The 110,662-nt window shown below is 72.3% G+C and carries 108 protein-coding genes, 1 pseudogene and 1 riboswitch (2 of these 110 only partly in view); of the genes and pseudogenes, 46 read left to right on the top strand and 63 right to left on the bottom strand.

Translation table 11 applies throughout. The features are described from left to right. The 3 genes from hutH to ACWCPN_RS21635 all read right to left on the bottom strand — a co-directional run. Positions 1 to 433, bottom strand: the start of a protein-coding gene (gene hutH / locus ACWCPN_RS21645; protein WP_451208689.1) for a histidine ammonia-lyase. It extends 1,106 nt beyond the left edge of the window; only the first 433 of its 1,539 coding nucleotides appear in the window; its start codon is at positions 431 to 433; its stop codon lies beyond the left edge, outside the window. A gap of 96 nt (positions 434 to 529) precedes the next feature. Continuing rightward, positions 530 to 1,672, bottom strand: a complete 1,143-nt coding sequence (locus ACWCPN_RS21640; protein ID WP_451208466.1) for a diguanylate cyclase domain-containing protein — start codon at positions 1,670 to 1,672, stop codon at positions 530 to 532. Positions 1,673 to 1,781: 109 nt separating this feature from the next. Next, the gene (locus ACWCPN_RS21635; RefSeq protein WP_392292087.1) at positions 1,782 to 2,576 is read right to left on the bottom strand and encodes an enoyl-CoA hydratase/isomerase family protein; all 795 of its coding nucleotides are present in this window, start codon (positions 2,574 to 2,576) and stop codon (positions 1,782 to 1,784) included. A gap of 186 nt (positions 2,577 to 2,762) precedes the next feature. Here ACWCPN_RS21635 and ACWCPN_RS21630 point away from each other — a divergent pair, with 186 nt between their 5' ends. Beyond that, on the top strand, positions 2,763 to 3,386 hold the full coding sequence (locus tag ACWCPN_RS21630; protein ID WP_451208463.1) for a hypothetical protein: 624 nt from the start codon (positions 2,763 to 2,765) through the stop codon (positions 3,384 to 3,386). Here ACWCPN_RS21630 and ACWCPN_RS21625 read toward each other — a convergent pair. Continuing rightward, positions 3,377 to 4,495 carry an adenylate/guanylate cyclase domain-containing protein gene (locus ACWCPN_RS21625; RefSeq protein WP_451208460.1) on the bottom strand — a complete coding sequence of 373 codons (1,119 nt, stop codon included), beginning with the start codon at positions 4,493 to 4,495 and terminating at the stop codon, positions 3,377 to 3,379. The two genes, ACWCPN_RS21630 and ACWCPN_RS21625, sit on opposite strands and share 10 nt — an antisense overlap. A gap of 562 nt (positions 4,496 to 5,057) precedes the next feature. Beyond that, positions 5,058 to 5,918: a biotin--[acetyl-CoA-carboxylase] ligase gene (locus tag ACWCPN_RS21620; protein ID WP_451208458.1), complete on the bottom strand. Its 861-nt coding sequence runs from the start codon at positions 5,916 to 5,918 to the stop codon at positions 5,058 to 5,060. 111 nt (positions 5,919 to 6,029) lie between these two features. Here ACWCPN_RS21620 and ACWCPN_RS21615 point away from each other — a divergent pair, with 111 nt between their 5' ends. The 4 genes from ACWCPN_RS21615 (at position 6,030) to ACWCPN_RS21600 (ending at position 8,770) form a co-directional block, all read left to right on the top strand. Next, entirely contained in the window at positions 6,030 to 7,634 is a 1,605-nt protein-coding gene (locus tag ACWCPN_RS21615; RefSeq protein ID WP_199211735.1) for an acyl-CoA carboxylase subunit beta, read from the top strand. Between the two features lie 67 nt (positions 7,635 to 7,701). Then, a complete protein-coding gene (locus ACWCPN_RS21610; protein ID WP_392292083.1) occupies positions 7,702 to 7,911 on the top strand; it encodes an acyl-CoA carboxylase epsilon subunit in 210 nt (69 codons plus the stop codon). Between the two features lie 72 nt (positions 7,912 to 7,983). Then, complete coding sequence (mmpB, locus tag ACWCPN_RS21605; protein ID WP_268894155.1) at positions 7,984 to 8,112, top strand: morphogenic membrane protein MmpB; 129 nt, start codon at positions 7,984 to 7,986, stop codon at positions 8,110 to 8,112. 40 nt (positions 8,113 to 8,152) lie between these two features. Continuing rightward, positions 8,153 to 8,770 (top strand): Maf family protein, encoded by a 618-nt coding sequence (locus ACWCPN_RS21600; protein ID WP_199211733.1) that lies wholly within the window; start codon positions 8,153 to 8,155, stop codon positions 8,768 to 8,770. On the opposite strand, the gene ACWCPN_RS21595 is transcribed toward ACWCPN_RS21600, so the two are convergent. Then, the gene (locus ACWCPN_RS21595; protein ID WP_451208453.1) at positions 8,742 to 9,314 is read right to left on the bottom strand and encodes a hypothetical protein; all 573 of its coding nucleotides are present in this window, start codon (positions 9,312 to 9,314) and stop codon (positions 8,742 to 8,744) included. The two genes, ACWCPN_RS21600 and ACWCPN_RS21595, sit on opposite strands and share 29 nt — an antisense overlap. Before the next feature lie 381 nt (positions 9,315 to 9,695). Between ACWCPN_RS21595 and ACWCPN_RS21590 the strand changes: the two genes are divergently transcribed. After that, positions 9,696 to 11,468 (top strand): acetyl/propionyl/methylcrotonyl-CoA carboxylase subunit alpha, encoded by a 1,773-nt coding sequence (locus ACWCPN_RS21590; protein WP_199211731.1) that lies wholly within the window; start codon positions 9,696 to 9,698, stop codon positions 11,466 to 11,468. Between the two features lie 316 nt (positions 11,469 to 11,784). On the opposite strand, the gene ACWCPN_RS21585 is transcribed toward ACWCPN_RS21590, so the two are convergent. Then, a complete protein-coding gene (locus ACWCPN_RS21585; RefSeq protein ID WP_451208450.1) occupies positions 11,785 to 12,732 on the bottom strand; it encodes a DeoR/GlpR family DNA-binding transcription regulator in 948 nt (315 codons plus the stop codon). A 167-nt stretch (positions 12,733 to 12,899) separates the two neighbouring features. Continuing rightward, positions 12,900 to 14,348, bottom strand: a complete 1,449-nt coding sequence (locus tag ACWCPN_RS21580; RefSeq protein ID WP_451208447.1) for an NAD(P)H-quinone dehydrogenase — start codon at positions 14,346 to 14,348, stop codon at positions 12,900 to 12,902. A gap of 95 nt (positions 14,349 to 14,443) precedes the next feature. Here ACWCPN_RS21580 and ACWCPN_RS21575 point away from each other — a divergent pair, with 95 nt between their 5' ends. From ACWCPN_RS21575 to ACWCPN_RS21565, 3 genes are all read left to right on the top strand, one after another. Then, positions 14,444 to 14,881: a gamma-glutamylcyclotransferase gene (locus ACWCPN_RS21575; RefSeq protein WP_451208445.1), complete on the top strand. Its 438-nt coding sequence runs from the start codon at positions 14,444 to 14,446 to the stop codon at positions 14,879 to 14,881. 181 nt (positions 14,882 to 15,062) lie between these two features. Further along, a complete protein-coding gene (locus ACWCPN_RS21570) occupies positions 15,063 to 15,887 on the top strand; it encodes a purine-nucleoside phosphorylase (RefSeq protein WP_199211729.1) in 825 nt (274 codons plus the stop codon). A 93-nt stretch (positions 15,888 to 15,980) separates the two neighbouring features. Next, positions 15,981 to 17,627, top strand: coding sequence for a phospho-sugar mutase (locus ACWCPN_RS21565; protein WP_451208442.1), 1,647 nt, complete (start codon positions 15,981 to 15,983; stop codon positions 17,625 to 17,627). Positions 17,628 to 17,707: 80 nt separating this feature from the next. Here the strand turns inward: ACWCPN_RS21565 and ACWCPN_RS21560 are convergent, their stop codons facing one another. Then, positions 17,708 to 18,382, bottom strand: a complete 675-nt coding sequence (locus tag ACWCPN_RS21560) for a PH domain-containing protein (RefSeq protein WP_451208439.1) — start codon at positions 18,380 to 18,382, stop codon at positions 17,708 to 17,710. A 132-nt stretch (positions 18,383 to 18,514) separates the two neighbouring features. On the opposite strand from ACWCPN_RS21560, the gene deoC reads away from it, so the two are divergent. The 3 genes from deoC to ACWCPN_RS21545 are packed head-to-tail and all read left to right on the top strand — an operon-like array spanning position 18,515 to position 21,799. Beyond that, positions 18,515 to 19,480 carry a deoxyribose-phosphate aldolase gene (gene deoC, locus ACWCPN_RS21555; RefSeq protein ID WP_451208436.1) on the top strand — a complete coding sequence of 322 codons (966 nt, stop codon included), beginning with the start codon at positions 18,515 to 18,517 and terminating at the stop codon, positions 19,478 to 19,480. A gap of 5 nt (positions 19,481 to 19,485) precedes the next feature. Continuing rightward, on the top strand, positions 19,486 to 20,922 hold the full coding sequence (locus ACWCPN_RS21550) for an aldehyde dehydrogenase family protein (RefSeq protein ID WP_451208433.1): 1,437 nt from the start codon (positions 19,486 to 19,488) through the stop codon (positions 20,920 to 20,922). After that, complete coding sequence (locus tag ACWCPN_RS21545; protein WP_451208430.1) at positions 20,915 to 21,799, top strand: aldehyde dehydrogenase family protein; 885 nt, start codon at positions 20,915 to 20,917, stop codon at positions 21,797 to 21,799. The genes ACWCPN_RS21550 and ACWCPN_RS21545 overlap by 8 nt, the downstream gene beginning before the upstream one ends. Before the next feature lie 80 nt (positions 21,800 to 21,879). Here ACWCPN_RS21545 and ACWCPN_RS21540 read toward each other — a convergent pair whose 3' ends face one another. Next, entirely contained in the window at positions 21,880 to 22,296 is a 417-nt protein-coding gene (locus ACWCPN_RS21540; RefSeq protein ID WP_451208427.1) for a hypothetical protein, read from the bottom strand. 127 nt (positions 22,297 to 22,423) lie between these two features. Between ACWCPN_RS21540 and ACWCPN_RS21535 the strand changes: the two genes are divergently transcribed. After that, positions 22,424 to 23,053: a uridine kinase family protein gene (locus ACWCPN_RS21535; protein WP_451208424.1), complete on the top strand. Its 630-nt coding sequence runs from the start codon at positions 22,424 to 22,426 to the stop codon at positions 23,051 to 23,053. A 147-nt stretch (positions 23,054 to 23,200) separates the two neighbouring features. Here ACWCPN_RS21535 and ACWCPN_RS21530 read toward each other — a convergent pair whose 3' ends face one another. Continuing rightward, positions 23,201 to 23,974, bottom strand: coding sequence for a SigE family RNA polymerase sigma factor (locus ACWCPN_RS21530; RefSeq protein ID WP_365120629.1), 774 nt, complete (start codon positions 23,972 to 23,974; stop codon positions 23,201 to 23,203). 283 nt (positions 23,975 to 24,257) lie between these two features. Between ACWCPN_RS21530 and afsQ1 the strand changes: the two genes are divergently transcribed. From afsQ1 to ACWCPN_RS21505, 5 genes are all read left to right on the top strand, one after another. Beyond that, positions 24,258 to 24,935 (top strand): two-component system response regulator AfsQ1, encoded by a 678-nt coding sequence (gene afsQ1, locus ACWCPN_RS21525; RefSeq protein WP_199211724.1) that lies wholly within the window; start codon positions 24,258 to 24,260, stop codon positions 24,933 to 24,935. Further along, a complete protein-coding gene (locus ACWCPN_RS21520) occupies positions 24,932 to 26,524 on the top strand; it encodes an ATP-binding protein (RefSeq protein ID WP_392292077.1) in 1,593 nt (530 codons plus the stop codon). Before afsQ1 ends, ACWCPN_RS21520 begins: the two co-directional genes overlap by 4 nt. Next, positions 26,521 to 27,159 carry a hypothetical protein gene (locus ACWCPN_RS21515; RefSeq protein WP_451208420.1) on the top strand — a complete coding sequence of 213 codons (639 nt, stop codon included), beginning with the start codon at positions 26,521 to 26,523 and terminating at the stop codon, positions 27,157 to 27,159. The genes ACWCPN_RS21520 and ACWCPN_RS21515 overlap by 4 nt, the downstream gene beginning before the upstream one ends. A 93-nt stretch (positions 27,160 to 27,252) precedes the next feature. Next, positions 27,253 to 27,813, top strand: a complete 561-nt coding sequence (locus ACWCPN_RS21510) for a VanZ family protein (protein ID WP_451208417.1) — start codon at positions 27,253 to 27,255, stop codon at positions 27,811 to 27,813. A 91-nt stretch (positions 27,814 to 27,904) separates the two neighbouring features. Then, positions 27,905 to 28,108 carry a PspC domain-containing protein gene (locus ACWCPN_RS21505; protein ID WP_199213633.1) on the top strand — a complete coding sequence of 68 codons (204 nt, stop codon included), beginning with the start codon at positions 27,905 to 27,907 and terminating at the stop codon, positions 28,106 to 28,108. Positions 28,109 to 28,199: 91 nt separating this feature from the next. On the opposite strand, the gene ACWCPN_RS21500 is transcribed toward ACWCPN_RS21505, so the two are convergent. Then, positions 28,200 to 28,532 (bottom strand): ATP-binding protein, encoded by a 333-nt coding sequence (locus tag ACWCPN_RS21500; RefSeq protein ID WP_392292074.1) that lies wholly within the window; start codon positions 28,530 to 28,532, stop codon positions 28,200 to 28,202. Positions 28,533 to 28,683: 151 nt separating this feature from the next. Next, the gene (locus ACWCPN_RS21495; protein WP_451208413.1) at positions 28,684 to 29,859 is read right to left on the bottom strand and encodes an adenosine deaminase; all 1,176 of its coding nucleotides are present in this window, start codon (positions 29,857 to 29,859) and stop codon (positions 28,684 to 28,686) included. A gap of 131 nt (positions 29,860 to 29,990) precedes the next feature. On the opposite strand from ACWCPN_RS21495, the gene ACWCPN_RS21490 reads away from it, so the two are divergent. After that, on the top strand, positions 29,991 to 30,752 hold the full coding sequence (locus tag ACWCPN_RS21490; protein WP_199211719.1) for an alpha/beta hydrolase: 762 nt from the start codon (positions 29,991 to 29,993) through the stop codon (positions 30,750 to 30,752). A 26-nt stretch (positions 30,753 to 30,778) separates the two neighbouring features. On the opposite strand, the gene ACWCPN_RS21485 is transcribed toward ACWCPN_RS21490, so the two are convergent. Next, entirely contained in the window at positions 30,779 to 31,672 is an 894-nt protein-coding gene (locus ACWCPN_RS21485) for a LysR family transcriptional regulator (RefSeq protein WP_392292073.1), read from the bottom strand. Positions 31,673 to 31,791: 119 nt separating this feature from the next. Between ACWCPN_RS21485 and ACWCPN_RS21480 the strand changes: the two genes are divergently transcribed. Beyond that, positions 31,792 to 33,081, top strand: a complete 1,290-nt coding sequence (locus ACWCPN_RS21480) for an MFS transporter (RefSeq protein ID WP_451208410.1) — start codon at positions 31,792 to 31,794, stop codon at positions 33,079 to 33,081. Positions 33,082 to 33,257: 176 nt separating this feature from the next. Continuing rightward, positions 33,258 to 34,271, top strand: a complete 1,014-nt coding sequence (locus ACWCPN_RS21475) for a sigma-70 family RNA polymerase sigma factor (protein ID WP_451208407.1) — start codon at positions 33,258 to 33,260, stop codon at positions 34,269 to 34,271. Here the strand turns inward: ACWCPN_RS21475 and ACWCPN_RS21470 are convergent. Next, complete coding sequence (locus tag ACWCPN_RS21470; RefSeq protein ID WP_199211715.1) at positions 34,155 to 34,541, bottom strand: STAS domain-containing protein; 387 nt, start codon at positions 34,539 to 34,541, stop codon at positions 34,155 to 34,157. The genes ACWCPN_RS21475 and ACWCPN_RS21470 overlap by 117 nt on opposite strands. Positions 34,542 to 34,615: 74 nt before the next feature. Here ACWCPN_RS21470 and ACWCPN_RS21465 point away from each other — a divergent pair, with 74 nt between their 5' ends. Beyond that, on the top strand, positions 34,616 to 35,536 hold the full coding sequence (locus ACWCPN_RS21465) for an AEC family transporter (protein WP_365120661.1): 921 nt from the start codon (positions 34,616 to 34,618) through the stop codon (positions 35,534 to 35,536). A 7-nt stretch (positions 35,537 to 35,543) separates the two neighbouring features. Here ACWCPN_RS21465 and ACWCPN_RS21460 read toward each other — a convergent pair whose 3' ends face one another. The 8 genes from ACWCPN_RS21460 to ACWCPN_RS21425 form a co-directional block, all read right to left on the bottom strand. Further along, entirely contained in the window at positions 35,544 to 36,128 is a 585-nt protein-coding gene (locus tag ACWCPN_RS21460) for a Uma2 family endonuclease (protein ID WP_451208402.1), read from the bottom strand. Positions 36,129 to 36,247: 119 nt separating this feature from the next. After that, a complete protein-coding gene (locus ACWCPN_RS21455) occupies positions 36,248 to 37,531 on the bottom strand; it encodes a thymidine phosphorylase (protein WP_451208400.1) in 1,284 nt (427 codons plus the stop codon). Positions 37,532 to 37,603: 72 nt separating this feature from the next. Further along, on the bottom strand, positions 37,604 to 38,011 hold the full coding sequence (locus ACWCPN_RS21450; protein WP_451208397.1) for a cytidine deaminase: 408 nt from the start codon (positions 38,009 to 38,011) through the stop codon (positions 37,604 to 37,606). Continuing rightward, positions 38,008 to 39,297 (bottom strand): ABC transporter permease, encoded by a 1,290-nt coding sequence (locus ACWCPN_RS21445; protein ID WP_451208394.1) that lies wholly within the window; start codon positions 39,295 to 39,297, stop codon positions 38,008 to 38,010. The genes ACWCPN_RS21450 and ACWCPN_RS21445 overlap by 4 nt, the downstream gene beginning before the upstream one ends. Beyond that, positions 39,297 to 40,424 (bottom strand): ABC transporter permease, encoded by a 1,128-nt coding sequence (locus ACWCPN_RS21440; RefSeq protein WP_365120674.1) that lies wholly within the window; start codon positions 40,422 to 40,424, stop codon positions 39,297 to 39,299. Before ACWCPN_RS21440 ends, ACWCPN_RS21445 begins: the two co-directional genes overlap by 1 nt. Continuing rightward, on the bottom strand, positions 40,421 to 41,947 hold the full coding sequence (locus tag ACWCPN_RS21435; protein ID WP_392292310.1) for an ABC transporter ATP-binding protein: 1,527 nt from the start codon (positions 41,945 to 41,947) through the stop codon (positions 40,421 to 40,423). Before ACWCPN_RS21435 ends, ACWCPN_RS21440 begins: the two co-directional genes overlap by 4 nt. A gap of 199 nt (positions 41,948 to 42,146) precedes the next feature. Beyond that, positions 42,147 to 43,202 carry a BMP family lipoprotein gene (locus ACWCPN_RS21430; RefSeq protein ID WP_199211712.1) on the bottom strand — a complete coding sequence of 352 codons (1,056 nt, stop codon included), beginning with the start codon at positions 43,200 to 43,202 and terminating at the stop codon, positions 42,147 to 42,149. A 287-nt stretch (positions 43,203 to 43,489) separates the two neighbouring features. Beyond that, complete coding sequence (locus tag ACWCPN_RS21425) at positions 43,490 to 44,722, bottom strand: amidohydrolase (RefSeq protein WP_451208391.1); 1,233 nt, start codon at positions 44,720 to 44,722, stop codon at positions 43,490 to 43,492. 226 nt (positions 44,723 to 44,948) lie between these two features. On the opposite strand from ACWCPN_RS21425, the gene ACWCPN_RS21420 reads away from it, so the two are divergent. Together ACWCPN_RS21420 and ACWCPN_RS21415 are read left to right on the top strand one after the other, a co-directional pair. Then, on the top strand, positions 44,949 to 45,605 hold the full coding sequence (locus ACWCPN_RS21420; protein WP_451208387.1) for a class I SAM-dependent DNA methyltransferase: 657 nt from the start codon (positions 44,949 to 44,951) through the stop codon (positions 45,603 to 45,605). A gap of 153 nt (positions 45,606 to 45,758) precedes the next feature. Further along, entirely contained in the window at positions 45,759 to 46,283 is a 525-nt protein-coding gene (locus tag ACWCPN_RS21415; RefSeq protein ID WP_451208384.1) for a hypothetical protein, read from the top strand. 3 nt (positions 46,284 to 46,286) lie between these two features. On the opposite strand, the gene ACWCPN_RS21410 is transcribed toward ACWCPN_RS21415, so the two are convergent. The 3 genes and pseudogenes from ACWCPN_RS21410 to ACWCPN_RS21400 form a co-directional block, all read right to left on the bottom strand. After that, on the bottom strand, positions 46,287 to 46,613 hold the full coding sequence (locus tag ACWCPN_RS21410; protein ID WP_199211708.1) for an antibiotic biosynthesis monooxygenase family protein: 327 nt from the start codon (positions 46,611 to 46,613) through the stop codon (positions 46,287 to 46,289). A 34-nt stretch (positions 46,614 to 46,647) separates the two neighbouring features. Beyond that, positions 46,648 to 47,031, bottom strand: a pseudogene (locus tag ACWCPN_RS21405) (hypothetical protein); the annotation flags it as partial. A 19-nt stretch (positions 47,032 to 47,050) separates the two neighbouring features. Further along, positions 47,051 to 47,458 (bottom strand): ATP-binding protein, encoded by a 408-nt coding sequence (locus tag ACWCPN_RS21400; protein ID WP_451208381.1) that lies wholly within the window; start codon positions 47,456 to 47,458, stop codon positions 47,051 to 47,053. A 206-nt stretch (positions 47,459 to 47,664) separates the two neighbouring features. On the opposite strand from ACWCPN_RS21400, the gene ACWCPN_RS21395 reads away from it, so the two are divergent. Together ACWCPN_RS21395 and ACWCPN_RS21390 are read left to right on the top strand one after the other, a co-directional pair. Beyond that, on the top strand, positions 47,665 to 48,516 hold the full coding sequence (locus ACWCPN_RS21395) for a helix-turn-helix domain-containing protein (RefSeq protein ID WP_451208378.1): 852 nt from the start codon (positions 47,665 to 47,667) through the stop codon (positions 48,514 to 48,516). Further along, the gene (locus tag ACWCPN_RS21390) at positions 48,513 to 48,719 is read left to right on the top strand and encodes a DUF397 domain-containing protein (RefSeq protein ID WP_451208376.1); all 207 of its coding nucleotides are present in this window, start codon (positions 48,513 to 48,515) and stop codon (positions 48,717 to 48,719) included. Before ACWCPN_RS21395 ends, ACWCPN_RS21390 begins: the two co-directional genes overlap by 4 nt. On the opposite strand, the gene ACWCPN_RS21385 is transcribed toward ACWCPN_RS21390, so the two are convergent. The 5 genes from ACWCPN_RS21385 to ACWCPN_RS21365 all read right to left on the bottom strand — a co-directional run bounded on the left by ACWCPN_RS21385 (position 48,716) and on the right by ACWCPN_RS21365 (position 54,451). Next, entirely contained in the window at positions 48,716 to 49,456 is a 741-nt protein-coding gene (locus ACWCPN_RS21385) for a hypothetical protein (protein WP_451208374.1), read from the bottom strand. The two genes, ACWCPN_RS21390 and ACWCPN_RS21385, sit on opposite strands and share 4 nt — an antisense overlap. Positions 49,457 to 49,613: 157 nt before the next feature. Next, positions 49,614 to 50,762: a hypothetical protein gene (locus ACWCPN_RS21380; protein ID WP_451208371.1), complete on the bottom strand. Its 1,149-nt coding sequence runs from the start codon at positions 50,760 to 50,762 to the stop codon at positions 49,614 to 49,616. 49 nt (positions 50,763 to 50,811) lie between these two features. After that, a complete protein-coding gene (locus ACWCPN_RS21375; protein WP_199211703.1) occupies positions 50,812 to 51,750 on the bottom strand; it encodes an N-acetylneuraminate synthase family protein in 939 nt (312 codons plus the stop codon). Between the two features lie 14 nt (positions 51,751 to 51,764). Further along, entirely contained in the window at positions 51,765 to 53,081 is a 1,317-nt protein-coding gene (locus ACWCPN_RS21370) for a cytidylyltransferase domain-containing protein (RefSeq protein WP_451208368.1), read from the bottom strand. A gap of 32 nt (positions 53,082 to 53,113) precedes the next feature. Beyond that, positions 53,114 to 54,451, bottom strand: coding sequence for a DUF6716 putative glycosyltransferase (locus ACWCPN_RS21365; protein WP_451208365.1), 1,338 nt, complete (start codon positions 54,449 to 54,451; stop codon positions 53,114 to 53,116). A 198-nt stretch (positions 54,452 to 54,649) separates the two neighbouring features. Between ACWCPN_RS21365 and ACWCPN_RS21360 the strand changes: the two genes are divergently transcribed. Next, positions 54,650 to 55,627 carry a glycosyltransferase family 2 protein gene (locus ACWCPN_RS21360; RefSeq protein WP_451208362.1) on the top strand — a complete coding sequence of 326 codons (978 nt, stop codon included), beginning with the start codon at positions 54,650 to 54,652 and terminating at the stop codon, positions 55,625 to 55,627. Further along, positions 55,624 to 56,958 (top strand): alpha-2,8-polysialyltransferase family protein, encoded by a 1,335-nt coding sequence (locus ACWCPN_RS21355; protein ID WP_451208359.1) that lies wholly within the window; start codon positions 55,624 to 55,626, stop codon positions 56,956 to 56,958. The genes ACWCPN_RS21360 and ACWCPN_RS21355 overlap by 4 nt, the downstream gene beginning before the upstream one ends. Before the next feature lie 54 nt (positions 56,959 to 57,012). On the opposite strand, the gene ACWCPN_RS21350 is transcribed toward ACWCPN_RS21355, so the two are convergent. Continuing rightward, positions 57,013 to 59,328 carry a glycosyltransferase gene (locus tag ACWCPN_RS21350; protein ID WP_451208356.1) on the bottom strand — a complete coding sequence of 772 codons (2,316 nt, stop codon included), beginning with the start codon at positions 59,326 to 59,328 and terminating at the stop codon, positions 57,013 to 57,015. Next, the gene (locus tag ACWCPN_RS21345) at positions 59,325 to 60,782 is read right to left on the bottom strand and encodes a hypothetical protein (RefSeq protein WP_451208354.1); all 1,458 of its coding nucleotides are present in this window, start codon (positions 60,780 to 60,782) and stop codon (positions 59,325 to 59,327) included. Before ACWCPN_RS21345 ends, ACWCPN_RS21350 begins: the two co-directional genes overlap by 4 nt. 264 nt (positions 60,783 to 61,046) lie before the next feature. Here ACWCPN_RS21345 and ACWCPN_RS21340 point away from each other — a divergent pair, with 264 nt between their 5' ends. Further along, entirely contained in the window at positions 61,047 to 62,216 is a 1,170-nt protein-coding gene (locus tag ACWCPN_RS21340; protein ID WP_451208351.1) for an acyltransferase family protein, read from the top strand. Positions 62,217 to 62,407: 191 nt separating this feature from the next. Here ACWCPN_RS21340 and leuE read toward each other — a convergent pair whose 3' ends face one another. Continuing rightward, the gene (leuE, locus tag ACWCPN_RS21335; protein ID WP_199211698.1) at positions 62,408 to 63,058 is read right to left on the bottom strand and encodes a leucine efflux protein LeuE; all 651 of its coding nucleotides are present in this window, start codon (positions 63,056 to 63,058) and stop codon (positions 62,408 to 62,410) included. Positions 63,059 to 63,125: 67 nt separating this feature from the next. Next, positions 63,126 to 64,706, bottom strand: a complete 1,581-nt coding sequence (locus ACWCPN_RS21330) for an acyl-CoA mutase large subunit family protein (protein WP_451208348.1) — start codon at positions 64,704 to 64,706, stop codon at positions 63,126 to 63,128. Positions 64,707 to 64,787: 81 nt separating this feature from the next. On the opposite strand from ACWCPN_RS21330, the gene ACWCPN_RS21325 reads away from it, so the two are divergent. Continuing rightward, positions 64,788 to 65,663 carry a L,D-transpeptidase family protein gene (locus tag ACWCPN_RS21325; RefSeq protein WP_392292053.1) on the top strand — a complete coding sequence of 292 codons (876 nt, stop codon included), beginning with the start codon at positions 64,788 to 64,790 and terminating at the stop codon, positions 65,661 to 65,663. A gap of 222 nt (positions 65,664 to 65,885) precedes the next feature. Here ACWCPN_RS21325 and ACWCPN_RS21320 read toward each other — a convergent pair whose 3' ends face one another. The 6 genes from ACWCPN_RS21320 to ACWCPN_RS21295 all read right to left on the bottom strand — a co-directional run bounded on the left by ACWCPN_RS21320 (position 65,886) and on the right by ACWCPN_RS21295 (position 70,732). Further along, a complete protein-coding gene (locus ACWCPN_RS21320) occupies positions 65,886 to 67,013 on the bottom strand; it encodes a hypothetical protein (RefSeq protein WP_451208345.1) in 1,128 nt (375 codons plus the stop codon). Beyond that, on the bottom strand, positions 67,013 to 67,675 hold the full coding sequence (locus tag ACWCPN_RS21315; protein WP_451208342.1) for an RNA polymerase sigma factor: 663 nt from the start codon (positions 67,673 to 67,675) through the stop codon (positions 67,013 to 67,015). Before ACWCPN_RS21315 ends, ACWCPN_RS21320 begins: the two co-directional genes overlap by 1 nt. Before the next feature lie 259 nt (positions 67,676 to 67,934). Continuing rightward, positions 67,935 to 68,759 (bottom strand): hypothetical protein, encoded by an 825-nt coding sequence (locus ACWCPN_RS21310; protein ID WP_451208340.1) that lies wholly within the window; start codon positions 68,757 to 68,759, stop codon positions 67,935 to 67,937. A 121-nt stretch (positions 68,760 to 68,880) separates the two neighbouring features. Continuing rightward, positions 68,881 to 69,516, bottom strand: a complete 636-nt coding sequence (locus ACWCPN_RS21305) for an RNA polymerase sigma factor (RefSeq protein ID WP_451208337.1) — start codon at positions 69,514 to 69,516, stop codon at positions 68,881 to 68,883. A 107-nt stretch (positions 69,517 to 69,623) separates the two neighbouring features. After that, on the bottom strand, positions 69,624 to 70,052 hold the full coding sequence (locus ACWCPN_RS21300) for a hypothetical protein (RefSeq protein WP_451208335.1): 429 nt from the start codon (positions 70,050 to 70,052) through the stop codon (positions 69,624 to 69,626). Positions 70,053 to 70,237: 185 nt separating this feature from the next. Further along, positions 70,238 to 70,732 carry a hypothetical protein gene (locus tag ACWCPN_RS21295; protein ID WP_451208332.1) on the bottom strand — a complete coding sequence of 165 codons (495 nt, stop codon included), beginning with the start codon at positions 70,730 to 70,732 and terminating at the stop codon, positions 70,238 to 70,240. A gap of 294 nt (positions 70,733 to 71,026) precedes the next feature. Between ACWCPN_RS21295 and ACWCPN_RS21290 the strand changes: the two genes are divergently transcribed. Then, on the top strand, positions 71,027 to 73,633 hold the full coding sequence (locus ACWCPN_RS21290; RefSeq protein ID WP_451208686.1) for an FG-GAP-like repeat-containing protein: 2,607 nt from the start codon (positions 71,027 to 71,029) through the stop codon (positions 73,631 to 73,633). Positions 73,634 to 73,724: 91 nt separating this feature from the next. Here ACWCPN_RS21290 and ACWCPN_RS21285 read toward each other — a convergent pair whose 3' ends face one another. The 4 genes from ACWCPN_RS21285 to ACWCPN_RS21270 form a co-directional block, all read right to left on the bottom strand. Beyond that, positions 73,725 to 74,117, bottom strand: a complete 393-nt coding sequence (locus ACWCPN_RS21285) for a hypothetical protein (RefSeq protein WP_199211691.1) — start codon at positions 74,115 to 74,117, stop codon at positions 73,725 to 73,727. A gap of 194 nt (positions 74,118 to 74,311) precedes the next feature. Beyond that, positions 74,312 to 74,869, bottom strand: a complete 558-nt coding sequence (locus tag ACWCPN_RS21280) for a hypothetical protein (protein ID WP_199211690.1) — start codon at positions 74,867 to 74,869, stop codon at positions 74,312 to 74,314. Positions 74,870 to 74,960: 91 nt separating this feature from the next. Further along, positions 74,961 to 75,149, bottom strand: a complete 189-nt coding sequence (locus ACWCPN_RS21275) for a hypothetical protein (RefSeq protein ID WP_451208329.1) — start codon at positions 75,147 to 75,149, stop codon at positions 74,961 to 74,963. A gap of 63 nt (positions 75,150 to 75,212) precedes the next feature. Continuing rightward, positions 75,213 to 76,802, bottom strand: coding sequence for a beta-N-acetylhexosaminidase (locus ACWCPN_RS21270; protein WP_451208684.1), 1,590 nt, complete (start codon positions 76,800 to 76,802; stop codon positions 75,213 to 75,215). Between the two features lie 190 nt (positions 76,803 to 76,992). Between ACWCPN_RS21270 and ACWCPN_RS21265 the strand changes: the two genes are divergently transcribed. From ACWCPN_RS21265 to ACWCPN_RS21225, 9 genes are all read left to right on the top strand, one after another. After that, positions 76,993 to 77,565, top strand: a complete 573-nt coding sequence (locus ACWCPN_RS21265; protein WP_451208327.1) for a 2-oxo-4-hydroxy-4-carboxy-5-ureidoimidazoline decarboxylase — start codon at positions 76,993 to 76,995, stop codon at positions 77,563 to 77,565. A 188-nt stretch (positions 77,566 to 77,753) separates the two neighbouring features. Next, positions 77,754 to 78,134: a succinate dehydrogenase, cytochrome b556 subunit gene (sdhC, locus tag ACWCPN_RS21260; protein ID WP_451208323.1), complete on the top strand. Its 381-nt coding sequence runs from the start codon at positions 77,754 to 77,756 to the stop codon at positions 78,132 to 78,134. A gap of 5 nt (positions 78,135 to 78,139) precedes the next feature. Then, a complete protein-coding gene (locus tag ACWCPN_RS21255) occupies positions 78,140 to 78,622 on the top strand; it encodes a succinate dehydrogenase hydrophobic membrane anchor subunit (RefSeq protein WP_451208320.1) in 483 nt (160 codons plus the stop codon). 19 nt (positions 78,623 to 78,641) lie between these two features. Next, a complete protein-coding gene (sdhA, locus tag ACWCPN_RS21250; RefSeq protein WP_451208317.1) occupies positions 78,642 to 80,396 on the top strand; it encodes a succinate dehydrogenase flavoprotein subunit in 1,755 nt (584 codons plus the stop codon). Then, positions 80,396 to 81,175 (top strand): succinate dehydrogenase iron-sulfur subunit, encoded by a 780-nt coding sequence (locus ACWCPN_RS21245; protein WP_365120740.1) that lies wholly within the window; start codon positions 80,396 to 80,398, stop codon positions 81,173 to 81,175. The genes sdhA and ACWCPN_RS21245 overlap by 1 nt, the downstream gene beginning before the upstream one ends. A gap of 136 nt (positions 81,176 to 81,311) precedes the next feature. Further along, positions 81,312 to 81,722 (top strand): VOC family protein, encoded by a 411-nt coding sequence (locus tag ACWCPN_RS21240; RefSeq protein ID WP_451208314.1) that lies wholly within the window; start codon positions 81,312 to 81,314, stop codon positions 81,720 to 81,722. A gap of 108 nt (positions 81,723 to 81,830) precedes the next feature. After that, positions 81,831 to 82,238 (top strand): hypothetical protein, encoded by a 408-nt coding sequence (locus ACWCPN_RS21235; RefSeq protein WP_451208310.1) that lies wholly within the window; start codon positions 81,831 to 81,833, stop codon positions 82,236 to 82,238. Beyond that, positions 82,235 to 82,729, top strand: a complete 495-nt coding sequence (locus tag ACWCPN_RS21230) for a thiol-disulfide oxidoreductase DCC family protein (protein ID WP_451208307.1) — start codon at positions 82,235 to 82,237, stop codon at positions 82,727 to 82,729. The genes ACWCPN_RS21235 and ACWCPN_RS21230 overlap by 4 nt, the downstream gene beginning before the upstream one ends. Before the next feature lie 9 nt (positions 82,730 to 82,738). Then, the gene (locus ACWCPN_RS21225) at positions 82,739 to 83,512 is read left to right on the top strand and encodes a TetR family transcriptional regulator (protein ID WP_451208304.1); all 774 of its coding nucleotides are present in this window, start codon (positions 82,739 to 82,741) and stop codon (positions 83,510 to 83,512) included. A gap of 18 nt (positions 83,513 to 83,530) precedes the next feature. On the opposite strand, the gene ACWCPN_RS21220 is transcribed toward ACWCPN_RS21225, so the two are convergent. From ACWCPN_RS21220 to ACWCPN_RS21210, 3 genes are all read right to left on the bottom strand, one after another. Then, the gene (locus ACWCPN_RS21220) at positions 83,531 to 85,075 is read right to left on the bottom strand and encodes an ABC transporter substrate-binding protein (RefSeq protein ID WP_451208301.1); all 1,545 of its coding nucleotides are present in this window, start codon (positions 85,073 to 85,075) and stop codon (positions 83,531 to 83,533) included. Positions 85,076 to 85,313: 238 nt separating this feature from the next. Then, positions 85,314 to 86,588, bottom strand: a complete 1,275-nt coding sequence (locus tag ACWCPN_RS21215) for a metallophosphoesterase (protein ID WP_451208297.1) — start codon at positions 86,586 to 86,588, stop codon at positions 85,314 to 85,316. A gap of 16 nt (positions 86,589 to 86,604) precedes the next feature. Then, positions 86,605 to 86,844 (bottom strand): SCO4848 family membrane protein, encoded by a 240-nt coding sequence (locus tag ACWCPN_RS21210; RefSeq protein WP_199213805.1) that lies wholly within the window; start codon positions 86,842 to 86,844, stop codon positions 86,605 to 86,607. Between the two features lie 172 nt (positions 86,845 to 87,016). Here ACWCPN_RS21210 and ACWCPN_RS21205 point away from each other — a divergent pair, with 172 nt between their 5' ends. Beyond that, complete coding sequence (locus ACWCPN_RS21205; RefSeq protein WP_451208294.1) at positions 87,017 to 88,249, top strand: D-alanyl-D-alanine carboxypeptidase family protein; 1,233 nt, start codon at positions 87,017 to 87,019, stop codon at positions 88,247 to 88,249. Here ACWCPN_RS21205 and ACWCPN_RS21200 read toward each other — a convergent pair. Continuing rightward, the gene (locus tag ACWCPN_RS21200; protein WP_451208291.1) at positions 88,197 to 89,105 is read right to left on the bottom strand and encodes a YihY/virulence factor BrkB family protein; all 909 of its coding nucleotides are present in this window, start codon (positions 89,103 to 89,105) and stop codon (positions 88,197 to 88,199) included. The two genes, ACWCPN_RS21205 and ACWCPN_RS21200, sit on opposite strands and share 53 nt — an antisense overlap. 143 nt (positions 89,106 to 89,248) lie before the next feature. Between ACWCPN_RS21200 and ACWCPN_RS21195 the strand changes: the two genes are divergently transcribed. After that, positions 89,249 to 90,004 carry a decaprenylphospho-beta-D-erythro-pentofuranosid-2-ulose 2-reductase gene (locus tag ACWCPN_RS21195; protein ID WP_451208288.1) on the top strand — a complete coding sequence of 252 codons (756 nt, stop codon included), beginning with the start codon at positions 89,249 to 89,251 and terminating at the stop codon, positions 90,002 to 90,004. 18 nt (positions 90,005 to 90,022) lie between these two features. Here ACWCPN_RS21195 and ACWCPN_RS21190 read toward each other — a convergent pair whose 3' ends face one another. The 3 genes from ACWCPN_RS21190 to ACWCPN_RS21180 all read right to left on the bottom strand — a co-directional run bounded on the left by ACWCPN_RS21190 (position 90,023) and on the right by ACWCPN_RS21180 (position 93,403). Next, positions 90,023 to 90,601 carry a 2'-5' RNA ligase family protein gene (locus ACWCPN_RS21190; RefSeq protein ID WP_451208285.1) on the bottom strand — a complete coding sequence of 193 codons (579 nt, stop codon included), beginning with the start codon at positions 90,599 to 90,601 and terminating at the stop codon, positions 90,023 to 90,025. A 147-nt stretch (positions 90,602 to 90,748) separates the two neighbouring features. Further along, positions 90,749 to 91,762, bottom strand: a complete 1,014-nt coding sequence (trpS, locus tag ACWCPN_RS21185) for a tryptophan--tRNA ligase (RefSeq protein ID WP_451208283.1) — start codon at positions 91,760 to 91,762, stop codon at positions 90,749 to 90,751. Between the two features lie 189 nt (positions 91,763 to 91,951). Beyond that, positions 91,952 to 93,403, bottom strand: coding sequence for a glycine hydroxymethyltransferase (locus ACWCPN_RS21180; RefSeq protein ID WP_451208280.1), 1,452 nt, complete (start codon positions 93,401 to 93,403; stop codon positions 91,952 to 91,954). A gap of 32 nt (positions 93,404 to 93,435) precedes the next feature. Beyond that, a riboswitch (ZMP/ZTP riboswitch) is annotated at positions 93,436 to 93,525 on the bottom strand. 113 nt (positions 93,526 to 93,638) lie between these two features. On the opposite strand from ACWCPN_RS21180, the gene rocD reads away from it, so the two are divergent. After that, a complete protein-coding gene (gene rocD, locus ACWCPN_RS21175) occupies positions 93,639 to 94,844 on the top strand; it encodes an ornithine--oxo-acid transaminase (RefSeq protein ID WP_451208277.1) in 1,206 nt (401 codons plus the stop codon). A gap of 9 nt (positions 94,845 to 94,853) precedes the next feature. Here the strand turns inward: rocD and ACWCPN_RS21170 are convergent, their stop codons facing one another. Then, complete coding sequence (locus ACWCPN_RS21170; protein ID WP_451208274.1) at positions 94,854 to 96,038, bottom strand: glutathionylspermidine synthase family protein; 1,185 nt, start codon at positions 96,036 to 96,038, stop codon at positions 94,854 to 94,856. Positions 96,039 to 96,051: 13 nt separating this feature from the next. Continuing rightward, positions 96,052 to 96,393: a hypothetical protein gene (locus ACWCPN_RS21165; protein ID WP_451208271.1), complete on the bottom strand. Its 342-nt coding sequence runs from the start codon at positions 96,391 to 96,393 to the stop codon at positions 96,052 to 96,054. Between the two features lie 119 nt (positions 96,394 to 96,512). Here ACWCPN_RS21165 and ACWCPN_RS21160 point away from each other — a divergent pair, with 119 nt between their 5' ends. Further along, positions 96,513 to 97,343, top strand: a complete 831-nt coding sequence (locus tag ACWCPN_RS21160; protein ID WP_451208681.1) for a DMT family transporter — start codon at positions 96,513 to 96,515, stop codon at positions 97,341 to 97,343. Positions 97,344 to 97,422: 79 nt separating this feature from the next. Here the strand turns inward: ACWCPN_RS21160 and pdxR are convergent, their stop codons facing one another. Further along, the gene (pdxR, locus tag ACWCPN_RS21155) at positions 97,423 to 98,811 is read right to left on the bottom strand and encodes a MocR-like pyridoxine biosynthesis transcription factor PdxR (protein ID WP_451208269.1); all 1,389 of its coding nucleotides are present in this window, start codon (positions 98,809 to 98,811) and stop codon (positions 97,423 to 97,425) included. A 46-nt stretch (positions 98,812 to 98,857) separates the two neighbouring features. Between pdxR and ACWCPN_RS21150 the strand changes: the two genes are divergently transcribed. Together ACWCPN_RS21150 and ACWCPN_RS21145 are read left to right on the top strand one after the other, a co-directional pair. Further along, positions 98,858 to 99,358, top strand: a complete 501-nt coding sequence (locus ACWCPN_RS21150) for a carboxymuconolactone decarboxylase family protein (RefSeq protein WP_451208267.1) — start codon at positions 98,858 to 98,860, stop codon at positions 99,356 to 99,358. Between the two features lie 26 nt (positions 99,359 to 99,384). Next, positions 99,385 to 100,107, top strand: coding sequence for an isocitrate lyase/PEP mutase family protein (locus ACWCPN_RS21145; protein ID WP_451208264.1), 723 nt, complete (start codon positions 99,385 to 99,387; stop codon positions 100,105 to 100,107). A 6-nt stretch (positions 100,108 to 100,113) separates the two neighbouring features. Here the strand turns inward: ACWCPN_RS21145 and ACWCPN_RS21140 are convergent, their stop codons facing one another. From ACWCPN_RS21140 to ACWCPN_RS21105, 8 genes are all read right to left on the bottom strand, one after another. Then, positions 100,114 to 101,076, bottom strand: a complete 963-nt coding sequence (locus ACWCPN_RS21140) for an ABC transporter substrate-binding protein (protein WP_451208262.1) — start codon at positions 101,074 to 101,076, stop codon at positions 100,114 to 100,116. A 2-nt stretch (positions 101,077 to 101,078) separates the two neighbouring features. Beyond that, positions 101,079 to 103,031, bottom strand: a complete 1,953-nt coding sequence (locus ACWCPN_RS21135; protein WP_451208259.1) for an ABC transporter permease subunit — start codon at positions 103,029 to 103,031, stop codon at positions 101,079 to 101,081. Continuing rightward, positions 103,032 to 104,111, bottom strand: a complete 1,080-nt coding sequence (locus ACWCPN_RS21130; RefSeq protein ID WP_451208256.1) for a quaternary amine ABC transporter ATP-binding protein — start codon at positions 104,109 to 104,111, stop codon at positions 103,032 to 103,034. Continuing rightward, on the bottom strand, positions 104,108 to 105,640 hold the full coding sequence (locus tag ACWCPN_RS21125; RefSeq protein WP_451208253.1) for a GMC family oxidoreductase: 1,533 nt from the start codon (positions 105,638 to 105,640) through the stop codon (positions 104,108 to 104,110). The genes ACWCPN_RS21130 and ACWCPN_RS21125 overlap by 4 nt, the downstream gene beginning before the upstream one ends. A gap of 74 nt (positions 105,641 to 105,714) precedes the next feature. After that, positions 105,715 to 107,235, bottom strand: a complete 1,521-nt coding sequence (locus tag ACWCPN_RS21120; RefSeq protein WP_451208250.1) for an aldehyde dehydrogenase family protein — start codon at positions 107,233 to 107,235, stop codon at positions 105,715 to 105,717. 179 nt (positions 107,236 to 107,414) lie between these two features. Continuing rightward, positions 107,415 to 108,563, bottom strand: coding sequence for a hypothetical protein (locus tag ACWCPN_RS21115; protein WP_451208247.1), 1,149 nt, complete (start codon positions 108,561 to 108,563; stop codon positions 107,415 to 107,417). Between the two features lie 10 nt (positions 108,564 to 108,573). Further along, a complete protein-coding gene (locus tag ACWCPN_RS21110) occupies positions 108,574 to 108,927 on the bottom strand; it encodes a hypothetical protein (protein WP_199211673.1) in 354 nt (117 codons plus the stop codon). After that, a protein-coding gene (locus tag ACWCPN_RS21105; RefSeq protein ID WP_451208243.1) for a hypothetical protein crosses the window boundary here: on the bottom strand, positions 108,914 to 110,662 show its 3' portion. It continues 27 nt past the right edge of the window; the window shows 1,749 of its 1,776 coding nt (coding positions 28–1,776); the start codon falls outside the window, past its right edge; it ends in the stop codon at positions 108,914 to 108,916. Before ACWCPN_RS21105 ends, ACWCPN_RS21110 begins: the two co-directional genes overlap by 14 nt.

Genomic DNA, 110,662 nt, shown 5'->3' with positions numbered 1-110,662 from the left:
CGGAGCAGCCCAGGGAGCCGTACTCGTGCACGACCGGGGTGATCCCGGCGTTGAGCACGTCGGCCATGGTCTGGGCGACCTCGGGCCGGACGCCGGTGTGTCCGGAGCAGACGGTCTTCAGCCGCAGGAACATCAGGGCGCGTACGACCTCGCGCTCGACCCGCGGGCCCATGCCGGCGGCGTGCGAGCGGACGATGTTGCGCTGCAGCTGGGCCCGCAGTTCCTGGCTGATGTGCCGGGTCGCCAGGGCTCCGAAACCGGTGGAGACGCCGTAGACCGGGTCGGGCTTGGCCGCCAGGGCGTCCACGATCTCCCGGGCCGCCGCGAGGGCCGCCACGGCCTCGGCCGACAGCTCGATGCGGGCACCGCCGCGCGCCACGGCGAGAACGTCGGACGCCGTGACACCGGACGTCCCCACCACCACAGTGTGCATATCCATATTCAGGAGCGTACGCATTGAATGCGTTGGTGTCACTAGTGGGGCGCGGGGGCGCCCCTTACCGTTCCGTGAGCTTCACCTCACACGCCCTCAGGGCAGCCGGCCCCGGAAGCGGCGCCGTTCCGCCCGCTCCGGCGAGGGTTCGTCGGCGAGGCGTACGACGGGGTCGTCCGGGCCCTCCCGGCCCGCCACCACCGGCCGGTCCGCGCCCAGCGCCTTGGCCCGGTACTGCGCGGCGTCGGCCAGCCGGAAGAGCCGCCGGGCGTCGTGCACCGGACCGATCGGGTCGTCGGTCGAGGCGACGCCGCAGGCCACGCCCTCGCCCAGCTCCAGCTCCCCGGCCCGCCGGCACAGTTCGTCCGCCGCCTTGACCACGTCGTCGGCGGGCGGCCCCGTCACCAGCAGACAGAACTCGTCGCCGCCGAGCCGCGCGGCGAGCGCCCCCGGCACCATCGCACCGCACAGCGAGAGCACCGAGCCGAACCGCTCCAGCAACCGGTCGCCGACGGCGTGCCCGAGGGTGTCGTTGACCCGTTTGAGCCCGTTGAGATCGCAGACGACGAGGCTGACGACCACGCCCCGGGTGCGGTGCCGCGCGACGGCCTCCTCCAGCCGCACGTCCACGGCGCGGCGGTTGGCGAGCCCGGTGAGGGCGTCCGTGAACGCCAGCCTGCGGGCCTCCTCCAGCCGCTCGGTCTGGGCCAGCCCGGCGGCGACGACGGCGGCCAGCACGGTGGCGAAGTCGGCGTCCGGGGGCCCGAACACCGGCACGCCGACCGCCCGGGCCACGTACAGCTCGCCCCACGCCCGGCCGTGCAGCACGACGGGGGCGACCACACAGCAGCCCCGGCCGCGGCGGCGCAGCGCGGCCACCCGCTGGTGGAAGTAGCCGCGGTCGCCGGCGGCCGTGCCCCCGGCGGTCTCCACCCAGGCGTTCGGGCCGCCCCCGCCCACCCAGCGCTCGTGCAGGAACTCGGTGATCTCCGGGAACTGGTGCACCGGATAGGTCTCCGACTCCGGGAACTCCTCCTCGTCCGGGCGGCGCTCCCCCACGTTCACCAGGACCCGCAGCCGGCCCAGGTCCCGCTCCCACACCGACAGCGCGGCGAAGCTGCCGTCCAGCGCCCAGCACGCGCCGAGCGCCGCGGCGCGCCACGACTCCTTCGGCGCACGCGCCGCGGCCATCCCCTGAGCCAGCGCCACCACTGCGGCCAGCCGCTTGTCCTCACCCATTGCTCCAGATTAGGAAGAAAATGGGATGAACAGGAACATTAAGAGACCGTCGCTGACTCACCGTGGCGGCCGGCCCGGCGCGGCCGCGGCGCGACACCCGGCCGCTCCCTCACTCCCCCGGCCACTGCGGCGTGCGCTTCTCGTTGAAGGCCGCCACGCCCTCCGCCCGGTCCCCGGAGAACGCCACCGAACGCCACGCCGCGTCCTCGACCTCCAGCCCGGCCCGCAGGTCCAGTCCGTGCCCGAGCCGCAGGGCCCGCTTGGCGGCCCGCAGCCCCACCGGCGAGTTGCCCGCGATCCGCGCCGCCAGCGCCAGCGCCTCCTCGCGGTCCCGGCCCTCCTCCACCAGTTCGTCCACCAGGCCGATACCGGCGGCCTCCGCCGCGTCCAGCCGCCGCGCCGTGAAGATCAGCTCGGCGGCCCGGGCGGCGCCCACCCGCCGGGGCAGCAGCTGCGTGCCGCCGCCGCCCGGGATCACGCCCACCGACACCTCCGGCAGCCCGACCACCGCCGTCGGGTCGGCCACGATCAGGTCGCAGGACAGTGCCAGCTCGAAGCCGCCGCCCAGCGCGAAGCCGTGCACGGCCGCGATCGTGGGCATCGGCAGCTCCAGTACCCCGGTGTACGCCCCGCGCGCCACCGGCCGCTGCTTCACCAGGTCGGCATCGCTGAAGGAGTTCCGCTCCTTCAGGTCGGCCCCGACGCAGAACGCGCGCTCGTGCGAGGAGGTCAGCACGACCACCCGCGCCTCCCGGTCGGCGGCGAGCGCCGCGCACGCGCCCGCGAGGGAGCGGGCCATCTCCGTCGAGACGGCGTTCATGGCCTTGGGCCGGTCCAGCACCAGCTCCGCCACGTGCCCGTGCCGCCGCACCAGCACGAACTCCCCGTACCGCTCCTCGCTCATGACACCCTCCGGTTAACGCGGGTTAACTCACTGTCGGCCCGATCATCGCAGCCGCACCCCGCCCCGGGAAAGGGCCGCCCACACGGCCGCCCTGCACCCGTTCGAGTGACATCCCGGCCGTCTCGCCCCACACCGCCCACGGCAGCGCATAACGTGCGCTCCGCGCCACGGTGGGGAGGGGACCTCATGAGACCGACACGCGCCCAGTCCGGTACCGGGGAAACGAATCAGCGGACCTGCGCCGCGCAGAGCGCCGCGCCCTTCGCCCGTCGTGGCCGGCACCGCAGGCCCCGCCCCCGCAAGGTGCTGCTCGCCGCCGGGGGACTGGCGCTGGCCGCCGGCGTCCTCAGTCTCGTCCGCGTCGCACCGGAGTCCGGCGTCGGCGCCCCGGACACGGCGCAGGCCGAGCCCCGTCCCGACCCGGGCGGCGGCGTCACCGCCCGCTCCTCCGACACGGCCGCGACCATCGGCGCCGCCCGTCCGACCCGGCCCTCGGCCACCTCGGCCATGGGCGGGGTGAGCGCGGCTCCGACCGCTCCGGCGGAGACGGACGAGGCCGTTCCCGGTCCCTCGGCCACCCGCCTTCCGGCCCCGAGGGTCACCGGCGCCCCGACCACCGCCCCACGGCACACCGACCCGGCCACGACCGCACCGCGCCCGTCGCCCACGGTGCCCACGCCGACCAGGACCGAACCGGCGCCCGCGCCCACGCCGAGCCGCGGCCCGACGGTTCCGCCCACCCGGGACGACGGGCTGTGCCTACCGGTGATCGGCCTCTGCGTGGACGCGCTGGGCGACGGTCAGGACTGACCGTCGCGGCGGCTGAGCAGCCACGGCTCGACCACACCGAGCCCACGGACCGGGCGCTGCCACATCGGCTGGAGCGCGAAGCGGTACGACGGCGGCTCCTCGCCCTCCTTCTCCGCGGCGGCCGCGGCCTCGGCGGCCTCCGCCTCCGAGGCGGGCGCCTCCTTGGTGCGGATCAGCTCCTCGGCGAACGCGCTGTCCACCAGGACGGCGTCGCGCGGGGCTATGGAGGTCAGCCGGGAGGCGAGGTTGACGGTGGTGCCGAAGACGTCGCCCATGCGCGTGGTGACCGTGCCGAACGCCATGCCGACGCGCAGCTCCGGCATCGTCTCGTCGTTGGCCATCGTCTCGACCAGGCGCAGCGCGATGTCGGCGGCCGTGCCCCCGTCGTCGGCGACGTAGAGCACCTCGTCGCCGAGGGTCTTGATGAGCCGCCCGCCGCGCGCCGCGACCAGGTCGGCGGCCGTGGTCTCGAAGGCCTCGACCAGCTCGCCGAGCTCCTCCTCCTCCATCCGCCGGGTCAGCCGGGTGAACCCGACCAGGTCGGCGAAGCCGACCGCGAGCCGCCGGTCGACCATCTCCTCGTCGTCGGCGGTCTGCACGACCCGGCCGGCCGAGGCGGCGAGCTGCCGCCGCCACACGTAGACCAGGAACTCCTCCAGCTCGGGGAGCAGCAGCTCGACGATCGGATAGGTGACCTCCGTGCGGGTCATGCCCGGCTCGGGCGGCTCGGTCAGGCCCTCGAGAAAGGAATCGATCTGCCATTCGGCCAACCGGGCGGTGGTCTGCCCCGTGGAGCGGGCCACCTGCACCGCCATGGCCTCGCTCAGCAGCCCCGCCTCGACCAGACCGGCGAGCCGTCGCAGGGCCAGTACGTCGGCCTCGGTGAGCGCCTTGGCCTGTCCGATGTCGGCGAAGCCCATGGCTCGCCAGAAGCGGGACGCCAGCTCCATGGAGACACCGGCGCTGCGGGCCGCCTGGAACGGGGTGTAGCGCCGCTCGGCGCCGAGAATGAGCTGCTCGAGGCGCAGGGCGAGCGGATCCTCGCCGGGGTCGGCGGCGTGGGGATCCACCCGCGCGTCCGCGCCGGAGCCCGTGTCGTCGACGGTCACGCCTGCTGCCCTTCCGATCTGTCACGGTCAGGTACGACCGGGCTCAACTCTACGGCAGGTGTGCGCCAGCTCACTCCGTCGGGTTGAGCCGGGGGTTACCCCTCCGGCACCGGCCGGCCGACGCCTCTCGCCGGCGGCCGCGGCGGGCTGCCGCCTTCGGGCTCGCCCGGCCGGGCCATGTCCAGGACACCATCCATCGGCCCCGGCCGCGGGCGCGCGTAGGCCGTTCGCGCGGTTCCCCGTCCGGGGCGGTCGCCGGCCCGGCTCAGCAGCAGCCGCCTGGCCGCCGACCCCGGCCGCGGGCCCCGCGGGCCGGTCGCGCAGTTCCCCGCGCCCCTTCAGGGCGCTCCCGGCACAGGGCACGCTCACCGCCCAGGGCGAGGCCCCCTACCCGGCCCAGCAACAGACACCCGTCCGCCGTCCCCGGCCGCGAGCCCGCGGGGGCCGGGCGCGCAGTTCCCCGCACCCCTTCAGGGCGCTCCCGGCACACGACGAGAGGAAGCCGGTCCCGGCTCAGCGGGCGACACCGAACCGCCGACCTTGGACGCGGGCCCGCGGGGGCCTACGCGGGTCGCAGGTGGACGATGTCGCCCGCGCCCACCGGCTCCCGTACGCCCGTCTCCGTGGCGATGACCAGGCGGCCGTCGCCGTCGACCGCGATCGCCTCTCCGACCACGGAGCGGTCCCCGGGGAGTTCCGCGCGGACGGTGCGGCCCAGCGTCGCGCAGCCCGCGGCGTAGGTCTCCTGCAGGCCGCTGACGGCCGGGTCGCCCCCGGCCGAGCGCCAGCGTCCGTACCAGTCCTCCAGGGACCGCAGCACGCCCCGCAGCAGCGGATCCCGGTCCGTGCCGACCGCCCCGGCCAGCGCCAGCGACCCCGCCTGCGGCACCGGCAGCTCCTGGGCGCGCAGGCTGACGTTGATGCCCACGCCGATGACGACCCCGTCGTCCCCGGCCCGTTCCGCGAGGATGCCGCCCGTCTTGCGCTCCTCGCCGCCGACGGTCACCAGCAGGTCGTTGGGCCATTTGAGTGCCGTGTCCACGCCGGCCGCGCGGGACAGCCCCGTCGCCACCGCGACACCGGTGAGCAGCGGCAGCCAGCCCCAGCGGGCCACCGGCACCTCGGCCGGCTTGAGCAACACGGAGAAGAACAGGCCGGACCGCGGCGGCGCGGTCCACTGCCGGTCCAGCCGGCCCCGCCCGGCGGTCTGCTCCTCGGCGACCAGCACCGCCCCCTCGCCCGCCCGGCCGGCCGCGGCGCGGGCCACCAGGTCGGAGTTGGTCGATCCGGTCCGCCGGACCACCTCGACCTCCGACCACAGCCCGCCCTCCCGGACCAGCCCGCGCCGCAGCGACACGGCGTTCAGGGGCGGACGGTCCAGATCCGACCAGCGGTTGTCGTCTGATGCATTGTGCGGCGTCATGCAAGTCACCCTAGGTGTGGGAAACGCCGCACTGCTGATGCGCGGCGGCACCACTACGCTACGGATGAGTAACCGTCCCCCCTTTTGAGCAGGCAGGGAGCCGCGATCCCGATGTCCGAGCCGGAAGAGCGCCAAGAGATCGACATCCACACGACCGCGGGCAAACTCGCGGATCTGCAGCGCCGCATCCACGAGGCGACGCATGCCGGCTCGGAGCGCGCAGTCGAGAAGCAGCACGCCAAGGGCAAGCTGACGGCGCGTGAGCGCATCGAACTCCTCCTCGACGAGGGTTCCTTCGTCGAGCTCGACGAGTTCGCCCGCCACCGCTCCACCAACTTCGGCCTGGAGAAGAACCGCCCGTACGGCGATGGCGTCGTGACCGGCTACGGCACGGTCGACGGCCGCCCCGTCGCGGTGTTCTCCCAGGACTTCACCGTCTTCGGCGGAGCCCTCGGCGAGGTCTACGGCCAGAAGATCGTCAAGGTGATGGACTTCGCGCTGAAGACCGGCTGCCCGGTCATCGGCATCAACGACTCCGGCGGCGCGCGCATCCAGGAGGGTGTGGCCTCGCTGGGCGCCTACGGTGAGATCTTCCGCCGCAACACCCACGCCTCCGGTGTGATCCCGCAGATCAGCCTCGTCGTGGGGCCCTGCGCCGGCGGCGCGGTCTACTCCCCCGCCATCACCGACTTCACGGTGATGGTCGACCAGACCTCGCACATGTTCATCACCGGCCCGGACGTCATCAAGACGGTCACCGGTGAGGACGTCGGCTTCGAGGAGCTGGGCGGCGCCCGCACCCACAACTCCGCCTCCGGTGTGGCCCACCACATGGCCGGGGACGAGAAGGACGCCATCGAGTACGTCAAGCAGCTGCTGTCGTACCTGCCGTCCAACAACCTCAGCGAGGCCCCGGTCTTCGCGGAGGAGGCGGACCTCACGGTCAACGCCGAGGACCTGGAGCTCGACACCCTGGTCCCGGACAGCGCGAACCAGCCGTACGACATCCGCACGGTGGTCGAACACGTCCTGGACGACGCCGAGTTCTTCGAGACGCAGGCCCTGTTCGCGCCGAACATCGTCACCGGCTTCGGGCGGGTCGAGGGCCACCCGGTGGGCATCGTCGCCAACCAGCCGATGCAGTTCGCCGGCTGCCTGGACATCGACGCCTCGGAGAAGGCCGCCCGCTTCGTGCGGACCTGCGACGCCTTCAACGTCCCGGTGCTCACCTTCGTCGACGTGCCGGGCTTCCTGCCGGGCGTCGACCAGGAGCACACGGGGATCATCCGGCGCGGTGCCAAGCTGATCTTCGCCTACGCCGAGGCGACGGTCCCGCTGATCACCGTCATCACCCGCAAGGCCTTCGGCGGCGCCTACGACGTCATGGGCTCCAAGCACCTGGGCGCCGACCTCAACCTGGCCTGGCCGACCGCCCAGATCGCCGTGATGGGCGCCCAGGGGGCCGTCAACATCCTGCACCGCCGCACCATCGGCGAGGCGGAGGCCGGCGGGGAGGACGTCGACGCCGTGCGCGCCCGGCTGATCCAGGAGTACGAGGACGCCCTCCTCAACCCCTACGTCGCGGCCGAGCGGGGCTACATCGACGCGGTGATCATGCCGTCCGACACCCGCTCCCACATCGTGCGCGGCCTGCGTCAACTGCGCACGAAGCGGGAATCCCTGCCTCCGAAGAAGCACGGCAACATTCCCCTGTAGGACCTGTGGGGCCCGTCCGGCGGAGCACGGCGGACGGGTCCCCGCCCCGCGCACCCCTGGAGCGGTCATGAACATCAAGGTCGTACGAGGCAACCCGACGCCGGAGGAGCTCGCCGCCGCCCTGGCGGTGGTCCGGGCCCGCGCCGTGGCGGCCGCCGCGGCGCCGCCCGGCGCGCCCGGGACGAGGGACTCGTGGTCGGATCCGGCCCGTATCGCGTCCGCCCGTCTGCCCCGGCCGGGCGCGGCGTCCTGGACCCGCACCTACTGGCCGAGCTGAACGCCGGGCCGGGCGCCAAGTTGAGTACGGGTACTCAGGCGCCCGGCCCGACGCCACCCGCACGCTGGAGGAATGCTGTGGTCAGACCCCGAGAACGAGCCGCCCGAAGAACTGCGTGACACGCAGGAGATGCTGCGGCGGCTCGGACTCGTCCTGGCTCTGGCGATGGTGCTGGGGATGATCGTGATCGGCCTGCGGTAGCACGGCGCCCGATCCGTGCGGGAGGGCCTAACCTGGCCGCATGACTGCCAAGCCACGCAGGCGACTCGTGCTCGCCTCCCAGTCCCCCGCCCGGCTCGGTCTGCTCCGCCAGGCGGGCCTCGCCCCCGAGGTGATCGTGAGCGGGGTCGACGAGGACGCCGTCACCGCGCCCACCCCGGCGGAGCTGGCGCTCGCCCTGGCCGAGGCCAAGGCCTCGGTGGTGGCGGCGAAGCCGGAGGTGCTGGGCGCCCTGGTGATCGGCTGCGACTCGGTGCTGGACCTGGACGGCCAGGCGCTCGGCAAGCCCGCCGACGCCGAGGAGGCCACCGCCCGCTGGAAGGCCATGCGCGGACGGGCCGGAACCCTGCAGACCGGGCACTGCGTCTGGGACACGACGGCGAAGCGCCACGTCTCCGCGACCGCCTCCACCGTCGTACGCTTCGGCGAGCCCTCGGACGAGGAGATCGCCGCGTACGTCGCCTCCGGCGAACCCCTCTACGTCGCCGGGGCGTTCACCCTGGACGGCCGTTCGGCGCCGTTCATCGAGGGCATCGACGGCGACCACGGCAACGTGATCGGCATCAGCCTGCCCCTCGTCCGCCGCCTGCTGGCCGAACTCGGCGTCGGCATCACGGAGTTGTGGGCACCGGCTGAGTGACCTGGGCGGGGACGGAGTCGCGCGGCTCCTCGCCCCCGTCCCGCCGCTCGCCCGTCGCGCCGTGCGCCGCGCCCGCGGCCTCCGGGTGCACGGCGGACGGCTCGGCCTCCGCCCGCGGGTCGCCGCCCGCGCCGGGGGCGCCGCCGGACACGCCCTGCTCCGGGCCGCCGTCCCGGTCGTAGGTCACCAGGAGCAGGACGACCAGGCCGAGCATCACCACCATGAACACGAAGGCCGGCCAGCCCGTCAGGCTCAGCGCGAAGGCCCCCAGCAGGCCGTGCACGACCGCCACGCTGATCAGCAGCACCCGGCCGAAGCCGGCGGGGGCCCGGTCGCGTATCGCCACCAGCAGGGCCACCAGGGCGCACAGAGCGAAGTAGAGGCCGAAGACCAGGCCGCCGATCTTCGAGGACGTCGACATGACGTCCGGGTCGAGTCCGGCCAGCGACATCTTCTGGCGCTCGACGACCATCCCGAGGAACCAGTTCAGCGCCCCGATGCCGAACGCCTCGCCCAGAAGGACGATCGCGACGACCCATGCCACCGGCCTGCGCACCACCGGCCCCCACCCACTCTCCAGCCAAAACCCGGTTACTCCGGGTACGTTCGAGTCATCGCGAACGCTACTAACGGGTAAACCCTGGGACAAGGGTTCGGCCACCGGCAAAGAATCATTGGGCCATTCGTAGGGACTCGACAAAGAAACCGAGTGGGGCGCGGCACCCTCTCACAGAGACCTTGACCACACGTCGGGGCTAGGGTTGCCCGGAGGAGGCCTGCCGCACCCCAGGTGCGACATGGGCTTTCGCGGGTCGAGCGGGCCTCGGATAACGCTCCGTGTGGGCAAGCTCACCATTGGGAACGGGTCGATGAGCCGTGTCGGCAGTCCCTAAACTCGGCTTGTTTCAAGGAGGGAGCCTCAATCGTGCGCAAGGTGCTCATCGCCAACCGTGGCGAAATCGCTGTCCGCGTGGCCCGGGCCTGCCGGGACGCCGGGATCGCGAGCGTGGCCGTCTACGCCGACCCGGACCGGGACGCTCTGCATGTCCGCGCCGCGGATGAGGCGTTCGCTCTGGGCGGTGACACTCCGGCCACCAGCTATCTGGTCATCGACAAGATCCTGAACGCCGCCCGGGAGTCCGGGGCCGACGCCATCCATCCGGGCTACGGCTTCCTCTCGGAGAACGCGGAGTTCGCGCAGGCCGTGCTGGACGCGGGCCTGATCTGGATCGGACCGCCGCCGCAGGCGATCCGCGACCTGGGTGACAAGGTGGCCGCCCGGCACATCGCCCAGCGCGCCGGCGCGCCGCTGGTCGCCGGTACGCCCGACCCCGTCTCCGGAGCCGACGAGGTCGTCGCCTTCGCCGAGCAGAACGGCCTGCCGATCGCCATCAAGGCGGCCTTCGGCGGCGGTGGCCGCGGTCTGAAGGTGGCCAGGACCCTCGAGGAGGTCCCGGAGCTGTACGACTCCGCGGTGCGCGAGGCGGTCGCCGCCTTCGGCCGCGGCGAGTGCTTCGTCGAGCGGTACCTCGACCGTCCGCGCCACGTGGAGACCCAGTGCCTCGCCGACAAGCACGGCAACGTGGTCGTCGTCTCCACCCGTGACTGCTCGCTGCAGCGCCGGCACCAGAAGCTGGTCGAGGAGGCCCCGGCGCCGTTCCTCTCCGAGGAGCAGGTCGCCGAGCTGTACCGCGCCTCGAAGGCCATCCTGAAGGAGGCCGGCTACGAGGGCGCCGGCACCTGTGAGTTCCTGGTCGGCCAGGACGGCACGATCTCCTTCCTCGAGGTCAACACCCGCCTCCAGGTGGAGCACCCGGTGACCGAGGAGGTCGCCGGCATCGACCTGGTCCGCGAGATGTTCCGCATCGCCGACGGCGAGGAGCTGGGTTACGACGACCCCGCGCTGCGCGGACACTCGTTCGAGTTCCGGATCAACGGCGAGGACCCGGGCCGCAACTTCCTGCCCGCCCCCGGCACGGTGACCCGCTTCGAGGCGCCGACCGGTCCCGGCGTCCGGCTGGACGCGGGCGTGGAGGCCGGCAGTGTGATCGGCCCGGCCTGGGACTCCCTGCTCGCCAAGCTGATCGTCACCGGCCGCACCCGCAAGGAGGCCCTGGAGCGGGCCGCCCGGGCCCTGGACGAGTTCCAGGTCGAGGGCATGGCGACGGCCGTCCCGTTCCACCGCGTGGTGGTCAGGGACCCGGCGTTCGCCCCCGAACTGACCGGCTCCGACGACCCGTTCACGGTCCACACCCGCTGGATCGAGACCGAGTTCGTCAACGAGATCAAGCCCTTCTCCGCTCCGGCCGACGCCGAGGGCGAGGAGGAGACGGGCCGTGAGACGGTCGTCGTCGAGGTCGGCGGCAAGCGCCTCGAGGTCTCCCTGCCGTCCTCCCTGGGCATGTCGCTGGCCCGCACCGGTCTCGCCGCCGGTGCCAAGCCGAAGCGCCGCGCGGCCAAGAAGTCCGGCCCGGTGGCCTCCGGCGACACCCTCGCCTCCCCGATGCAGGGCACGATCGTGAAGGTCGCCGTGGAGGAGGGCCAGGAGGTCAAGGAGGGCGACCTGGTCGTCGTCCTGGAGGCCATGAAGATGGAGCAGCCGCTCAACGCCCACCGGTCCGGCACCATCAAGGGCCTGAACTTCGAGGTGGGCGCCTCGGTCACGTCCGGCGCCGCGATCTGCGAGATCAAGGACTGACGGCGGGCGTTCCCGAACACCGACGCCCGGTGGCGCCCGACAGGGCCCGCCGGGCGTCCGGCTTCCCGGAGCCGGCCCACGGACACGGGTCCCGGACGGCCGGTCCGTCCGCGTCCGTCCGGCGCCCCGCAGCCCTGCGGCGAACCGGCGGCGCGGCGCCCCGGCCCGAGCCCGACGGCTAACCCGGCGGCCTCGGCGCCCCTGAAGACCCCTCAGCGCCCGTGGCGGCCTCAGGCAGCCCCCGCGGACGGCCCCCGCGCCCGTGCCGGCCTCAGGGACCCCCTGTGCGGGCCGCGCAGCGCCTGCGCGAAAACTCTCAGCGCCTGCGCAGGTCGGCGACGCGGCCCCGTTCGGCCCCGGCCGGCTGGTCCCCGAGCATGCCCCGCAGCGCGCCCCCGGCGACCTGCCCCCGACGGGGCCCCGGCAGGGAGGAGGACCTCTGCTGCCGGGCCGCGGGCATGGATTCACCCACCGGGTTTCCCCCCGCCCCCGCCACGGCGATCTGCACGCCCTGGTCGGCGAGGGCCTGCAGCTCCGTGCCGGCACGGTCGTCGTGCCCGGGCGGCTCGTCGGTGACCAGGCGGGTGATGACGTCGGTCGGCACCGTCTGGAACATCGTGTCGGTGCCCAGCTTGGTGTGGTCGGCGAGGATCACGACCTCGGCGGCGGCCTGCACCAGCGCCCGGTCGACGGACGCCGAAAGCATGTTGGACGTGGACAGCCCGCGCTCCGCGGTGAGCCCGCTCCCGGACAGGAAGGCCTTGGAGACCCTGAGCCCCTGGAGGGACTGCTCGGCGCCGGAGCCGACGAGCGCGTAGTTGGAACCGCGCAGGGTGCCGCCGGTCATCACGACCTCCACCCGGTTGGCATGGGCCAGCGCCTGTGCCACCAGCAGGGAGTTGGTGACGACGGTCAGCCCGGGCACCCGCGCGAGCCGGCGGGCCAGCTCCTGCGTGGTGGTGCCCGCCCCGACCACGATGGCCTCGCCCTCTTCGACGAGTCCGGCGGCGAGGTCGGCGATGGCCGTCTTCTCGGCGGTCGCGAGATGGGACTTCTGCGGAAAGCCGGACTCCCGCGTGAACCCGCCCGGCAGTACCGCACCGCCGTGCCGGCGGTCGAGGAGTCCTTCTGCCTCCAGTGCGCGCACGTCCCGCCGTACGGTCACTTCGGAGGTCTGGACGACGCGGGCGAGTTCACGGAGCGACACTGCTCCGTTGGCTCGCACCATTTCGAGAATCAATTGGCGACGTTCTGCAGCGAACACGAAACTGACAGTAACCCCAACGACCGTCTGGTTTCAGCAGTTTGCGCCGAATAACAGAAGTTGTTCGCACGGCATGGCGGGAGGTGGTATAGGACCTAGTCCGCCCGCCTATGCCGTACGCATGCTCGACAACTCCCTGTGACCAGCGGGAAGCCGGCCTCGGGGGGTCAGGCCTCGATGCCGGCCTTGCGCGTGTGCAACTGCCGCGCCACCTCGGCGATCGACCCCGAAAGCGAGGGGTACACCGTGAACGCGTTCGCGATCTGCTCGACCGTCAGATTGTTGTCGACGGCGATCGAGATGGGGTGGATCAGTTCCGAGGCGCGCGGCGCGACGACGACACCGCCGACGACGATCCCGGTGCCCGGCCGGCAGAAGATCTTGACGAAGCCGTCCCGGATGCCCTGCATCTTCGCGCGCGGGTTGCGCAGCAGGGGCAGCTTGACCACCCGGGCGTCGATCTTGCCCGCGTCCACGTCCGCCTGGCTGTAGCCGACGGTGGCGATCTCGGGGTCGGTGAAGACGTTGGAGGAGACCGTCTTCAGGTTCAGCGGGGCCACCGCGTCGCCGAGGAAGTGGTACATGGCGATGCGCCCCTGCATCGCCGCGACGGACGCGAGCGCGAAGACGCCCGTGACGTCACCGGCCGCGTACACGCCCGGCGCGGTCGTGCGCGACACCTTGTCGGTCCAGATGTGCCCGGAGTCGCGCACCTTGACGCCGGCCTCCTCCAGACCCAGGCCCGCGCTGTTGGGGATGGCGCCGACGGCCATGAGGCAGTGCGAGCCGGTGATGACCCGGCCGTCGGCCAGCGTCACCTCGACCCGGTCGCCGACGCGCTTGGCGGACTGCGCGCGGGAGCGGGCCATGACGTTCATGCCGCGGCGGCGGAAGACGTCCTCGAGGACCGCGGCGGCGTCCGGGTCCTCGCCCGGCAGCACCCGGTCACGGGAGGAGACCAGGGTGACCTTGGACCCCAGCGCCTGGTAGGCGCCGGCGAACTCGGCGCCGGTGACGCCGGAGCCGACCACGATCAGCTCTTCCGGCAGCTCGTTGAGGTCGTAGACCTGCGTCCAGTTGAGGATGCGCTCGCCGTCGGGGTTGGCGTCGGGGAGCTCGCGCGGGTGACCGCCGGTGGCGATGAGGACGGCGTCGGCGGTGAGGGTCTCCTCGGTGCCGTCGGCGGCGGTGACGACGACCTTGCGGGAACCGTCCAGGGCCTGCATGCCGTCGAGCCGGCCGCGGCCGCGCATGACGCGGGCGCCGGCCCGGGTGACGGACGCGGTGATGTCGTGGGACTGGGCCAGCGCGAGGCGCTTGACCCGTCGGTTGACCTTCCCGAGGTCCACGCCGACCACCCGGGCCGCCTGCTCCAGCGGCGGGGTGTCGTCGGCGACGATGATGCCCAGCTCCTCGTAGGAGGAGTCGAAGGTGGTCATCACCTCGGCCGTAGCGATAAGGGTCTTCGACGGCACGCAGTCGGTCAGCACCGACGCTCCGCCCAGACCGTCGCAGTCGACGACGGTCACCTCCGCGCCGAGCTGGGCGGCCACCAGGGCCGCTTCATATCCGCCGGGTCCGCCACCGATGATCACGATCCGAGTCACGTACCCCATTGTCCCGCACGCTTCAAGGTGCGACTGCCCCGGGGCGTCGGCCGGTGCCCGCGTTACGTGCGGGACGGGAGTTTCGGCTGCCGTACCCTTCGTGCATGTCGCTCTATGCCGCGTACGCCGGCAACCTCGACGCCCGGCTGATGTCCCGCCGCGCCCCGCACTCGCCGCAGCGCGCCGTGGGCTGGCTGAACGGCTGGCGGCTCACCTTCGGCGGCGAGCAGCTCGGCTGGGAGGGGGCGCTGGCGACGATCGTCGAGGAACCCGGGGCCCAGGTCTTCGTCGGCCTGTACGACATCGCACCGATGGACGAGGAGTCCCTCGACCGGTGGGAGGGCGTGGGTCTGGGGATCTACCGCCGCGTCCGGGTCCGCGTGCACACCCTGGACGGCGAGGAGCCGGCCTGGGCGTACGCCCTCAACGGCTACGAGGGCGGGCTGCCCTCGGCCCGCTACCTGGGCGAGATCGCGGACTCGGCGGAGTCGGCGGGCGCGCCCCACGACTACGTGATGGAGCTGCGCAAGCGGCCGTGCTAGGGGGCGTCTCCCCGGTCTTCGCGGGTCCGCGAAGACCGGGGAGACGCCCCCTGGCCGCAGCCGCGCACCGGGCGCCGGCAGGACGGGACCCACGTCTCGTTGGAAACGACAAGACAACGATCGCCATCCCGTTGCCTCTGTCATCTACGCGCGTAGGAGAGAACCGGCTACCCTCGTCGGCGTGAACGCATCTCTTCTTCCGGACGACATCCAGGGCGACCCCTACGCCGCCGCCGACGCCGCCGCCGCGCGCCTGCGCGAACTGACCGGCGCCGAGACCCACGACGTCGCCCTCGTGATGGGCTCCGGCTGGGCTCCGGCCGTCGACGCCCTGGGCGCCCCCGACGCCGAGTTCCAGGTCACCGAGCTGCCCGGCTTCCCGCCGCCGGCCGTCGAGGGGCACGGCGGAAAGATCCGCTCGTACTCCTTCGGTGACAAGCGCGCCCTGGTCTTCCTGGGCCGCACGCACTACTACGAGGGCCGCGGGGTCGCCGCCGTCGCGCACGGCGTCCGCACGGCCGTCGCCGCCGGCTGCAAGACCGTGGTCCTCACCAACGGCTGCGGCGGCCTGCGCGAGGGCATGCGCCCCGGCCAGCCGGTGCTGATCAGCGATCACATCAACCTGACGGCGACCTCGCCGATCGTCGGCGCCAACTTCGTCGACCTCACCGACCTCTACTCCCCGCGCCTGCGCGCCCTGTGCAAGGAGATCGACTCCAGCCTGGAGGAGGGCGTCTACGCGCAGTTCCCCGGCCCGCACTACGAGACCCCCGCGGAGATCCGCATGGCCCGCGTCATCGGCGCGGACCTGGTCGGCATGTCCACGGTGCTCGAGGCGATCGCCGCCCGCGAGGCCGGCGCCGAGGTGCTGGGCATCTCCCTGGTCACCAACCTCGCCGCGGGCATGACCGGCGAGCCGCTGAACCACGAGGAGGTCCTGCAGGCGGGCCGCGACTCGGCGGCGCGCATGGGGCAGCTGCTGACGCAGGTACTGGGCAGGATCTGAGCGACCGCCAGCCCGCCGGACCGGTGGGGCGGCGCGGAACGGGGGTCCGGGGGCGACGCCTCCGGCAGGAACTGAGGAGAGGTTGATCCCAAGGTGCACGACGAACTCATCGCCAAGGCCAAGGCATGGCTCGCCGAGGACCCCGACCCGCGCACCCGCGAGGAACTGGCGGGGCTGATCGACGCCGGTGACGTGGCCGAACTGCGGGCGCGGTTCTCCGGCACCCTCCAGTTCGGCACCGCGGGCCTGCGCGGCGAGCTGGGCGCCGGCCCGATGCGCATGAACCGCGCCGTCGTCATCCGTGCCGCGGCCGGTCTCGCCGCGTACCTGAGGAAGAGCGGGGCCTCCCACGGGAGCGAGGACGCCGGGCTGGTCGTCATCGGCTACGACGCCCGCCACATGTCCGCCGACTTCGCCCGGGACACCGCCGCCGTGGTGACCGGCGCGGGCCTGCGGGCCGCCGTGCTGCCGCGCCCCCTGCCCACCCCGGTCCTGGCGTTCGCCATCCGGCACCTGGGCGCGGTCGCGGGCGTGGAGGTCACCGCCAGCCACAACCCGCCCCGGGACAACGGCTACAAGGTCTACCTCGGCGACGGCTCCCAGATCGTCCCGCCCGCCGACGCGGAGATCGCCGCCGAGATCGACGCGATCGCCTCGCTGAACGACGTCCCGCGTCCGGAGTCCGGCTGGGAGACGCTGGACGACTCGGTCCTGGACGCCTATCTGGCCCGTACGGACGCCGTCCTGGCCGCCGGCTCCCCGCGCACGGCACGCACGGTCTACACGGCGATGCACGGCGTCGGCCGGGACGTCCTGCTGGCCGCGTTCGCCCGGGCCGGGTTCCCGGAGCCGGTGCTGGTCGCCGAGCAGGCCGACCCGGACCCGGACTTCCCGACGGTGGCCTTCCCCAACCCGGAGGAGCCGGGCGCCATGGACCTGGCGTTCGCGCGCGCCCGGGCCACCGGCCCGGACCTGGTCATCGCCAACGACCCGGACGCCGACCGCTGCGCCGTGGCCGTCCGGGACGGCGACGAGTGGCGGATGCTGCGCGGCGACGAGGTGGGCTCGCTGCTCGCCGCCCATCTGGTCGGGCGCGGGGCCGCCGGCACCTTCGCCGAGTCGATCGTCTCCTCCTCCCTGCTCGGCCGTATCGCCGAGAGCGCGAAGCTCCCGTACGAGGAGACCCTGACCGGCTTCAAGTGGATCGCCCGTGTGGACGGCCTGCGCTACGGCTACGAGGAGGCGCTCGGCTACTGCGTCGACCCGGAGGGCGTGCGGGACAAGGACGGCATCACCGCCGCGCTGCTGGTCACCGAGCTGGCCTCGGTACTCAAGGAGCAGGGCCGCACCCTGCTCGACCTGCTCGACGACCTGGCCGTGGAGCACGGGCTGCACGCGACCGACCAGCTCTCGGTGCGCGTCGAGGACCTCTCCGTCATCTCGGACGCGATGCGCCGGCTGCGCGAGCGGCCCCCGGCCGAGCTGGCCGGCCTGGCCATCACCCGCGCCGAGGACCTGACGCTGGGCACGGACCGGCTCCCGCCCACCGACGGCCTGCGCTACACGCTCGACGGCGCCCGGGTCATCGTCCGCCCCAGCGGCACCGAGCCCAAGCTGAAGTGCTACCTGGAGGTCGTCGTCCCGGCCTCCGACCGCACCGCACTCCCGGCGGCCCGCATCAGGGCCACCGAACTCCTGACGGCCCTCAAGCGCGACCTGGCGGCGGCAGCGGGCCTCTGACGCCGGTACCGCGGGCCCGGCCCCACGGGGCGGGCCCGCGGTCATTCGGGGCGGTGCGGGACGGCTGCCGCCCGCCGGACTCAGCCCACCGCCAGCAGCACCACGAGCAGCACCGCCCCGGCCACGGCGGGGGCGATCACCTCGTAGGCCCAGCGCACCGTCACGTCGCCCTGGGCCGTCCCGGCCGGGCCCCGGCGTTCCGCGGTGGCCCGCAGGTCGGCGATGATCTGGTCGGACTCCGCCCGGGTCGGGCCGTCCTCGTCGCCGGTGCCGCCGAGCACGCCGCCGAGGCCGAGCCCGCCGAACCCGCCCGAGCGGCCGCCCCGGGCCGCCGCGTCCACGCGGGCCTGCCGGCGCGCCGCCTTCTTGCGGGCGCGCAGCGAGACGGGGATGGCCCAGAGCTGGTACTTGTCGCCGGAATTGGCCACGACCTCGTTGGTGTAGCCGGAGCGCAGCGAGGCGACCTCGCCCCAGGGCAGGGTGACCGACCGGAAAGGGTTGCGGACCCGGAGCCGGTCCTCGCCCGAGAAGACCGCCGGCCGCAGCGTGAAGGCGACCACCAGCGGCACGGCGAGGATCAGCGTGGCGAGCGCCAGCCAGGGGGTGCGCCCGTGCCCGCGGACCAGCGCGTCGAAGCCCAGCCAGCAGGCGAGCGCCAGCAGCAGCACACCGGCCACGAGTGCCATGGGCGAGCGGTAGATCACGTCCTTGGCGGTGGGCCGCGGCTCGGGTGACTGGTGGTCCGGGGTCGTCATGGTGCCGATTCTGCCCGACGCCGGCGATGCGCTCCCGCGCACCCCGTGCCGAGCGCTCGTCCGTGATCGCCGGACAGGTGCTGTGAGCACCCGGGGGTATACATCCGCTACGCGCGTAGATATGCTCGTCTGGTGACCATGCCCACCACTGCATCCCCCGCACAGCCTTTCGCTGACGTCACCGCGTCCGACAGCACGCTGCGCCGCTTCCTCCACGGGCTGCCCGGCGTCGACGCGGTCGGCCTGGAGGCGCGTGCCGCGTCTCTCGGCACCCGATCCATCAAGACCACCGCGAAGGCGTACGCCATCGACCTCGCCATCTCGATGGTCGACCTGACGACGCTGGAAGGCGCGGACACCCCGGGCAAGGTCCGGGCGCTCGGCGCCAAGGCGGTCCATCCCGACCCCACCGACCGCGCCACCCCCGCGACCGCGGCCGTCTGCGTCTACCCCGACATGGTGGCCACCGCCAAGGAGGCCGTCGCAGGTTCCGGCGTGAAGGTCGCCTCGGTCGCCACCGCCTTCCCGGCCGGCCGGGCCGCCCTCGGGGTGAAGCTGGCCGACGTCCGGGACGCCGTCGCGGCGGGCGCCGACGAGATCGACATGGTCATCGACCGTGGCGCGTTCCTCGCGGGTGGCTACCTCAAGGTGTACGACGAGATCGTCGCCGTGAAGGAGGCCTGCGGCACCAGCGCCCGGCTGAAGGTCATCTTCGAGACCGGCGAGCTGTCGACGTACGACAACATCCGCCGGGCGAGCTGGCTGGGCATGATCGCGGGCGCCGACTTCATCAAGACGTCGACCGGCAAGGTGGCGGTGAACGCCACGCCCGCCAACACTCTCCTCATGCTGGAGGCCGTGCGCGACTTCCGCGCCCAGACCGGCGTCCAGATCGGCGTGAAGCCGGCCGGCGGCATCCGCACCACCAAGGACGCCATCAAGTTCCTGGTCCTGGTCAACGAGACCGCGGGCGAGGACTGGCTGGACAACCACTGGTTCCGCTTCGGCGCCTCCTCGCTCCTGAACGACCTGCTGATGCAGCGTCAGAAGCTGGCCACCGGCCGCTACTCCGGCCCCGACTACGTGACGGTGGACTGATCACCATGGCATCCGCATTCGATTACGCACCGGCGCCCGAGTCCCGCGCGGTCGTCGACATCGCCCCCTCCTACGGCCTGTTCATCGACGGCGAGTTCACCGACGCCGCCGCCGGCAAGGTCTTCAAGACGGTCTCCCCGTCGACGGAGGAGGTGCTCTCCGAGGTCGCGCAGGCCGGCGCCGAGGACGTCGACCGCGCCGTGAAGGCGGCCCGCAAGGCGTTCGAGAAGTGGTCGGCGCTGCCCGGCTCCGAGCGCGCCAAGTACCTGTTCCGCATCGCCCGCATCATCCAGGAGCGCAGCCGCGAGCTGGCGGTGCTGGAGACGCTGGACAACGGCAAGCCGATCAAGGAGACCCGGGACGCGGACCTCCCGCTGGTCGCCGCGCACTTCTTCTACTACGCGGGCTGGGCCGACAAGCTCGGCCACGCCGGGTTCGGCACGGACCCGAAGCCCCTCGGCGTCGCCGGCCAGGTGATCCCGTGGAACTTCCCGCTGCTGATGCTGGCGTGGAAGATCGCCCCGGCGCTGGCGACCGGCAACACGGTCGTGCTGAAGCCGGCCGAGACCACCCCCCTGTCGGCCCTGTTCTTCGCGGACATCTGCCGCCAGGCGGGCCTGCCCAAGGGCGTCGTCAACATCCTCCCGGGCTACGGCGACGCGGGCGCCGCGCTCGTCGCGCACCCGGACGTCAACAAGGTCGCGTTCACCGGGTCGACGAACGTCGGCAAGGAGATCGCGCGGACCGTCGCCGGCACCCGCAAGAAGCTCACCCTCGAACTGGGCGGCAAGGGCGCCAACATCGTCTTCGACGACGCGCCGATCGACCAGGCCGTCGAGGGCATCGTGAACGGCATCTTCTTCAACCAGGGCCAGGTCTGCTGCGCGGGCTCCCGGCTGCTGGTCCAGGAGTCGATCCACGACGAGCTGCTCGACTCCCTCAAGCGCCGGCTGTCCACCCTGCGGCTGGGCGACCCGCTCGACAAGAACACCGACATCGGCGCGATCAACTCCGCCGAGCAGCTCGCCCGGATCACCGCGCTCGCCGAGCAGGGCGAGGCGGAGGGCGCCGAGCGCTGGTCCCCCGCCTGCGAACTGCCGGGTTCGGGCTACTGGTTCGCGCCGACGCTGTTCACGAACGTCACCCAGGCGCACACCATCGCCCGTGACGAGATCTTCGGCCCGGTGCTGTCGGTGCTCACCTTCCGCACGCCCGACGAGGCGGTCGCCAAGGCCAACAACACCGCCTACGGACTGTCGGCGGGCATCTGGAGCGAGAAGGGCTCCCGGATCCTGGCCGTCGCGGGCAAGCTGCGCGCCGGTGTCGTCTGGTCCAACACGTTCAACAAGTTCGACCCGACCTCGCCGTTCGGCGGCTTCAAGGAGTCGGGCTTCGGCCGCGAGGGCGGCCGCCACGGCCTGGAGGCGTACCTCGATGTCTGATCGGCTCACTGTCTTCAAGACCTACAAGCTGTACGTCGGCGGGAAGTTCCCGCGTTCCGAGAGCGGCCGGGTGTACGAGGTGACGGACTCCAAGGGCAACTGGTCGGCCAACGCCCCGCAGTCCTCCCGCAAGGACGCCCGTGACGCGGTGGTCGCCGCGCGCAAGGCGTTCGGCGGCTGGTCCGGCGCGACCGCCTACAACCGCGGCCAGGTCCTCTACCGCGTCGCGGAGATGCTGGAGGGCCGCCGGGAGCAGTTCGTCCGGGAGGTCGCGGACGCCGAGGGCCTGTCGAAGTCCAAGGCGGCCGCGGTCGTCGACGCCACGATCGACCGCTGGGTCTGGTACGCGGGCTGGACCGACAAGATCGCCCAGGTCGTGGGCGGCGCCAACCCGGTCGCGGGCCCGTTCTTCAACCTGTCCTCCCCGGAGCCGACCGGCGTGGTCGCCGTGCTGGCCCCGCAGGAGTCGTCGTTCCTCGGGCTGGTCTCGGTCGTGGCCCCGGTGATCGCCACCGGCAACACGGCGGTCGTGATCGCCTCCGAGAAGGCCCCGCTGCCCGCCCTGTCCCTGGGCGAGGTGCTGGCCACCTCCGACGTCCCCGGCGGTGTCGTCAACGTCCTGTCGGGCCGTACGGCGGAGATCGCCGCGCCACTGGCCGCGCACCAGGACGTCAACGCGATCGACCTCGCGGGCGCCGACGAGGCACTGGCCAAGGAGCTGGAGATCGCGGCGGCGGACAACCTGAAGCGCGTGCTGCGTCCACAGCCTGTGGATTACTTCGAGACGCCGGGCACCGACCGCCTGACGGCGTTCCTGGAGACCAAGACGGTCTGGCACCCGACGGGCTCCCTGGGCGCGTCCGGCTCGGCGTACTGAGCCGTCCCTCGCCCGCACGAGCGAGCCGCGTCACCCCTCCGTCCGGGGGTGGCGCGGCTCTTCGTCGTTCCGGGCGCGGGTCAGCCCATCGGCGCGCCGTGGGAGGCGCCCTGCGGGGCCATGACCTGCCCCACCACCGGCAGGCTCCCGAACGAGTCCGCCTCGGCGACCGGCCGGGTCAGGTCGCGCGAGCCGATCGGCTTGAAGTCGGCGATCTGGGTGCCGACTCCGTTGTCCAGCGGGTCGACGCCGGTGCCCGCGAGCGGGTTGGGCCTGAGGCCGGAGACCGGGCCGGTGGCGTAGCCGACCGTGCCGGTGACGGACGTCAGACCCGCGGCCGGGTCGAGGTCGCCGAGCGAGGCGGGCGCGTCGGGGAGCCGGGCGCCGCCGTCCGCGTGCGCGGACGCCGCGCCCGCTCCCAGCGCCGCTCCGGCGGCCGCGAGGGCGATCAGGGCGCGCTGCACGGTGGGGTGCTGGGAGGAACTGTGTCGGGCCATCGCCGATGCCGCCTTCTGGTGCGCTGGGTAAACAGATCAGCACGTAGGGTAGTTGAGATGTGACGCGCGCTCCAAAGCCGACCCGCGGGGTCGGCAGGAGCGCCGCCATGCGTCAAACTGGTGTTCCGTGAGCCTTCATCCGCCGTCCCCCGCCCGTGTCGTACTGCTCTGCGGCCCCTCGGGTTCGGGCAAATCCCTCGTCGCCGCCCGCTCCGGGCTTCCCGTGCTGCGCCTCGACGACTTCTACAAGGAGGCCGGCGATCCGACCCTGCCGCTGGTGGACGGGAGTTCGGACATCGACTGGGACCATCCCGCGTCCTGGGACGCCGACGTCGCGGTCGAGGCCATCGCCCGGCTGTGCGCCACGGGGGAGACGCCCGTACCCGTGTACGACATCTCGCTGAGCGCCCGTACCGGCGAGAAGACGCTGGGCATAGGGTCCGCGCCGCTGTTCATCGCGGAGGGCATCTTCGCCGCCGAGATCGTGAAGCGCTGCCGGGAGCGGGGCGTGCTGGCCGACGCGCTGTGCCTGAGCCGGGGTTCGGTCACCACCTTCCGCCGCCGCTTCCTGCGGGACCTCCGGGAGGGCCGCAAGTCGGTGCCGTTCCTGCTGCGGCGGGGCTGGCGGCTGATGCGCACCGAGCGGACGATCGTGGCCCGGCAGGTGTCCCTGGGCGCCCATCCCTGCGACCGGGACGAGGCGCTGGACCGGATGGCCACGGCGGGCCGGCCGGCTCCGCAGCGGACGGTGGCGTAGGCGGGGACGCGCGGAACGCGAGGCGGGACTGGACGGGCCGGTGGCCCGCCAGTCCCGCTCCTTTTCACTCCCCCGTGATCCCCCGTGATCCCCCGTGGGTTCCACCCCCCAGTGGTCCCCCGTTCCCCCGTTGCTCCCCCCCTGACCTCAGGCGACCAGCTCGCCGAAGGCGTTCTCCTCGTCACGGCCGAAGCTGAGGACCTCGTCCTCGCGCAGCCGGCGCAGGGAGCGCCAGATGCTCGACTTCACCGTGCCGACACTGATGCCGAGGATCTCCGCGATCTCCGGGTCCGTGCGGCCCTCGTAGTAGCGCAGGACCAGCATGGTGCGCTGGAGTTCGGGCAGCCGGGCCAGCGCCTGCCACAGGACCGCGCGCAGTTCGGTGCCGCGCATCGCGTCCGTGTCGCCGGGCGTCTCCGGCAGCTCCTCGGTCGGGTACTCGTTGAGCTTGCGGCGCCGCCAGGCACTGATGTGCAGGTTGGTCATGGTGCGGCGCAGATAGCCGCCGACCGCCGCCTTGTCGCTGATCCGCTCCCACGCCCGGTACGTCGAGAACAGCGCGCTCTGCAGCAGGTCCTCGGCCTCGAAACGGTCGCCGGTCAGGTGGTAGGCGGTGGCGTACAGGGAGGCGCGGCGCTCCTGGACGTAGGCGGTGAACTCCGCCTCGGTCAGCGAGCGACGCTCCCCCGGTTCCTCCCCGTACGCCGGTCCCCCGTGCGTCTCCCCCGTGTGCGCGTCAACCACCGTCATGTAACCGGTGTGCTGACGCCCGGTACCGCGAGCGCACCCCCGCCCTCCCCCACGCTCGAACGAGCTCGCGCGGGAGGGACCCCCATCGGCACCGGACTTCTCCGGGCCCCGGTGCACGTCGTGCAGACGCGTGACCACTGCGCTGGTGCTGATGCTGTGCAGCGTGTTCATCTCGCGCTCCCCGTCGTGGACTTCCGGTGCCCCGGCCTGCTCGGTCGTGCTTCCTTGCCTGTGCCGAAAAGCTTGCCGAGTGACCTTCATGGCCGTGTCCGCCGACTGTCACAGACCTGTCACAGGGGCCGGGCCGGGGCGTGTCAGCGGGGCCGCGCGGGAGGGGGCGGGACGGTCCCGCCGGGTCCGGCCGGGACCCGAACGGGCCGCCGCCGGGCCCCCGGCACCGCGATCTGCGTCCCACCGGTCGATCCGCACCCCGTCCATGGGCCAGAATGAGCCCGTGCCTTCCCTGTTGCTGATCGAGGACGACGACGCCATCCGCACGGCCCTGGAGCTCTCCCTGACGCGCCAGGGACACCGGGTGGCGACCGCTGCCAGCGGTGAGGACGGTCTGAAGCTGCTGCGCGAGCAGCGGCCGGATCTGATCGTGCTGGACGTGATGCTGCCCGGCATCGACGGGTTCGAGGTGTGCCGGCGCATCCGGCGCACCGACCAGCTCCCGATCATCCTGCTGACCGCCCGCAGCGATGACATCGACGTGGTGGTCGGACTGGAGTCCGGCGCCGACGACTACGTCGTGAAGCCCGTCCAGGGCCGGGTGCTGGACGCCCGGATCCGGGCCGTGCTGCGGCGCGGGGAGCGCGAGTCCAGCGACTCGGCGACCTTCGGCAGCCTCGTCATCGACCGCTCCGCGATGACCGTGACCAAGAACGGCGAGGACCTCCAGCTCACCCCGACCGAGCTGCGGCTGCTGCTGGAGCTGAGCCGGCGGCCCGGTCAGGCGCTCTCCCGGCAGCAGCTGCTGCGGCTGGTGTGGGAGCACGACTACCTGGGCGACTCGCGCCTGGTGGACGCGTGTGTGCAGCGGCTGCGCGCCAAGGTGGAGGACGTGCCGTCCTCCCCGACCCTGATCCGTACCGTCCGTGGTGTCGGCTACCGCCTGGACAGTCCTCAGTGACCGACACGCAAGGGGGGCCGCGCGGCCGGGCCGCGGGGCGTGAGGGAAGTGTGTCGCGGCTGCGGTTCACCAGTCTCAGACTGCGGCTGGTCGTGGTCTTCGCGCTGGTCGCGCTCACCGCCGCGGTGTCGGCGTCGGGCATCGCGTACTGGCTGAACCGCGAGGCCGTGCTGACGCGCGCGCAGGACGCGGTGCTGCGCGACTTCCAGCAGGAGATGCAGAACCGGGCGGGCGCGCTGCCCGCCCGCCCCACCCAGGACGAACTCCAGCGCGCGGCGGGCCAGATGGCCGGCAGCAGCCAGCGCTTCAGCGTGCTGCTGGTCGCCGAGGACACGCACGGCAAGACGGTGTACGGCACCTCGGGCGGGATCAACGGCTTCTCGCTCGAGGACGTGCCGGCCTCGCTGCGCGCGGCGGTGAACAAGCGGCAGAAGGTGACCGACGGCAACAAGGCGCCGTACCACCTGTACTGGCAGCGGGTCGACGACCACGGCACGCCCTACCTGGTGGCCGGCGCGCGGCTGGCCGGCGGCGGGCCCACGGGCTACCTGGCCAAGTCGCTGGAGCCGGAGGCCAAGGACCTGAACTCGCTGGCCTGGTCGCTGGGGATCGCGACCGGTCTGGCCCTGATCGGCTCCGCGCTGCTCGCGCAGGCCGCCGCCACGACCGTGCTGAAGCCGGTGCACCGGCTCGGGGTGGCCGCCCGGCGGCTCGGCGAGGGCCGGCTGGACACCCGGCTCAGCGTGTCCGGCACCGACGAACTGGCCGACCTGTCACGGACGTTCAACAACGCGGCCGAGGCGCTGGAGAAACGGGTCGCCGACATGGCCGCCCGGGACGAGTCCTCGCGCCGCTTCGTGGCGGACATGAGCCATGAGCTGCGGACCCCGCTGACCGCCATCACCGCCGTCACGGAGGTGCTGGAGGAGGAGCTGGACGCCGACGCCGGGAGCATCGACCCGATGATCGAGCCCGCCGTACGGCTCGTGGTCAGCGAGACCCGGCGGCTCAACGACCTGGTCGAGAACCTGATGGAGGTGACCCGCTTCGACGCGGGCACCGCCCGGCTGGTCCTGGACGACGTGGACATCGCCGACCAGATCACCGCCTGCATCGACGCCCGCGCCTGGCTGGACGCGGTCGAGCTGGACGCCGAGCGCGGACGCCACGCCCGGCTGGACCCGCGCCGCCTGGACGTCATACTGGCCAACCTGATCGGCAACGCCCTCAAGCACGGCGGCTCGCCGGTCCGGGTGTCGGTGCGGATCGACGGCGACGACCTCGTCATCGCGGTGCGCGACCACGGGCCCGGCATCCCCGAGGACGTCCTGCCGCACGTCTTCGACCGGTTCTACAAGGCCAGCGCCTCCCGGCCGCGCTCCGAGGGCAGCGGCCTGGGCCTGTCCATCGCGATGGAGAACGCCCACATCCACGGAGGCGGCATCACCGCCGCCAACTCACCGGAGGGCGGCGCGGTGTTCACACTGCGGCTGCCGCGGGACGCCTCCCGGCTGACGGCGGAGGACGACGGCGACACCGAGGACGACAAGGCCCAGCACCAGCACACCACCGGGAAGGAGGGATCATGACCGCACGGACCGAACGGACCGCGCCGGCGGCCCGGACCGTACGACGTCTGCTCGCGGCATCCCTCCTGACCACGGTGGTCGCCGGGTGCGGGATCCGGCCCACCGAGGTGCCGACGGACTTCGGCGCGGCGCCCTCCCGGGTGCCGTGCTCGCTGTCCGCGCCCGATGTGACGACCCAGTCCGCGCACGGCGTGCCGGTACAGGTGTTCCTGCTCTGCGGGGCCTCCCTGGTCGCCGTGGACCGCACCGTGCCCGTCCCGGAGGGCACCCCGGACGCGCGGCGCCGGGTCATCGTGGCCCAGGGACTGCTGGACCAGCTCGCCGCGTCCCCCTCGTCCACGGAGAAGTCGGCGGGCTACACCACACACGTGCCCGGCGGACTGGGTGTGGCCGGACCCGGCCGCAAGGACCCGGAGGACACGCTGCGGCTGAGCACCACCCCGGCCCGGCTCACCTCCTACGCCCTCGCCCAGATCGTGTGCACGCTGTCCGACTCGGCGGCGACGGAGGGCGACGGCTCGGTGATCCTGGGCGGCCCGGCCCCCGCCCCGCTGCGCCGCTACGAGTGCACCGACACCGTCCGCGACCGCCCGGGCAGCACGGACCCGCCGTCGAGCGAGGTCACCGCGGCCTGAGCGGCCGGCGGCGTCCGGATGTGGCGGACGCCTCGCACGCGTCCCCGTGACCGCTGCGGAACCGATTGTGCACAGGGGTGCGTCTTGGGGGTCGTGCAGCGTCAAGGCTCCATCGGCGGCAACGCCGCGATCCGTATCCGTGTGGCGGGGGGTGTCCTCCTCGTCGCCCATCTCGGGCTCGTCGCCTGGCTGATGCTGCGGCCCCTGGACGTCCCCTGGGTGATGCCCGCCAACCTGCGTCCGCTGGCCGGCATCCGGGCCGATCTGGCGCTGGGCGGGGCCCGGGCGGCCAGACGCATCGCCGAGGGGCTGGTGCTGCTGGCGCCGCTCGGTGTGCTGCTGCCCGCGGCCCACGGCAGGCTCGCCGTGTCGCCGCTCGCCTCGCTGGTGCGGACGACCGCGGCGGGCGCCCTGGTCTCCACCGGCATCGCCCTGCTGCAGACCGGTGTGCCCGGCCGGGTCGTGGACGTCGACTCGCTGCTGCTGAACACCGTGGGCGTGGCCCTGGCCCACCTGGCCGTGGTCCCGGCCGGCCGGGCCCGGCTGCGCCGCCGGGCCGGGCGGGCGGCCGGCGCGACCGGGCAGGTCACCGTCCAGGAGGACCTGGCTCAGGGACGTACCCCGACGATTCCCAGGGTCGGGATCGCACCGTAGAGCGACGCTTCGCCCCGTTCGTCTCCGTACCGTGGACATCGTTGAGGCAGCCGACCGGACCGCCTCGTCCGACGTCCACAAGGAGCCGCAGATGTCCAGCCTCGCCCGCCCCACCCACGGCCGCATGATCGGCGGAGTGTGCGCCGCGCTGGCCCGCCGCTTCGGCACCTCGGCGACGACGATGCGGGTCGTCTTCCTGGTGTCCTGCCTGCTGCCCGGCCCGCAGTTCCTGCTCTACATAGCGCTGTGGATCCTGCTCCCGGCCGAGGACAAGGCGCGCGCCGCCACCTGGTGAGCCCCGGTGCGCGGGACGCCCGCGCACGCGAACGCCGTCGGCGTGCCCCGGGAAGGTTCCGGGGCTCGCCGACGGCGTCGTTCGGCGGGTGTCAGCCGATCGGCAGACCGTTCACCGCGACGCCCTGGGTGGGCATGCTCTGGAGCGGCAGTCCGCCGAGCAGCCCGGCGAGCGGCGCGGTCGGCCCGCCGGCGAGGACGTTGCCGACGACCGGCTGCGCGGTGGTGCCCCCGGTGCCCAGCGCGCCCTGCCCCTGGGCGAGCGCCTGGCCGACGTTCTGGGCGGGCAGCGCGGTGGTGACGGAGTCCAGGGCCTGCGGGGCGACCGGAGCGGCCGGGGCCGCCTCGGCGGCGCCCGCACCCACGGCCGCGAAAGCGGCACCGAGAGCGGCGACACCGAGGGTCTTGGCAGCAGACTGCTTCATGTTAAATGCGTCCTTGAATACGGAGACGGGTGATCGCAAAAGATCTGAGCGGTTCCACGACCGTAGACATCCCGCGCGGCCCGCCGCAAACACCGAAATGCGTACGGCTTGTGAAGGGACGTTCGCATTTCGGCGGCCGATTTCCCCGTCGTCAGCCTTCCGAACCGGAAGAACCACTGGTGGAAGCGGTTTGCTGGAACAGCCATTCGGACTTCAACTCTGCATATCCAGGCTTGATCACGTCATTGATCATCGCGAGTCGTTCATCGAAAGGAATGAACGCTGATTTCATCGCATTGACGGAGAACCACTGGAGGTCGTCGAGCGTGTAACCGAACGCCTCGACGAGGTGCTCGAATTCCCGGCTCATGCTGGTGTGCGACATCAGCCGGTTGTCCGTGTTCACCGTCGCCCTGAAGTGCAGCCGCCGCAGCAGCCCGATCGGGTGCTCGGTGTAGGAGGACGCGGCCCCGGTCTGCAGGTTGGAACTGGGGCACAGCTCCAGCGGGATGCGCTTGTCGCGGACGTAGGAGGCAAGTCGCCCGAGCCGTACCGAGCCGTCCTCCCCCACCTCGATGTCGTCGATGATCCGCACCCCGTGCCCGAGCCGGTCGGCGCCGCACCACTGCAGCGCCTGCCAGATGGAGGGCAGCCCGAAGGCCTCGCCGGCGTGGATGGTGAAGTGGTTGTTCTCCCGCTTCAGGTACTCGAAGGCGTCCAGGTGCCGGGTGGGCGGGTAACCGGCCTCGGCACCGGCGATGTCGAAGCCGACGACCCCCATGTCGCGGTAGCGGTTGGCGAGTTCGGCGATCTCCAGGGCGCGGGCGGCGTGCCGCATGGCGGTCAGCAGGGCGCCGACCCGGATGCGGTGGCCGCTCTCCCGGGCCAGCCGCTCCCCCTGCCGGAAGCCCTCGTTGACCGCCTCGACGACCTCTTCGAGGCTCAGCCCGGCGGCGAGGTGCTGCTCGGGCGCGTAGCGCACCTCGGCGTAGACGACGCCGTCCTCGGCGAGGTCCTCGGCGCACTCGCGGGCGACCCGGACCAGCGCGTCCCGGGTCTGCATCACGCCGACGGTGTGCGAGAAGGTCTCCAGGTACCGCTCCAGCGAACCGGAGTCGGCGGCCTCGCGGAACCAGAGGCCCAGTTTGTCGGGGTCGGTCTCGGGCAGTTCGGAGTACCCGGTGGCCTGGGCGAGTTCGACGACGGTGCCGGGGCGCAGCCCGCCGTCGAGATGGTCGTGCAGCAGAACCTTGGGCGCCCGTCGGATCTGGTCCGGCGTCGGAACGTGGGCCGGGACGGTCCCAGTCGGTGCAGTCTGGCTCGTCATTTCCGCACTCTAACTCCTACGCGCGTAGAGCACCCCCGGTATGCCGGGAGACACCACAGGTTTTCCGCCGATACGCAACGGTGACCGCCCGGACGGGTTTCGTACACCACGGCTTCTGACACTGTTCTGTCATGGGACAGCAAGCGACGCCGGTCCGAACGGCCGGACTGGGAAAGGCGGTCGGGCCGGAGCCGACGGCGGTGAGCGGAGCGGTGCTGCTGCTCCCCGGCGGGGAGGAGATCTCCGACCGCAGGCCGTCCCCCGTATGGGCGACGGCCCTCGTCCGTTCCCTTGGCCGCCGGTTCGCCCGCGCGGGCCGGGAGGAGGGGCTGGCCGTGCACACCGTGCACTACCGGTACCGCGGCTGGAACGGCAGCGAGGCGCATCTGGCGGCGGACGCGCGGTGGGCCGCCGACGAGGTCGTACGCCGGTACGGGGACGTGCCGGTGTGCCTGGTGGGCCTGGACATGGGCGGTCGTGCGGCGCTGCGGGCGGGCGGCCACGAGGCGGTGAACTCCGTCGTCGCGCTCGCCCCCTGGCTGCCCGAGGAGGACGTGGCCGCGCCGGCCGAGCCGGTGAAGCAGCTCGCGGGGCGGCGGGTGCTGATCGTGCACGGCACGAACGACGAGCGCACCGACCCGGAGCTGTCGTTCCGCCTGGCGGAGCGGGCGAAGAAGGCGAACCGGAACGTGTGCCGGTTCGAAGTGCACACCGACGGACACACGTTGCACCAGTACCGGGAGGAAGTCCGGTCCCTCGCCGTGGACTTCGTGATGGGCGCCCTGTTCGGGCACTCGGTGTCCCGTCCGGTGGAGGACGCCCTGGCCGCTCCCCCGCCGATCGGACTGCGGATGCCGCTGGCGGCGGGGTTCGGCAAGTCGCTGCGACGGTAGGGCCGGGCTCCCCGGGGAGACGCCCCCTAGGGAAGCAGGCTCCCCCTCCTGGACAGGAGGAACTTCTTGAAGGCCGCCACCGGTGGGGTGTCCGGGCGGTCGGCCAGCCAGGCGACGCCGATCTCCCGGGCCGCGCGCGGGGCGGTGACCGTCAGTTCCACCACTCCCGGGCGCGGCACCGTCGGGGGCGGCAGCAGGGCGACCCCGAGGCCCGCCGCGACCAGGCCCCTGAGGGTCTCCGCCTCCTCGCCCTCGAAGGCGATGCGGGGCTTGAAGCCGGCCTCGCGGCACAGGTCGTCGGTGATGCGGCGCAGGCCGTAGCCCGGCTCCAGGGTGACAAAGGTTTCCTCGGACGCCTCGGCCAGCCGGATGCGGCGGCGGCCGGCCAGGCGGTGCTCCGCCGGTACGACCAGGCGCAGCTTCTGTTCGTCCAGGCGGCGGGCGACCAGGTCGGGGGCGTCCGGCACCGGGGAGGTCAGGCAGAGGTCCAGTTCGCCCGCGCGCAGCCGCTCCAGCATCGCCTCGCCGTAGTTCTGGACGAGGCTGAAGCGGACGCGTGGGTGGTCGGCGCGGAAGGCGTGCAGCAGGCCGGGCACGGTCTCGGCGCCCATGGTGTGCAGGAAGCCGAAGGCGACCTTGCCGGTGGCCGGGTCGGCGTCGGCGCGGACCTCCTCGGCGGCGCGCTCGACCTCGGCGAGGGCGCGCTCGACGGAGGCGAGGAAGGTGCGGCCCGCGGTGGTGAGGGAGACGGTGCGGCCGTGCCGGGCGAACAGGCCGACGCCCAGGTCCTGCTCCAGCCGGACCATGGCCCGGGAGAGCGTGGACTGGGGGACGTTCATCTCGTGCGCGGCCCGGGTGACGTGCTCGGTGCGGGCGACCCCGGCGAAGTACGCGAGGCGCGGCGCGAGCAACAGCGCCATGTCTTCCGTGTCACTGAACGATGACAGCTGACCCTGTGACCTCTGCTCATGCTCCACGGGAACGATTATGACGATTCCATGCATTGGACGGATCAGTGGGCCGTGCATAGCGTCGAAGCATGTCTCCCGCCAGTACCGGGGCGTCCGCCACCCTGGACGCCGTCACGCCCGTCCCCTCCTCCGACTCCGCGACCGACTCCCGCATGGCTCCGGGCGGCCCCGGCTACCGCCGGATGAGCTTCGCCCTCTTCCTCGCCGGTGTCGCGACCTTCGCCCTGCTCTACTCCACCCAGGCCCTGCTGCCGCTCATCTCCGGTGAGTTCGGGGTCGCGGCGAGCGAGGCGAGCTGGACGGTGGCGGCCGCGACCGGCGGTCTGGCGCTGTTCGTGCTGCCGATGAGCGCCCTGTCGGAGCGCTTCGGCCGCCGTACCGTGATGACGGCCTCGCTGGCGGTCGCGGTGGGCGTGGGCCTGCTGGTGCCCTTCGCGCCGTCGATCGGCGCGCTGGTGGTGCTGCGGGCGGTGCAGGGCGCGGCGCTGGCCGGCCTGCCGGCCTCGGCCACGGCGTACCTGGCCGAGGAGGTCCGGCCGAAGGCGCTGGTCACGGCGATCGGTCTGTTCGTTGCGGGCAACAGCGTCGGCGGGATGAGCGGCCGGGTCATCACCGGCTGGGTCGCGCAGGAATGGGGCTGGCGGGTCGCCGTCGGTGTGATCGGCGCGGTCGCGGTGGCCTGCGCGGTGGCCTTCCGGCTGCTGCTGCCGGCCCCGAGGCACTTCGCGGCGGGCTCGCTGCGCCCGCGGGTGCTGCTGGGCACGGTGCGCGGCCACCTCGCCGACCCGCTGCTGCGCCGGCTGTACGCGATCGGCGCGCTGTTCATGACGGTGTTCGGCGGCGTGTACACGGTGATCGGCTACCGGCTGACCGAGGCGCCGTTCTCCCTGCCGCAGGGCGTCGTCGGCTCGATCTTCCTGGTGTACCTCGTCGGTACGGTGTCGGCGTCGACGGCGGGCCGTCTGGTGGGCCGGCTCGGCCGCCGGGGCGCGCTGTACCTGGCGGGCGGTACGACGGCGGCGGGTCTGCTGCTGTCCCTGGTGCCCTCCCTGCCGCTGGTCCTGCTGGGTCTGGTGCTCATCACGGCGGGCTTCTTCGCGGGGCACGCGGTCGCCTCCTCGGCGGTCAGCCGGACGGCCGAGCACGGCCGCGCCCAGGCCTCCGCCCTGTACCAGTCCGCGTACTACATCGGTTCCAGCGCGGGCAGCACGGTCGGCGCGACGGCGTTCCACGCCGCCGGCTGGGCGGGCACGGTCGGTGTCGGTGTCCTCGCGGTCCTCGGCGTCGTGAGCATCACCGTCCTCGGGTCCCGGGCGGCCCGGGTGGCGGCCCGGCGGGAGCCGGTGCCGGCGCACTGAGACGGCACGCGTACGACGGGCGGGCACCGGCCGCGGTGCCCGCCCGTCGGTGTGAAGAGGCCGGTCCCCGCAGGGCTTTTTCGCGCTCCGGGCGCCATTGTCAGTGGGCTGCGGTAGCTTCCGAAGTGCTGGGGCGCGATGGCGCGCACGGGGACGGCCACAGGGGTGGGTGCACGATGGGCAGCGGAACGGCGACGACGGACCTCGACACGGCTCTGGAGAAGTACCGGACCGAGCTGACCGGGTACTGCTACCGGATGCTCGGATCCTCCTTCGAGGCCGAGGACGCGGTGCAGGACACGCTGGTGCGGGCCTGGCGGAGCTACGACAAGTTCGAGGGCCGCTCCTCCCTGCGCTCGTGGCTGTACCGGATCGCCACGAACGTGTGCCTGGACATGCTGACGGCGGGCAACAAGCGGGCCCGGCCGATGGACCTGACCGATTCGACGCCCCTCGCGCGGGCGGCGCTCTCCCCCCGTCCGGACAACACCTGGCTGGAGCCGATGCCGGACGCGCGCGTGCTGCCGACGGTGGAGGACCCGGCCGAGGCGGCCGTCGCCAAGGAGTCGGTGCGGCTGGCGTTCATGGCGGCCCTGCAGCAGCTTCCGCCCAAGCAGCGGGCGGTGCTGATCCTGCGCGAGGTGCTGGCCTGGCGGGCGAGCGAGGTCGCCGAACTGCTGGGCACCACCGTCGCCTCCGTCAACAGCGCCCTGCAGCGGGCCCGGGCGACGCTCGCCGAGCGCGACTCCGGCGCCGCCGCGGGGGCGGTGTCCGACCCGCTCGACGAGGAGCAGCGAAGACTGCTCGACCGCTACGTGAAGGCCTTCGAGGGCTACGACATGACGGCGCTGACCGCGCTGCTGCACGAGGACGCCGTCATGACGATGCCGCCGTTCGACCTGTGGCTGCGCGGCCCCGCCGACATCACCGGCTTCATGACCACCCTGGGCGCGTCCTGCGCGGGCTCCCGGCTGCTGCCGGTGCGGGCGAACGGCCTGCCGGGGTTCGCGCACTACAAGCCGGACGAGGAGAAGGGCGGCTTCACGCCCTGGGCGGTGCAGGTGCTGGAGGTGTCAGACGGCCGGATCACCGGTTTCCACTGCTTCCTCGACACCGCGCGCTGGTTCCCGCTCTTCGATCTGCCCCTCCACCTGGAAGCGGAGCCCGACCAGGTCGAGGAGGGCGTGTAGCGCGGGGTCCGGGTCGCGCAGCCGTATCCGCCCGCCGGCCCGGCGGGCGGCGAGCTCCAGCCGGGCCAGCACGTCCACGCTGTGGAGCCCCGGCGGTCCGAGCCCGGCCACGTCGCACACCACGACCGCGGGTCCGCCGCCCTCCAGCAGCGCCCGCACTTCGGCGCAGAGCCCGGCCACCTCGGCGCGGGTGAGGGGTCCGGGCAGTACGAGCACGGCGGGGGTGTCGGTGTCCACGTGCGGTAGACCCGCGGTGCGCGCACAACTCATCGCGGGCCGCCGTCGACACGCCCGGACGGAGATCACATTGACCGGCCGCCGCGCCCCGGCGGAGGGTTGGGGCCGTGACGGGGGTGCTGAGCGGGTTCGCGGTGATCGCGGTCGTCATCGGGGTGGGCTACGTGCTCGGGTGGCGCGGCACCCTCGGTGAGCCGGGCCGTGACGTACTGACCCGGCTCGCCTTCTCGGTGGCCGGACCGGCCCTGCTGTTCCACACGCTGGCCCGGGCCGATCTCTCCGTACTGTTCTCCAGCCGCCTGCTGGTGACGGCTCTGAGCACGGCCGCGGTGTCGGCGGCCTTCGTGGCGGTGGGCGCGCTGCGGCACTGGGGGGTGGGCCGTACGACGATCGGCGCCCTGTGCGCGGGGTACGTCAACTCGGGCAACCTCGGCATCCCGATCGCCGCCTACGTCCTGGGCGACGCGTCCCTGGTGGCCCCGGTGCTGCTGTTCCAGGTCGTCATCGTGACGCCGGTCGCCCTGACCGTCCTGGACCTGACCGGCACGGGTGACAAGGGAACGGTGTGGCAGCGACTGCTGACCCCGCTGCGCAATCCGATCGCGGTGGGCTCGCTCACCGGTGTGGTGGTGTCGGCCGCGGGCTGGAAGGTCCCGGGTCCGGTCATGCAGCCGCTGGCCATGATCGGCGACATGTCGGTCCCGGCGGCGCTGCTGGTCTTCGGCATGTCCCTGCGCGGCAGCGCGGCCCCCGGCCGGGGGCTCGACCGCCGGCTGGTCCTGCTGTCGGTGGCGCTGAAGTCGGTGGGCCAGCCGCTGGTGGCCTGGGCGCTGGCCCGCGGCGTCTTCGGTCTGCACGGCGCGCCCCTGCTGGACGTGGTGGTCACCTCGGCCCTGCCGGCCGCCCAGAACCTGTTCACCTACGCCAGCCGCTACCGGGTCGCCGAGACGCTGGCCCGGGAGTCGGTACTGCTGTCGACGGTCGTCTCGGTGCCGGTACTGGTGGGAGTGGCGACGGTCCTGGGGTGAGGGCGCGTCAGTCGACGGGGAACTCGCCGGTGTCGATGGTGATGCCGAACGGATCCGGCAGCCGGATGGGATCTCCGAACTTCACGGCTTGGAGGACTCGGTAGACCTCGCCCTTCGGTTCTCCGTAGAGCGTCGCCGTCGGACCGCCGGGCGCCCAGCGGTCGACGAGGAGGTACAGCGGGATGCCTGCGGACGCGCAAGCGGCAGGCTTGCTGATGCGGTCGTGACGTGCGCTGGACTTGGAGGTCACCTCCACGACCAGTTCCGCCAGGGCGGCCGGTACGTGGGTGTCCGATTCCATGCACTCGGGCAACGGGGCGACCACAAGGTCCGGGATGAGCATCCCCAGTCGAGACGGCACTGCGATGGCCAGTGTCTGGTAGATCCCCCACTCGTCGGGGATCACGGAGTACAGGCGACGCTGAATCCGTTCCGCGATGACGTTGTGACGGAGGGCGGGAACAGGTGACACGGTGATGATCCCCTCGATGATCTCCACCTTGCTGCCCTCGGGCCACTCCATCTCCTCCCAGTACCGGACGAGGTCGTCCCAGTTCTGGTCGGGGTCCTGGCTGACGGTGAGTGCGCTCACGGCGGTCTCCTATCGGTGCGTCACCGATCCCAGCATGCCGAACGGGACCGGTGGCGATCCACCGATCCCGTTCGCCCGAAAGGGCTGTGGCCTCCGCGGCCTCCGGCCACGGGCCCTGGTCAGGCGATGCGCTCCAGCACCACCGGCGACGGCGTGAAGGCCGTGCCCGGGGCCGCGATGTCGTACGAGCCCTCCACCGCCTGGAGCGCGTACTCGAAGCGCTCGGGGGTGTCCGTGTGCAGGGTCAGCAGCGGCTGGCCCTCGGTCACCGTGTCACCCGGCTTGGCGTGCATCTCCACGCCCGCCGCCGCCTGCACCGGGTCCTCCTTGCGGGCCCGGCCCGCGCCGAGGCGCCAGGCGGCGACACCGATGCCGTAGGCGTCCAGCCGGGTCAGGACGCCCGAGGCGGACGCCCTGATGACGTGCTGCTCCCTGGACGTGGGCAGCACCGCGTCCGGGTCGCCGCCCTGGGCCGCGATCATGCGGCGCCACACGTCCATCGCCGAGCCGTCGGCCAGCGCCTTCGCCGGGTCGGCGTCCTTGATGCCGGCCGCGTCGAGCATCTCGCGGGCCAGGGCGACGGTCAGCTCGACCACGTCCGCCGGGCCGCCGCCCGCCAGGACCTCGACCGACTCGCGGACCTCGAGCGCGTTTCCGGCGGTGAGGCCGAGCGGGGTGGACATGTCGGTCAGCAGGGCGACCGTGCGCACCCCGTGGTCGGTGCCGAGGCCGACCATCGTGGAGGCCAGCTCACGGGCGTCCTCGATCGTCTTCATGAAGGCGCCGGAGCCCACCTTCACGTCCAGGACCAGGGAGCCGGTGCCCTCGGCGATCTTCTTGGACATGATGGAGGACGCGATCAGCGGGATCGCCTCGACGGTGCCGGTCACGTCCCGCAGCGCGTACAGCTTCTTGTCGGCGGGGGCCAGGCCGTCGCCGGCCGCGCAGATGACCGCGCCGGTGGTGTCGAGGACGTGCAGCATCTCCTCGTTGGACAGCAGCGCGCGCCAGCCGGGGATCGACTCCAGCTTGTCCAGGGTGCCGCCGGTGTGGCCGAGGCCGCGGCCGGAGAGCTGCGGGACGGCCGCGCCGCAGGCCGCGACGAGCGGCGCCAGCGGGAGGGTGATCTTGTCGCCGACGCCGCCGGTGGAGTGCTTGTCGGCGGTCGGGCGGGACAGGGAGGAGAAGTCCATGCGCTCGCCGGAGGCGATCATGGCCGCGGTCCAGCGGGCGATCTCCCGGCGGTTCATCCCGTTCAGCAGGATCGCCATCGCGAGCGACGACATCTGCTCGTCGGCGACCTCGCCGCGGGTGTACGCGTCGATGACCCAGTCGATCTGCTCGTCGGTCAGCTCACCGCGGTCCCGCTTGGCGCGGATGACGGAGATGGCGTCCATGGCCATGGCTATGGCTTCCTTCCGGGAGGTGCGAAGTGCACGGCCCCCCTGATCTGGTCAGGGGGGCCGCACGGGGAGTTACTTGGAGAGATGGCCCGGACCGAAGGCCTGGGGCAGCATCTCGGAGAGCGGGAGGACGCCCTCGGGGGTGTCCAGCAGCAGGCCGGGGCCGCCGAACTCGTGGAGGAGCTGGCGGCAGCGGCCGCACGGCACGAGCAGGGCGCCCTCGCCGTCCACGCAGGTGAAGTGCGTGAGGCGGCCGCCGCCGGTGCGCTGGAGCTGCGAGACGAGCCCGCACTCGGCGCACAGGCCGAGACCGTAGGAGGCGTTCTCGACGTTGCAGCCGGTCACCGTGCGTCCGTCGTCGACCAGGGCGGCCGCGCCGACCGGGTAGCCCGAGTAGGGGACGTAGGCGTGGGTCATGGCCTCCCGCGCCTCGGTGCGCAGCGGCTCCCAGTCGAAGCCGGCGCCCGGCGTGGCGGTCACTTGCCCTGTCCCTTCCGGTACCGCATGCCGTCCGCCTTGGGCATGCGCAGCCGCTGGGCGGAGAGCGAGAGCACCAGCAGCGTCACGACGTACGGCGTGGCGCCGACGAAGTCGCTCGGGACCTCGTCGGTGAGCAGGTACCAGGCCAGCACGAGGCCGCCCACGATCAGGCTGATCGCGCCCTGCCAGACGGCGGATCGGTACAGCTTCCAGCCGGCCAGGACGACGAGCAGGACGACCAGCAGGAGCAGCAGCGCGTGCACGGTCGTGCCGCCGTTGCGCAGCTGCAGCGCGTCGGAGTAGCCGAACAGGCCGGCGCCCATGGCCAGACCGCCCGGCCGCCAGTTGCCGAAGATCATCGCCGCGAGGCCGATGTAGCCGCGTCCGCCGGTCTGGCCCTCCAGGTAGGTGTGGGAGGTGACCAGGGCGAGGAACGCGCCGCCGAGGCCGGCGAGACCGCCGGAGACGGCCACGGCCATGTACTTGTACTGGTAGACGTTGACGCCGAGCGACTCGGCGGCGACCGGGTTCTCGCCGCAGGAGCGCAGCCGCAGACCGAACGAGGTACGCCAGAGCAGCCACCAGCTTCCGACGAACAGCAGCACGGCCAGGATCGTCACCACGGACAGGTCGGTGATCAGACCGCCGACGATGCCCGCGAGGTCGGAGACGAGGAACCAGTGGTGGTTCTGGACCGTCTGCAGGGCGTCGGACAGGCCCGGCACGGTGACGTGCGGCAGCGAGTCCACGGGCGGGGACTGCTTGGGGTTGCCGCCCGCCTCGGCCGGCTTGCCCTCGGCGAAGAAGAGCTTGGCGAGGTACTGGGTGGCGCCGAGCGCGAGCAGGTTGACCGCGACACCGGAGACGATGTGGTCGACGCCGAAGGTGATGGTGGCGACGGCGTGCACCAGGCCGCCGAGGACACCGAAGCCGATGCCGCACAGCAGGCCCAGCCAGGGGTTGGTCTGCCAGCCGACCCAGCCGGCGCCGAAGGTGCCGAGGATCATCATGCCCTCGAGGCCGATGTTGACCACACCGGCCCGCTCGGACCACAGACCGGCCAGACCGGCGAGGCCGATGGGCACGGCGAGGCCGAGGGCGGCACCGACCTGTCCTTCGGAGGTGAGCTGGTCGGCGCCGGTGATGACGCGGACCGCGGCCACGAGGAGCAGCGCGCCCGCGACGATCATGAGGATCTGGCCGAGCGACCGGCCCGAGCGCTTGCCGGCCGCGCCCTCCGCCTTGGGCGCCGCGGGCGGCGGCGCGTCGGTCATCGTGGCAGTCATCACGCCACCTCCTGCTTCATCGTCGGGGCGGCGGCCTGGGCGGCGAGTTCGGCGCCGACCCGCTGCTGCTGGCGCTTGAGGCCGTAGCGGCGGACGACCTCGTAGGCGATCACGACGCACAGGACGATGACGCCCTGGATCACGCCGAGGATCTCCTTGTCGTAGCCCTGGAACTCCAGGTGGTTGGTGGTGCGCTCCAGGAAGCCCCACAGGAGGGCGCCGAGCGCGATGCCGATCGGGCTGTTGCGGCCGAGCAGCGCGATGGCGATGCCGGTGAAGCCGATGCCCGCCGGGAAGTCGTTGCTGAACTGGTGGCTGTCGTTGAGCAGGGTCGGCATGCCGATCAGACCGGCCACCGCACCCGAGATGATCATGCTGGTGGCGACCATCTTCTTCACGCCGACGCCGCTCGCGGCGGCGGCGGTGTCGGACTGGCCGACGGTGCGCAGGTCGAAGCCGAACCGGGTGCGGCCGAGCACGAACCAGTAGCCGATGCCCACGATCACGGCGATGACGACGAAGCCCCACAGGACGCCGGCCGGGCCGGTGTCGATGCTGAAGAAGTACGAGGACGACGGCAGCGGCTTGGTGGAGACCAGCGTGCCCGCCTGGTCGAGCTGGCCGAGCTTCCCCGGCTGCAGCAGGTAGGCGATGATCGCGGTGGCGATCGAGTTGAGCATGATCGTCGAGATGACCTCGCTGACGCCGCGGGTCACCTTGAGCACGCCGGCGATGGCCGCCCACAGGGCACCGGTCGCCATCGCGCAGATGATGATCAGGGGGATCGCGATCCAGCCGGGCACGGTCAGCGCGCCGCCGAGGACGGCCGCGATGAACGCGGCGAGCCGGTACTGGCCGTCGACACCGATGTTGAACAGGTTCATGCGGAAGCCGATGGCCACCGCGACACCCGCGAGGTAGTAGGTCGTCGCCTTGTTCAGGATGTAGACCTGGCTGTCGCTGGCGAAGCCGTAGGTCACCATGTCGCTGAAGGCGTCGCCCGGGTTCTTGCCGGTGGCGAGGATCACCAGGGTGGTGACGACGAGCGCGGCGACGATCGCCAGCAGCGGCGCCGCGATCCCGAGGAGCACCCGCTCCTTGTCGATCCGTGAGGTCAGCTTCTTCATCGCGCGTCGTCCTCTGTGTGCTCCAGGTGGCCGGAGGCCGCACCCGTCATGGCGGAGCCCAGCTCCTCGGGGGTGATGGTGGCGGGGTCGGCGTCGGCGACCAGACGGCCCCGGTACATCACCCGCAGGGTGTCGGAGAGCCCGATGAGCTCGTCCAGGTCGGCGGAGATCAGCAGCACGGCCAGGCCCGCGCGACGGGCCTGCCGGATGTGGTCCCAGATGGCCGCCTGCGCGCCGACGTCCACGCCGCGGGTGGGGTGGGCGGCGATGAGCAGCTTGGGGGCGTGGCTCATCTCGCGGCCGACGATCAGCTTCTGCTGGTTGCCGCCGGACAGCGAGGCGGCGGTCACCTCGATACCGGGCGTGCGGACGTCGTAGTCGCGGACTATGCGCTCGGTGTCGCTCCGGGCGGCCTTGATGTCGAGCAGTCCGCCGCGCGAGTTGGGGCGCTCGGTGACGTGGCCGAGGATGCGGTTCTCCCACAGCGGCGCCTCGAGGAGGAGGCCGTGGCGGTGGCGGTCCTCGGGGATGTAGCCGACGCCGGCCTCACGGCGGCGGCGGGTGGGTGTGTGGGAGATGTCGTCGCCGTCCAGCGTGACCACGCCGGCGTCCGGGTTGCGCATGCCCATGATCGCTTCGACCAGCTCGGACTGGCCGTTGCCCTCCACACCGGCGATGCCGAGGACCTCGCCCTTGTGGATGGTGAAGGAGATCTCGTCGAGGATGATCCGCTCGACGCCGTCCAGGTCGGTCTGGGCCAGGTGCAGCTTGTCCACCGTGAGCAGGGGGACGTCCGTGACGGTGGACTCCTCCGTCTCCGGCGTCGGCAGCTCGCTGCCGACCATCATCTCGGCGAGCTGCTTGGAGGTGGTGCTGCGCGGCTCGGCCGTGCCGACCGTGGTGCCGCGCCGGATGACGGTGATCTCGTCGGCGACGGAGAGCACCTCGCCCAGCTTGTGGGAGATGAAGATGACCGTGAGGCCCTCGGCCTTGAGCTCGCGGAGGTTGTCGAAGAGGGCGTCGACCTCCTGCGGCACGAGCACGGCGGTCGGCTCGTCCAGGATGAGGGTCCGGGCGCCGCGGTAGAGGACCTTGAGGATCTCCACGCGCTGACGGTCGGCGACGCCGAGCGCCTCCACCAGGACGTCGGGCCGTACGCCGAGGCCGTACGCGTCGGAGATCTCCTTGATCTTCGTGCGCGCCCTGCCGCCGATGCCGTGGAGTTTCTCCGCGCCGAGGACGACGTTCTCGAGGACGGTGAGGTTGTCGGCGAGCATGAAGTGCTGGTGCACCATGCCGATGCCGCGGGCGATGGCGTCGCCGGGGTTGCTGAAGGTGACCGGTTCACCGTTGACCTTGATGGTGCCCTCGTCCGGCTGCTGCATGCCGTAGAGGATCTTCATCAGGGTGGACTTGCCGGCGCCGTTCTCACCGCAGAGGGCGTGTACGGTGCCCGTGCGGACCGTGATGTCGATGTCGCGGTTGGCGACGACGCCGGGGAAACGCTTGGTGATGCCGCGCAGTTCGACGGCAGCGGGAGGGCTGGACGCGTTGATGGCGCACTCTCCTCGGGGAAAGGGGCTGCGGGGGGAGGGCAGGCGTCGGCGACGCTAGCGCGGCAACTCGATGCTACACGCGTAGAGTTGACACATTGTTATGGCTCGGCGGGGAGCTGCGGAAGCCGCCCCCGCGCCGAGCCCAGGTCCCACGGGACCCGTCAGGTCACGGAGTGGTCTTGACCTTGACGGAGCCGTCGACGATCTTCTTCTTCGCCGCGTCCAGCTTCGCCTGGATGTCGTCGATGAAGCCGCCGCTGGTGGACAGCGAGACGCCGTCCTTGCTCAGCGAGTAGGTGTTGGTGCCGGTCAGCGGCTTGCCGCCGTGCACGGACTTGACGAAGTCGTAGACACCGAGGTCGACGTTCTTGACCATCGAGGTCAGGATCGAGTTCTTGTACTTGGCCAGACCCGGGATGCTGTACTGGTCCGAGTCCACGCCGATCGCCCAGGCGCCCTTGACGCCGTTGACGGCCTCGATCGCGCCGTTGCCGGAGGAGCCGGCCGCCGAGTAGATCACGTCGGCGCCGTTGTCCAGCATGCCCTGCGCGGCTTCCTTGCCCTTGTCGGGGCTGGCGAAGCCGGAGGTGTCCGAGCCGTGGCTCAGGTACTGGGTGTCGACCTTGATCTTGGAGTTGGTGTCCTTGACGCCCTGGACGTAGCCCGCCTCGAACTTCTTGATCAGCGGGACGTCGACGCCACCGATGAAGCCGACGTGGTCCTTCTTCGTCTTCAGCGCGGCCGCGACACCGGCCAGGTAGGAGCCCTGCTCCTCGGTGAAGGTGATGCTGTCGACGTTCTTGGCGTCCACCACCGAGTCGACGATGCCGAAGCTCGTCTTCGGGTACTTCGCCGCGACCTTGGTCATCGAGGCGGCGTACGCGTAACCGACACCGATGATCGGGCTGTACCCGGCCTCGGCCATGTCCGACAGACGCTGCTCGCGGTCGGCCTCGGTGTCCGAGGTCTTCGCGGTCAGCTCCTTGATCTCGCCGCCGAACTCCTTCTTCGCCTTGTCGGCACCGCGCGCGGCGGAGTCGTTGAAGGAACGGTCGCCACGGCCGCCGACGTCGAAGGCGAGACCGATCTTGACGCCCTTGCCGTCACCGGAGGAGGACGACGACTTCTCGTTGTCGGAAGAGGTGCTGCCACACGCGGTGGCAGTGAGTGCGAGAGCTGCGGTGGCGGCACACGCAGCGGAAAGCTTGGCTACCCGGCGCACGGGAAGGCTCCTTCACCTGACCTGAGCGCCTGTCGGCGCTTGATGTGAGCACCGGATCGGTGCTCGAGCCGAGACGCCCCGACGGCGTCGGCTTCGCGGCATCGTAACGCGCGTAGATGTCGCAAAAAACCCCCTCGCGAAGCCGTTATCTATTCGAGGCAAACACCGCCTGAACTCGGCGTACCGGACCTCTCACGCCCCTGTTGCGCACAGTGCACAGCTGGCTTACGAGTGTGTTGCCCCGGGGCGGCCCGGCCGTCTCGGGCCGCCCTTCGGAGCCGGGCCGGCTACACGTCGTCGAGCAGCGCGGCGGCCGTGAACAGCTCCACGCCGACCGTGATGGCGTACTCGTCGGCGTCGAAGTCGCCCTGGTGCAGGTCCCGGACCATGCGGTCCCCGGGGGCGCGCACGCCCAGCCGGGCCATGGCGCCGGGCACGTTCTCCAGGTACCAGGAGAAGTCCTCGCCGCCGAGGCTCTGCTCCGTGCTCTCGACCGACTCCATACCGCGCCGGGCCACCATCGACCGGCGCAGCAGCTCGGTGGACTCCCGGTCGTTGACCACCGGCGGCACGCCCCGCACGTAGTTGATCTCCGACTTGGCGCGGTGCAGCGTGGCGATCTCGTCGATGGCCGCGTGCACGATGTCCGGCGCGTCCCGCCAGGCGTCCAGGTCCAGGCAGCGCACGGTGCCGGAGAGCTCGGCGTGCTGCGGCACGACGTTCGGGGCGTGGCCCGATTCGATCCGGCCCCAGGTCAGGGCCAGACCGGCGCGGGTGTCGACACGCCGGGCGACCAGCGCGGGCACGTCGACGGCGACGCGGGCGGCCGCCGTCACCAGGTCGGTGGTCAGGTGCGGCCGGGCGGTGTGGCCGCCGGGCCCGTCGAGGGCGACTTCCAGCCGGTCGCAGGCGCTGGTGATGGGCCCGTGCCGCAGACCGATCCGGCCGGCCTCGACCTTGGGGTCGCAGTGCACGGCGAGCATCCGGCCGACCCCGTCGAGCGCCCCGTCCGCGATCGCGCCGAGCGCGCCGCCGGGCAGCACCTCCTCGGCGGGCTGGAAGACCAGCCGCACCGGGCGGGACAGCAGCCCCTTGGCGTGCAGGTCGGCGAGGACGAGCCCGGCGCCGAGCACGACGGTGGTGTGCACGTCGTGGCCGCAGGCGTGCGCCCGGTCGGGCACGGTGGACCGGTACGGGCAGTCTGCCTTGGTGTCGGGGATGGGCAGGGCGTCGATGTCGGCGCGCAGGGCGAGCAGCGGCGGGGCGGGCCGTTCCGCCTCGTGCCCCTCGGCGATCCCGATGTCACAGATCAGTCCGGTTCCGGTGGCGAGGACGCGGGGCCGGAGCCCGGCCTGCTCCAGCCGCTCCTTGATCGCGGCGGTCGTACGGAACTCCTGGTTGCCCAGCTCGGGGTGCATGTGCAGGTCGCGGCGGAAGGCGACCAGTTCGGCGTGCAGGGACTCGCTGAGCACGCCGGGGAGCACGTCTCCGGGCAGTTCGGCATCGGACTCTCGGGACATCAATTGCTTCACCCTCTGAAGGGTAGGACGCCCGACCGGCCAACTGACCCCGGATCAACAAAAGTTCAGCCCGTTAGGGGAAGAAAATCGGACCGGCGGACGCATGGCGGCGGACTTCGGTGGGTAAAACCTCTGTTTCCTTCCTCCACGCATACCACGCATCACGGTACTCACGCTCTCCCAGTCCGCTGAGCGGACGCAGTCCCCGCCGATAGGGTGCGGCGCCGTGAGCGACTCGAACGCGGACTTCCTGCAGACCACCGGCTCCTCCTACGACGCGATCGCCAAGGACTACGCGTCGCGCCATCCGCACGGCCTGTCCCACCCTCTCGAACGCACGCTGGTCAACGCCTTCGCCGAGCTGGTCACGGCGAACGGGCCCGCCCCCGTCGCCGACCTCGGCAGCGGCCCCGGCGGCGTCGCCGCGCTCCTGCACGGCCTGGGCGTCCCCGTCTTCGGCGTGGACGTCTCCCCCGCGATGGTGTCCCTGGCCCGCGAGGCCCACCCGGAGCTGCGCTTCCACGTGGGCTCCATGACGTCGCTGGACCTCCCGGCCGCCACGCTGGGCGGCATCCTCGCCCTCTACTCCACCATCCACGTCCCGGACGACCACCTCCCGGCCGCCTTCGCCGGCTTCCACCGCGCCCTGGTCCCCGGCGGCCACGTCCTGCTCGCCTTCCAGAGCGGCCCCGAGCCCGGCGGCCTCCACCTGACCGAACGCTTCGGCCACGAGATCGACCTGCGGTACTACTGGCGCACGCCGGAGCAGATGAGGTCCATGCTCACGGGGGCGGGCCTGGAGATCGTGGCCACGCTGGTCCGAGAGCCCCAGGAGGAGGAGACCCGCCCGCGCGCCTTCCTGCTGGCGCGCCGGCCGGAGTGAGCCCGCGGGGCTCGCCGGGACCGCGTCGGGGCCTGCCCCGGCCAACCTCACATGTTGCTCAGAGAACCTCCGGAAGCCCCCGGTCCGCACCTCAGCGCTGCCATGATCCCGTCAGCCACCGGCCGCCACCCGGCCGCTACCTGGGGAGCTGACATGTCCGTCCGGACCTTCACGGGCCTGAGCATCGCGTGCACGGTGCTGCTCGTCCCGCTCACGGGCTGCACCGCGGATCACGGCCACGCGTCCAGGCAGGGTCCGTCAGCGGCATCGGCATCGGCATCGGCATCGGCTGCACCGCACAGCAGCGCGGTCCCGGCGCTCCAGAGGCCCCCGGAGCTGGACGCCGACGAGACCCTGGCCGGCCGCCTGGGGGCGACCACCGGGAACGCGAGCATCGCCTACGGCAAGGGCGGGAAGGGCGACGCCCTGATCCTCGCGGTGCGCTGCCAGGGCCCGGGACGCATGAAGATCGCCGTGCGCCCCGTCCACGTCACCTTCCCGCTGGAGTGCCGCACCGACCGGCCCGGCACCGTCTACAACCAGGTGAACGTCACCGGCGCCCAGGCCGCCGGCGTCGCCTCCGTCGAGGCCCCGTCATCGGTGCGCTGGTCGATGACCATCGGCCGGGGAGCGCCGCCGCGGGAGGAGCCTCCGACGGCGGCGACTGGATCGCTCTGACTGTCAGGCGCCCTTGGGCTCGGCCTGCTGGACGACCTCGAAGGACCACAGGGTGGACCCGGAGGCGGCGGGCCTCGGCTTCTCGCCACCCTCGCCGCCGCCCTGGTGGGCCGACTTCATCGGCCCCTCCATCCAGGCCTGGAAGGACGCCTCGTCCCGCCAGCGGGTGTAGACGAGGTACTGGTCGGTGCCCTCGACCGGCCGCAGCAGCTCGAACCACTCGAACCCGTCGGAGTTCTCCACGGCGTGGGCCCGCGACGCGAACCGCTTCTCCAGCGTCTCCCGCTGCTCGGCCGGCACGGACAGCACGTTGATCTTCACTACGCTCATGCCGCCTATCCTGCCCCGGGCCCGCGCCGCCCGCTCACTCCCCGGCGAACAACTCTGCCGCGTCCTTGGCATGCATCGCGCGCTGGGCCCAGACTTCGAGCTGGTTCAGGTCGGTGCAGGCGTTCACCTGTTCGCGGACGGTGTCGGGCACCTCGATGCCGCGCCACTGCAGCATGTGGAGGATCATCTCGGCCTTGGCCTCGACCCTTCCCTCCTCGCGGCCTTCCTCGCGGCCTTCCTCGCGGCCTTCTGCGCGTACCTGTTCGGCCAGCGGGTGGCGCCAGAAGTACTGAGTCGCTGTCATCAGGTCCCTCCACATCTGCTTCGCCTGGGGGTCGGCCAGGCAGGAGTCGACGAACTGCACGAAGACCGCGGCGGTTTCGTCATCGATGGTCCGTAGGGCGGTGGCCAGGCTGTCTGCCGACGTGATCAACGAGCTAGGCCGCCGCGAGTTCGCACCACACGAACTTCCCCCGGTTCCCGAACCTCGCCGACGGCTGCCAACCCCACACATCCGCACACGCCCTGACCAGCGCCAGACCCCGGCCCCCCTCCCCCAGCCCGGCCACCTCCTCCAGCGGCCGGAACGGCTCCGGCGGGCCAGGATCCGTGTCCCACGCGCCGATCCACACCACCCCCTCCACCGAGCGGCGCACCCGCAGCGCGGCCGGCCCCTTCGTGTGCCGTACCGCGTTCGACACCAGCTCCGTGGCCAGGAGTTCAGCCGTGTCCACCAGACCGATCAGGCCGTGCATCGTCAGGATCAGACGCAGCGTGCGGCGGGAGATCGTCACCGCTCTGAGGTCGTTGGGGATGTAGAGGGTGTAGTCCCAGGATTCGGGCATGACTCATCCACTCCGGTGAGGTGAGGGGTCCAAGGGCACGCGGTGGCAATGCCGCGGTCGCCATGGCAGGACGACGCGGTGCGCTTCCGCTATGTATGCGATGCGTCACTGAACGTAGGTCTATTGATTCATGTTTCGCAAGCGGATCGCGTAACCTGACTCCGAACGAGTCGCGCCTGAAGGCGCGTTGGACCAGGGAGCGACCGATGGCGCTGAGGCGTGAACCAACGGCACGGCAGCTGCGCTTGGCAACTGAACTGCGCAGACTCCGCGAGGCCTCGGGCCTCAACGCTCGGGAAGCAGCAGCGCTGCTCGGAGTCAGTGCCCCGCAGATCACTCACATCGAGTCCGCACTCGCAGGCGTCAGCGAGAAGCGACTGCGTCGCCTCGCATCCCATTACGCCTGCACGGACGAGCAGCACGTCGACGCTTTGGTCGCGCTGGCCACTGATCGGACGCGAGGCTGGTGGGAGGAGTACCGCGGGCTGTTGCCCACCTCGTTTCTGGATCTCTCAGAGCTGGAGTTCCACGCCTCTTACCGGTGGGACGTCGACTTCCTGCACGTCCCGGGACTGCTCCAGACCGAGGACTACGCCCGCGCCCTGTTCTCCCGCCGGGTGCCGGAGCTGCCGCAGGAAGAACTGGACCTGCGCGTGCGCCACCGGATGCGGCGGCGCGCCATCATCGAGCAGGAGGAACCAGTCCCGTACACGGTCCTGGTGCACGAGGCCGCCCTGCGCATCAGGGTGGGCGGGCGTTCGGTCTCCCGGGCTCAACTCGCCCGCATTCTCGAACTCTCCGAGGCGACCCATGTGACCGTCCGGGTCATCCCCTTCGAGTTGGACGACTTCGCCGACATCACAGCCGCGATGGTGTACGCCGGTGGCTCGGTACCCAAGCTGGACACGGTGGTACGCGACGGGCCCCATGGTGCCCTGCTCATCGACTCCGAAGCACAGCTCGGCGTCTTCCGAACACTCTTCCGTAGAGTTGAGGGCGCGTCACTCGACCCCGCCCGGTCGCGTGACCTCATCCGGAGAATTGCCCAGGAACTGTGAGGTACACGGTGACGCCCCAGGCCAACTGGCGGAAGTCGTCCTACTCAGGCAGCGGTGACGGCAACGCGTGCGTCGAGATCGCCGCCTCCCCCGCCCGAATAGGCGTCCGCGACTCCAAGGACCCGTCGGCAGGCACCCTCACCTTCACGCCCGAAGCCTTCAGCCCCTTCATCGAGACGGTGAAGGGTGAACGGCCCCGCTAGAGATCCCGGGCGGTCTCCCTCCGGGTGCGTTCGTACTCCGCCGGGTCGAGGATCTCCCAGGCGGCCTGGCCGATGGCCAGCACACCGCGCGCCGGCAGGGGTACGTCACCGATGCGCGGGTTCTCCGTGAGCCGGGCCGGGCGCCCGAGGTCGACACCGTCGATCACGGCGTGCGAGTCGTCGACGAAGTACATCCGCTGAGGCATGAGCGTTCCGGTGTGACCGCTCGGCATCGTGCCGGACAGCCGGATCTCCCCCAGCCCCAGCGCGCGGGCCATGCGCTCGCGAGCCCTCACCAGCGGCCGAGGGCGCCAGGTGGCGAGTGGCAGCGCCCCGCTGATGCCGTTGAGCAGGCCGAGGAGTCGTGTCGCCGACGCGGTGAGGGTCCAGTCCACGGCGGGGGAGTCCATCGTCACCCGCAAAGTGGCAGGGCCCGTCCACGTGACCGTGATCCGGGCGTGGCCGGTGTGATCGCAGGCGGCGCCGTAGTACCTGGGGCATGCGGTGTCCAGCCGTGGCCCGTCGACATGGATCGACCAGCTGCCGCTCGGGTCGCGGTGCCACAGTGTGCGGTAGGGGCCGAAGCAGTTCTCCGGGAAGACGCGCAGGGCGAGGACGTGTCCCGAGTCGAAGGGCAGCCCGAAGACGCCCCAGCCCTTGACGTACTCGTGACGGGGCCAGGAAGCCCGGCCCCGGCGGGGCGGAACATCGGACAGCGCGGAGGAAAGGTCGAGCATCTCCATCACCCCGGCGAGGTTGCGGCCTGCGCCCCTGGCTCAAGGGTAGGAGGGCCACGACCGGATCGGCTCGGGGAGGCCCGCACCCGGTCCGGGGCCGCGTTCCGTTCCTTGCCGGGCACGTCGGTGGCGAAGACCGTCGAGGGGCTCGCGCCTCTCAGGCCAACCCCACCGCCGCCAGCCGATGCACGTCCCGCGCCGTCCCCGTGACCCCCGACAGGAACCCCTGCGCCCGTGGTGAGGCGGTCTCGGTGAGCCAGGTGGGGTCGATGTCGCAGACCGCCACGCGGACGCCCGTGCCGGCCAGGGCCAGCGGCAGGGTGTGGACGACGGTGGAGGGGAAGCTGAGGATGGTGCGGCCGATGGGGCCTCGGCGGGCGATGAGTTCCAGGGGGAGGTCGGGGCGGACGATCTCCAGGCCCGTCTGCGTGGCCAGGCGGTGGAGTTTGCCGGTGGCCTCGCGGCGGTGGGCGAAGTAGCGGGTGGCTCCGTGGGCCCTGGCCAGGGACTGGACGGCGGCCAGGTAGCGGTCGCCGTCGACGACGCCGGTCTCGACCAGGGAGGTGCCGACCATGTCGGCGCTCGTCGTGATGCGCGGCGGGCCGAAGCGGGCGCGGGTCCAGGCGAAGTCGTTGGCGGTGACCGTGACGCCGTCCGGGGTCTCGGTCACCGGCATGGAGGAGAAGACCTCGACGCGGCGGTGCTCGCTCGGCGTGAGCCGGCGCCGGGCCGAGGAGGAGACCGGGGCGAACAGCAGGTCGCGGGGGCCGGGGCGGCCGCCCTTGCGGTGCCAGCGGACCAGGCGTTCGCCGCGGGCCAGCTGGGCGACGAACTCCATGGTTGCGGTGCCGTCGTCGACGACGACGAGATCGCGGGCCCGGGTGATGGTCAGGAGCAGTTGCACGTACCGGGAGAAGGGGTCCCCCATGACGATGCGGTCGGCGCGGCGCAGTTGGCCGGCCAGGCCGCCGATGGTGTGGAAGGGCGCGGTCGTGCCGCCCCGCGCCTCCTCCCAGCGCACCCGGTACCCCTCGTCCCGGGCCAGGTCCGCCATGCGGCGGAGCTGGCCCCGGGTCATGGGGTCGGTCGGGGACAGCACGACGAGGGTGAGCTCCGCGTCGGCCGGTGGCGGAGCACCGGCCGGTGACCGGCGTATCTGCGCGGGCACGGACGGCAGTGCGTCCGCTTGCGCGCCCTGCAGGCCGTGCAGGTGCGCCCACTCCAGTACGTTCAGCAGCTGTACCGGGCTCTCCACGAAGGCGAGCGTGCGGGCGGAGTGGCCGGGGTGACCGGCGCGGGGGCTCATCGGCGTACGACCGTCCCGTCTCAGGGCAACCGTTGGGCGATCGGGGTGCTCAGACCGCGACCGGCTCGCCCGCGGCCGCCGCGATCTCCGCCTCGGCGACGACTCCGGTGACGCGGCGCAGCTTCTTCATCGGGCCCATCTCGGAGTCGTAGACCTTCTTGACGCCGTCACCGAGGGAGGCCTCGATGGTGCGGATGTCGCGGACGAGGCGCGTGAGGCCCTGCGGCTCCACGGAGGCGGCCTGGTCGGAACCCCACATGGCGCGGTCGAGGGTGATGTGGCGCTCGACGAAGGCGGCGCCGAGGGCGACGGCGGCCAGCGTGGTCTGCAGGCCGGTCTCGTGGCCGGAGTAGCCGATCGGGACGTTCGGGTACTCGTCCTGCAGGGTGTTGATGACCCGGAGGTTGAGTTCCTCGGCCTTCGCCGGGTACGTCGAGGTGGCGTGGCAGAGCAGGATGTTCTCGCTGCCCAGGACCTCGACCGCGTGGCGGATCTGCTTCGGGGTCGACATGCCGGAGGACAGGATGACGGTGCGGCCGGTGGCGCGCAGGGCGCGGAGCAGCTCGTCGTCGGTGAGGGAGGCGGAGGCCACCTTGTGGGCGGGGACGTCGAACTTCTCCAGGAAGGCGACGGCCTCGGTGTCCCACGGGGAGGCGAACCAGTCGATGTTCTTGCTCTTGCAGTACTCGTCGATCTGGCGGTACTCGTCCTCGCCGAACTCGACCCGGTGACGGTAGTCGATGTAGGTCATCCGGCCCCAGGGGGTGTCGCGCTCGATGTCCCACTGGTCGCGCGGGGTGCAGATCTCGGGGGTGCGCTTCTGGAACTTCACGGCGTCGCAGCCGGCCTCGGCGGCCACGTCGATGAGCTTGAAGGCGTTCTCCAGCTCACCGTTGTGGTTGATGCCGATCTCACCGCAGATGTAGACGGGGCGGCCCGGGCCGGCCTCGCGCGTACCGAAGGTGCGGATGCGGGAGTTGGTGCTCATGGCAGGAGATGTCCTTACTTGGGGAGGGAATCGAGAGAGGGGCCGAGGATCCAGCTGGCGATCTCTCGGATCGCGCCGTCACCGCCGGGGACGGTGGTGACCGCGCGTGCGGCGCCGCGTACGACGTCGTGGGCGCTCGCGACCGCCACGGGCCAGCCGACGAGGGCGAAGCACGGGAGGTCGTTGACGTCGTTGCCGACGTAGAGCACGCGCTCCGGCGCGATGCCCTGCTCCTCGCACCACTGCTTGAGGGCGAGGTCCTTGCGGTCGATGCCGTGCAGTACCGGGAGCTTGAGCTTCCGGGCGCGGGCGGCGACCACAGGGTTCTGTTCCGTGGACAGGATCAGCATCTTCAGGCCGCTCCTGCGGAGGGCCGCGATGCCGAGTCCGTCGCCGCGGTGCACGGAGACGAACTCCCGTCCGTCGGAGTCGATCAGCACCCGGTCGTCGGTCTGGGTGCCGTCGAAGTCGAGGACCACGGCGTCGATGTCGTCGTGGGCGGGGAGGGCGCCGGGCCGATCCGCGTCGAAGAGCGGGGCGAGGGCCCGGGCGCGGGCCAGGTCGTGCGGGTCGTCGATCTCCAGCACCCGGGCCGGGTCGGTGCGGACCAGCTCGGTGTGGCCGAAGAAGCGGTGCCCGTGCTCGCGGAAGCCGGGCGCGGCCATCGCGTAGGCGGCGCCGGTCTCCAGCAGGTCCTGGGGGCGGTCCTGGCGGCGGGGGCGGAACGACTTGTCGTGGTTGACGCCGTAGCCGCCGCCGGTCGTCCTGGTGCCGGGCACCGTGGTGGTGTCGGCCGCCGTCAGGGCGGTGCCGACGGCGGCGGCCCGGTCGGTGCCGGCCGTCACCGGGTCGTCGGCCGCGTCCCGCCAGACGAAGCCGTGGAAGGCGGCGACGGTCACGGCGGTGTCCGCGCCGTTCTCGACGACGGCGGCGGCGACCGCGTCCACGTCCTCGCGGACCAGGAACGGGCTGGTGCACTGCACCAGCAGGACGGCGTCGACGGCCGCGCCGTGCAGGGCCTCGTGCGCGTCCATGGCGTGCAGGACGGCGGCCTCCGAGGTCGCCGTGTCCCCGGCTATGGCGGCGGGGCGGAGTACGACCTCGGCGCCGGCCTGGCGGGCCGCGGCGGCGATGGCCTGGTCGTCGGTGGAGACCACGACGTCGGTGACCAGGCGGGTCGCCCGGCACTCGCGCACCGCGCGGGTGACCAGCGGGATGCCGCCGACCGGGGCGAGGTTCTTCGCGGGTACGCCCTTGGAGCCGCCGCGGGCGGGGATCACCGCGAGCACCCGGGGCACCGAGGCGCCCTGTTCCGCTTCCGTGTGGGGCATGGGGTTCTCTCCTTGACGTGGGATCCGGCCGCTCACAGCTCCCCCATCCGTCGGATCACGGGGGCCACCCGCTGCACGCCGTGGCGGTAGGCGCCGCGCGCGGCCCGGCGCACGATCTGGCGGACGGGGCCGGGCTCCTTGTCGGCGGCGGGCGCGCCGGGCAGCGGGGCGCCGTCGGGGCCGAGGTGGTGGCGGGCGAGGATGCCGGGCAGGTAGCCGGGCGCGGTCTCGGGTGTGTAGTAGGGGTTCAGGGGCGGCAGGCCGCCCGGCCGGTCCAGCAGCCTGGTGATGCGTTCGCGGGCGGTGTCGAAGGCGGTCCCGTAGGAACCTCCCCCGGAGGGGGCGCCCCCAGCGCACACGCCCTGCCGGGCCAGCCACTCCGGGTCGGCGGCCGGGCGGTGCCCGGCGTCGAGCTGGTCCCAGGAGGCCAGGCAGCCGGAGCCGGTGAAGTGGTGGTTGCCGAGCACCTCGCGCACGCCCAGGTCGGTCAGGACGGCCGTGGGGATGCGCCGGTGCAGGGCCTCGAGGGCGGCCGTGGAGCTGACCGTGACCAGCAGGTCGGTGCGGTCCAGCACCTCGCCCATGTGGCCGTAGACCAGGCGGAAGTTGGCTGGCGGCGCCATGCCCTGGACCAGCTTCTGGTAGGGCAGTTCCTCGATGTGGGTGGTGTGTTCGCCGGGCTTGGAGCGCAGCTTCAGCAGCACCTCGCGCCCGGGGTGCCGGCGGGCGTGCTCGATGAGCCGGTTCAGCAGGTAGGCGCGGTCCCGGCGGCTGTCCGGGACGGACGGCTGGGCCGCGAACACCACGGTGTACGGGTCGTGTTCGCCGGCGTAGGGCTCCCCGCCGAGGAAGGGCAGCGCGACCTCGGTGACCGCGGCGGCGTCGGCGCCGACCCCTTCGTACACGGCCCGGAAGCGGTCCGCGTCGTGGGCCGAGTTCGCGAGGACGAGATCGGCTCCGTGGCGCAGCAGCAGGCCGTCGGCGAGCTTCTCGTAGACGACACCGACGTATCCGGTGACGACGACGGGGCGACCGCCGGAGGCCCAGGCGTTGCGCAGCCCGTGCAGCATCGCCTGCACACCGCCGCCGACCAGGGCGAGGACGAGGACGTCGTACGGCTCCTCGGCGTTCTCGCTCATGGCGCGCAGGAACTGGACGCCGGTGACCTCGCTGAGGGAGTCGGCGCGGACGCCGACCTCCCGGAGCTGGCGGGCGGTGGGGGTGGCTCGTCCGCGCAGGAGGTAGCCGTCGAGCCGGACGTCGGCACCGGTGGGGGCGAGGCGTCGCGCGGTGAGCGCGCCCCACTTCCACCGGGTGTCGGAGTCCGCCAGGACGGCGATCCGCAGGGACTTCGTTGCACTTGCTGGCACGCCGAAGACGCTAGGAAGGCATTCCGAGGTTCCGCCCAACCCGAATGCAACAAACGGTTAACAGCACATCGCCGAATGGCGAATCGGGCCGCGATCGGCGCGGGAAAAGCCCCGGTTCACAGCTTCGCCACGCGTCGTTCACCCGGCATCAAGCCGACGGTCAAGACGAATGACGGGCTTCGCCCTAACGTCCGTGACGTGGTCAAGCTCTCCGTCATCGTGCCGTTCTACAACGTGCAGCAATACGCGCCCGACACCCTGAGGAGCCTCGGTGCGAACGCGCGTGAGGACTTCGAATTCATTCTCGTCGACGATTGTTCCCGCGACGGGACACCAGAGATCCTCGCGCGCGCGGAGCGCGAGCTGCCGGGCGCGGTCGTCGTCCGGCACGAGCGGAACGGGGGTCTGGCGACCGCCCGCAACACCGGCATCGACCGGGCGCGCGGCGAGTACCTGACCTTCCTGGACGGGGACGACTGGCTCGCCCCCGGCTACTACCCGAAGCTGGTCGCCGCCATCGAGGAACTGGGCTGCGACTTCCTGCGCACCGACCATGTGCAGTGCACGGCGCGGGCCCGCACCGTGCACCGGGTGCCGGTCGGGCGGCGGAACGTGGTGCTGGACCCGCGCGAGGCGATCCTGCCCGCGGACCGGTCGACCTCCGTGGACTATGCCTACGCCTGGGCGGGCGTCTACCACCGCCGGCTGGTGGACAAGGGGCTGCTGCACTTCACCGACGGGCTGCGCACGGCCGAGGACCGGCCGTGGATCTGGAAGCTGCACCGGGAGGCGCGGTCGTTCGCCGCGGTCGGCCTGCTCGGGGTGTTCTACCGGCGCGGGGTCGCCTCATCTCTCACCCAGATCGGTGATGTCCGTCAGCTCGATTTCATCCGCGCTTTCGATCAGGTCGTCGCGGAAACCGCCGAGGACCCGGAAGCCGGTGTGCTGCTGCCGAAGGCCGTCCGCACGTATTGCGCCATCATTTCCCATCACCTGGGATCCATCGAAAGGTTCGAGCCGGCGGTGGCGAGAAAACTGAAATCCATGAGTACGGCGGCGCTGCGGCGCATGCCGCAGGAGGTCCTGGACGAGGCGCTGGACTCCATGGACCTGGAACGCGCCACCAAGCTGCGCCGGCTGCGCCGCCGCCCCGCCCCCGCGGGAGCCGCCGCGTGACCACCCAGATCTTCCAGGCGTCGACGCTCTACGGCACGGCCACCCTGGCGGCCGCCCTGGACTCCGGCTGCTTCCGCCCCGCCGACCGGCGGATCCTGCTGGTCTGCAACAACGCGGCCACGCCCGAGACCACGCCGGGACCGGACCTGATGCCCGGCTTCGAGCGGCTGCGCGAGCGCTTCGACGAGGTGCTGTCGTACAACGAGGCGATCTTCCCCTTCCACCCCGGCGGCTGGGCGCCCCGGCCGGAGGACCTGCCGCTCTGGGAGCGGTATCTGCGCCACGAGTGGCGGCTCGGGGACGAGGACGTGGAGCTGGCCGTGGAGTCGATCCAGGTCAACCCGTCGCTCTCGCTCGCCCAGATCTTCACCGGCGCCCCGGTCACCGTCTACGCGGACGGCCTGATGAGCTACGGCCCCACCCGGAACAAGATCGACCCGCTGGTCGGCACCCGGGTGGACCGGGTGCTCCACCTGGACCTGGTGCCGGACCTGGAGCCGCTGCTGCTCACCGAGTTCGGCGTCCCGGCGGAGATCGTGCCGACGGCAGCCTTCACCAAGGTCCTGGCCGAACTCTCGCCGCCGGCCGACGAGCTGCCCGCGGTGGAGGAGCCGGCGCTGCTGCTCGGCCAGTACCTGTCCGCGCTGGGGATCCTCACCCCCGAGGAGGAGGAGGACCTGCATGTGCGGATGCTGCGCGGTGCCCATCGGCTCGGGCACGGCACGGTGGTGTTCAAGCCGCACCCCACCGCCCCCGCGCGCTTCACCCGCACGCTGGAGGAGGAGGCGGAGCGGCTCGGGGTGGACCTCACCGTGCTGGAGACGCCGGTCCTCGCCGAGGTGCTGTACCAGCGGACGCGTCCGGCGCTGGTCGTGGGCTGCTTCTCCACCGCCCTGCTCACCGCCGCGGCGCTGTACGGCCTGCCGGTGGCCCGGATCGGCACCGGGATGCTGCTGGAGCGGCTGACGCCGTTCGAGAACAGCAACCGGATCCCGGTCACCGTGGTCGACGCGCTGCTGCCGGACCTGGACGACCTCGCCGCGGTCCGCGAGGGGCGGCCGGGCATGGACGTGGCGGCGCTGGGCGAGCTGGTCCGCGCGGTGGGCTTCGCGATGCAGCCGAAGATCCTGCCCGGGCTGCGCGGCGAGACCGAGCGGTACCTCGCGGGCAGCCTGGACGCCCGGACCCTGCGCTACTTCAAGCGCAAGCGGCTGACCTCGCTGGCACTGCCCGGCGGGATGCCGTCCCAGCTCGCGTTCATCCCGCGCAACGCCACGGTCCGCCGGATGGCGCGCAGGGCGCGCGGTCTGCGCCGCGTCGTCCGCCGCTGATCATCCCCTTTCCCTCACAGGGCGGGCCCTTCGCGGGCCCGCCCTCCGCGGTGTTCAGCGGCCGAGGACCGTGCGGATCCGGGCCGCGTTCTCCTGGGTGACCTGCCACAGCAGTTCCTGCCGGCCGTGCACGTCGGCGACGGCCCGGTCGTGGTGGTCGAGGATGTCGAGCGCCCGTTCGGTGAGCACCTCGCCCAGGTTCCGCTCGTGCACCGAGACACCCCATTCGGGGCGCTCGATGTCGCTGAGGAAGTACGCCATCTTCGGGTGCGAGATCAGGCTGACGATGGGCGTGCCGACCCCGAAGGGGATCATGCCGGCGTGCCCGCGCATGCCGATGACCAGCTTCGTCCTCGCGTAGGTCTCGCGGATGGCGTCGTTGTCGAAGTCGTACATCGGGATCACCGGGAGCGAGATCCCGTGTTCGCGGCGCAGGTCGAAGGCGATCCGCTCGTCGTCCAGGGAGTGCGCGACGCAGCGGACCTCGGTGTGGGCGCCGATCGCGCGCACGGCCTTCGCCGTCTCGGCGAGGAAGTGCCCGTAGTCGTGCCCGAAGCGCAAGCCCGCGCGGTCGTAGGCGGCGTTCAGCAGGACGGTGTCCTCGCGGTACGCCGGGTCGGTCCAGCCGGCCACCAACTGGCGCATGACCGTGGTCGGGCAGGGCTGAAAGACGACCCGGTCGTGCAGCTCGGGCGGGAGCAGGGAGCGGACCCTGGCGATGGAGCCGTGGTTGCGCAGTCCGAAGAAGGCGGACTTCTCCACCAGCAGCCGCAGGCTCTCGTTGAACCGCCGGGCGCGGTACGACTGCCCGTCGAAGGCGTTGAAGCCGACCGCGAACACCACGACCGGCACGTCGACGGCGCGCAGGTGCTCGTCCGGGACGTTCCACTGCCAGGCGCTGTTGCCGTTGGGCATGGTGTCGGGGATGAACAGTCCGCCGCCGCCGATGACCAGGCCGCGCCGGGCGTTGACCCGTTCCAGGGCGGCCCTGTCGAACAGCCGGTGGGCGTGGACGGAGGTCCAGCGGCGGGAGGTGGTGTCGGGGCCGAAGGCGAGCCGGACGGTCTCGGGCAGCAGCTTGTCGCCGGCGTTGCCCTGCCGGTCCATGTAGAAGGCGACGTGGGCGAGCTGGTCCTCGGCGGCGCCCTGCTCCTGGGCCGGGACGGCGGCGGCGCGCTGGGCCCACAGCCGGCTGGAGCGGTGGGTGGGGTCGACGGTGAGGCCGGCGGTGGCGTGCTTCAGCGCCTCGGCGTTGTCGCCGTGCACCCAGGCCATCTGGGCGAGGCGGGCGTAGGCGGTGGCGGCCCGGTTGGGGGCGGCGGTGGCCAGCAGGAGCTGGGTCTTCGCCTCCGCGTAGCGCGAGACGCTCATCAGGGCGTGCCCGAACACCTCGTGCGGCCAGGCCTCGTCCAGCGGGATGCGCACACCGCTCAGGAGGTCGACGGCGTCCTGGTACTCGCCGGCCCCGATGTGTGCGGCGGCGACCTTGCGGGCGGCCTCCACGTCCCCGGTGCGCCGCACGTGCGGGGTGCCGTAGTGCACCAGCAGGTCGTGGTGGAGGGTGCCGCCGCTGCCCAGGTAGGCCGCGTGGAAGTCGGCGTCGGACAGCTCATACTCGCGCCAGCGCTCCTCGGCCCGCTGGTATCCGGCCTCGCCGCCCTGCCAGGGCTTGTGCCGGCCGGTGAAGTGCAGGATCGCGGTGTCGTCCGGGACCGGCAGGTCGCCGGACAGGCGCCGCTTGACGAAGTTGTAGCGGGTGTCCAGGCGGACGAAGTCGCCGTCGAGGACGGCGTTGAGGATGCCCTGGTCGTGCTTGTCGAGTTCGTAGCCGCCGCCGCGCCCGACCGCGTCGAGCCGGGCGCAGAACGCGTCGGAGAGGTACTCGCGCTGGATGACCAGCAGCCCGGAGTTGAGCTTGTGCTGCCCGTAGAAGAACTGCGGCACGGCCGCGAGCCCCTCGCGCAGGGAGAGCAGTTCGCGCAGGTCGCCGAGGACGACCATGTCGGTGTCCAGGGTGATGACCGTGTCGTAGTCGCGCAGCCGGAAGACGTCGAGGATGAAGTACGCCTTGCGGACGAGGTAGTTGTCCTGGTCGCCCTTGGCGTAGGAGTCGTAGTGGGCGGCGTCGACGCGGCGCAGCACGATCCTCGGGTGCAGGGCGCGGATGCGGGCGACGGAGGAGGGCTTGAGGTCGTCGTGCAGGACGACGAAGTCCTCGCAGACGCCGGGGTTGGACAGGGCGAGGCTGCGCAGCAGGACGAGGAACCCGGGCAGGTAGTTCTCGTCGACGAAGCTCGCGAAGGCGATGCGCCGCTTGCCGGTCAGCGCGTGTGCGGAGGTCTCCGGTACTACCGGGGTGGCGGTGGTCATCGCAGGGATATCCTCATGTCGGTCACGCTCTGGGCCCGCTCCATGACCCATGCCTTCTCGCTGGTGTATTCGTGCACGGACGTGATCGCGAGCTTCATGGCCTCCGGCACGCGGTAGGCGCCGCTCTCGTAGAAGTCGAAGCCGATCAGGTCGAGGACGGGGCTGACGTCCAGGAAGTCCAGCAGCCACAGCGTGTTGAAGCCGGTGGTGGGGATTCCTGACCACACGTCGTTGCCGAGCCGTCCGATGTTGCGGACGGGCCAGCGCAGCGACTCGTCGCCCAGGTGGCGCTGGGCGCCGGGCACCAGGCGGTTGCGCAGCGAGTGCTTCCAGTCGCCGGAGACGCCGCCGAAGACGAGCCGGGTGGTCACCGGCTTGCCCCAGTTGAAGCCGTGCTTGTGGATGGTGGCGTGGATGTCGGTGCGGCCGCCGGTGTGCTTCGGGTCGATCCGGTAGGAGTTGAAGCGCACGACGAGGTCGTAGTCGTCGATCGCTTTGCCGAGGCCGCTCTGGCCCACGCGGCCCGAGTTGGCGATCAGGCACACGGACTTTCCGGCGATCAGGTTGCGGAACTCGCCGAGGCCGATCCAGTTCACGCCGCCGACGGTGGGGTCGGCGACCGGGCCGCGCATGCGGACCCGGCGCTGTTCGGCGTAGAGGGCGACGGCCTCGGTGAGGTCGCCGCCGGGGATGCCGGTGCGCAGTTCGAGGTACTGGCCGAGCAGTTCCTGCCGGTCGGCGACCGGGGCCTGCTCGGCGGCGTGCGCCAGCAGGGCGCCGACCAGGCGGGGTTCGGCCGCCTCCCAGTCGCCGCCGGCGTGCAGGGCGAGGCCCTCGGCCCAGACGTCGGTGGCGGGTCGCCGGGCGAAGTCCGCGGCGCGCGGGCACTGGCGCTCCAGCAGGGCGAGCAGGTCGCGCTCGCGCTCGGCGGCCCGGCGCAGCCCGGTGATCCGGGCGGCCACGCCGAAGCCGTCCTCCTCGGTCAGCTCCAGATAGCGCTCGTAGGCCTGGACGGCCTCGCGCTCCTCGCCGAGCGCCTCCAGGACGCGGGCGCGCAGCCGCCAGCCGGCCCGGGAGTTGCGGCGCCGGTCGAGGACGGTGTCGCTGATCCGCAGGGCGAGGTGCAGCTCGTCGTCGTAGCCGCACTCCAGGGCCTTGCCCGCGACGGCCAGCAGGGCGTCCAGCAGGTCGTTGCCCATGCCGCCGGCGGGCACGCCGGGGCCCTTGACGGCCCGCTTGAGCAGCGCGGTCGCGCCGCCGGCCGGGGCGGGCGCGGGGGCGGCGGTCCCGGCGGTGCTGGCCACCACGAGCAGCCTGCGCAGCTGCTCGGCCAGTTCCGTGCGCCGGCGGTCGAGGCTGCCCACGAGTTTGCCGCTGTGAACGGCGCAGGCGCGCAGGCAGTCCTCCAGTCCCCCTCCACTAGCGGGCGTCCGCCGGTTCTGGACCCTCGTCATAGCTCTCCTGATGTGTGCCAAGCAAAGACTGTGTATACGGCGGCATGCCATGGGTTTGCCGAAACGTGGGGGTTGATGGAGAAACTAGGAAGCCAAAACAACGTCCGGGTGAACGAATTCGAACGGCACGGCGAATGGTTGGGCTGTCAACCAAGCCGTTTCCGTGATTCGCCCAGGTACCGGTGATCCGATACCTGGGCACCGGGGACTTTCACAAATGGGATCGGGATTATCAGCGTTTTATCGACTAGGTTCTGGGGCACCATGCCTGCTTCTTCGCCTTCCCTCGCCGACGTCCCCGCTCCCCCGGTGCCCGAGGCGGGCTCGGCCCCCGCCCGCACCCGGGAGCGGGGCCGGCTGCACGCCCTGGACGGTCTGCGGCTCGTGGCCGCGCTGATGGTCTGCCTCTACCACTACGCCGGACGCGGCGGCACGGTCTCGGAGTCCTGGCACCAGAGCCCGTCACGCGTCTTCCCGTCCCTGTCCCAGGTGGCGACGTACGGCTGTCTGGGCGTCCAGTTCTTCTTCGTCATCAGCGGTTTCGTCATCTGCATGAGCAGCTGGGGCCGCAGCCTCGGCGACTTCTTCAGATCCCGGGTCGCCCGTCTCTACCCCGCCTACTGGGTGGCCCTGGTGCTGGTCACCGGCGCCGCCCTGGTGCTGCCGGCCGTGGTGCACGCGGTCCGGCCGGACCAGTTCCTGGTCAACCTGACGATGCTCCAGCAGCCCATGGGCGCGCCGCGGGTGCTGGGCGTGTGCTGGACGCTCTGGGTCGAGGTGCGCTTCTACGCGCTGTTCGCCCTGTTCGTCGTCGTGCGCGGGGTCACCTACCGGCGGGTGGTGCTGTTCGCCTCCGTGTGGACGCTCGCGGCGGTGGTGTGCCGCACCAGCGGCAACGCGCTGACGGACCAGATCGTCATGCCGGAGTACGCTCCCTTCTTCGTCGGCGGCCTCGCCCTCTACCTGATCCACCGCTTCGGCGGCGACCTGCTGCTCTGGGGCATCGTGGCCGTCTCCTGGCTGCTCGGGCAGAGCACCGCGACGAGCGGGCTGTGGCATCCGGGCGCGCACGGCGACTTCGTCCGCGTCCCGCTCGTCATCCTGCTGATCGTCACCCTGGCCTTCGCCGCCGTGGCGGCCGTGGCACTGGGCTGGACCCGGTGGGCGAACTGGTCCTGGCTGGCCACGGCCGGCGCGCTGACCTACCCGTTCTACCTGGTCCACGAGCACCTGGGCTGGTTCGTCATCCGGGTGCTGCACCGGGGCCTCGGGCTGCCCGCCCATCCGACGCTCGCGGCGACCGTGCTGGGCATGCTGGCACTCGCGTGGCTGATGCACCGGTTCGTGGAGAAACCATTCGGCCCGCGCCTGAAGAAGGCGCTGAAGAAATCCCGTACACCTGGAATTCCGGCGTCGTTCACCCTGCCGAAATAGAGAAAGGGAAACGGCCGAACCGGCGGACGGTACGGACGTTGGTCATCCGTTCACCTTTCCCGGCTTCCGCACCGATCCCCGGGGCACTCCGGAACCCGCGGCGACCTCCCGGGGGGTGCGGCGTCCGCATGGGGTGAGAGCGCGGGGTCGACCTGCTCCCGCCCGTCCGGGAGGCCCGGCGGCCCCGCGCCCTACGCGCTCGCCAGCGACAGCTTGAGCGCGAAGCCGAGGAACAGGGCGCCCGCCGCGGAGGTGGCCGTGGCCGACAGGCGCTTGCGTCGGCGGAAGGCGGCCGCGAGCCGGGTGCCGCCGAATATCAGCGCGCTCAGGTACAGGAAGCTGGCCGCCTGCGCGAAGGCGCCGAGGACGACGAAGGAAAGCGCCGGGTAGGCGTAGCCCGGGTCCACGAACTGCACGAAGAAGGCGACGAAAAAGAGGATCGCCTTGGGGTTGAAGAGGCTGACGACGAGGGCGCGGCGGAACGGCCGCTCCTCGGCCGCGACGACGTCGGCGGTCTCCTCGACGGTCTTCTCCCGCCGGGTCCGCCACATCTGCCACGCGGCCCGCATCATCCCGATCGCCAGCCAGGTCAGGTAGCCGGCGCCGGCGTACTTCACGATGCCGAACAGCACGGCGTTGGCCTGCAGCAGCGAGGCGACCCCGGCGGCGGACAGCGTCATCAGCACCGTGTCCCCGCACCACACGCCGGCGGCGGCGGTGTAGCCGGACCGGACGCCGCGCCGGGCCGCGACGGAGAGGACGTAGAGCGAGTTGGGACCGGGCAGCAGCACGATGAGGACGAGCCCTGCCAGGTAGGTGGGGAGATCGATGACGCCGAACATGGCAAGGAGTGTCGCACGGGGGTACGACAGTCCGGCCGGGGATTTCGGAGGGCGAGACGGGCCCGGGTCAGAAGGAGTCCGCGGGCACGTGGCTGCCCCAGACCGACCGGAGGGCGTCGCACACCTCGCCCACCGTCGCCCGCGCCCGCAGCGCCTCCCGCATCGGGTACAGGACGTTGTCCTCGCCCGCCGCGGCCTTCTTCAGCGCGGTCAGCGCCGCGTCCACCGCGCCCCCGTCCCGCTCGGCCCGCAGCCGGACCAGCCGCTCCGCCTGCCGGGCCTCGATCGCCGGGTCCACCCGAAGCGGCTCGTAGGGCTCCTCCTCGTCGAGCCGGAAGCGGTTGACGCCGACCACCACGCGCTCCCCGGAGTCGGTCTCCTGGGCGATGCGGTAGGCGTTCCGCTCGATCTCGGCCTTCTGGAAGCCCTGTTCGATCGCCGCCTCCGCGCCGCCCAGGTCCTCGACCCGGCGCATCAGGTCCAGCGCGGCCGCCTCCACGTCGTCGGTCAGCCGCTCCACCGCGTAGGAGCCGGCGAAGGGGTCGACCGTCGCCGTCACGTCCGTCTCGTGCGCCAGCACCTGCTGGGTGCGCAGCGCCAGGCGGGCGCTTTTGTCCGTCGGCAGGGCGATCGCCTCGTCGAAGGAGTTGGTGTGCAGCGACTGGGTGCCGCCGAGGACCGCGCCGAGCGCCTGCACCGCGACCCGGACCAGGTTCACCTCCGGCTGCTGCGCGGTCAGCTGGACGCCCGCCGTCTGGGTGTGGAAACGCAGCATCAGGGACTTGGGGTTCCGCGCGCCGAACTCCTCCCTCATCACCCGCGCCCAGATCCTGCGCGCCGCCCGGAACTTGGCGACCTCCTCCAGCAGCGTCGTGCGGGCCACGAAGAAGAAGGAGAGGCGGGGCGCGAAGTCGTCCACGTCCATGCCCGCCGCCACGGCCGTGCGGACGTACTCGATGCCGTCGGCGAGGGTGAAGGCGATCTCCTGCGCGGGCGAGGCGCCCGCCTCGGCCATGTGGTAGCCGGAGATGGAGATGGTGTTCCACCGGGGGATCTCGGCGCCGCAGTACTTGAAGATGTCCGCCGTCAGGCGCAGCGAGGGCTTCGGCGGGAAGATGTACGTCCCGCGCGCGATGTACTCCTTCAGGACGTCGTTCTGGATGGTGCCGGTCAGCCGGTCCGCCGGTACGCCCTGCTCCTCCGCCACCAGTTGGTAGAGGAGCAGCAGCAGAGCCGCCGGGGCGTTGATCGTCATCGACGTGGAGACCTGGTCCAGCGGGATGCCGTCGAACAGCACCCGCATGTCCTCGATCGAGTCGATGGCCACGCCGACCTTGCCGACCTCGCCGTGCGCGAGGGGCGCGTCGGAGTCGTGGCCCATCTGGGTGGGCAGGTCGAAGGCGACGGAGAGACCGGTGGTGCCGTGGGCGATGAGCTGCCGGTAGCGGGCGTTGGACTCCGCCGCCGTACCGAAGCCGGCGTACTGGCGCATGGTCCAGGGCCGGCCGGTGTACATCGTGGGATACACCCCGCGCGTGTAGGGGTAGTCACCCGGTTCGCCGAGTTTCCCGGCGGGGTCCCAGCCGGTCAGGTCGCCGGGTCCGTAGACCGGCTCGATCGGCAGCCCCGACTCCGACTCACGTGCCATGGATGCCTCCGCAGTACGTTCCGACACCACCTCACCATGCCCCGTAGTTCGGCGGCGGTCACGCGGGGAAGCATCTCCGGCATGAGGATCCCGGGGAGATCTGCCGCCGTACTCGCCGCACTCGTCTCGACCGCCGCCCTCGCCGCGCTCAGCGGCTGCACCGTGCGGCCCGCGGACGCCGACGGCAAGCACCACCTGCCGGTGCGCATCGAGCTGCCGTCCAGCCACGCTCCCACTGCCACCCGGTCGGCCCAGTCCGGCGGGGCGGCCGGGTCGGCCGGGCGGGCCGCCCCGACCCCCGCCGTCCGGCCCACCGGGGCCGCGCCCCGGGTGCTGTGGTCGCGCGGCGACAGCGGTACGGGCGTGCGTGAGCTTCAGGCACGGCTGCGTCAGGCCGAGTGGCTGTTCGACGGGCCGACCGGGACGTACGACGATCTGACCGAGCGCGCCGTCAGCGGCTTCCAGGGCAAGCGCGGGCTGCCGCGGACCGGCGAGCTGGACACCGTCACCTGGCAGCGGCTGCTGGGCATGACCCACCGGCCGGGCAAGTGGGAGCTGTACCTGATGGGCGGCCAGCCGGCCGACCCGCCCGACCCGCGCTGTCTGACCGGGCGGGTGCTGTGCGTCAGCAAGACTAGCCGGACGCTGCGGTGGATGGTCGACGGGCGCACGGTCGAGACGATGTCGGTCCGCTTCGGCAGTCAGTACACGCCGACCCGTGAGGGTGTGTTCCACGTCTACTGGAAGTCCAGGCACCATGTGTCGACGCTCTACGACTCCCCGATGCCGTACGCGCTGTTCTTCAGCGGCGGCCAGGCGGTGCACTATTCGTACGACTTCGCGGCCCGGGGCTACGCGGGCGGCTCGCACGGCTGCGTCAACGTCCGGGACGAGGCGGCGATCGCCGCGCTGTTCGCCCAGGTGCGGGTGGGCGACAAGGTCGTCGTCCACTGGTGAGGGATTCGGGGCGCGGGCGGGACCGGGGGAACGTGTCCCGCCCGCGCCATATGCACGAGCCGTGGGTACGGGGGGAACCCCGGCTCAGTGCGACGGCCGATGACCAGTCGGCTCACTCATTACTGCGTCGAGGGGCCCGGAAACGTCACACCTCTCGCGAAAAAAATTTCGCGAGAGGTGAATTCGCAGGTCACAGGGGTGAGGCGAGCCCTGAGCGGGCGGTCAGAGGGCGGAGTACGTGGGGCTCGGCGAGGGAACCGGAGCGGCGCCGCGCCGGCCGGGGCCCGCGGGCGTGCGGTCCGCCGGGGAGGGGGACACCGCCGCACCCCGGTGCCGGCCGCCGTGATGACCGTGGCCTCGGCCGTCCTCGTCGCCGCCCTGGCCGTTCTCGTCACCGTTGCCGGTGCCGCCCTTGTCCTTGCCGCCGCCCTTCCCGGCCTTGCCCGAGCCGTCGCCCGAGCCGTCGCCGGCGTCGTCGTCCCCGCCGGTGGGGGGCCGGCCCGTCAGGACGGCGTCGCAGTACTTGCCGACCCGCGCGGCACCGCCCGCCAGACCCTCCAGGGCCCGCTTGCGGCTGTTGCCCAGGTCCTTGCCGTCCCGGATGTCACGGCAGGCCGTGGTGGCGTCCCGCCACCAGTTGCCGGTGGTCCCGCGGGACGCGCCGGGGCCCGGCGTTCCGCCCTTGTCGGTGCCGGTGGTGGCGCCGCCCGAGGGGGCTCCGCCGGCGGACGCGGCGGGGCCGCGAGGGGTGACCGTGCCGTCGCCGGGGCCCTGCGGGGTCCGGGCGGAGGGCGAGACGCGCGGCCGTCCGTGCGTCTCGTCCGCGGACACGGAGGCGGCGGGAGCCGGGCGGTCCTCCTGGAACGGGATGGGCAGCACTCCGCTGCCCGCGGCCATCGCGACCCCGCCCAGCGTGCCGGCGGCCACCGCCGCGGCGAGCGTCAGGCGGACCGGCCGGGCCCAGCGCGGGCGGCGGGAGCGGCTTCCGGAACGGGCCGGGGCGCCGATGCGGACCAGGCCCTCGCCGGTGCCGGCCGCGACGGGTGCGGCGGCCCTGCCGGGGGCGCCGTCGCCGAAGGCGGCGGCGGTGCGCTCGGACTCGGCCGCCTCGCGGGCCTTGCGGAACGCGGCCAGCGCGGCCTCCTCGCCGCGCAGTTCACCGCTCGCCTCGGCCGCCTGGACGGAGAGCGCGCTCAGCGCTTCGGCGAGGCGTTCGGCCTGGTCACGGACCGCGGGGTCGAGGGACGCCGGTGACTCTCCGCGCAGCAGACGTTCCGCCGTTTCCCCGGTGAGCCACTCGTCAGGGTCCCGGGGGTCGTCCCCCGGAGGAACACAGCGCTCGTCGGCCATCACATGTCCTTCTGCGTCCGCGGACGCGTATGCGTCACAGTGGCGGACGTCACCGCGCGGCCACGCGGCTCTCGCTGGAGCGGCAGCGCGTCGAGCACACCCGCCGATTCCGGATCGCCGCCGAGCAGCTCCGCGAGCCGTTTCAGGCCCCGGTGCGCGGCGGTGCGCACCGCGCCCGCGCGCTTGCCGAGCGTCTCGGCCGCGGACTTGGCGTCGAGGCCCATCACCACGCGCAGCACGACCGCTTCGGCCTGGTCCTGCGGGAGCCGCGCGATGAGCGAGAGGGTGCTGTCGGTGGTCAGTGCCTCGATGGCCTCGCCCGCCGTGTCGGAGTCGGCGGCCCGGCCGGTCAGTTCCGTTTCGTCGCCGCCGATGGCGGGGCGGCGGCCGCGCATCCGTATGTGGTCGAGCGCGCGGTTGCGGGCGATCCGGGCGGCCCAGCCGCGGAAGCGGTCGGCGTCGCCGCTGAACCGGTCGAGGTCCCGGGCGATCTGGAGCCATGCCTCGGACGCGACGTCCTCCGCGTCCGGATCTCCGACCAGCGTGCGTACGTATCCCAGCAGTCGCGGCTGCACCGCGCGGTACACCGTCCGGAAAGCGGTCTCGTCCCCGTCCTGTGCCGCACGCACCGCGGTGGTCAGCTCCGCGTCGTCCCCCAGCACCGCACTCCCTTTACGCCATGTCTTCGGTCCGGCGCGAAAGGCACGTTACGGCGAGAAGCCCGCCGCGTCCATGTCTGTAGAAGATGCAACTAACTCGTGACGTGTCAGGGCGCGACGGGGTGTGACAGAAAACGCACTCCCGACGCTGAAGAAAGTACGGGCCGCCGCGCGGCCCGTGAAGCGCGACGGCCGGGGCCTCTCCTGTGGGGGGTGGCGGCCCCGGCCGTTGCCCTGGCCCCGGACTTCCGCCCGGGCGGGGTCACTTCTTCTCTCCGGCCCGCTCGGGATCGGCCGCCTTCTGACCCGGACTTCCGCTGTTGTCGGCCGCGTTGCCCGTGCCGTTGCCCGAACTCCGGTCCGAGCCACCGCCCGAAGCGCTGCCCGACGAGCCGCCCGTGCCGTTGTCCGGGTGGCTCGGCCGCGCGGGGGGCGTCGTCCGCCCGGGGGGCGTGGTCCGCGCCGCGCAGTAGTCGGCGACCTCGTCCTCGCCGCCCGCGGCGACGACGAGCCGCTGCCAGGCCGTCGAGTCCAGCGCCTTGCCCCGGCCCCGGGTCTGCTCGAAGGCGCGGCAGTGCGCGCGCAGGTCCTGGGCGGTGGCCGGGTGGTGCGGGCGGGCCGGGGGCGCCGCGGACGCGGAGCCGGCCGGCTCGGCGGCCGGCTGCCGGGGTGCCGAGCTCGCCGGCGGCCGCGTACCGCGCGGGCCGGTGCCGCCGTCGTCGTGCCGGGCGAAGCCGGGCGAGCCCATCGCCGCGAAGGCGACGCCGCCCAGCGTGAGGCTCGCCAGGAACACCGAGAGCGTGGTCCGCGCCGAGAGACTCGCGCGGCGCGGCCGCCCGGGCCGCCAGTCGTCCCGGCGCCGGGTCCGCGCCGGGACGCGCCCGGAGTCGCGGGCGGTGCGGAAGGCGGTCACGGCGCGCCGTTCGGCCTCGGGGTCGACGACGTCCGCCCCGTTTCCGCGGAGCGCGGCGGCGATCCGGGCCTCGAACCCGGTGTCCGGACCGGCCGGCGCGGGGCCGAGGACGGCCCCGCCGGGGTGCCCGCGCCGGCGGGCGGGCAGCCCCTCGCCGCTCAGCCGTTCACCCATGCCTGTTCCCGTCCCTGGTCCGGCCCGCCGGATCGCCCCGGGAGCCTCGTGCCACTGCCTGTGCTGGTCGTGCCGCTGATGCTGCTTCCGCCTGACCTATACGGCCGCCGGCCGTCTGCGTTCATTTCGACTCACCCAGCGTCCGGGGGCCGTCATCCGTCACACCCTCGTCCGCCGCGCCCGTCCCGCCGAGCTGCCGGGCGAGCCGCTTCAGCCCGCGGTAAGCGGCGGTGCGGACCGCGCCGGGGCGCTTGCCGAGGACCCGCGCCACGGACGGGCCGTCGAGACCGACGACCACCCGGAGCAGGACGGCCTCGGCCTGGTCGCGGGGCAGGGCGCGGACCAGTTCGAGGGCCCGCTGGGTGGAGATGGACTCCAGTGCCTGGTCGTGCGTGCTGTGCGGTCCGGGCAGGTCCAGCACGTCCTGTTCGAGCCCGGCCGCCGAGCGGGGCCGTACCCGCTGCCTGCGCAGGTGGTCCAGGGCCCGGTGGCGGGCGATGGTCGCGGTCCAGCCGCGGAACCCGGCGCCGTCGCCCCTGAACCGTCCGAGGTCGCGGGCTATCTCCAGCCAGGCGTCGGAGGCCACGTCCTCCGCGTCCTCGCCGACCAGACCGCGCAGGTAGCCGAGCAGACCCGGCTGCACCATCCGGTACGCCGCCGCGAACGCGGCCTCGTCCCCGTCCTGGGCCCGCGCGACGGCAGCGCCCAGTTCCCCGTCGTACGCCTGTACGCGGCGGGGTTCGCCTCCCTGGCCCAAGAACCGTCCTCGTCCGTACCGGGCACGGGCCGTCCCCGAGCCCCAAGGTCATCAGCGCCGCAGCTCACAGTTTTGTCACAGCCCCGCGGCGCGTCCGGCGGAAGCCGTCAGGCGGCCGCCCTGCGCACCCGGCCGTGCAGGGTCAGGTAGAAGGTCTGCAGGGACTCCTCGGGGCCGCCGGACTCGAAGCGGTTGACCACCCTGCCCAGCGGGTTCCAGACCCGGCCGTCCCCCATGCGGACGCCGGCCGGCTGCCCGAAGTAGGCGCGCTGACCGGAGTCGAAGTCCACCCACACCGCCCCCGCGCGGCGCACCAGCACCTCACCGACGTACGCCCCCAGGCCGAGCAGTGTCCCGTGCACCCGTTCCCGGTCGGCGCCGCCCTTGCGCAGTCCGTCGATCAGGAAGTCGACGATCCGCAGGCTGCGCTCGGAGTAGTCCAGCGGCAGCCGGTTGCGGGCGGTGACCCGCGTGACGAAGGCGGCCGCGCAGGCCCGCATCTCCTCGGCGGACGGACGTTCGCACACTTCACGCATGAGACGGTTCCCCCTTGGCTCGGCAGCGGGAGAACTACGGGCCGCAATCCTCCAGTTGCTCAAGCGGAGGCGCCCTCGCGAACATCACGGGTAGCGGAAGTGTCCATCACCACACAGGAAAGTCATGGGTGGCGTACAACCTTCGGGGCCGCTCGCGCATCGGACCCTGGGCCCGGCAGACGTCTTCAGTGCTTCGGCGGGACGGGGTCGACGCAGTCCACGAGCACCGTGCGGTGTGCCGTGTCGACGTGGAACGAGCCGGTGTAGCGCCCCTGGGTGACGGCCCGGTCGAGCCGGTCGCTGTGCTGCCAGCGCGCCTCGCCGGGCAGGAGGTCCGCGATCTCGTCGGGCAGCCCCCGGGGGGTCTCCGCGACCGGGTTCTCCCCCAGGTCCCCGACGACCCTGGCGAAGGCCGCGGGCGCGAGGCGCACGACACCGACGAGCCGCACGTCCGTCGGCCCGGGCACGCGTTCGTCGCCGGCGTTCAGGACCACACCGCACCAGTGCGTCCGCTCCGGCGTCCCGAAGACGGGGAAGCGCTTCTCGATCGGCGCCGGGTCGGTCCGTACGGAGCACCGGCCCCGCTCGTCGCCGCCGTCCCCCGGCGAGGCGCACGAGGTGAGCGGGGCGAGCGAGGCCGACACCGCCAGCCCCGCCGCGAGTACGCGAATGTGTCCCACTGCCGACCGCCCCGTTTCCGCTCGCCGATGCCGGACCCGAACGCACCGGGTGCCCGGGCGACGGTCCGGCCACCGACCGTACCGCGAGGGGCCGTTCGGCGGCCGGGGCCGGACTCCGGGCCCCGGACCGGGGTGACGTTCCGCGCCGTCCGCGCGCTGAACAGGTGTCACCTGTGTGGCAGGTGATGTCACCGTGTTCATTTTCTAGGGGTGGGACAGTTGAGTCCTCGCAGGACCCATGCGTACAGACCGCTCAGTCTCAAGCGACGGGCGTGGCTGACGCTCGGCGCCGTGGTGCTGGGCGGTGCCGGGGCCGTCACGTACGCGGTGGCGGACCCGGGTGCGCACAACGACGGCAAGGGCGCGGGCCGCAGGGCCGCCGTCCACACAGTGAAGCTGGCGGACCAGGGCGGGGGCCGCCGCGGGCTGGGCGAGCGGGACACCGAGCGGTTCAGCGCCGCGCTGCTCACCTGGGACAACGAGCGGGCCGAGCTGAAGGGAACGCCGGAACTCCGCTACCGCTCGCGGGAGACCGGGAAGTGGTCGGACTGGGCGAAGCTGCCCGACGACCCGTTCTCCGCGGACGGCGCCGAGGGCGCGCGGGCCAAGGCGCGCGGCGGCACCGGTTCCATGTGGACGGGTGACGCGGACGGCGTCGCGGTCCGGGTGGTGAACCCCGACGGCACCACGACGTCCGGGCTCCCGGCCGGGATGGACGTCAAGCTGCTCGACCCGGGCACGGACCCGGCGGGCGGCTCGCAGCCGGCCGCCTTCGCCGTGGACCCCACGTCGTCGGCGCCGTCCGACCCGTCGTCACCGACGGACTCCCCGGCGCCCAGTGACACGGTGTCGGCGCCGGAGACGTCGTCCCCCTCGCCGTCGGTGTCCGACTCGGCCGGCGCGTCCGCCTCGCCGTCGGTGTCCGACTCGGTCTCCCCGTCCCCGTCGAGCACCGTCCCGGAGCCGCGGCCCTCCACGGTCGTCAAGCCGTCGGTCATCTCGCAGGCCGAGTGGGGTGCCTCCACGGACTACGACGGCACGCCGAGCTACGGCACGGAGATCAAGGCCGCCGTCATCCACCACACCGGTGTCGACAGCGACAACACGGTGTCCTGTGCCGACTCGCGGGCCCGGATGCGCACCATCCAGCAGGAGCACTTCTCCCGCGGCTACTTCGACATCGGCTACAACTTCGTCGTGGACCGCTGCGGCCAGATCTTCGAGGGCCGCAGCGGCGGCATGGACCTGCCGGTGGTGGGCGCGCACGACATCGGGTTCAACACGAACACGGTCGGCATCTCCTACATCGGCAACTACATGTCGGCGAAGCCGTCCCGGGCCGCGCTCGACTCGATCGCCCGGATCGTGGCGTGGAAGTTCGGGATGTACGGCATCGACCCGACCGGCAAGGTCACGCTGACCTCGGGCAGCCCCAAGGGGCAGGACGGCAACCTGATCGACAAGGGCCAGGACATCACCCTGCCCCGGGTCTTCGGGCACCGTGACACCAACGCCACCGCCTGCCCCGGCGACAACCTGTACAGCAAGCTGCCCCTGATCGCCGCGCTGGCGAAGACCCCGGGCATCTCGCACGCGCTGCCGACCTCCGACCGCGACCGGGACGGCCTGGCCGACCTGGTGGCGGGCACCCCGAAGGCGAACTCGGTGACGGTCGTGCCGGGCGGCGTGGACGGTCCGGTCTCCGCGAGCAGGCTCACGCTCACCCAGAGCAGCCCGGGCGTCCCCGGCTCCTCCGAGTCCGGTGACAGCTTCGGCACCTCGACCGCCTGGGGCGACGTCAACGGCGACGGCTACGCCGACCTCGCGGTCGGCGCGCCCGGCGAGGACGACACCAGCGGACACGCCGACCGGGGCGCGGTCACCGTCCTGTACGGCCCCGGCCTCGACTCGGGCTTCTCGTACACCACGTCGGGCAGCGTCACGGCGACCGGTGCCAAGCTCGGCTCCGCCGTCGCGGTCGGCGACTTCGACGCCGACGGCAAGGCGGACGTCTTCTCGGCCGGCACCGGCAAGGGCGGCAGCTGGAACGTCCGGCCGGCCGGCGGCGCCACCACCTCCGGCGCCCTGACCACGGCCACCGGCTCCGTCGCCTACCTGGACGCCGCGACCGGCGACTTCAACCGGGACGGGTACGCCGACATCGCCCTCAACTACCGGGACACGGGCGGCATCGGCCGTGTCGTGCGGTTCGCGGGCTCGGCGACGGGCCTGACCAAGGCGGGCGTCATCTCGGTCAAGGGCGGCCGGTCGGTCGCCGCGGGCGACGTGAACGGCAACGGCTACGACGACATCGTCATCGGCCAGCCGTACACGAGCGAGTCCGGGGGCAAGTCGGGCGGCCAGGTCACCCTGGTGCCGGGCTCCTCCAGCGGGTTCACCACCACCGGCATGGTCACCGTCCACCAGGACACCACCGGCGTCCCCGGCGGCAACGAGTCCGGTGACGCGATGGGCGCCTCCGTCTCGGTCGGCGACTACGACGGCGACGGCTACGCGGACGTCCTGACCGGCCTGCCCGGCGAGGACATCACCCGCGACGCCGTGAACCGGGCCGACGCGGGCTCGGCGCTGCTCGTCAAGGGCGGCGCCTCGGGCCTCACCGGCTCCGGCGCGATCGCGGTCTCGCAGGACACCTCTGGCGTGCCGGGCAACACCGAGAGCGGTGACAAGGCCGGCTCGTCGGTGTCCCTGACCGACCTGTCCGGGTACGGCCGCGCCGACCTCACGCTCGGCGTGGCGGGCGAGGACAGCGGCAACGGCATCCTGATGTACCTGCCGAGCAACGGCTCGGGCCTCGGCTACAGCCAGACGGCCGTGCTGAGCAGGACGATGCTCGGCACCCCGACGGGCGCCGGGCTGGGCGTGACGCTGGCGCCGTAACACCCGTTCGGCCCACCGGCCGGGATCCCGCCTCGCGGCGGGTCCCGGCCGGTGCGCGTCCGGGGCCGGTCCGCGGCCCGGCGCGCCGGTGTCAGCCGGCCGTCCCGCTCGTGGCGTCCCGGCACAACAGGCGCAGTGAGCCGTGGCCGGCGTAGGCGCGGCGGGCCTCGTCGATGGGGTCCCACAGGCGGCCGTCGGGTGTGCGGAGCCAGTGCTCGCCGCCGGACGACCACCACTCGGCGCCGGTCCGGCGGGCGACGACCTCGCCCGCGTAGGCGCCGAAGCCGCGCAACGCGTGCTCGACCGCCGCGTAGGGCGGGCCCTCGCGGCGGATGCCGTCGATCATCCGGTCCACCCGCCACAGGCTCTGCACCGAGTAGTCGAGCCTGAGCCGCGCGCCCTCACGCATGGCCGCCACGGTGTCCGCGGCCCAGCGTGCGGGCTTGGCCGCGGCATGCGGCCTGGTCTCCTGCTGTGCTGTCACGTAGTGCGCTGTCACATAGGGAAAAGCGGGCCGCGCGGGGCATCCGTCACAGCGATCCGGCCGGTTCCCGCAAACGGCGCAGGACCGCCCCACCGCCACCGCAGGACGGACACAGGACTTTCCCAGCGACCGGGTTTGCGGTTTACCCGTCCCCTATGTGCCGGTTCGGCGGGCGCCGGTCCGGTACCGGTCCTTCAGCCGCGGCCGCGGGCCCTGCGGGAGACCACGGCGCTCAGCACCCGGCGGCCCTCCACCGACACGTCCAGGGCCCGGCGCAGGCCGTTGGTGCCGTGCTCGGCGAGGAGTTCCAGCACGACGGTCTGGCGGCGCAGTTCGGCGGCGACGAGCGGAGGCAGTCCCCCGGCGTCGCCGGCCCGGCCGGCCTCCAGGCCGCCGGTGTCGTCCGGGCCGTCGGCGGCGGGGTCGAGCAGCCGGTGGATGCGCAGGGAGGCGACGGAGCAGGCGTCCGCCCAGGCCCGTACCGCCTCGGGGGTGCGCTCGGCCGGGGCCTCGTCCAGCATGCGGTGGGCGAGCCGCGCGGCCTCGTCCTCGTCGGAGTCCTCCGGGCCGAGCGCGCCGCGCGCCTTCTCCAGGCCGCCCGCCCAGTCCGAGCCCTCGGCGACGCTCGCCCACAGCGGGCGCAGCACCTCGTCGTCACCGCCCAGCAAGGGCACGCACCGGTCCAAACAAGCCAGCCCGCTCACGGCCAGCCCCCGTTCGCCGGCTTGCGCGATCAGTTCCACCAGGCTCATGGAAGCCTCCCTCGCCAGGGCGCCGCCTTTACGGAGCCCGCACTTCCCCTTACTGCGTGCAACGGGCCGAGGGTGTCACAGCCGAAGCTTTTCAGCCAAGAGTCATGACGAACCCGGGACCGGCGAGGGCCCGGTCGCGCTCCATGCGGGTCAGCTTGAGGACCACCAGAACGGCGAGGACGGCGGCCGCGGCGTCGAGGGCGTCGGCGACGACCAGCCCGAGCAGCGCGACGGTGGCGCGGGCGAGGCACTCCGGTGAGCGCAGACGTGCTGCGGGCATGATCGGGACCCCCCGTGTCCTCGTGCGATGCGGCACGCGGAAGATACCGTGCCCGGCGGGCGCTCAGCCCAGCCGGTCCGCCAGCGCCTTGAACTCGGCCCAGGACAGCGCCGGCTTCCCCGGGTCCCACAGCTTCTGCACGGTGGCCCTGAGCGGCATCCGGATGCCGGCGGCGACCTGCGCCTCGGTCTGGGCGCCCGGGATGTCGCTCCACACGGCGAACGAGCCGCCGGGGATCTGCCCGTCGTAGCTGGACGGGACGGCGGTGGTGCCGCGCAGCACGCGCGGGTTCCACTGCTCGTAGATCCGCTGCCCGGTCGGGTAGACGAAGGTCTGCGGCTGGCCGAGGACGTAGTACAGGAACTCGTCGTTGTAGTTGATGACCTTGCGGCCGTCGCGCAGGTACTCCACCGGCTGCCGGGCGCCGATCTCCTTGCCGGTCCAGTAGGCGACCTGGAGGTCCTTGGCGGGCCGCACGGAGGTGTCCCGGAAGAAGCCGTCGTTCCAGGCCCGCATGGTCCGGTGGTGGGCGCGGACGGTGGCGGCACGGTCGTTGAGCCAGCCGGTGGCGAGGTCGGCGACGGTCGCGCCGGAGCCGTACTTCCGCTGGGCGGCGGCCGCGAGCTGCGGGTAGGAGGCCTGCGGGTCGGACACCGTCAGCGCCTGGTACTCGTCGCCGCCGAGGTGCCACTGGTTGCCCGGGAAGACCCCGGCGTACTCGTTCAGCAGGTCGTCGACGATCTTCGCGGAGCCGGGCTTGGAGATGTCGATGGCACCCCGCGTGGGCACTCCGTTCGCGTTGCGGAGCTGCAGGTCCGGGTGGGCGGCGATGACGGCGCCGAGGTGGCCGGGCGAGTCGATCTCGGGCACGACCGTTATGTGCCGGCTCTTCGCCAGGTCCACGATCCGCTTGACCTGCGCCTTGGTCAGATGGTCCTTGGAGACGATCTCCGGATGGCTGCCGGACTCGATCCGGAAGGCCTGGTCGTCGGAGAAGTGCAGGCCCAGCTCGTTGTACTTCAGGTCGCCCAGTTCGCGTATCCGGTCCTCGATCCAGGACGCGCTGTACGGCTTGCGGGCTATGTCCAGGTTGAAGCCGCGCACCGGCTTGGCGGGCTGGTCGCGCACGACGCCCTCCGGTGCCGTGCCGCCGCCGTGGACCTCCTGCTTGAGGGTGCGGGTGCCGTAGAACACGCCGCTCTCGGCCGGCCCGCTGATGTCGACCCGGCCGTCGCGGACGGTCATGGTGTACGACTCCGGGTTGCCGCCCCGCTTGCCCAGCGTGAGCCGGACGTCCCCGGCCCGCTTGTCGTCCTTCTGCCCGGCGTACGTGAGCCCGAGCTCGCCGGCCGTCAGCCGGCCCTCGTCGGCCAGCGACGGATCGCTCACCACCAGCCGCTCACCCTTCTTCGGGCGCCAGCCGGGGCCGTGCGCCGCGGTGTGGGAGGCGACCGCGGGTATGGTGCGCGGCGCCTGGGAGAGCGGATAGGAGCGGCTGGGCGACGGACTGCTCGGCGCCCGGCCCGCCGGGGCCTGCGCCACGTCCCCGGCCGGTCTTCCGCCGGTGTCGGCCGAGGCCCATATGCCGACGCCCACGCCGAGCGCGACGGTCCCCGCGAAAGCCGCGGCGACCACCGCCCGCTTCCGCCTCACCTGCTGCGCCGACGCCCGGCGCCTGTGCTGCGTCACTCAGCCAACGTACGACCGATCGGCCCGTCACCCGTCATCGAGGTGTTCCGAAACTCTTCCGTACGGGTGAAATTCAGATACCCGTCGGACACACTGTGACCACTCTCGATAACGTAGCGACACAGCCTTCACAAGATCCCCTGCCACACCACCCGTGACGCGAGGACCCACGCTGCCTGCGCATCGTCTCCCGTACCTCCCTACGCCGCTGGACGCCTTCAACGCCGCCCCCGCCGACGAGGCGCGCGCGATGCTGCTGCGCTGCCTGCGCAATCCGCGCTGGTCCGGGCGTATCGCGGAGCACCGCCCCTATCCCGACCTGGACGCCCTGCTGGCGGCGGCGGACGAGGCGACGTACGACCTGCCCGCGGCCGAACTCGCCGGGGCCCTGGCGGGCGAGCCGCTGCCCGAGCTGCCGGAGGACACCTACCAGGCGGCACACATGGCGCTGAGCGCGGCGCACGCCGCCTACGAGGCGAAATTCGGGCACACGTTCGTCATCTACCTGGGCGACACCCCGGCGTACGAGGTCATCGACCGCATCCTCGAAGGCATCCGGTCACGATTGGCGAACGATCCCGAGGAGGAGCGGGTCATGGCGACGGAGGAGCTGCGGCGCCTGGCCAAGCACCGGCTGGCGGCATTCCTGGCGGGCCCGGCGGCCCGCCCGTCCGCGGCCCCGCCGAGCGGCGCGACCAGCCACAACACGCCCGCTACCGGCATATGACCGCACGCACCACCCGAATGCCGCACCCCTAGCCCGTACGGTGCCACTTTGATCACACAAGTAGGCCCCCCGTAAGCCGCGCCGCGGCGCATGGATACGATGCTGAGGGCCGGTGGACCGTACCCGGCCGGGCCCGACCGACCGTGAAGCCGGCGCGGCCCTAGTCCCCGCTCCCGGAGGGTTCTTCCGTGCCGGCTGGAACGCTGTACCGCGGACGGGAAGGAATGTGGTCCTGGGTGGCTCACCGAGTCACCGGCGTCCTCATCTTCTTCTTCCTGTTCGTGCATGTGCTGGACACCGCACTCGTCCGTGTCTCCCCCGAGGCCTACGACAAGGTCGTGGTGACCTACAAGACGCCGATCGTCGCGCTGCTGGAGTACGGCCTCGTCGCCGCCATCCTCTTCCACGCGCTCAACGGCCTGCGCGTCATCGCCGTCGACTTCTGGTCGAAGGGCCCGCGCTACCAGAAGCAGATGTTCTGGACCGTGATGGGCGTCTGGATCGTCCTGATGATCGGCGCGCTCTACCCGGTCCTCGGCCACGCCGTTCGTGCCCTGTTCGGGAGCTGACACTCATGTCCACGACTGAAACCCCCGCGTCCGGAGTCGGCCCCGTCGAGGGCGCCCCGGTGTACTCCGTCGACAACCCGGCCCCGCTGATCGAGGCGCCGCGCAGGCGGACCAAGAAGAGCCCCAAGTCCACCCGGGGCAACTTCGAACTGGCCGCCTGGCTGTTCATGCGCCTGTCCGGCATCGTGCTGGTCGTCCTGGTCATCGGCCACCTGCTGATCCAGCTCGTCCTGGACGGCGGCGTCTCCAAGATCGGCTTCGCCTTCGTGGCCGGCCGCTGGGCGTCCCCGTTCTGGCAGGTCTGGGACCTGCTGATGCTGTGGCTCGCGATGCTGCACGGCGCCAACGGCCTGCGCACGGTCATCAACGACTACGCCGAGCGCCCGAACACCCGGCTGTGGCTGAAGGCTCTGCTCTACACCGCCACGGTGTTCACCATCCTGCTCGGCACGCTGGTGATCTTCACCTTCGACCCGAACATCCGCTAGGCACGGGGCTGCGAGAATCATGAAGATCCACAAGTACGACACAGTCATCGTCGGCGCCGGCGGGGCCGGCATGCGCGCGGCCATCGAGTCGACGAAGCGCAGCCGCACCGCGGTCCTGACCAAGCTCTACCCCACCCGCTCCCACACGGGCGCCGCGCAGGGCGGCATGGCCGCCGCGCTGGCCAACGTGGAGGAGGACAACTGGGAGTGGCACACCTTCGACACGGTCAAGGGCGGTGACTACCTGGTCGACCAGGACGCCGCGGAGATCCTGGCGAAGGAGGCCATCGACGCCGTCCTCGACCTGGAGAAGATGGGCCTGCCGTTCAACCGGACGCCCGACGGGACGATCGACCAGCGCCGCTTCGGCGGTCACTCCCGCAACCACGGCGAGGCCCCGGTCCGCCGGTCCTGCTACGCCGCGGACCGCACCGGCCACATGATCCTCCAGACGCTGTACCAGAACTGCGTCAAGGAGGGCGTGGAGTTCTTCAACGAGTTCTACGTCCTGGACCAGCTCATCACCGAGGTCGACGGCGTCAAGAAGTCGGCCGGCGTGGTGGCGTACGAGCTGGCGACCGGCGAGATCCACCTCTTCCAGGCGAAGGCCGTGATCTACGCCTCCGGCGGCACCGGCAAGTTCTTCCGGGTGACCTCCAACGCGCACACCCTCACCGGTGACGGCCAGGCCGCCGTCTACCGCCGGGGCCTGCCGCTGGAGGACATGGAGTTCTTCCAGTTCCACCCGACCGGCATCTGGCGCATGGGCATCCTCCTGACCGAGGGCGCGCGCGGCGAGGGCGGCATCCTCCGCAACAAGGACGGCGAGCGCTTCATGGAGAAGTACGCGCCGGTCATGAAGGACCTCGCGTCCCGTGACGTCGTCTCCCGCTCCATCTACACGGAGATCCGGGAGGGCCGCGGCTGCGGTCCCGAGGGCGACCACGTCTACCTGGACCTCACCCACCTGCCGCCGGAGCAGCTCGACGCCAAGCTCCCGGACATCACCGAGTTCGCGCGGACGTACCTCGGCATCGAGCCCTACACGGACCCGATCCCGATCCAGCCGACCGCGCACTACGCCATGGGCGGCATCCCGACGAACGTCGAGGGCGAGGTCCTGGCGGACAACACCACCGTCGTCCCCGGCCTGTACGCGGCCGGCGAGGTGGCCTGCGTGTCGGTGCACGGCGCCAACCGCCTGGGCACCAACTCGCTGCTGGACATCAACGTGTTCGGCCGCCGCGCGGGCATCGCCGCCGCCGAGTACTCGGCGAAGGCCGACTTCGTCGAGCTGCCGGAGAACCCGGAGTCGCTCGTCGTCGAGCAGATCGAGCGGCTGCGCAACTCCACCGGCAACGAGCGGGTGGCCACCATCCGCCGTGAGCTGCAGGAGACCATGGACGCCAACGTCATGGTGTTCCGCACCGAGCAGACGATCAAGACGGCCGTCGAGAAGATCGCCGAGCTGCGCGAGCGCTACAAGAACGTGGCGATCCAGGACAAGGGCAAGCGGTTCAACACGGACCTCCTCGAGGCGATCGAGCTGGGCAACCTGCTCGAACTGGCCGAGGTCATGGCGGTCTCGGCGCTCGCCCGCAAGGAGTCCCGCGGCGGTCACTACCGCGAGGACTACCCGAACCGCGACGACGTCAACTTCATGCGGCACACCATGGCGTACCGCGAGGTCGGCGCCGACGGCTCGGAAACCGTCCGTCTCGACTACAAGCCGGTCGTCCAGACCCGCTACCAGCCGATGGAGCGTAAGTACTGATGGCTACCCCTGTTCTGGACAAGGCGGACGCGGCCGGCCAGCCCGAGCCCGGCTTCGCCGACTCCCCCTACATCACCGTCACCTTCCGGATCCGCCGCTTCAACCCGGAGGTCTCGGCGGAGGCGGCCTGGGAAGACTTCCAGCTGGAGATCGACCCCAAGGAGCGCGTCCTCGACGGTCTGCACAAGATCAAGTGGGACATCGACGGCACCCTGACCTTCCGCCGTTCCTGCGCCCACGGCATCTGCGGTTCCGACGCCATGCGGATCAACGGCAAGAACCGCCTGGCGTGCAAGACGCTGATCAAGGACATCAACCCCGAGAAGCCGATCACGGTCGAGCCCATCAAGGGCCTCACGGTCCTGAAGGACCTGGTCGTGGACATGGAGCCGTTCTTCCAGGCGTACCGGGACGTCATGCCCTTCCTCGTCACGAAGGACACCAACGAGCCCACGCGCGAGCGTCTGCAGTCCGCCGAGGACCGCGAGCGCTTCGACGACACCACGAAGTGCATCCTCTGCGCCGCGTGCACGTCGTCCTGCCCGGTGTTCTGGAACGACGGCCAGTACTTCGGCCCGGCCGCGATCGTGAACGCCCACCGCTTCATCTTCGACAGCCGTGACGAGGCGGGCGAGCAGCGCCTGGAGATCCTCAACGACCGCGACGGCGTGTGGCGCTGCCGCACGACCTTCAACTGCACGGACGCCTGCCCGCGCGGTATCGAGGTCACCAAGGCGATCCAGGAAGTCAAGCGCGCGCTGATCACGCGCCGCTACTGAGGTCGTCCGCAGGACCCGCCGAGGGCCCCGTTCCCCCTGGGAACGGGGCCCTCGGGCGTGCGGAGAACGAGCCCCGCCGGAACCGCTCCGGTGGGGCTCCTCGCGTATGGTCGGGTTTGAGCCCTAATGTGACGACATGTCAGACAAAGGGTCGTACGAACTGCTCGGGTTCGACAACGCGCTGTTTCCCGTCGGCGACCTCGGCGAGGCCGTCGGCTTCTACGAGCGGGCCGGGTTCACCGTCGGGTTCCGGCTCGACGAGGCCGGGATCGCCCTGCTGAAGGTCGGTGGCGAGATGCCCGGGATCCTGCTGCGCGCCGAGGAGGCGCTGGGGCACCGGCCGCCGCCGTGGCCCTCGCCGCGGCTGTGGCTCGAGGTGCCGGACGCGCGGGCGGCGGCGCGGGAGCTGGCCGCCGCCGGGATCGCCTCGCTCGACGAGCCGTTCGCCGGGGCCACCGGCTGGACCGTCGAGATCGCCGACCCCTGGGGGAACGTCATCGGGTTCACCGACTACAGCAAACGCCCCGAGCTGGGCCGCCGGAGCTGACGCGCGGAGCCGGCGCGGCCCCTCGCCCCCATTGAGTTGAACATGTTCAAAAGCAGGTCTAGAGTCATCCCTGTCAGCGTTTTGAACGCGTTCAAGAAGGGGTGGGGCATGGACCGCACCGTCATCGCCTACGTCATCTACCTGGCGGTCAGCATCGCGCTGACCGTCTGGGTGGCCCGCACGCTCAGCCGCAACGGCCGGGTCTTCCTGTCCGACGTGCTGCGCGGCAACGAGAAGCTCGCCGACGCCGTCAACCACCTCCTGGTGGTCGGCTTCTACCTGGTCAACCTGGGCTTCGTGGCGCTGTACCTGAACGACAGCGGCGACATCGAGGACACCCGGGGCATCTTCGAGGCCCTGTCGGCCAAGCTCGGCGTGGTGCTGCTGGTGCTCGGCGTGATGCACCTGGGCAACGTGTACGTGCTCAACCGGATCCGGCGGCGCGGGCTGATGGAGCGGGAGCAGCAGCCCCCGGTGCCCCCGCAGGCCTGGATCCCGCCGACGGCCGGGGCGTGAGCGCGGTGACCTCCACGCAGGACCGGGGCGGCGCGTCCGTCCCGGTCCGCCGGCTCACCGTCCTCTACGACGCCGAGTGCGCCCTCTGCGCCCACCTGCGCGACTGGCTCGTACGGCAGCCGAAGCTGGTGCCGCTGGAGCTGGTCCCGGCCGGCTCGGACGAGGCCCGCCGGCGCTACCCGGGACTCGACCACGCCGCCACCCTTCAGGAGGTCACCGTGATCGGCGACTCCGGGCAGGTCTACCAGGCCTCCCGCGCCTGGATCGTCGTCCTGTGGGCGCTGCGCGAACACCGCCCGCTCGCCCACCGGCTGAGCACCCCGGCCGGCGCCCGGCTGGCCCGGGGCGCGGTACTGGCGGCCGCCAAGTGGCGGGGCGCGCAGTGGGGCGGGCAGGCGTACGCGCGGACCGACGGATGGTCGTACGACACGCGCACGGGCTGGACCTTCAATCCGCCGACCTGTTCCGGCGGCGCCTGCGCCACTGGTTAGGCTCCTGTCGTGCCCGCGAAGAACGAAGGCCCCGAAGAGGCCGGCCCCCAGACCAAGTCGGAACAGACCCGCGCGCTCATCCTGGAGACCGCGATGCGGCTCTTCCAGGAGCGCGGCTACGACAAGACGACCATGCGGGCCATCGCCAAGGAGGCCGGAGTCTCCGTAGGCAACGCCTACTACTACTTCGAGGGCAAGGAGCACCTGATCCAGGGCTTCTACGACCGGATCGCCGCCGAGCACCAGGTGGCGGTCCGGGAGGTCCTGGACCGGGAGACCGATCTGGAGGCCCGGCTCGCGGGCGTGCTGACCGCGTGGCTGGACATCGCCCGGCCGTACCACGAGTTCGCGGTCCAGTTCTTCAAGAACGCCGCCGACCCCGACAGCCCGCTCAGCCCGTTCTCCCCGGAGAGCGAGCACGCCCGGGAGCAGGCCATCAGCGTCCACCGGGAGCTGCTGGCCGGCTCGAAGTCCAAGGTGGCTCCCGAACTGCGGGACGTGCTGCCGGAACTGATGTGGCTGTCCCAGATGGGCCTCGTCCTGTACTGGGTGTTCGACCGCACCGAGGGCCGCGAGCGCAGCTACCGGCTGGCGCGGCGCGGGGCCCGGCTGACCGCCCGCGGGGTGGCCCTGGCCCGGTTCCGGGTGCTGCGCCCCCTGGTGCTGGAGGTCCACGAGCTGTTCACGGACTTCCTGCCCGGGATGACGCGGGCACTGCCGGACCCGGCGGCCAGGGCCGGACGCGAGGGCGGTCGCGCGGAGGAGAACGGGGCCGGGGACTGACCCCTCACCCGCGGGGCGTCAGATCCACTGCAGGCGCCACAGGCGGAACACGCCCGTGCCGTCCGAGAGGTACTGGCCGCCGCCGACGTCCTCGGTGCTGACCACGTACTCCTTGCGCTGCCACAGCGGGATCAGCGGCACGTCGGCCGCCACGTCCCCCTGGATGTCGCGGAAGTCGTTCGAGGTCCGCGAACGGTCGGCGTACTGCTGGCTGTTGCGGATGAGCGCGTCGACGGCCTTGCTGCTGTAGCCGGTGCTCATGGTGGAGCCGGTGCCGACCAGCGGGGAGCCGAAGGTGTCCGGGTCCGGGTAGTCGGCCACCCAGCCGACCGCCCAGGCGTCCATCTTCCCGGCGGCCCAGCGCTTCTGGAAGTCGGTCCACTCGTAGCCCTGGACGTCCACCTTGAACAGGCCGCCCTTCTCGAGCTGCTGCTTCAGCTCCGCGGCCTCCTCCGCGCCCGCGCCCCGGCCCTTGCCGTAGCCGAAGGTGAAGCGCACCGGCAGGGTCAGCCCGGCTTGGGTGAGCAGCTCCCGCGCCTTGGCGGTGCTCTGCGTCGGGTAGGTGTCGAAGAAGGACGTGGTGTGGCCGATGATGCCGGTCGGGATCAGCGAGTACAGCGGGTCGACCGTGCCGTCGTACACCTTCGCGGCCAGTCGCTCGCGGTTGACCAGCCAGGCCATGGCGCGGCGCACCCGGGTGTCGTGCAGCGGCGAGCCGGCGCGGGTGTTGAGGTACAGGTTGCGGGTCTCGGAGCTGTCCGACTCCGTGACGCGCTGGGTGGGGTCGCTCGGGTTCAGCTCGGACAGGACCTGCGGCGGCAGCGTCCGGGTGGCGACGTCGAGCTGCTTGTGCTGCCAGGCGCTCTGCAGCTTCTGGGAGTTCGCGTAGTAGCGCAGCTCGATGGGGCGGCCGGTGCCGCCGAGGTAGCCCTGGTATCGCCCGTAGGGCGCGAGGACGGCCTTCTGGTCCTTGGTGTACGAGGTCAGCGTGTACGGGCCGGTGCCGTCGACACCGGTGTCGGTGCGCAGGGCCCTGGCCGGATAGGCGTCCTTGTCCACGATCGAGCCGGCACCGGTGGCCACCTTCAGCGGGAAGGTGGCGTCCGGGGACGACAGATGGAAGGTGACGGTCGTCGCGCTGTCGGCGGTCACCGAGCCGAGGGTGGAGAACAGCGACGCCGGGCCGACGTCCGAGTTGATCTTCTTGACCCGGTCGAAGGAGTACTTCACGTCCGCGGCGGTGAGCCCCCGCCCGCTCGGGAAGGTGATGTCGTCACGCAGCGAGCACCGGTACGTCTTCAGCCCGCCGCCCTCGAAGGTGCAGCTCTTCGCCGCGTCGGGGACGGGCTGGACCCCGCCCGGCTCGAAGGTCAGCAGTGTCTGGAAGACATTGCTGAACAGGGCCCAGGAACCGGCGTCGTAGGCGCCGGCCGGGTCCAGTGAGGTGACGGCGTCGGTGGTGCCGACGGTGATCGTCCGGTTCTTGTCTCCCTGCGACGGCAGCAACTGCCAGCCGCCGATTCCCACGACCGCGAGTACGAGCAGCGTCACGAGAATGCGCATGCGAACAGATCGCATGGTGGTGCCCCTCCCAGGCCTGCCAGGGCCCTACCCCTGGCCCAGCACAAAAAAACGGCCACTCCCCTAGTGGCGCGGCTCACCTAATCACACCTGTTTCAGCTGGGGGAAGAGCTATCGGCCCGAATGAGGGAGAACTTACCGAGGTGTTGTTTCCGCCGAATTCCACAGCCTCTTCACAGGGAGGTGGAAGCGGTTTCCGCCACGCGCGCCGGAGGGCGGGTCAGGCGCGCGTGGCGGCCAGCTCGATCACCGTCACGTCCGAGGGCGCGTCGACCCGGGTGGGCGGTCCCCAGGCGCCGGCGCCCCGGCTGACGTACAGCTGCGTGTCGCCGTAGCGTTCGAGGCCGGCCACGGTGGGGTTGGCGGCGGCCGCGATCAGATTGCCGGGCCAGAGCTGGCCGCCGTGCGTGTGACCGGAGAGCTGGAGGTCGACGCCGTGCCGGACCGCCTCGTGGATCTGCACCGGCTGGTGGGCGAGCAGCACACAGGCACGGGCGGGGTCCCGGTCGCCGAGCGCCTTCGCGAAGTCCGGGCCCCGGCCCTCGCTCTCGCCCTGGAGGTCGTTCACCCCGGCCAGGTCGAAGTGGGGCAGTTCGGTGCGGGCGTTCTCCAGCGGGTGGAGGCCGAGGGTGCGCACCTCGGCGACCCACTGCTCGGCACCGGAGAAGTACTCGTGGTTGCCGGTGACGAAGTACGCCCCGTGCCGGGCGCGCAGCCGGGCCAGCGGCGCGGCGGCCGGGCCGAGGTCCTTCACGCTGCCGTCCACCAGGTCGCCGACGACCGCGATCAGGTCCGGCTGGGTGGCGTTCACGGTGTCGACGACCCGCTGCGCGAAGCCGCGGCCGAGGACGGGCCCGAGGTGGACGTCGCTGACGACGGCGATCCGGAACCCGTGCGCGGCGCGCGGCAGCCGGGCGAGCGGCACGGTGACGCGCTTGACCCGCGGGCCGCGCAGGACGCCGTAGGTGCCCTGCCCGACCGTTCCGACGGCGGCGGCCGCGGCGGCCCCGCCCACCACCCGGGAGACGAACAGCCGCCGGGAGGGGGCACCGTTCGCGCGCGGCGCCCGCCCGGCCGGCTCCGGCGCGTCGGGCACGTCGGGCGCCTCCGGCGCCGGCCGCGGAGCCGCCGGCACGGTCTCCGGCTCCCGTACGGGGGTCTCGGCGGTCCGCGCCCGGCGCGCCAGGAGCCGGGACAGCAACGGCCGTACGAGCTCGCCGGCCACCACCGCAACCAGCAGGTACAGCGCCAGCGCCATCCACAGGAAGCCGGGCCAGGCGAGGGTGCGCTGGAGCCAGAAGGGGGCACCGGAGCGTTCGGCGACCAGCGCGCCGACCATCAGCAGCGGGCCGGCGACGAACACGGTCGTGCCGGCGCGGCGGGCCGGGCCCGGGCCGCGGGTGGTGTCGCGGACCAGACGGCGCCACACGTACCAGTGCCCGAGCACCAGCACGGTCAGCACGGCCGCCGCGATGAGGACGAGGACGATGACCACGCTGCAGTGTCTCCCGCTATGACTTCCGGCGCAGTGCGCGCAGTCCGCGCAACCCGATGACCCCGATGACCGTCCCCAATACGAAGGAGACGATCGCCAGCAGCAGATGCACCCAGAAGTACGCGGTCGGGTGGCCGTCGTCGAAGGCGAGTCCGCTGCCGTCCGCGGCCAGGTTCTTGACGAAAGTGATCCAGATGACCCAGCTCCACACCCCGAACGCGAGCAGGAACCAGGAGACCGGGCGGCTGAGTTTCACGGAGACTGACCTTTCGACACGACGCCGGGGCCGGGCGACCGGCCGGGGGTCCGGGGGTTGTCCCCCGGATGAGCACGGCATGCGTTCAGTATCGCTGTGCGGGGTCGCGTTCCGTGGCCGGGGTGGGGTGCCGGGCGGGACTTCGGTGTCCACGGCAGGTACGTTTCCGACCGTGCCCCCACCGCAGAAGACCCTCGGGCGATGCCTGCTGGCCGCCTCCGCCACGCTGCTGTCCCTCGCCGCCACCGCGCCCGCGGCGCTCGCGGCCCCGACGCCCTCGACGAGCCCGTCGGTCACTCCCCCGGCGCTCATGTCGCAGGTGGGCGGCGCCCGGCTCGGGCAGCCGGGGACCCAGGTGGACCTCGCGCCGGGCGTGCCCGTGCTCCCCAAGGACCTCACCGCGCGGTCCTGGATCGTCTCCGACGCCGAGTCCGGCGAGGTCCTCGCCGCGCACGACGCGCACTGGCCGCTGCCTCCGGCGAGCACCCTGAAGATGCTGTTCGCGGACACCCTGCTGCCCCGGTTCCCCAGGACGATGGAGCACAAGGTGGTCCCGTCCGACCTCGCGGGCATGGGCGCCGGTTCGAGCGTGGTCGGGATAAAGGAGAGCCACACCTACTCCGTGCACGACCTGTGGCTCGGGGTCTTCCTGCGCTCGGGGAACGACGCCGTGCACGTGCTGGCCGCTATGAACGGCGGCGTGGACCGGACCGTCGAGGACATGCAGGCCCACGCCGACGAGCTGCAGGCACTGGACACGCACGTGGTCAGCCCGGACGGCTACGACGCGCCGGAGCAGCGGTCCTCGGCGTACGACCTGACGCTGTTCGCCCGTTCCGGGCTGCAGAAGAAGGACTTCCGCGAGTACTGCTCCACCGTGTCGGCGAAGTTCGAGTCCGGGGAGATCCGCAACACCAACCGGCTGCTGAGCGGCGACACGGACGTGCCCGTCTACCAGGGCATCGCCGGGGTGAAGAACGGCAACACCACCGATGCGGGCGCCACCTTCACCGGTGTCGCCGAACGCGACGGCAAGGTGCTGCTGGTCACCGTGATGAACCCGGAGAAGCACGAGCACAACGAGGTCTACAAGGAGACGGCGAAGCTGTTCGACTGGGGATTCCGGGCGGCCGGCAAGGTGCGGCCGGTGGGCGAGCTGGTGCCGCCGAAGAGCGCGCAGTCCACCGCCCAGCCGGGCGCCACCGCCTCCGCGGGGCCGGCGCACCGGACGGGCGGGGCCGGCACGCGGCCGGTGGCGAGCGCGTCGGGCGGGATCGGCTCCACCGGCGTCGGAACCGCGCTGGCCGTCGCGGGCGGGCTGCTGGTGCTGCTCGGGGGCGGGGTCTTCCTGATCAACCGCCGTTGGCCGCTGCCCGATCTGATGCGCCGTCGGACGCGGCCGTGATCTCGGCGTCCTTGCTCGGCGTCGCCGTCCAGGCGGCGCAGAACAGGACGAGTTTCGCGGTGAAGTTGATCCACAGCAGCAGGGCCACGGGCACGCCGAACGCGCCGTACATGCTCTTCGAGGCGACTCCCTGGATGTAGCCGCTGAGCAGCAGCTTCAGCAGTTCGAAGCCGACGGCCCCGGTCAGCGCGGCCACCAGCAGCCGGCGGCGCGGGGGTTCGGTGCCGGGCAGCAGGGTCAGCACGTAGAGCAGGAGCAGGAAGTCGGCGACCACGGCCACGGCGAACGCGATGATCTGCAGCAGGACGTGCCCCCAGCCCGCCCGGTCGAGGCCGAGGCCGTCGCTGAGCCGGCCCACCATCGCCGAGGCCACGGTGGAGATGGCGAGGGTGGCGACGACCGCGCCGCCGAGGCCGAGCAGGATGCCCGCGTCCTTGGCCTTGGCGAGGAACGGGTTCTCCTCGCCGTCGGGCAGCTCCCACACCGCGCGCAGGCAGTCGCGCACCTGGCCCACCCAGCCCATGCCGGTGAAGAGCAGCAGGGCGCCGGCGATGATCCCGACGGTGCCGGCGTTCTCCACCAGGGAGTTGATGTCGAGCTGATCGGAGATGCCGGGGATCTGGTCGGCGATCCTGTCCTGCACGTTCCTCTGCTGCGACTGGCTGAGCGTGGCCGCGGTGAGGGTGGCGGCCAGCGTCAGCAGCGGGAACAGTGCGACGAAGCTGACGAAGGTCATCGCCGCGGCCAGTCGCGTCCACTTCACCCGGTCCAGGCGCTCGTAGGAACGCCAGGCGTGCGTGGTCATCAGCCGGGTGACGATCGGGCCGATCCCGGGGAGCTTCTTCAGCCAGTCCATGCTGCGTCTCTGCCCGCGCCACCGGGACCCGATGTACGGCCGACAACGACACTATTGAGTGACATCCCATTAATCACCCGTTCCGCCGAGCGGAGTTATGTTCTCTGACCGATCGCCCATTGACGGACGATACGGTCACCGGCATGCCCGACCTCGAACCCCTCCCCCGGTCCCTGCTCGTCCTCGGCGGCACCTCCGAGATCGCGCTCGCCACCGTGCGCCGCCTGATCGCCCGCGGCGCACGGACCGTCCGGCTGGCGGGCCGGCCCTCTCCCGGCCTGGAACGGGCGGCCGAGGACCTGCGCGCGCTGGGCGCCGACGTCCACACCCTCGCCTTCGACGCGCTCGACCCCGAGTCCCACGAGCCGGTCCTCGGCAAGGTGTTCGCCGAGGGCGACATCGATCTGGTGCTGCTGGCCTTCGGCGTCCTCGGCGACCAGGCCCACGACGAACGCGACCCGTTGCGCGCCGTCCAGGTGGCGCAGACCAACTACACCGGAGCCGTGTCGGCGGGCCTGGTGGCGGCCCGCGCGCTGCAGACCCAGGGCCACGGCACGCTGGTGGTACTCTCCTCGATCGCCGGCGAGCGCGCCCGCCGGGTGGACTTCATCTACGGCTCCAGCAAGGCCGGGCTCGACACCTTCGCGCAGGGCCTCGGCGACGCGCTGTACGGCACCGGCGTGCACGTCATGGTCGTACGCCCCGGCTTCGTCGTCACCCGCACGACGGCCGCCCTGCCCAGGGCGCCGTTCGCCACCACCCCCGAGGCGGTCGCCACGGCGGTGGAACTGGGCCTGCGCCGCCGTTCGGAGACGGTCTGGGTGCCGGGCTTCCTGCGGCTGGTGATGGCGGTGCTGCGGCACGCGCCGCGGACGGTGTTCCGCCGGCTGCCCCTCTGAGGCAGGTGGAGACGGCGGCTACCGGCTGGCGATCGTGCCGCGGTCCATGTGGCCCGCCTGCGGCGGCACCACGGATCCACCGAACGGGTACTCCCGGAGCTTGCGCCACACCCCGTCGGCGCCCTGCTCGTGCAGCGCGAACCCGGTGCACGGCCACTCGGCCTCGAAGCCGGCCAGCTCCGCGAAGGCGCGGTCCATCGCCGCCTCGTCGATGCCGTGCGCGACCGTGACGTGCGGGTGGTACGGGAACTGCAGCTCGCGCGGCACGGGCCCGGAGGAGTCACGGACCCGCTGCTGCAGCCAGGAGCAGTCCTCGGCGCCCTGGACGACACGCATGTAGACGACCGGTGACAGCGGCCGGAAGGTACCGGTGCCGGACAACCGCATCGGGAACGGCCGCCCGGCCGCCGCGACGGCCCTCAGGTGGGCGTCCACCGCCGGCAGGTCGGCCGCGTCCACCTCGGTCGGCGGCAGCAGGGTGACATGCGAGGGGATGCCGTGAGCCGCGGCGTCGCCGAAGCCCGCGCGCCGCTCCTGGAGCAGGCTGCCGTGAGGCTCCGGGACCGCGATCGACACGCCGATCGTTACGGTCCCCACGTCGTCTCCCCTCGTCGTGTCTGTTTTCTTCTCACCCGTCGGATATCGACTGTACGGCCACGGGTGTCCCGTGGGCAGGCGCGGCGGCAGTGATGTGCAGCGCTCCGCCCGCTCGGGTGCCCGTGCGGCCGTGCGCCCCGGTGCCGCTCAGTGCTTCGCCGGCAGGAAACCCACGCGGTCGTACGCCTGCGCGAGGGTCTCGGCGGCCACGGCCCGTGCCTTCTCCGCGCCCTTGGCCAGCACCGAGTCGAGCGTCTCGGGGTCCTCCAGGTACTGCTGGGTGCGCTCCCGGAACGGCGTCACGAACTCCACCATGGCGTCGGCGAGGTCCGTCTTGAGCGCGCCGTACATCTTGCCCTCGTAGTCCTTCTCCAGCTCCTGGACCGAGCGGCCGGTGAGGGTGGAGAAGATGGTGAGGAGGTTGGAGACGCCCGGCTTGTTCTCGGTGTCGTAGCGGATCACCGTGTCGGTGTCGGTGACCGCGCTCTTGACCTTCTTCGCCGTCGCCTTGGGCTCGTCCAGCAGGTTGATCAGGCCCTTGGGGGTGGAGGCGGACTTGCTCATCTTGACCGCCGGGTCCTGCAGGTCGTAGATCTTCGCCGTCTCCTTGAGGATGTACGGCTTCGGGACGGTGAAGGTCTGGCCGTACCGCCCGTTGAACCGGTCCGCGAGGTCGCGGGTCAGCTCGATGTGCTGGCGCTGGTCCTCACCCACCGGCACCTCGTTGGCCTGGTACAGCAGGATGTCCGCGACCTGCAGGACCGGGTACGTGAACAGGCCGACGGAGGCGCGGTCGGCACCCTGCTTGGCGGACTTGTCCTTGAACTGGGTCATGCGCGAGGCCTCGCCGAAACCGGTGAGGCAGTTCATGACCCAGGCGAGCTGGGCGTGCTCGGGGACGTGGCTCTGCACGAACAGCGTGCACCGGTCCGGGTCGAGACCGGCGGCCAGCAACTGCGCGGCGGCCAGCCGGGTGTTGGCCCGGAGCTGGGCCGGTTCCTGCGGAACGGTGATCGCGTGCAGGTCGACGACCATGTAGAACGCGTCGTGGGACTCCTGCAGGGCCACCCACTGGCGGACGGCGCCGAGGTAGTTGCCGAGGTGGAACGAGCCCGCGGTGGGCTGGATTCCGGAGAGCACGCGAGGTCGGTCAGTGGCCATGTTCACCATTCTCTCAGGTAACGGGGGGCGATCCGGTACCGGTGGGAAACAGGTGGGGCGCGATCCGTTCCGTGCGGTGTGACGAGGGGCGGGACACGGGAACGGGCACCGACGGGCGCGGCGGCCCGGCGTGGTGCCGGGCCGCCGCGCGGGAAGCCTCGTCGGGGGCCGGCCGGCCGCCGCCGCGGGTCAGCCGAGGTCGACCTCCGGGTACAGCGGGAAGCCCGCGACCAGGTCGGTCGCCCGGTGCGAGATCTCGTCCGCGATCTTGGGGTCGAGGACGTGCTGGGCCTTGGAGGGGGCACCGGACTTGGTCGTACCGGGCTCGGTGGTGGTGAGCACCCGGTCGATGAGGCCGGCCACCTCGTCCATCTCGGCGGTGCCGAGGCCCCGGGTGGTCAGCGCGGGGGTGCCGACGCGGATGCCGGAGGTGTACCAGGCGCCGTTCGGGTCGGCCGGGATGGCGTTGCGGTTGGTGACGATGCCGGCGTCCAGCAGGGCCGCCTCGGCCTGCCGGCCGGTGAGGCCGTAGGAGCCGGCCACGTCGATCAGGTTGAGGTGGTTGTCCGTGCCGCCGGTGACCAGGGTGGCGCCGCGGCGGGTGAGGCCCTCGGCGAGGGCGCGGGAGTTGTCGACGATGCGCCGGGCGTAGTCCTGGAAGGAGGGCCGGCGGGCCTCCGCGAGCGCGACGGCCTTCGCGGCCATCACGTGCGGCAGCGGGCCGCCGAGCACCATCGGGCAGCCGCGGTCGACCTGGTCCTTCAGGGAGTCGTCGCACAGCACCATGCCGCCGCGCGGGCCGCGCAGGGACTTGTGCGTGGTCGTGGTGACGATCTGGGCGTGCGGGACCGGGTCGAAGTCGCCGGTCAGGACCTTGCCGGCGACCAGGCCCGCGAAGTGGGCCATGTCGACCATCAGGGTCGCCCCGACCTCGTCGGCGATCTCCCGCATGATCCGGAAGTTCACCAGACGCGGGTAGGCGGAGTAGCCGGCGACGAGGATCAGCGGCTTGAACTCGCGGGCCTGGGCGCGCAGCGCCTCGTAGTCGATGAGACCGGTGGCCGGGTCGGTGCCGTAGGAGCGCTGGTCGAACATCTTGCCCGAGATGTTCGGGCGGAAGCCGTGGGTGAGGTGACCGCCGGCGTCCAGGGACATGCCGAGCATGCGCTGGTTGCCGAAGGCCTGGCGCAGCTCCGCCCAGTCGGCCTCGGTGAGGTCGTTGACCTGGCGGGCGCCGGTCTTCTCCAGGAACGGCACCTCGACGCGGTCGGCGAGGACGGCCCAGAAGGCGACGAGGTTGGCGTCGATGCCGGAGTGCGGCTGGACGTAGGCGTGCCGGGCGCCGAACAGCTCCCGGGCGTGCTCGGCGGCCAGCGACTCGACCGTGTCGACGTTGCGGCAGCCGGCGTAGAAGCGGCGGCCGACGGTGCCCTCGGCGTACTTGTCGCTGAACCAGTTGCCCATCGCCAGCAGCGTGGCCGGGGATGCGTAGTTCTCGGAGGCGATCAGCTTGAGCATCGCGCGCTGGTCGGTGACCTCCTGGCCGATGGCGTCGGCGACCCGCGGTTCGACCGTGCGGATGACGTCGAGTGCGGCGCGGAAGGCCGTGGACTCGGTGGAGAGGGACTTCTGCTCTGGCATGGGGACCTCCGGACGGCGTGCGTTCAGCGTTCACGTTCGGCCCAGGCGCACGGCACTGTTTCCCGTTCGGGCCGCTCCCCGATGGTCCGTCCCATCCCTGCGCGCCAGTCACGACCCGCTGATCAGCCTACCGGGCGCGCCGGAACGGGGAGATCCCGCGTCCACCATGCGAGCGGGGATAGGAAGGGGGCCACCGTCGTGTCCGGGAGAGTCACCGTCGTATCCGGGAGAGGCCGTGCCCACTGCTGAAGACCTCATCGCCGCCGCCGACGCGCACAGCGCGCCCACCTACCATCCGCTGCCGGTCGTCGTGGCCGCGGCCGACGGCGCCTGGCTGACGGACGTGGCGGGGCGCCGGTACCTGGACCTGCTGGCCGGGTACTCGGCGCTGAACTTCGGGCACCGCAACCGGCGCCTCGTCGAGGCGGCCGAGCGGCAGCTCGCGCGGGTGACGCTGACGTCCCGCGCCTTCCACCACGACCGGTTCGCAGCCTTCTGCACCGAGCTGGCCGAGCTGTGCGGCATGGAGATGGTGCTGCCCATGAACACCGGCACGGAGGCCGTGGAGAGCGCGGTGAAGACGGCCCGGAAGTGGGGGTACCGGGTGAAGGGGGTGCCCGCGGAGATGGCGAAGGTGGTGGTCGCGGGCGGCAACTTCCACGGGCGGACGACGACGGTGATCAGCTTCTCGACCGATCCGGAGGCCCGGGCGGACTTCGGGCCTTACACGCCGGGGTTCGAGATCGTGCCGTACGGGGATCTGACCGCGATGCGGCGGGCGCTGACCGAGAACACCGTCGCCGTGCTGCTGGAGCCGATCCAGGGCGAGTCGGGGGTGATCGTGCCGCCGGCCGGCTATCTGGCCGGGGTGCGGGAGCTGACCCGGGAGCGGAACGTGCTCTTCGTCGCCGACGAGATCCAGTCGGGTCTCGGGCGGACCGGGCGGACCTTCGCGTGCGAGCACGAGGGGGTGGTGCCTGACGTGTACGTGCTGGGCAAGGCGCTGGGCGGCGGGATCCTGCCGGTGTCGGCGGTGGTGTCGAGCGCGGCGGTGCTCGGTGTCTTCCGGCCGGGCGAGCACGGCTCGACGTTCGGCGGGAACCCGCTGGCCTGCGCGGTGGCGCTGGAGGTGATCGCGATGCTGCGGACCGGCGAGTACCAGGCGCGCGCGGCCGAGCTGGGCGAGCGGCTGCACCGGCGGCTGCGCGGGCTGCTCGGCGCGGGCCCGGTGACGGCGGTGCGGGGGCGCGGGCTGTGGGCGGGCGTGGACATCGCCCCGCGGGCCGGCACCGCGCGTCAGGTGTCGGAGCGGCTGATGGAGCGGGGTGTGCTGGTGAAGGACACCCACGGCTCGACCGTCCGGATCTCGCCGCCGCTGGTGATCACCGAGCAGGACCTGGACTGGGGTGTCGAACAGCTGGAGGCCGTGTTGGCGGGCTAGGGGCCGTCCCTAGAGGATCACGTGCGGCAGGAAGCGGGCGTATCCGTCGGTGACCAGGCCCGAGGACTCGCGGATGCCCAGGCCGGCCGGTTCGTCCCGGACGGTCCAGGCGCCGAGGACGACGTGGTTGCCGTCGAAGGCGGGCAGCGGGGCCAGCTGCTGGTAGCAGCAGGGTTCGTCGCGTACGGCCGCGGGCGCCCCCGGCGCGTGCACGGTGACGCCCTCGCCCTCGCGGCCCAGCAGGGGCTTGGCCACGTAGCCGGTGGTCCGGGCGAGGTCGCGCGGGCCGTCGAGATGGGCGGGCAGCAGGTTCGGGTGGCCCGGGTACAGCTCCCAGAGGACGGCCAGCAGGGCCTTGTTGCTCAGCAGCATCTTCCAGGCGGGCTCGATCCACAGGGTGGTGCCGCTGCCGCCGCCGTTGTCGAGGGTGTCGAGGACGTGCCCGGCGAACGCGTCGGTGGTGAGCCACTCCCAGGGGTACAGCTTGAAGACGGCGCGGATGAACCGGAGCCCGTTGTCCACGAACCGGCCGGAGAGGGTGTCCCAGCCGATCTCCTCCATGGAGATCCAGTCGGTGGTGAGTCCGGCCTGCTCGGCGGTCTCCTTCAGATAGGCGACCGTCATCAGGTCCTCGCCGAGTTCGTCGGCCGAGGAGTGCGCGAAGTGCAGCGGGCTGCCCGGCGGGAGCAGCGCGGCCTGCTCGCGCCAGGCGTCGACCAGGCGCTCGTGCAGGGAGTTCCACTGGTCGGCGCCGGGGAAGCGCTCCTCCATCCAGAACCACTGCGGCGACGCGGCCTCGACCAGCGAGGTGGGGGTGTCCGCGTTGTACTCCAGCAGTTCCGCCGGGCCGGTGCCGTCGTAGCGGAGGTCGAACCGCCCGTAGACGGTGGGGAGTTCGGCACGGCGGTGCCAGGCCTCGGTGACGGCCGCGACGATCCGCGGGTCGGTGATGCCGAGGTCGGCGAAACGGTCCTCGCCCACGATGTGCGCGGCGGCGGCCAGGCACATGCGGTGCAGTTCCGCCACGGTCTCCTCCAGCGCCTCGACCTCGTCCAGGGTGAGGACGTAGTAGGCGCTCTCGTCCCAGTAGGGGCGCAGGGTCCCGTCGGGGTGCCGGGTGAGCGGGTAGACGAGCCCCTGTTCCTCGACGGTCCGCTGCCAGTCGGGGCGGGGGGTGATGGTTCGGCGTTCCATGGGTGTGTGCCGGTCAGCCGCCGGAGCCGCCCTTGCCGCCGCCGAAGCCGCCGCGGTGCACCCCGCTGCCGCCCGAGGAGCCGCCCGAGCCCTTGCTCGGCCTGGTGAAGGAACCTCCGGAGACCCAGGAGCCCTTCTTCTTGCCGCCGTAGTACCAGGAGCTGTTCATCGGGACCTTGGCGGACTTGCAGTTCTTGTCGGAGACGACCTTGTAGCCCGTGCCGAGGCGGTAGCTGTCCCGGTCGACGCAGCGCTTGTCCGGGGCGGAGGAACAGGCGGTCAGAGCGGCGGCGAGCAGACCCATGCCGCCGAGGACGACCGTGGTGGAGCGCAGTTGCGCGCGCGTGTTCGCCATGTGGTGTCTCCCCCGTGTGCGGTGCGGTGTGCGGTGGTCAGCCTAGGCGGGGGTGCGCGGGTTCCCGCAAGGGGCCCCGCGATCTCGCCCTCGCCTAGAGTCGGTTCGTGCTGTTCGGAATGGTGTGCGCCCTGGGCGCGGCGGTCTGCTTCGGTACCGCGACGGTGTTGCAGGCGATGGCCGCGCGGGAGGCCGGTACGGGCGGGGGCGGCGAGGTCGCCCTGCTGCTGCGGGCCCTGCGGCGGTGGCGGTACCTGGCCGGTCTCGCGCTGGACGGTCTCGGCTTCCTGTTCCAGATCGCGGCGCTGCGCTCGATCCCGATCTACGCGGTGAGCGCGGCGCTGGCCTCCAGCCTGGCGGTGACGGCGGTGGTCGCGGCGCGCCTGCTGGGGACGCGGCTCAGCGGCACCGAGTGGGGCGCGGTGGGTGTGGTGTGCGCCGGGCTCGCGATGCTGGGCCTGGCGTCCGGGCCGGAGGGCGAGGAGGGCGGTTCGCCCGCCCTGAAGTGGACGATGCTCGCGACGGCGGCCGGCATGGCGGTGCTCGCCCTGCTGGGCGGGCGGCTGTCGGGGCGGATGCGGGCCCTCGTGCTGGGGCTGGGCGCGGGTTTCGGGTTCGGGGTGGTGGAGGTGGCGGTCCGGCTGATCGACTCACCGCGGCCGGCCGGGCTGCTCACGAATCCGGCGTCCTACGCCCTCCTGATCGGCGGCGGCGCCGCCTTCGTGCTGCTGACCTCGGCGCTGCAGCGCGGCTCGGTGACGACCGCGACGGCCGGCATGGTGATCGGCGAGACGATCGGCCCGGCGGCGGTGGGCGTCGTCTGGCTCGGCGACCGCACCCGGGAGGGCCTGGGCTGGCTGGCGGCCCTCGGGTTCGCGGTGGCGGTGGCGGGGGCGCTGGCACTGGCCCGGTTCGGGGAGGCGCCGGCCGTGGCGGCGGAGGAGGGGTGAGCCCGCCGCCGGGCGGGACCGTGAGCAGGCCCGGAAGCAGTCGTGGAGTGCGCCCGGCGGGGACGGAGGAGCCTTCACCTCACGGCAGTGCCCGGCACAGGGCCTCCAGCGCGCCCGCCCACGCGCTGTCCGACGGCGTCCCGTACCCGACGACCAGCGCGTCGGCCGGTTCGGCGACGGCTTCGGGGTGCCGGTGGAAGGCCAGGCCGTGCAGGGCCAGGCCCTGCCAGGTCGCGGCCTGCACGACCGACTGTTCGCTGCCCGGCGGCAGCCGCAGCACCGCGTGCAGGCCGGCCGCGATCCCGGTGACCCGGACACCGGGCGCGCGCTCGGCGACCGCGGCGGCGAGGGCGTCACGGCGGCGCCGGTAGCGCAGCCGGGCGGAGCGGACGTGCCGGTCGTAGGCGCCGGAGGTGAGGAACTCGGCCAGGGTGAGCTGGTCCAGCACGCCCACGGTGTCGATCCGGCCCTTGGCCGCGGCCGCCTCCTCCACCAGCGAGGGCGGCAGGACCATCCAGCCCAGCCTGAGGCCGGGGGCGAGGGACTTGCTGGTGGTGCCGAGGTGGACGACCCGGCCGGGGTCCAGGCCCTGGAGGGCGCCGACGGGCTGGCGGTCGTAGCGGAACTCGCCGTCGTAGTCGTCCTCCAGGACCAGGGCGCCGGTGCGCCGCGCCCACTCGACCACCGCCGTCCGCCGGTCGGGGTGCAGGGCGGTGCCCATGGGGAACTGGTGCGCGGGCGTGAGGAGTACGGCGCCCTCGCCGGTCAACGCCCCGGTGTCGGTGCCCAGTTCGTCGTACGGCAGGGCGGGCGTGGCGAGACCCGCGTCGCGCAGCAGGCTCCAGTGGGCGTCGAGCCCGTAGGACTCCACCGCCACCGCCCGCACCCCGCGGGCCCGCAGCAGCGTGCCGAGGACGCGCAGGGCGTGCGAGAAGCCGGCGGTGACCAGGATCGTCTCGGGGTCGGTGCGGACGCCGCGGACGCGGGCGAGGTAGCCGGCGAGGGCGGTGCGCAGTTCGGGGCGGCCGCGCGGGTCGCCGTAGCCGAGGGCGTCGGAGGGGGCGGTGGCCAGGGCACGGCGGGCGGCCCGGAGCCACTCGGCGCGCGGGAACGCGGCGAGGTCGGGAGTGCCGGGTACGAGGCTGTACGCCGGGCTGCCCGGCGGCCGGCGCCGGGGCGCGTCCGCCGCCGGCGGGATCACCGCCCGCTCCGCCACCCGTGTGCCGGAGCCCTGGCGGGCGGTGAGCCAGCCCTCGGCGACCAGGTCGGCGTAGGCCTCGGCGACCGTGTTGCGGGCGATGCCGAGATCACCGGCGAGGGAGCGGGAGGACGGCAGCCGGGTGCCGGGGGCGAGGCGGCCGGTGCGGACCGCGTCCCGCAGCGCGTCGGTCAGGCCGCGGCGCAGGCCGCCGGTGCCGGCCGGTTCCAGATGGAGGTCGACGCCCAGATTGGCCCATGAATTCGCCATGGAAATGGACCATACTCCTGGGCTGCCCGGCTCCTAGGGTCGAACCATGAGCAGCACACAGGAAACCGTCGAGTACGCCACCGAACACGCCCCGCGCCTGGAGTGGGCCCGCCACGCGCCCGAGGTCTACAAGGCGATGGTCCGACTGGACACCGCCGCCAGGCAGGGCCTGGACCCCAAGCTGTACGAGCTGGTGAAGATCCGCGCCTCCCAGCTCAACCACTGCGCCTTCTGCCTCGACATGCACACCAAGGACGCGCTCGCGGCGGGCGAGAGCGTGGAGCGGATCGTGCAGCTCAGCGCGTGGGAGGAGTCCCGGCACTTCTACACGGAGAAGGAGCTGGCGGCGATCGAGCTGACCGAGGCGGTCACCGTGCTGACCGAGGGCTTCGTCCCGGACGAGGTGTACGAGCGGGCGGCCAAGCAGTTCGAGGAGGCCGAGCTGGCCCGGTTGATCGCCGCGATCACGGTGATCAACGCGTGGAACCGCTTCGGCGTGACGACCCGGATGACCCCCGGCCACTACCAGCCGGGACAGCACGGGTGAGCCGCCCCGGCGGGTGTTCGCCGGCCGTGGGCGGGGCGGACCTGTTCCGCGCGCTGCACCGCCGGCGCCCCCAGGGCGACCCGCTCGTGCTCCCCGGCCCGTGGGACGCGGCGAGCGCCCGGGCGTGCGTGGACGCCGGGTTCCCGGCGCTGGCCACCCCCAGCGCCGGGGTCGCCGCCTCCCTCGGCCACGAGGACGGCGCGACACCCGCCGACGAGATGTTCGCGGCGGTGGCCCGGATCGCGCGGGCGGTGGACGTGCCGGTGTCGGCGGACGTCGAGGGCGGGTACGGGCTCGCGCCGAAGGAGCTGGTGGAGCGTCTGCTGGAGGCGGGCGCGGTGGGATGCAACCTCGAGGACTCGGGAGCGGGGGGTGTCCTCAAGGATCCGCACGAGCACGCCGAGTACCTCGCCGAGATCCGCTCGGCCGCCGCCGACCGGCTGTTCGTCAACGCCCGCATCGACACGTTCGTCCACGGCGACGGCGATCCGGAGCAGGCCATCGCCCGGGCCGCGCTGTACGTGGCGGCGGGCGCGGACTGCGTGTACCCGATCCTCGCGCCGGCCGATGTGCTGCCCCTGCTGCGGTCGGGCATCCAGGGCCCGCTCAACATGCTGGCCCGGCTGGACGGCGAGGGCCCCTCGCCCGCCGTGCTCGGCGGACTCGGGGCCACTCGCGTCACGTTCGGTCCGGGACTCCAGCGACGGGCCGCGGCCGCGCTGGGCGAGATCGTCGCCGGACTGCGCTGAGCCGGCTCAGGACAGCCACTTCTTCCAGACGGACGGGTGGCTGTCCACCCACTTCTTCGCCGCGTCCTGCGGACTCATCTTCTGGTCGGCGATCATCAGGGAGACCTCGTTCTGGTCCTCGGTCGTCCACTTGAACTTCTTCAGGAAGGCCGCCGCCTCGCCACCGGACTTCGCGAAGCCGGAGTTGAGGTACTTCTGCAGCGGGGTGTGCGGATAGGCGCAGGTGATCTTGTCCGTGTCCGCGTCGCAGCCCTCCTTGTACGGCGGCAGCTTCACCTCCGTCATGGGGACCTTCTTGAACAGCCACTGCGGCGCGTACCAGTACGTCAGGAAGGGCTTCTTCTCCTTGGCGAACTGCTTCATCTGCGTGATCTGCGCCGCCTCGGAACCGGCGAAGACGACCTGGTAGTCGAGCTTCAGGTTCTTCACCAGCGCCTTGTCGTTGGTGACGTAGGACGGGGAGCCGTCCATGAGCTGGCCCTTGCCGCCGCTCTCCGCGGTGCGGAAGAGGGAGGCGTACTTGTTCAGGTTGTGCCAGTCGGTGATGTCCGGGTGCTGCTTGACCAGGTAGGTGGGGACGTACCAGCCGATGTGCCCGGTCACCCCGAGGCCGCCGCCCGGCGCGATCGTCTTCTTGTCGTCGACGTACCGCTTCTCCTGGTCCGGGTGGCCCCAGTCCTCCAGGATGGCGTCGACCCGGCCCTGGCTGAGCGCGTCCCAGGCGGGCACCTCGTCGACCTGGACGGTGTCGACGCGGTAGCCCAGCTTGTGCTCCAGCAGGTACTGGGCGACGGCCACGTTGGACTGGGCGCCCACCCAGGACTGCACGGACAGGGTGACGGTCTTCGCGCCCTGGGCGTTCGCGAACGGCGAGGTCTGCTTGGTCATGTCGGCGGCGCCGCAGCCGGTGAGCAGTGACAGGGCCGCTGCTCCGGCGGCGATCATCGCCGGCCTGTGTGTGAGCTTCATGGTCAGGCCCCCTTCGTCGTACGGCGTTCGGTGGGCTGGGTCACCCGGTCGAGCATCAGGCCGAGGCAGACGATGGCGGCACCGGCCACCAGACCGGTCGCGAGGTCGCCCTGGGCGAGGCCGAAGACCACGTCGTAACCGAGCGCACCGCCACCGACCAGGCCGCCGACGACGACCACGGCGAGCACCAGCACCAGGCACTGGTTGACCGCGAGCAGGATGGCCGGCCGGGCCAGGGGCAGTTGCACCTGACGCAGTTGCTGCGAGGTGGTGGCCCCCATCGACCGCGCGGACTCCAGGGCCGCCGGGTCGACCTGCCGCAGTCCCTGGCTCGTGATCCGGACGACCGCGGGCAGGGCGTAGACCACGGCAGCGGCGGCGGCGGGCGCGCGGCCCACACCGAACAGCGCCACCACCGGAATCAGGTAGACGAACTGCGGCATGGTCTGGAAGACGTCCAGCACCGGCCGCAGCATCCGTTCCGTCCGTGCGCTGCGGGCGGTCGCGATCGCCACCGCGAATCCGATCACCAGGGTGACCACCACCGCCGCGAGCACCTGGGACAGGGTGTCCAGCGAGGGCTTCCAGACTCCGAGCACGCCGATCGCCGCCGTCGCGAGGACGGCCGTCAGGGCCGTGCGCCAGGTACCGATCAGCCAGGCCGCGGCGGCGACGATCAGCAGCAGGGCCCACCAGGGCAGCCACCACAGACCGGCCCGGATCGGGTCGAGCACCCAGGTGGTGAAGTGAGCGGCCCAGTCCGCGGTGCCACCGACGACGGGCACACCCGTGTAGAGGTGATCGACCATCCAGTCCTTGGCCGTGTTGACCGGTCCCGCGATCTCCGTGACCCACGAGTCCGGCCAGTTCAGGGCTCCGGTCAGGTGCCCCGCCACGACCACGGCGACCAGTACGGCGGCGGGCACCGCCCAGCGGGCCTTGCCACCGCCGTGCTCGGCCCCCGTGCCCATGTGTTCGCCGGCGGCGGCGGTGATGCGGTCCAGGACGACGGCCAGCAGCACGATCGGGATACCGGCTGCCAGCGCGGCACCGACATCGACGGAGGCCAGCGCCTGGTAGACACGGTCACCGAGACCACCCGCACCGATCAGGGACGCGATGACGGCCATCGACAGGGCCATCATGATCGCCTGGTTGACGCCGAGCATGATCTCCTTGCGGGCCAGCGGTATGCGCGCGGTCAGCAGCCGCTGGCGGCGGGTCGCGCCGAGCGACTCGGCCGCCTCCAGCACGCCGCCGTCGGCGTGGCGCAGTCCGAGCGCCGTCAACCGGGCCATCGGCGGGGCGGCGTAGATCACGGTGGCCAGCACGGCGGCGGGCACACCGATGCCGAAGATCAGCACGACCGGCAGCAGGTAGGCGAAGGCCGGGAGTACCTGCATGGTGTCCAGCACCGGCCGGAGCGCGCCGTTGACGCGGTCCGACAGGCCGGCCCCGAGACCGAGCAGGACGCCCACCACGACGGAGGCGAGCACCGCGACCACCATCAGGGCGAGCGTCTGCATGGTCGGCACCCACATGCCGAGGACACCGCAGGCGAGAAGCGCGACGACGGTGCCGAGCGCGAGGCGTACACCGGCCGTGCGCCAGGCCACGAGCGCGGCCAGCGCGGTGACTCCCGCCCAGCCGATGCCGAGCAGCATCAGGTAGACGGCACGGACCGAGAGCACGACGGCGTTGCTGATGTACCCGAAGAAGTACGTGAACAGGGGACTGCTGTCGCGGTTGTCGATGATCCAGTCACTGGTCCGGGCCAGTGGGGCGGACACGTCCACGGTCAGGGCATGCGGCCAGGTGCCCGCGCCCCACCGCGCCGTGACCAGCGGGCCCAGGACGGCCGCGACGAGCGCGAGGACGAGGAGTTTGCGGACGGCGGGGCGCGCGAGCACCTCCAGCGGGCCGACACGCGGAGTGGGGACGGAGACGGTACTCACTCAGACCGCCTCCTTGAACTGCTCCGTCCCGGCCACGACACCGAGAAGGCGCTCGTGGTCCACGACGCCCGTGCAGCGTCCTTCCTCGACCACGCAGGCCGCCCTGCCGCTGTCGGCGACGACCTTGATCGCGTCGGCCACGACGGTGTCCGGGGCGAGCGCGCCCGGGTGCTCCGTGCCGCCGCAGTCCCCCGGGCGCATGGCGGTGCGCACGGTCATGACCTGCTCGCGCGGGACGTCCTTGACGAATTCGCGTACGTAGTCGTCGGCGGGCGAGCCGACGATCTCCTCGGGAGTACCGAGCTGCACCACACGGCCGTCGCGCATGAGCGCGATGCGGTCGCCGACGCGCAGCGCCTCGCTCAGGTCGTGGGTGATGAAGACCATGGTGCGTCCCTCCTCGTGGTGCAGGCGGATGACCTCCTCCTGCATGTCCCGCCGGATCAGCGGGTCGAGGGCGCTGAAGGGCTCGTCGAAGAGCAGCACCTCCGGGTCGACGGCGAGGGCGCGGGCCAGTCCCACGCGCTGCTGCTGGCCCCCGGAGAGCTGGTCGGGCCGGCGCTGCTCCATGCCCTCCAGCCCGACCTTGGCGACGATCTCCGCCGCGCGTTCGCGCCGCTCGGCCTTGCCCACACCCTGGATCTCCAGGCCGTAGGCGACGTTGTCGAGGACGGTGCGGTGCGGCAGCAGACCGAAGTGCTGGAAGACCATGGCGGCCCGGTGACGGCGCAGCTCGCGCAGTCTGACCTTGTCCATGGCGCGCACGTCCTCGCCGTCGATGACGATGGTTCCGGCGGTGGGCTCTATGAGCCGGGTCAGACAGCGCACGAGGGTGGACTTGCCGGAGCCGGACAGCCCCATGACCACGAAGACCTCGCCCTTGCGCACGTCGAAGGAGACGTCCCGCACGGCGGCCGTGCAGCCGGTGCGCGAGCGCAGGTCGGCGGTGCCGAGGCTGCTGAGTTCCGGGTCGCCCGGGACGCGGTCGGCCTTGGGGCCGAACACCTTCCACAGTCCTTCGACCGAGAAGACGGGGGCGTCGGTGGTGGGCGGCTTACGGGTGGGAACGGTGAGCGTCATCGCGCGTCACCTCCGATCAGATCGACGGCCTTCTCCCCGACCATGAGCACCCCGATCATCGGGTTGACCGCCGTCATGGTCGGGAAGACGGAGGCGTCTGCGATACGGATGCCGTCGAGGCCGCGCACGCGCAGCTCCGGGTCGACGACGGCGAGCGGGTCCTCGGCGGAGCCCATGCGGCAGGTGCCGGCCGGGTGGTACACGGTGTGCGCGACCTTGCGGGCGTACTCGCTCAGTTCGGCGTCGCCCTGCACCTCGGGTCCGGGGCAGACCTCGCGCTTGAGCCAGCCGGCCAGCGGCTCGGCCTTGGCGATCTCGCGGGCGATGCGGATGCCGTCGACCAGGGTCCGCGCGTCGTAGTCGTCCTCGTCGGTGAAGTAGCGGAAGTCCAGGGCGGGCTTCACGGACGGGTCGGCGCTGGTGAGGTAGAGGCGGCCGCGGCTCTTCGGCTTGGGGATGTTCGGGGTCATCGAGACGCCGAACTCCGGCCGCTCGTAGCCCAGTCGCTCCGGATTGTCGGTGAAGGGGATCTGGTAGAAGTGGAACATCAGGTCCGGGCCCTGGTGTTCGGGGTCGCGGCGCACGAACAGGCCCGCGTCGGAGTCCATCGCGGAGTTCTCCGGGATCGGCCCGTTCGTCTCCCAGACGATCACCGACTCGGGGTGGTCGAGCAGGTTCTCGCCGACACCGGGCAGGTCGTGCGCGACGGGTATGCCGAGCGCCTGAAGGTCCTCGCGCGGGCCGATGCCGGAGTGCATCAGCAGTCGGGGCGAGTCGACGGCGCCCGCGCACAGCACGACCTCGTTGCGGGCCCGTATCAGCAGTTCCTCGCCGTCCTTGGTGCGCACGTGCACGCCCTCGGCGCGGGTGCCGTCCAGTTCCAGCCGGTACGCCCAGGTCTCCAGCAGGACGTGCAGGTTGGGGCGTTCGTCCATGACGGGGTGCAGGTACGCCACCGACGCGGAGGAGCGCTTGTTGTTCTCGGGGTGGTAGGCGAGGTCGAAGAAGCCGACGCCCTCGGTGAACGGCTTCTTGTTGAAGCCCTCGACGCGCGGGACGTCGAGCGCGCTCTGCGCGGCGTCGACGAAGTCGCGGGCGATGGCGTTGCGGTCCTTCTCGTCGACGGAGACGATGTTGTTCTTCAGGCGGGCGAAGTACGCCTCCATGGGCACGGCGCCCCAGCCCTTGGCGCCGGCCGCCTCCCACTCGTCCCAGTCGGACGGGAGCGGCTTGAAGGAGATGAGGGTGTTGTGGGAGGAGCAGCCGCCCAGCACCCGGGCCCGGCTGTGCCGGATGTGCGAGTTGCCGCGGGGCTGTTCGGTGGTCGGGTAGTCGTAGTCGAGTTCACCGCCGAGCAGGCCCATCCAGCGGCGCAGCGTCAGCACGTCGTCGCGGCCGACGTCGCTGGGGCCGCCCTCGATGACGGCGACGGTCACGTCCGGGTTCTCCGTGAGCCGCGAGGCGATGACGGAACCGGCTGTTCCGCCGCCGATGACGACGTAGTCGAATTCGTGGGTGTGATCGGGCATCGGGTGGTTACTCCTGGGGGGTGGGAGGAAGTTCAGGGTGCGCAGAGCGGTTCGCTGGCGGGGCTGGTGGGGCCTCAGCCGGCGAACCAGCGCACCGGCTTCGGCGCCAGGTTCTGGTAGACGTGCTTGGTCTCGCGGTACTCGGCGAGGCCGGCGGGGCCGAGTTCACGCCCGGTGCCGCTCTTGCCGAAGCCGCCCCACTCCGCCTGCGGCAGATAGGGGTGGAAGTCGTTGATCCAGACGGTGCCGTGGCGCAGCCGTCCCGCGACGCGCCGGGCGCGGCCCGCGTCGGCGGTCCAGACGGCCCCCGCGAGGCCGTACTCGGTGTCGTTGGCGAGGAACACCGCCTCGTCCTCGGTGCGGAAGGTCTCGACGGTGAGGACCGGGCCGAATACCTCTTCGCGCACGACGCGCATATCGCGGTGGCAGGCGTCGAGAACGGTCGGCTCGTAGAAGTAGCCGCTCTCCGGCCTGGTGTCGGACGGCTCGGGACGCTTGCCGCCGCAGCGCAGCACCGCGCCCTCCTCGAGCGCGGAGGCGACGTACGACTCGACCTTGGCGCGCTGCTGCGCGGAGACGAGCGGACCGCACTCGACGCCGTCCTCGGTGCCCCGGCCGAGCCTGATCCGCTGGGCGCGGCGGGCGAGTTCGGTGACGAAGCGGTCCCGGACGGACTCCTCGACGATGAGCCGGCCGCCGGCGGAGCAGACCTGGCCGCTGTGGATGAAGGCGGCGTTGAGGGCCTGGTCGACGGCGGTGTCGAAGCCCTCCTCGGTGGCGCAGGCGTCGGCGAAGACCACGTTGGGGTTCTTGCCGCCGAGTTCGAGGGCGACCTTCTTGACGGTGGGGGCGGCGGCCTGGGCGACCTTGGTGCCGCTGACCAGGCCACCGGTGAAGGAGACCAGGTCGACGTCGGGGTGCTCGGCGAGCCGGGCGCCCACGGTGTGGCCGGGGCCGGTGACCAGGTTGGCGACGCCGGCGGGCAGACCGGCCTCGCGGAGCAGGTCGATCAGCGCGATGGTCGTCATCGGGGTGATCTCACTGGGCTTGATCACGAAGGTGTTGCCGGCCGCGAGCGCGGGGGCGATCTTCCAGCTCGCCTGGAGCAGCGGGTAGTTCCAGGGGGTGATGAGCGCGCAGACGCCGACCGGCTCGTGGACGACGACGCTGTGGATGTCGGGGGAGCCGGCGTCGACCACGCGGCCGGGCGCCTCGCCGGCGACCAGGTCGGCGAAGTAGCGGAAGGCGTCGGCGACGCAGTCGATGTCGACGCGGCCCTCCTCGACGGTCTTGCCCGCGTCCCGGCTCTCCAGCAGGCCGAGTTCCTCACGGTCGCGCACGAGGAGGTCGGCGACGCGGCGCAGCAGCGCGGCGCGCTCGGCGACCGGGGTGCCGGGCCAGGGTCCGTGGTCGAACGCCTGCCGGGCGGCGGCCACCGCACGTTCCGCGTCCTTCTCGTCACCCTCCGCGACCAGGGCGAACCGCCGGGCGTCCGCGGGGTCGAGGATCTCGCGCGTCGCACCGGAGGCGGCCGCCAGCCATTCCCCTCCCGCGTGGATGGTCGCCTGGTCCTGTCGTTCCGTTGTGTCCGCCATGATCGGTGTCGCCTTCCGTTCCTGTTCGGTTCCCATGTGTCACGCAGGCGGCGTGCTCAGAGACCGTCGCCGCCTGCCCGCAACGCGGGCATGCATGCCAAATCAGTGGCCCGCAGTGCGCGGCGTCACTGAAAAATCATGCGAAAACGGACAGAAACAGGTTATTTGGCGCGACGCGCTCAGTCCATGGGCGCGTCACAGCCCGTATCGGGCGGGCAGAACCCGCTCAGGGCGGTGTCGAGCAGCTTCAGCTCGTCGTCGCCGCCGTTCTTGTCGGGGCCGTAGGCGGCGACGGCGTAGATCCGTCCGTCCACGGCCATGAAGCGTTCGTCGTAGACGTGCCAGCCGCCGACGTCCGGTTCGCCCTTGATGCTGTCGGCCAGGTACTCCATGCGCGAGCCGGTGAAGTCGCCCTCGTCGAGATCGAGCAGGGACAGCTTCCGGAACCCCGGCGGCTTGGCGGTCGCGTCGGACAGGTACATCTCGAACGACTCGTCCGGGGACGCCTCCGCCACCTGGTAGATCTGCAGCCGCTGCTTCCGGTCCGGGCTGCGGTAGTTGACGATCCTGATGCCGTAGGAGGAGGGCAGCGTCGACCGCGACCAGCCCCTGGGGCGGGCGATCCGGAAGCCCTCGTCGTCGTCGTAGGACTCCCAGTCCGCGGGCAGCGGGCTCGCCGAGGCGGAGGGCGTGGCCGTCTCCTCCGTGGCGGACGCCGAGCCGGACGGGTCGCCGGACGGCTCCGGGGACTCCGTGACCGCGGAGGCGCTCGGCGAGCCGGCCGCCGGTGCGGGCCGGTCGTGATCACCGGGCCGGACCACAAGGGTCAGGACGAGGCTCGCGGCGACCCCGACCACGGCGGCGCCCACGACGACCGTCCAGACCGTTCTCCGGTTGAGTCCACCGGTGCGCGCGGGAGCCGGGCCGGGCGGCACGGGCCACTCGGGCGAGGACCAGCCCGCCCCGCCGCCACCCGCTTCGAGGCCGCTCGGCCCGCCCGGCGGGTCAGCGGAGGCGCCCGGCCAGGACCCGTGCGGGACGGCGGACGGGTCCGGCCACGGCGCCGGCGGCACGGCAGGCGCCTGCTCGGGCGCCGGAGGCGCGGACGGTGCCGACGGCGTCGAAGGGGCGGACTCCGGCGGGGCGGGCTCCGGCGGGCCGGACGCGCGCTCGGCGGCCGTCCGCGGTCCGGCCGGCGGCCACCCGGGCGCCCGGTCCGGCATGGCCGGCATGGCCGGCGGCGGTGTCACGGGTGCGCCGGCCTGACCCCCCTCGCCGTCCTCCCAGCGCTGGGTCTCCTCGTTCCAGTACCGCGCTCCCCCGCTCATGGCGTCCGCCTCACAGCCCCACCAGGCCGGCCAGCGTGCCCGCCGAGGCGAGCAGGCCGACCAGCGCCTGGGAGTCGTCGAGCAGCCGGCGCAGGCGCTCGCGCCGGGAGGGCGCGGCCTGGCCGGTGCGGGTGATCTCGTCCTCCGTGTCCGCGAGGGCGGCGTCGAGTTCCGCCGTCCGCTCGTCGGCCCGTACCCGTGCCAGATCGGCGCGCAGCTCCCGCACGGCCAGCAGCAGCTCCTCGGCCGCCGCGTCGCGCGACGCGGCCGTGCCGTGGTGGCTCTCGGCGTGCGAGTGGTCGCCGATGGCGAAGGTGCTGTGCGAGACGTCGCCGATGCTGACCCTCGGCTCATTCGTTGCCATCGGTGTCGGCTCCCTTCCGCGGCTCGCCGCCGCCGTTGGTGGAGGAGGCGGAGGAGTTGTCACCGACGGCGAAGGTGCTGCCCTCGACCCTGCCGATGTGCACGCCCCCGTTGCTGATGTTGTTGATCTGCTGGACGAACTCGCCGGTCTGGTAGCCGGCTTCGGCGAGGGCCGCGCGCACGCCGTTCGCCACCCGGTCCTGGATGCTCTTGAGGTAGCGCGAGGCGTCCATCTCCTGGAACTGCGAACCGGCGTCGGTCGAGCCCAGCTCCCGGACGGACAGCGCGGGACCGTCCGGCAGCGCGTTCGCGTACCCGCCGGTGAGCAGCCGCCAGCCGTACGCCACCGCCCTGCCGAGGACGATCAGGGACCGGGCCGGCGAGACCGGCACCCGGGCGACGGCCCAGACCGCCTTGCCCAGCGCGCTGTTGTGCCGGTAGCGGTGGGCGGCGCGGTCGGCCTCCTTGAAGAGCGGTCGCACCGGCTGCAGCACGTGCGGGGCGATCTCCAGCATGAGCATGCGGCCCTGGGTGTGGACGCGCACGAAGACGGTGACGACCAGCTCCTCCTCCCAGCCGCCGACGCGGATGCGCAGGAAGTGCCGGCGCTTCTCGGCGCCCTCCTCGACCGCGTGCGCGCGGTGCTGCTCGAAGGCCTGCTGCTGGTACGGCGCGTCGTCACGGCGCAGCAGACCCTCCGCGGGCAGGAACACGCACTCGTCGATCTCCAGCCAGCGCAGCCGGTCACGCACCCCGGGCCCCGCGTACTCGGCGGGCAGCCGGAGCCGCTCCACCAGCGGCCGGATCCTCTCCAGCACCAGCCGGTTGCTGATCGGCTGCTGCCGCTTCTTGAGCGCGTCGGGCTTCAGCTCGACGGCCAGCACCCAGGGCTGCTGCGCCTGCCCGGCCCCGCAGAACGGGCGCGCCTCGTGGTACATGACCAGCGGCGCGTGCTGTTCCGCGCGGATGCGGTGCCTGAGCCACTGGAACCGCCGGTTCTCGCCCTGCTCGGCGGGGTCGTCGGCGGCGTCGGGGAAGCGCTGCGGGGACAGCTCGCCGGCCAGGACACGCGCGAACTGGCCCCGCTGGCCCGCCAGGCACACCGCGATGAGCGCGAGGACCACCAGGGCGGCCCAGGCCTGCCACGGCTTGAAGTGGGTCCCGGTGTCACCGGAGCCCGGCAGGAAGACGTCGCTCAGGCCGGGCGAGTCGGAGGTCCCGTACGAGTCGTACGGGTCGTACGAGCTCCCGTAGGAACCGGACGACGGGCCGTCGTCCCCGCCGGCGAACGCGGCGATCACCGTGAAGACCGCCATCACCGCGAGCAGGATGCGGCCCCACCAGCGGAAGAAGAAGGCCGGCACCGCCCGGTACAGCGGGGCCACCGGTGCCCGGCCCCGGATCCAGACACCGATGGCGAGATACAGGCTGGGCAGCACGTAGAGGGCCAGCAGGCCCTGGGTCAGCACCGCCCCCAGCAGCCACAGGCCGAAGATCGCCCCGGCCCACTGGAGCTCCTGCCGGCGGGCGCGCAGGGCGTGCGCGAGGACGCGGGCGGCGTCGAGGCCGAGCGAGGGCGCCGCGAACCGCTGCTCGTTGAGGTGCAGTTCGTCGATCACCTGGTCCCGGTAACCGGGGTCCAGGTACGTGCCCGCGCACAGCAGCCGGGTGGCCTCACTGGCGTGCGGTGGGGTGGGCGGTGCTGCGGAAGGTGCCGTCGCAGACGTCGGCCGCGG

Source organism: Streptomyces sp. NPDC002386, from assembly GCF_053593175.1.
This window is presented reverse-complemented; position numbering and strand designations above follow the sequence as displayed.

What these genes read in the sequence shown, in the direction of transcription:
- ACWCPN_RS21640 (WP_451208466.1), bottom strand. Translation starts at nt 1,672, where the DNA reads ATGGGTGAGGACAAGCGGCTGGCCGCAGTGGTGGCGCTGGCTCAGGGG.
- ACWCPN_RS21635 (WP_392292087.1), bottom strand. Translation starts at nt 2,576, where the DNA reads ATGAGCGAGGAGCGGTACGGGGAGTTCGTGCTGGTGCGGCGGCACGGG.
- ACWCPN_RS21630 (WP_451208463.1), top strand. Translation starts at nt 2,763, where the DNA reads ATGAGACCGACACGCGCCCAGTCCGGTACCGGGGAAACGAATCAGCGG.
- ACWCPN_RS21620 (WP_451208458.1), bottom strand. Translation starts at nt 5,918, where the DNA reads ATGACGCCGCACAATGCATCAGACGACAACCGCTGGTCGGATCTGGAC.
- ACWCPN_RS21615 (WP_199211735.1), top strand. Translation starts at nt 6,030, where the DNA reads ATGTCCGAGCCGGAAGAGCGCCAAGAGATCGACATCCACACGACCGCG.
- ACWCPN_RS21610 (WP_392292083.1), top strand. Translation starts at nt 7,702, where the DNA reads ATGAACATCAAGGTCGTACGAGGCAACCCGACGCCGGAGGAGCTCGCC.
- mmpB (WP_268894155.1), top strand. Translation starts at nt 7,984, where the DNA reads ATGCTGTGGTCAGACCCCGAGAACGAGCCGCCCGAAGAACTGCGTGAC.
- ACWCPN_RS21600 (WP_199211733.1), top strand. Translation starts at nt 8,153, where the DNA reads ATGACTGCCAAGCCACGCAGGCGACTCGTGCTCGCCTCCCAGTCCCCC.
- ACWCPN_RS21580 (WP_451208447.1), bottom strand. Translation starts at nt 14,348, where the DNA reads ATGGGGTACGTGACTCGGATCGTGATCATCGGTGGCGGACCCGGCGGA.
- ACWCPN_RS21575 (WP_451208445.1), top strand. Translation starts at nt 14,444, where the DNA reads ATGTCGCTCTATGCCGCGTACGCCGGCAACCTCGACGCCCGGCTGATG.
- ACWCPN_RS21560 (WP_451208439.1), bottom strand. Translation starts at nt 18,382, where the DNA reads ATGACGACCCCGGACCACCAGTCACCCGAGCCGCGGCCCACCGCCAAG.
- ACWCPN_RS21550 (WP_451208433.1), top strand. Translation starts at nt 19,486, where the DNA reads ATGGCATCCGCATTCGATTACGCACCGGCGCCCGAGTCCCGCGCGGTC.
- ACWCPN_RS21545 (WP_451208430.1), top strand. Translation starts at nt 20,915, where the DNA reads ATGTCTGATCGGCTCACTGTCTTCAAGACCTACAAGCTGTACGTCGGC.
- ACWCPN_RS21540 (WP_451208427.1), bottom strand. Translation starts at nt 22,296, where the DNA reads ATGGCCCGACACAGTTCCTCCCAGCACCCCACCGTGCAGCGCGCCCTG.
- ACWCPN_RS21530 (WP_365120629.1), bottom strand. Translation starts at nt 23,974, where the DNA reads ATGAACACGCTGCACAGCATCAGCACCAGCGCAGTGGTCACGCGTCTG.
- ACWCPN_RS21515 (WP_451208420.1), top strand. Translation starts at nt 26,521, where the DNA reads ATGACCGCACGGACCGAACGGACCGCGCCGGCGGCCCGGACCGTACGA.
- ACWCPN_RS21505 (WP_199213633.1), top strand. Translation starts at nt 27,905, where the DNA reads ATGTCCAGCCTCGCCCGCCCCACCCACGGCCGCATGATCGGCGGAGTG.
- ACWCPN_RS21500 (WP_392292074.1), bottom strand. Translation starts at nt 28,532, where the DNA reads ATGAAGCAGTCTGCTGCCAAGACCCTCGGTGTCGCCGCTCTCGGTGCC.
- ACWCPN_RS21495 (WP_451208413.1), bottom strand. Translation starts at nt 29,859, where the DNA reads ATGACGAGCCAGACTGCACCGACTGGGACCGTCCCGGCCCACGTTCCG.
- ACWCPN_RS21490 (WP_199211719.1), top strand. Translation starts at nt 29,991, where the DNA reads ATGGGACAGCAAGCGACGCCGGTCCGAACGGCCGGACTGGGAAAGGCG.
- ACWCPN_RS21485 (WP_392292073.1), bottom strand. Translation starts at nt 31,672, where the DNA reads ATGGCGCTGTTGCTCGCGCCGCGCCTCGCGTACTTCGCCGGGGTCGCC.
- ACWCPN_RS21480 (WP_451208410.1), top strand. Translation starts at nt 31,792, where the DNA reads ATGTCTCCCGCCAGTACCGGGGCGTCCGCCACCCTGGACGCCGTCACG.
- ACWCPN_RS21475 (WP_451208407.1), top strand. Translation starts at nt 33,258, where the DNA reads ATGGGCAGCGGAACGGCGACGACGGACCTCGACACGGCTCTGGAGAAG.
- ACWCPN_RS21470 (WP_199211715.1), bottom strand. Translation starts at nt 34,541, where the DNA reads ATGAGTTGTGCGCGCACCGCGGGTCTACCGCACGTGGACACCGACACC.
- ACWCPN_RS21455 (WP_451208400.1), bottom strand. Translation starts at nt 37,531, where the DNA reads ATGGCCATGGACGCCATCTCCGTCATCCGCGCCAAGCGGGACCGCGGT.
- ACWCPN_RS21445 (WP_451208394.1), bottom strand. Translation starts at nt 39,297, where the DNA reads ATGACTGCCACGATGACCGACGCGCCGCCGCCCGCGGCGCCCAAGGCG.
- ACWCPN_RS21440 (WP_365120674.1), bottom strand. Translation starts at nt 40,424, where the DNA reads ATGAAGAAGCTGACCTCACGGATCGACAAGGAGCGGGTGCTCCTCGGG.
- ACWCPN_RS21425 (WP_451208391.1), bottom strand. Translation starts at nt 44,722, where the DNA reads ATGTCCCGAGAGTCCGATGCCGAACTGCCCGGAGACGTGCTCCCCGGC.
- ACWCPN_RS21415 (WP_451208384.1), top strand. Translation starts at nt 45,759, where the DNA reads ATGTCCGTCCGGACCTTCACGGGCCTGAGCATCGCGTGCACGGTGCTG.
- ACWCPN_RS21410 (WP_199211708.1), bottom strand. Translation starts at nt 46,613, where the DNA reads ATGAGCGTAGTGAAGATCAACGTGCTGTCCGTGCCGGCCGAGCAGCGG.
- ACWCPN_RS21400 (WP_451208381.1), bottom strand. Translation starts at nt 47,458, where the DNA reads ATGCCCGAATCCTGGGACTACACCCTCTACATCCCCAACGACCTCAGA.
- ACWCPN_RS21395 (WP_451208378.1), top strand. Translation starts at nt 47,665, where the DNA reads ATGGCGCTGAGGCGTGAACCAACGGCACGGCAGCTGCGCTTGGCAACT.
- ACWCPN_RS21385 (WP_451208374.1), bottom strand. Translation starts at nt 49,456, where the DNA reads ATGCTCGACCTTTCCTCCGCGCTGTCCGATGTTCCGCCCCGCCGGGGC.
- ACWCPN_RS21380 (WP_451208371.1), bottom strand. Translation starts at nt 50,762, where the DNA reads ATGAGCCCCCGCGCCGGTCACCCCGGCCACTCCGCCCGCACGCTCGCC.
- ACWCPN_RS21375 (WP_199211703.1), bottom strand. Translation starts at nt 51,750, where the DNA reads ATGAGCACCAACTCCCGCATCCGCACCTTCGGTACGCGCGAGGCCGGC.
- ACWCPN_RS21370 (WP_451208368.1), bottom strand. Translation starts at nt 53,081, where the DNA reads ATGCCCCACACGGAAGCGGAACAGGGCGCCTCGGTGCCCCGGGTGCTC.
- ACWCPN_RS21350 (WP_451208356.1), bottom strand. Translation starts at nt 59,328, where the DNA reads ATGACCACCGCCACCCCGGTAGTACCGGAGACCTCCGCACACGCGCTG.
- ACWCPN_RS21345 (WP_451208354.1), bottom strand. Translation starts at nt 60,782, where the DNA reads ATGACGAGGGTCCAGAACCGGCGGACGCCCGCTAGTGGAGGGGGACTG.
- ACWCPN_RS21340 (WP_451208351.1), top strand. Translation starts at nt 61,047, where the DNA reads ATGCCTGCTTCTTCGCCTTCCCTCGCCGACGTCCCCGCTCCCCCGGTG.
- leuE (WP_199211698.1), bottom strand. Translation starts at nt 63,058, where the DNA reads ATGTTCGGCGTCATCGATCTCCCCACCTACCTGGCAGGGCTCGTCCTC.
- ACWCPN_RS21330 (WP_451208348.1), bottom strand. Translation starts at nt 64,706, where the DNA reads ATGGCACGTGAGTCGGAGTCGGGGCTGCCGATCGAGCCGGTCTACGGA.
- ACWCPN_RS21325 (WP_392292053.1), top strand. Translation starts at nt 64,788, where the DNA reads ATGAGGATCCCGGGGAGATCTGCCGCCGTACTCGCCGCACTCGTCTCG.
- ACWCPN_RS21320 (WP_451208345.1), bottom strand. Translation starts at nt 67,013, where the DNA reads ATGGCCGACGAGCGCTGTGTTCCTCCGGGGGACGACCCCCGGGACCCT.
- ACWCPN_RS21310 (WP_451208340.1), bottom strand. Translation starts at nt 68,759, where the DNA reads ATGGGTGAACGGCTGAGCGGCGAGGGGCTGCCCGCCCGCCGGCGCGGG.
- ACWCPN_RS21300 (WP_451208335.1), bottom strand. Translation starts at nt 70,052, where the DNA reads ATGCGTGAAGTGTGCGAACGTCCGTCCGCCGAGGAGATGCGGGCCTGC.
- ACWCPN_RS21280 (WP_199211690.1), bottom strand. Translation starts at nt 74,869, where the DNA reads ATGAGCCTGGTGGAACTGATCGCGCAAGCCGGCGAACGGGGGCTGGCC.
- ACWCPN_RS21275 (WP_451208329.1), bottom strand. Translation starts at nt 75,149, where the DNA reads ATGCCCGCAGCACGTCTGCGCTCACCGGAGTGCCTCGCCCGCGCCACC.
- ACWCPN_RS21255 (WP_451208320.1), top strand. Translation starts at nt 78,140, where the DNA reads ATGTCCACGACTGAAACCCCCGCGTCCGGAGTCGGCCCCGTCGAGGGC.
- sdhA (WP_451208317.1), top strand. Translation starts at nt 78,642, where the DNA reads ATGAAGATCCACAAGTACGACACAGTCATCGTCGGCGCCGGCGGGGCC.
- ACWCPN_RS21245 (WP_365120740.1), top strand. Translation starts at nt 80,396, where the DNA reads ATGGCTACCCCTGTTCTGGACAAGGCGGACGCGGCCGGCCAGCCCGAG.
- ACWCPN_RS21240 (WP_451208314.1), top strand. Translation starts at nt 81,312, where the DNA reads ATGTCAGACAAAGGGTCGTACGAACTGCTCGGGTTCGACAACGCGCTG.
- ACWCPN_RS21235 (WP_451208310.1), top strand. Translation starts at nt 81,831, where the DNA reads ATGGACCGCACCGTCATCGCCTACGTCATCTACCTGGCGGTCAGCATC.
- ACWCPN_RS21220 (WP_451208301.1), bottom strand. Translation starts at nt 85,075, where the DNA reads ATGCGCATTCTCGTGACGCTGCTCGTACTCGCGGTCGTGGGAATCGGC.
- ACWCPN_RS21200 (WP_451208291.1), bottom strand. Translation starts at nt 89,105, where the DNA reads ATGGACTGGCTGAAGAAGCTCCCCGGGATCGGCCCGATCGTCACCCGG.
- ACWCPN_RS21195 (WP_451208288.1), top strand. Translation starts at nt 89,249, where the DNA reads ATGCCCGACCTCGAACCCCTCCCCCGGTCCCTGCTCGTCCTCGGCGGC.
- trpS (WP_451208283.1), bottom strand. Translation starts at nt 91,762, where the DNA reads ATGGCCACTGACCGACCTCGCGTGCTCTCCGGAATCCAGCCCACCGCG.
- ACWCPN_RS21180 (WP_451208280.1), bottom strand. Translation starts at nt 93,403, where the DNA reads ATGCCAGAGCAGAAGTCCCTCTCCACCGAGTCCACGGCCTTCCGCGCC.
- ACWCPN_RS21170 (WP_451208274.1), bottom strand. Translation starts at nt 96,038, where the DNA reads ATGGAACGCCGAACCATCACCCCCCGCCCCGACTGGCAGCGGACCGTC.
- ACWCPN_RS21165 (WP_451208271.1), bottom strand. Translation starts at nt 96,393, where the DNA reads ATGGCGAACACGCGCGCGCAACTGCGCTCCACCACGGTCGTCCTCGGC.
- ACWCPN_RS21160 (WP_451208681.1), top strand. Translation starts at nt 96,513, where the DNA reads ATGGTGTGCGCCCTGGGCGCGGCGGTCTGCTTCGGTACCGCGACGGTG.
- pdxR (WP_451208269.1), bottom strand. Translation starts at nt 98,811, where the DNA reads ATGGCGAATTCATGGGCCAATCTGGGCGTCGACCTCCATCTGGAACCG.
- ACWCPN_RS21150 (WP_451208267.1), top strand. Translation starts at nt 98,858, where the DNA reads ATGAGCAGCACACAGGAAACCGTCGAGTACGCCACCGAACACGCCCCG.
- ACWCPN_RS21140 (WP_451208262.1), bottom strand. Translation starts at nt 101,076, where the DNA reads ATGAAGCTCACACACAGGCCGGCGATGATCGCCGCCGGAGCAGCGGCC.
- ACWCPN_RS21130 (WP_451208256.1), bottom strand. Translation starts at nt 104,111, where the DNA reads ATGACGCTCACCGTTCCCACCCGTAAGCCGCCCACCACCGACGCCCCC.
- ACWCPN_RS21125 (WP_451208253.1), bottom strand. Translation starts at nt 105,640, where the DNA reads ATGCCCGATCACACCCACGAATTCGACTACGTCGTCATCGGCGGCGGA.
- ACWCPN_RS21120 (WP_451208250.1), bottom strand. Translation starts at nt 107,235, where the DNA reads ATGGCGGACACAACGGAACGACAGGACCAGGCGACCATCCACGCGGGA.
- ACWCPN_RS21115 (WP_451208247.1), bottom strand. Translation starts at nt 108,563, where the DNA reads ATGAGCGGGGGAGCGCGGTACTGGAACGAGGAGACCCAGCGCTGGGAG.
- ACWCPN_RS21110 (WP_199211673.1), bottom strand. Translation starts at nt 108,927, where the DNA reads ATGGCAACGAATGAGCCGAGGGTCAGCATCGGCGACGTCTCGCACAGC.